The following is a 113710-nucleotide window of genomic DNA, read 5'->3' as shown; positions in this document are numbered from 1 at the left end:
TTGCGGCGATCATCATCACGATCAGGTCGCCAAGCCGATGCGTGGCGTTGCCAGCGCGCGGATCGGGCAGCGCGCCGAAATAGCTCTCAAGGCTCGAAATGGCAGTCTCTCCTCAATTCGACTGCCTGCCCAAAGAATCGCTTCTCAAGCCAACTTCAAGTCCCAAAAACCCATATGCGATTCCCCTGCCGTGAACGGGGAGAAGAAAACAGCTTCACCCAAATTCCAGACAACAAAAAAGGCGGGCAATGCCCGCCTTCCTCTGTCGGTAGCCTGATCGGGAGCGTCAAGTCCGGGCTGGCAGCTATCTGCTGTTCCAGCTTGTCGGGTCTTTTCGCTCCGGCGCGCTTCTCGCGCGACCGTCAGTACATCCGTGACTTGCCGCGCGCCCCGAACCTTCGTCCGGCGCGCGCCTTTACTCAATCGCACCTTCGCAGCACCAAGCGCTATGCTTTGCCGCAAAAATGCTTAAGCCAAATCAGGCTGCCTTGCTCAGAGACCCAGCAGCGGACTTGCCGGTGCGGCGGTCCTGCTCGATCTCGAAGTTGATTTTCTGGCCTTCAGCCAGGCTCGTCATGCCAGCGCGCTCGACAGCGGAGATGTGGACGAAAACGTCCGCGCCGCCATTGTCAGGCTGGATGAAGCCGTAGCCCTTGGTGGCGTTGAACCACTTGACCGTACCAGTTGCCATTTAGAATGCCCTTCACATTTGCTTTAGTTTGACCTGACCAACGTCCGGCCGGCGGTATCGAAATTTTGGAGATAGACGTCAGCAAACGCGAAGATCGCGGCCCGATCGATCGGCCAAATTCAATGCAGCGGATATAGGATAGTTTGAGCGAGAAAACAAGACGGGTTGCTTGAGGCGCCACCGGCACGTCGTCCCCGCCGAAGGCAATGGACGTTTTGACAGCGGCCGCGCGTTGTGGAGGGATGAGATGCTTGCCGTTCCAAGGAAGGGAACCATGAAGACCATTGTGCTTGCCGCGTGTTTCTTGCTGGTCGCCGCCGAGGCGCAGGCGGTGTCGCGTTACGATCCGACGCGCATGAGCTGCGACCGGGTGCAGGCGACGATCGCCAGACAGGGCGCCGTCATCCTGCGCTATCAGTCGACGCGCGTGCCGGGTCTTCCGCTCTACGACCGTTATGTGCGCGACGAGCGCTTCTGCAACATGGGCGAGGTGAGATCACGGGCTTATGTGCCCAGCGCCGACACCAAATCCTGTGCCGTCTATGTCTGCAAGCGGCCGGACTTCGAGCATTTCCGCCGGCGATTTTTCCCGCGCCGGCACTGACAGTCCGGTGAAATCTCAGAAACCGAACGAGGCCTGCGCGGCCGGTGCCGGGCCGACGCGAACGCCTTCCATGGCCAGCATCTTTTCCTTGGTGGCCGAGCCGCCCGGCGCCGAGAAACCGCCGATCTTGCCGCCAGCGGCGAGGATGCGATGGCACGGAATGACCAGCGGCACCGGGTTGGCGCCAAGTGCCGCGCCCGTCTCGCGCGGCAGGCCGGCATGGCCGGCGCGCTTCGCCAACTCGCCATAGGTGGTGGTCTCTCCGAAGCGGAGCTTGCGCGCCGCGTCGTAGATGGCCAGGCGGAAATCGTCGACGCCGTCGAGATCGACCGGCACGCCGGAGAAGTCGACGTCCTCGCCGGCCGTATAGGCCTTGATCGAGGCAATCAGATCGACCACCCAGGATGGCTGGTTCGTCGAGGCCGAGACGCGAGGATGGCGAAGCAGTCGGCGCTCGACCGCCTCGCGGCTGCGCTCCGGCAGGCAAAGCCGGATCAGGCCCTTCTCGCTCCAGGCGATGCCCATGAAGCCGATCACTGTTTCTAACACCGCGTGGCCGGCCGTGATCTCAAATGTGGGTTTCATGGCGTATTCCTTCCGAAAAACGGCGAAAAACGAGTACATATCCAGAACAATATGGCACTTCCGCCCTGTTGTCGCCACCCGAAAACCGCCTACCCGCCCCGATTGCCGGGTGTGAATCGCTGGTGTAAGGACTTCTTAACAACCGACAAACCGGACCCGCACGGCTTGCCAGCTAAAATCACAATCACCGCGGTCGGCGTGCTCATCGCGGCAGCCGGTCTCAGCGGTTGCACCTCGACCTCGCAGATGAAGGCCGCGCCCGCGCTTGCGGCGGCTTCGACGCCTGTCGTCGCGGACGATACGCCGACGCTTGCACTACCCGAAACGGTGGCCGTGCTGCCGGAGCCTTCCGGTCTAGCGCAGGTGCAGACCGCGGCCCTGACCGGCGATGCTGTTGCGCTGGCGACGCCGCCGGGCGCCCCCGCGACGCAAACCACGCTGGCGACTCAAAGCGCGCTTTTGCCGCCGCCCGTCCAGCCGGGCGCTGCCTTGCCGGCGCAGCCGGCAGCTTTCGCCGGCTCGACGCCGATGGCCGGCCAATTCCCGCCGCCGCCGGTGCTGACGGCGGGCGGCTCGCCGACCGGTCCAGGATCCATAAAGCAAGCGGGGTCCATCAAGCAGGCGGTCTACACGACCGCGGGCGTTGCCATGCCGGTCACCGGCCAGACGGCGAAAATCGCCCCGATGCCGGGCGTCCAGCAGGTCGCCTACATGGCGCCGGACAACCCGGCTCTGCTGGCGGCACCCGGCCAGCCAGAGCAGCACGCCAGCGGCCCGCGTGGCGAGATCGAGCGGCTGATCGAGAAATATTCGGCGATCTATGAAGTGCCGGTGGATCTGGTGCGCCATGTCGTCAACCGCGAGAGCACCTTCAACCCGAAAGCCTACAATCATGGCCATTGGGGACTGATGCAGATCAAGCACGCGACGGCGCGCGGCATGGGCTATGACGGACCGGCGACGGGCCTGTTCGACGCCGAGACCAACCTCAAATACGCGGTGAAATATTTGCGCGGCGCCTGGCTGGTTTCGGGCGGCAACGCCAAGCGGGCCGACACGCTCTACCAGACCGGTTATTATTACGACGCCAAGCGCAAGGGCCTCCTCGAGGCGACGGGGCTCGGCGCCGACCGCAAGCGCCACCGCCTGCCACCCGACGCCTGAGCGGACTGTTCCGCTATGCGCGGCGTTTCGAGATAGCGCCATGCATGAAGACACAGCGCCCCGCCCTCCGGCTCCCAACGACATCCGCCTGCGCAAGGTGCTCGACGACACGCTGGCCGCGCCGCATTGGCCCGAAGGGTTCGTCATGCGCGCGTTCGAGCCCCGCGATGCGCTGGCCCTGCACGCGCTCTTGCAGGAGGTATTCGACGACGGCGCCGATGGGCCGTTCGACGAATGGTGGCCGCGCATTGCCGGCGATGCCGAATTCGATCCCGCTCTCTGCTTCCTGGTGATCGACGGCAAGGGCCTATTGGCCGGCGCGGCGCTCTGCTGGACGTCCCGTTTCGTCAAAGACCTCGCCGTCCATCCGGAGGCCAGAAGGCGGGGCATCGGGGAGGCGCTGATGCGGCATGTGTTCGCGACCTTCCGCCAGCGCGGGGCGGCCCATGTCGATCTCAAGACCAACACCGTGAAGAACACCTCGGCCTTCCGGCTCTACGAACGGCTCGGCATGATCCCGGTCGGTTGGGATGGTTAACGGCACCCCCCACCATTTGTGAACTCCTTCACATAGGCTGACGTTAGGTCATGCTAATGCGTCGTCGTGCCGGGCGGCCGATCGGCGGATCGACGCTGGCAAGGCGTCGGAGGAGGCTGTGCCGGCATGCGTCAGCCACTCCCAGGCGGGCTCCGGGGCGGGGGTTTCGGAGCCCGTCCGCTTTCGCGCGAAGTGAGGCGGAGGAGATTTGGCCATGGCCCCGTTCACCGTCAATCCGCAGCGTTTCGACCCCTATAAGACCTACCGGTTCCGGCTGAAATGGGACGGCAAATATGTCGCCGGCATTTCACGGATCAGCGGGCTGAAGCGAACCACCGAAGTTATCGAGCACCGTGACGGTAGTGCTGCCGGCAACACGCGCAAATCGCCCGGCATCACCCGCTTCGAGCCGATCACGATCGAGCGCGGCGTAACTCACGACCTCGAATTCGAGCGCTGGGCAAACAAAGTGTGGGATCTGCAGAACGGCCGCGGCTCGGAAGTGTCGCTGAAGGATTTCCGCAAGGACGTCGTCCTCGAGTTCCTCAACGAGGCCGGGCAGGTGGCGCTGGTCTACAAGATCTATCGCTGCTGGCCGTCCGAAGTGCAGATGCTGCCCGAACTCGACGCCAACGCCAATGCGGTGGCGATCCAGTCGATGAAGCTGGAAAACGAAGGCTGGGAGCGGGACGTCGAAGTCCCCGAGCCGAACGAGCCGGCTTTCACCGATCCGCCGGCCTGATTGTCGGTGCAGGCATCATGGGAACCGAAAGCGGCGCTCTGCATTCAACGCAGGGTGGGGTCCCAATGAGCTGACGACGCGCGAAGGTCCGTCTCGCCGGCTTTGAAGCGAGATCAGCACCCCGTGAAGCTCCCTCCGGCATTCCTGGCATTCGCAACCGGTATCCTGCTGGCGGTCGCTCCGGTTCGCGCGGTCGAGCTCTCCATCGTGTCGGGCGATACCGGCAACGGCATCAAGGTGCTGCGCGAGATCCTCGACCTCTACGAGAAAAAGAGCGGCAACAAGGTCGACATCGTCGTCATCCCGCCCTCGACCACCGACCAGTTCGGGCAATACCGGCTGTGGCTCGCCGCCGGCAGCAGCGACATCGACGTCTACCAGACCGACGTCATCTGGGCGCCGCAGCTCGCCAGCCAGCTGGTCGACCTGACCGAGGCGACGAAGGATGTCGTGGCCGAGCATTTCCCGTCCATCATCAAGTCGCAGACGGTCAACGGCAGGCTGGTCGCGCTGCCGATCTTCACCGACGCGCCGGCGCTCTACTACCGCAAGGATCTGCTGACCAAATACGGCGCCAAGGTGCCGACCAACTGGAAGGAGCTGCAAGACACCGCCAGGCTGGTCATGGACAAGGAGCGGGCTGCCGGCAACAAGGACATCTGGGGCTTCGTCTTCCAGGGTAATGCCTATGAGGGGCTGACCTGCAACGCGCTCGAATGGGTGATGTCGAATGGCGGCGGCGGGATCATCGAGCCGGACGGCGGCATCTCCATCAACAACCCCAAAGCCGCTGCCACGCTCGAGATGGTCAAGAGCTGGATCGGCACGATCGCGCCGCCGGGCGTGCTTGCCTATCAGGAGGAGGAATCGCGCGGCGTCTGGCAGACCGGCAACGCGGTCTTCATGCGCAACTGGCCCTATGCCTATGCGCTCGGCAACAGCGAGAATTCGCCGATCAAGGGCAAGTTTGACGTCGCGCCGCTGCCGGCCGGCGAACGCGCGCATCCGGCCGCGACGCTCGGCGGCTGGAACCTTGCCGTGTCCAAATATTCGAAGCACCCGGACGCGGCGATCGAGCTGGTCAAGTTCATCGCGTCGCGCGAGATGCAGAAATACCGGACGCTGAAGACGGCGAACCTGCCGACGATCGCGGCACTCTATGACGACCCCGACATCGCCCGGCAGCAGCCGATCGTGCCGCGCTGGAAGCCAATCTTCCTCAACGCGCAACCCAGGCCCTCGGCAACCGCCAGGATCAAATACAATGAGGCATCCAGCCAGTTCTGGACGGCCGTGCACAACACGATCTCGGGGAACGGAACCGCCGCCGATAATCTCGCCGATCTCGAGGCGCGGCTGACCAGGCTGAAAGGCAAGGGCTGGTGACGGCGGCAAGGCGATCGCCGCTGATGCGCCAGCGCGTGCGCACGGCCTGGCTGTTTCTCGCGCCGATGCTTTTCGTGCTCGCCGCCGTCGCCGGCTGGCCGTTCCTGCGCACCGTCTATTACGGCTTCACCGACGCTTCGCTCGCCGATCTCGACGCGCGGCAATGGGTGGGCTTCGACAACTACTTGTCGGTGTTACGCCTGCCGAGCGGCCGGGTGCTCTATGACGGGTTGCTCGTCGATCCGGTCTGGTGGCGCGCGGTGTGGAACACGGTGCGCTTCGCCGTTGTTTCGGTGGCCTGCGAGACGGCGCTGGGCATGGTCGTGGCGCTTGCGCTCAATGCCGAATTCCGGGGACGCGGCATCGTGCGGGCGGCCATCCTCATTCCCTGGGCGATCCCGACCATCGTCTCGGCCAAGATGTGGCAGTGGATGCTCAACGACCAGTTCGGCATCATCAATGTCGTGCTGCTCAATCTCGGCCTGATCCATGCCAGGATCGCCTGGACCGCCAGCGCCGACACCGCGATGATCGCAGTGCTCATCGTCGATATCTGGAAGACGACGCCGTTCATGGCGCTGCTGATCCTGGCGGCGCTGCAGATGCTGCCGTGCGAGATCCTCGAAGTGGCCAGGCTTGATGGCGCGAGCCCTTGGCAGATCTTCTGGCGCGTGACGCTGCCGCTGATCCGCCCGGCGGTGATGGTGGCGGTGATCTTCCGCGCGCTCGATGCGCTGCGCATCTTCGACCTGATCTATGTGCTGACGCCCAACAATGTGCAAACCAAGTCGATGTCGATCTTCGCGCGCGAGAACCTGTTCGAGTTCGACAAGTTCGCCTATGGCTCGGCCGCCTCGACGCTGCTTTTCCTGATCATCGGCCTGCTCACCATCGCCTATATCCGCATCGGCCGGCTCAGCCTGGACGGAGACCGCTGACATGAGGATGCTGAAGCGCGCTGCCCTCTATCTTCTGCTTCTGGGAATAGTCTTCGTTGCGGTGTTTCCGTTCTATTACGCTGTCGTCACCAGCCTGAAATCGGGCACCGAGCTGTTCCAGGCCGGCCTCTGGCCGCAATCGTTCAGCCTCGCCAACTACCGCAACGTGCTGACCGAAGGCCCCTTCCTGCGCAATCTCGTCAATTCGCTCATCGTCTCCGGCGCGGTCGTGGCGATCTCGCTGTCGCTCGGCGTCACCGCCGCCTATGCGCTGGCGCGCATCCGTTTCCGAGGGCGCTCGGCGCTGATGCTCGCCATCCTGTCGGTGTCGATGTTTCCACAGGTCGCCGCACTGGCTGGGCTGTTCGAGATCGTCCGGGCGCTGCATCTCTACAACTCACTGCTGGCGCTCATTCTGTCCTACATGATCTTCACCTTGCCGTTCACGGTCTGGGTGCTCACAACTTTCGTGCGCGACCTGCCGGTCGAGATCGAGGAAGCGGCGATCCTCGACGGCGCCGGGCCATGGACCATCCTGACCCGCATCTTCCTGCCGCTGATGTGGCCGGCGCTCGCCACCACCGGGCTGCTTGCCTTCATCAGCGCCTGGAACGAGTTCCTCTTCGCGCTCACCTTCACCTCCACCAACACGCAGCGCACCGTGCCGGTGGCGATCGCGCTGCTTTCGGGCAACTCGCAGTTCGAGATCCCCTGGGGCAACATCATGGCTGCCTCGGTGATCGTCACCGTGCCGCTGGTCGTGCTGGTGCTGATCTTCCAGCGCAGGATCGTCTCGGGGCTCACGGCCGGCGGAGTGAAGGGGTGAAGCGGTCTCAGATATCCGGCGCGTTGCCGACCTTTTTCTTCATCTCGAGCGCCCAGGCGCGGCCTTCGTCGCCGCCCCACAGCAGCCAGGCGATGTAGCCCTCCGAGGGATTGTCCTCGTTGCCGTAATTCCTGCCCTTCTTGTCGACCTCGTGGCGGGCGAAATAGCTGACCATGCGGCGGATGGTCGAGGGCGACAGGTTCCTGCGGTTCTTGAGCTCGGTGGCGCGCGCGACGCCGATCTCGGTGCCGCCTCGGCCGAATTCCTTGCGCAGCCGCAGGCCCTTGGCGGCATTGTCGGCAACGATCTGCGGGCAGCGCAGGTCGATCTCATCGCTGTCGGTCATTTTGCTCCCGTTTCCGAGAGGTTTTAGCCAGTCGACAGCAATACCGCAAAGCAAGCCTGGTTCCGGCGTAAAAAATGTCGGAACGCGTCCAGGCCGCGCGTCCTTGGGTCGTAGAGCAACGCGCGCCGGGACGCCGGCACGAAGGAGACGATCATGATCACCTTTCCCAATGAATCCGCCAGATACCGCACCGCCCGCGAAAAGCTGCTGCGCAAGGAAATCGAGCTGCGCCGCGCCATGGAGGCGGTGGCCGAGGCGCGACGCGCTCTGCCGCAGGGCGGGCTGGTGCCGCAGCACTATGTGTTCGACGCTCTCGATGACCAAGGCCGGCCGGCGAAGGTGAAGCTTGCGGATCTCTTCGCGCCGGGCAAGGATTCGCTGATCCTCTACCAGATGATGTTCCCGCGCCATCCGCAGGAGACGCGCGATGTGGCGGCAAGCGGCGAGACGGCAAAACTTGCCCGGCAGGACCAGCCATGCCCGTCCTGCACCGCGCTGCTCGACCAGTTCGACGGGGCGGTCGGCCATCTGCAGGCCGCGGGCTTCAACTTCGCCGTGGTGGCAAAGACCGGGCTCGACAATCTGACCGCACTCGCCCGCGACCGCGGCTGGAAGAACATGCGGCTGGTCTCCTCGGCCGGCAACGCGTTCAAGCGCGACTACAATTCCGAGACTGCCGAGGGCGCGCAGATACCGCTGCTTTCGGTGTTCCACCGCGACAGCGACGGCATCCGCCATTTCTGGTCGTCGGAGCTTGGCTTCGCGCCGTCCGAGCCGAGGCAAGATCCCCGCGCGATCGGCACCTGCGAGATCCTATGGAACCTGATGGATTTCACGCCGGAAGGCCGCCCGGACTGGCACGAGCAACTGCAATATGCCGGGCAGGCGGTGGTCGCGCACTGCCACTGAAGGCGTTACCTGCGTTCAGCCAGTCGGCTTTTCAGGCAACCCCGACGCGGATGCCGCGTTGGGGATGGCGGAGGGGCTGTTTCGGATCGGAGTTTTGAGATGAAAACGCTGCTGCCCCTGGTCGCCGTCGCGCTGTTTGCCGGCGCGCCCGCCGCGCTCGCCCAGTCGGACGATACCAATACGGATGCCGTGGGACCAATGTTGACCGACAACAAGGTCGACACCCAGACCTTCGTCGCCACGGTGCCCAACGCCAATGCCTTCGAGATCCAGTCGAGCAAGCTGGCCGAAGAGAAGTCGGCCTCGGCCGACGTCAAGGCGTTCGCCGCCGACATGATTAAGGACCACATCAAGGCCGGTGAGGATTTCAAGGCGGCAATGAGCCAAGGGCAGACCACCGCGTCGATCAAGCCGGCCGGGCCGGCGCTGCAGCCGAAGGAGCAGCAGATGCTGGACGAGTTGAAGAACGCGACCGGCAAGGATTTCGACGCCAAATACATCAAGATGCAGAGCGACGCGCATAAGGACGCGGTCGCGCTGTTTTCCACCTATGCCAATTCCGGCGACGACCCGACGATGAAGGAATTCGCCAAGAAGACGCTGCCGGTGCTGAAGATGCATGAGAAGCATGTGAAGGATCTGGCGGTCGCGCATCAGTGAGGGCGCCTTCCCTTGTGGGAGAAGGTGGATCGGCGCTTTAGCGCCGAGACGGATGAGGGGTGCTCCAGGGAACGCCGGCGTCTCACTCCGCTGGAACACCCCTCATCCGTCGCCTTCGGCGACACCTTCTCCCACAAGGGGAGAAGGGAAGAACGCCGCTGGCGTTCCCACGCCGCCACGATAAGCTCCCTCGCAAATCAGGGAGGACCACCATGGACAAGGAAGTCATCGAAGTGCCCGTGATGTCGGCAAAGGTGCGCGCTCTCGGCCTGCCGTGCTCGACGGCAGTGCGGGCCAACGGCTTTGTGTTCGTCTCGGCGACGCCGCCGGTCGACATGGTGACAGGCGAAATGGTGCGCGGCGACATCGAGGTCCAGACCGAGGCGTCGCTGAAGGCGCTGAAACACTGCCTGGAAGCGGCCGGCACGTCGCTGGACAAGGTGGTGATGGTGCGCATCTACGCCGTCAATTCCGGCTTCTACAACGCCATCAACCGGGTCTATGCCAATTATTTTGCGACCAACCCGCCGGCGCGCAGTTTCGTGCCGGTGGCGTCCTGGCCGATGGAGTTCGATATTGAGATTGAGTGCGTGGCGGTGGGGTGAGGGCGCGGTCGAACTCACTGCGGTGGCGAGAGATCACCTCAACCCTTTCGATATCTTAGCAACAAAGACCGATCCAGAGATCAGCATTTGATATGTATTGTGCATAAAACACTGAGCTCTTGGAATGTGCCTTGATCGATTCTATCGTGGCCTGGATGGGGTTGGGGCATTCCGTATGGCAATAAAGTCTTTCTCAGAATTCATTTCCAGTATCGAAAAATTTCGAGGTACCGCGGCCAACTCTGAGCTTTGGTATCGTGGTCACGGAGCGAATTCGTACGTTTTGCAACCGGGGTTGCACAGATCGTCGCTCCCCTTGGTGAAGGACATGGTTATCACTAGGGAAAATACGACTTACGACGAATTCTACAGAAGGTCGCCACTATTTGACCGGCCTGGCGGGCGAGATAGATGGGATCTCCTTTTCCTGATGCAGCACTACAGAGCTCCGACCCGATTGCTCGACTGGACCTCCAGCCCACTCGTGGCCCTATTCTTTGCGCTTCTCAGCGGTCATGATACGGAAGATGCAGTGCTCTGGTGCCTGGATCCGGCGGAGTGGAACGGCAAAATGCTTCACGACATAGGAGAAGCCCCAAAGATATTCCCCACGGACGATAGCATGATATTGCAGTATCACCCTAAATTTGATGGGAAGGCTAGCAGAAATGAGCCACTGGCAATCCAAGGTATAGTTAACAATCCGCGCATCAATGCGCAAAAAGGGAAGTTCGTAATATTTGGCACAGAACCAAGGTCTATGGAGGATTTTGCAAAAGAATTTAAGATTAAGCCAAACGGAGAAATACTCAGGAAGATTGAAATTGATTCGAGTAGGCGAAAAGCAGTTATGAACGATCTCGAGAGTTATGGAATAACGTACTCGACGGTATTTCCTGATTTGGAAGGGCTCGCAATAGAGATAAGCCGAAAGTTGATGGGGTAGATTGATGTTCGAGGTTCAACATCGCCAGTTTATGTCTGCCAAGTGGTGGTTTTCCAGGCGATCTCAAATTGATTTTGATCCAAAGTACCAACGAAAGGGAAGCTTGTGGAAGCAGCAAGACCAGCAGTCATTGATTGACACAATGATAAATGGTTTTGACATGCCGAAGCTTTATGTCGCTGACTTTACGACAATAAAAACCGATTTGAACGAGAAGAATATGAGGTATTCTGTTGTCGACGGGAAGCAGCGTCTAAATTCAATTTTTTCATTTTTGAACAATGAAATACCACTTTCTCAAGATTTTGTTTTTCTGGATGACTTAGATCTTGACCTCGGCGGGCTTTTTTACAAAGATTTGCAGGAGGTTATGTCCGATGTAGCGAGTCGTGTAGAGGAATTTCCTCTGCCTGTTATGCATGTTGTGACAGACGACCCCATAAAAATCAGAGAGCTTTTTTTAAGGCTAAATAAAGGTCTCGTTCTTACTGGACCTGAGAAGCGAAATGCGATGATCGGTAATGTTCCTGAGGTAATATCAGCCATATCAACTCATGATTTTTTTTCAAACTGCACATCTTATCAGAGCGCTCGCGGGCAACATCTTAACAACGCTGCGAAGCTTCTTTCATTTGAGCTCAAGGACGCAACCACAGATACCAAGAAGACTGCTTTGGACGGCTTGGTTGAGGAGTACGCTGATTCCGAGAGCGAACTTGCGGTCGCAAAATCAGAGATTTTGGAGCAGCTTGACAGGCTGATGCTTGTTTTTGGCCATCGCGACGCCTTGCTCAGGTCGGCAGGCAGTGTCCCAGCATTCTACTGGTTTGTGCGGGATATAAATTTTGATGCCCTAAAGTCTACTAGAGTATTTCTAAACGAATTTCATGCAAGCCTTAAGGAAAAGTCAAAGGTTGATGAGGATAGCGACTTCGGTAGAGATTTGAGAGAATATCAAAGGGCTCTGCGAAGCGTAAATGACAAATGGTCTCATGATCTACGATACGAAATATTAAAAAGAAACTTCGCAAAATACCGAGAGGCAGCTCAGATGCGGCGCTCGAAAGGTGCTAGCTGATTTTGCTTCACCCAAAATACTCCTGCAACGGCCGCACCTCCAAATTCCCCGCCCTCAGCGCCGCGATCGCTTCCGCCACCGCGGCTGCCCCCGACAGCGTCGTGTAATACGGCACCTTCTGCATCAGGGTTGCGCGGCGCAGGGACTTCGAGTCCGACACCGCCTTCTGGCCATCGGTCGTATTGAACACGATCTGGACCTGGCGGTTGCGGATGGCGTCCTCGATGTGGGGGCGGCCTTCCAGCACCTTGTTGATCTTTTCGGCGACCACGCCGTTCTCGGCGAGGAAGCGGGCGGTGCCGGAGGTGGCCAGCACCTTGAAACCCTGGCCGGCGAGGCGCTTCACCGCCGGCAGGATGCCCTTTTTGTCCTCGTCGCGAACCGAGACGAACAGCGTGCCGGAGCGCGGCAGGTCGACATTGGCGCCGAGCTGGCTCTTGGCGAAGGCCAGCGCAAAGTCGCGGTCGAGGCCCATGACCTCGCCGGTCGAGCGCATTTCCGGTCCGAGCAGGATGTCGACGCCGGGGAAGCGGGCGAAGGGGAAGACGGCTTCCTTGACCGCGATGTGGCCGGGATTGCGCGGGTCCGGCATGGCGCCGTAATGGGCGAAGGCGTTTTCCAGCGTCTCGCCGGCCATGATGCGCGCCGCGATCTTGGCGATCGGACGACCGATGGTCTTGGCAACGAAGGGGACGGTGCGCGAGGCGCGGGGGTTGACCTCCAGCACATAGACCGTGCCGTCCTGGATGGCGTATTGCACGTTCATCAGGCCGCCGACGTTCAGCGCCCGCGCCAAGGCTGCCGTCTGGCGCTCCAGCTCGTCGACGAGGTCCGGGTGCAGCGAATGCACCGGCAGCGAGCAGGCCGAGTCGCCCGAATGGATGCCGGCCTCCTCGATATGCTCCAATATGCCGGAGACGAAAGTATCCTTGCCGTCGCACAGGCAGTCGACATCGACCTCGATGGCGCCGGACAGATAGGTGTCGAACAGCAGTGGGTTCTTGCCGAGCAGCGTGTTGATCTGGCCGGTCTTGTCGTTGGGGTATTTCTGCTTGATGTCCTCCGGCACCAGGCCGGGCACGGTGTCGAGCAGGTAGGTCTGCAGCATACCCTCGTCATGGATGATCTGCATGGCGCGGCCGCCGAGCACATAGGAGGGGCGCACCACCAGCGGGAAGCCGAGCTCGCCGGCGACGAGGCGCGCCTGCTCGACCGAATAGGCGATGCCGTTCTTCGGCTGGGTGAGGTTCAGCTTGTGCAAGAGCTTCTGGAAGCGGTCGCGGTCCTCGGCCAGGTCGATCATGTCGGGCGAGGTGCCGAGGATCGGGATGCCGGCCTTTTCCAGCGCGTCAGCCAGCTTCAGCGGCGTCTGGCCGCCGAACTGGACGATGACGCCGACCAGCTCGCCCGAGGCCTGCTCGGCGCGCAGGATCTCCAGCACGTCCTCCGCCGTCAGCGGATCGAAATAGAGGCGGTCGGAGGTGTCGTAGTCGGTCGACACCGTCTCCGGGTTGCAGTTGATCATGATCGCTTCATAGCCGGCATCGCGCAGCGCAAAGGCGGCATGGCAGCAGCAATAGTCGAACTCGATGCCCTGGCCGATGCGGTTCGGACCGCCGCCGAGGATGACCACCTTGCGGCGCGAGGAAACCCGCGCCTCGTTGGCGAGCTCGCCGACGAAAGGCACCTCATAGGTCGAGTACATATAGGCGGTCGGCGAGGCGAACTCGGCGGCGCAGGTGTCGATGCGCTTGTAGACCGGGTGAACGTCGAGCCTTTCGCGGGCTTTCTGGACGGCATCGGCGTCGGTCTTCGTCAGCGAGCCGAGGCGGGCATCGGAAAAGCCCATCGCCTTCAGCATGCGCAGGTTCTCGGCATCCTGCGGCAGGCCATGCTCGCGGATGCGGTCCTCCATGGCGATGATGCCGGCGATCTGCTCGAGGAACCACGGGTCGATCTTGCACATGGCGTGCACGTCTTCGAGCGAGGTGCCCATGCGGATCGCCTGCGCCACCATGCGCAGCCGGTCCGGCGTCGGCGTGCCGAGCGCGGCGCGGATCGCGTTGCGATCGTCGACATGGCTGGCGGGCGCGCTGCCGTGACCGATGCCGGGGATCTCGATCTCGTCGAGACCGGTGAGGCCGGTTTCGAGACCACGCAGGGCCTTCTGCAGCGATTCCTGGAAGGTGCGGCCGATGGCCATCACTTCGCCGACCGATTTCATCGCTGTGGTCAGAACCGGGTCGGCGCCGGGGAATTTCTCGAACGCAAAGCGCGGGATCTTCGTCACGACATAGTCGATCGTCGGCTCGAACGAAGCCGGCGTCGCGCCGCCGGTGATGTCGTTCTCCAGCTCGTCCAGCGTGTAGCCGACGGCGAGCTTCGCGGCGACCTTGGCGATCGGGAAGCCGGTCGCCTTCGAAGCCAAGGCAGAGGAGCGCGAGACGCGCGGGTTCATCTCGATGACGACCAGGCGGCCATCGGCCGGATTGACCGCGAACTGCACGTTCGAGCCGCCGGTCTCCACACCGATCTCGCGCAGCACCGCGATCGAGGCGTTGCGCATCATCTGGTATTCCTTGTCGGTGAGCGTCAGCGCCGGCGCGACGGTGATGGAATCGCCGGTGTGCACGCCCATCGGATCGAGGTTCTCGATCGAGCAGATGATGATGCAATTGTCCGCCTTGTCGCGGACGACCTCCATCTCATACTCCTTCCAGCCGAGCACGCTTTCCTCGATCAGCACCTCGGTGGTGGGCGAGGCGTCGAGGCCGGACTGGACGATGTCGTAGAATTCGGCGCGGTTGTAGGCGATGCCGCCGCCGGTGCCGCCCATGGTGAAGGAGGGGCGGATGATGGCCGGCAGGCCGACATGGTCGAGCGCCTGCGCGGCGATCGCCATGCCATGGCTGATGTAGCGCTGCTTGCGGTCGCCTTCGCCGAGGTTCCACCGCGTTTCCAGCGCATCGAGCGCGGCGTCGAGATTTTCCGGGTTCTCCGCCTTGAGCGCCGCGCGCTCGGCCTCATGCGTCTTGCGGTCGGCGTTCTTGACGTCGGTGGCGTTGGCCAGCATCGAGCGCGGCGTCTCAAGGCCGATCTTGCTCATCGCCTGGCGGAACAGCGCGCGGTCCTCGGCTTTGTCGATGGCATGCGCGTCGGCGCCGATCATCTCGACATTGTAGCGCTCCAGCACGCCCATGCGGCGCAGCGACAGCGCGGTGTTGAGCGCCGTCTGGCCGCCCATGGTCGGCAGCAGCGCGTCCGGCCGCTCCTTGGCGATGATCTTGGCCACCACCTCCGGCGTGATCGGCTCGATATAGGTGGCGTCGGCCAGCTCCGGATCGGTCATGATGGTGGCCGGATTGGAGTTGACCAGGATGACGCGGAAGCCCTCTTCCTTCAGCGCCTTGCAGGCCTGGGTGCCGGAATAGTCGAACTCGCAAGCCTGGCCGATGACGATGGGGCCGGCCCCGATGATCAGGATCGACTTGATGTCGGTGCGTCTTGGCATATTCGAAAATTCCGTTCGGCGAGCGGCTTGCACCAAAAACCGGGACGGGGAGGACCCGGCCGGTTGTGCTTGCGATTCTGGTATCAGGCTAGGAGGGCCTTATAGGGAAGAGTTTTGCGGGATGTAACCCCGAAAATGAGGCAGTAGGGGAATAGGGGACATGGGTCCGTGCCTGCTCTGAACATACTCCCTTACTGCCCTATTCCCCTACTCCCCTAAATTCTAATCCCCCAGCGCCAGCTGATCCGTGATCTCGAAGCGTTCGGAAACGCCGATGCGGATCATGTTGAGACTGCCCTCGCGCGTGAAGCGGAATTCGTCCGGCGAGTCCGAGCCGCTCGGCTGGCCGTCATGGAAGGTGATGACGCGGCTGCCGCCGTCCGGCCAGGTCACGGTCACGGCGCTCTCGCCGCCGGTGTGCGCGACGCTTATCTCGCAACGGGTCATTGGTTGGCCGACATGTCGGGCGCAGGGGATGCCGGCGTCGGGGGCAGGGGCGTCGGACCCGGCATTTGCCGCGGCCGCGACAGCGAGGCCATAGGCGTCCAGCATGGCAGTCCTGCCGATCTCGGCCGCGGACGGCGGCTCGGCCGGCTCGCTGCCGCCCAGCCGCGTCGCGATATCCGGCGGCGGCGTTTCGGCGGGTGCAGCTGCACTGTCTCCGGTGGTCGGAACCGTGCCGTCATCTGGCGCAGGCGCGGGATTGTTGGGACTGAGGTAGCGGGCCGGCGCCCAGCCTACGATATGCGCGTCCTGCGTGTCCTCGACCTTGCACCAGGGATGGCCGTTGACGACGTTGCAGCCGAAATTCTTGACGGCCGCGCCGTTAGGCAGGCGCGCCGCCACCTTCCCACCCGGCGAGGCGGTCGCCCGGATGTTGAGGAGATCGTCCGGCGCAAGCCCGCCGATAATCGAAATGATCGGTCCCGGCGCATCCTGAGCCAAGGCCGGCAGGACCGAAAGCAGCAATGGAGCGGCCAGCAGCAGCGTCGATGGGAGCGAGACCTTCCGCTTCATGTGAGCTCCGCTCAATCCTTCATGAACCCGGTCCGCAGCGCGTGCGCCCATTCCGGCCGTCCCGCCTGTTCGGCCTGCTTTGCGGCGGCTTCATGGTCGTAGTCCACGGCGATCGCCTCGAAGCGACTGGGATGGCCGTCCGCGCCAAGCTCGACAATGCCGTAGCGGGCGTGCGGCGAGCCCTGCTCGGAGACATGCGCCGGCGGCGCGTCGTCGTCATAGGCCGGGCAGCCGACGCTGCCGGGATTGAAGATCGCCGGACCGCCGGGGATTCGGATCAGCTCGTTGCGGTGGCTGTGGCCGCACAGCACCAGGCGGCAGGCCGGATCGAGCGACTTCAGCCGTCGCCTGATCGCGGCCAGCGGCGCGCGCACCAGCTGGCCGTCGACAATGGCGTCGGCAAGGTATTTTTCGTCATGGTCCGGCCGGGCGTGGAAGGCGACGACGCCGGGAGCGATCTCTAAGGTGAGCGGCAGGTCGAGCAGCGCTTGGCGCTGCGCCGATGTTAGCCGCTCCTTTGCATAGCGATCGGACGGCCACATGGTCTCGTCGGCCGGGTCTTGCGCGACGCGGCGGTCGTGATTGCCGCGCACCGTCGGCAGGCCGAGCGCCTGCAGCCGTTCCATCGTCTCGCGCGGCCAGAGTGGACCGGAGACACAGTCGCCGAGATTGACGGTGAGATCGGCGCCGCCGCGGCGCCCGAGGTCGTCGAGCACGGCATCCAATGCGAGCACGTTGCCGTGGATGTCGGCGAGGACTGCGATGCGCATGCGTTTCAGGCCGAGACCTCGACTTCGGATACGCCGACGGCCGGCAAATCCTTGTCGCTGTCGGCCGCCGCGATCACGCTGTCGAGCAGGCCGGGAAAACGCTTGTCGAGATCATCGCGGCGCAGCGTGATCAGCCGGCTGGTGCCGACCGCTTCGCTGCGGGTGACGCCCGCCTCGCGCAGCTTGGCGAGGTGGTAGCTGAGATTGGTTTTGGAAGCGAGGTCGAGGAACTTGCTGCAGTTCAGCGGCACGCCTTCCTTGCTTGCCAGATAGCGCACGATGGCAAGCCGGGTTGGATCGCCAAGCACGGCAAGCACGATAGGCAGGCTGATCTGGTCGGTGGTGGGATGGGGCAGGCTCATGCTCCAGAATTAAGCACAAACGGGGCGAACTTCAACGCAGCTCCTTTCCTGGCCGATTGACGCAGCCTGTTCATTTTTGCCCCGTCCTGACACAGGGCTGTCAGCAGGGTTCAGCTATTTTCTCCTCAATCGGTTGACATCATGCCCTGCTATGTCCAATTGTTCAATAACTTTTGAACTAAGGACAATCCTCATGGACAAGCGGATCTTCTGGCTGGCGCTCGGATCGTTTGCGATCTCGACCGAAGGCTTCGTCATCTCCAGCCTTCTTCCCGACATTGCATCCGATGCCGGCATATCCGTGCCGCTCGCCGGCTCGCTGATCACCGCCTTCGCGCTCGCCTATGCGATCGGCGCGCCGGTGCTCGCGACGCTGACCGGCGAGTGGGACCGGCGGCGCGTCATTTTGTGGACGCTGGTGTTCTTCGTGGTTGGTAATGTTGCTGCCGCGCTCAGCTTGTCCTTCGAACTGCTTTTGATCGCCCGCATCGTCATGGCGCTGTCGTCCGGCCTGTTCGCCGCGACCGCGCAAGGCACGGCCGTGGCGCTGGTTGACGACCACCACCGGGCCCGCGCCATCGCCGTCGTCGTCGGCGGCACCACGGTGGCGGTGGCGGTCGGCGCGCCGCTTGGCGCGCTGGTCGCGGCCATTGCCGGCTGGCGCGGCACGTTCTTCGCCATCGCCGCGCTTGGCGCGCTTTCGGGTGCGATCCTGTGGTGGCGGCTGCCGCGCGGCATCATCGGCACCAGGCTGCCGCTGAAGCGCAGGCTGGCGGCGGCGGTGCGCCCCGGCGTGATGCCGATCTTGGTGACGACTACTCTTGCCCTTGTCGGCGCCTTCACCGTCTTCGCCTTCATCGCGCCCTTGGCCATCCAGGGGGGCGGACTCTCCCCGCTTGCGCTGCCCGGCATGCTGCTCGCTTTCGGCGCCGGCGCCGTCATCGGCAACATCGCCGGCGGCCAGGCCGCTGACCGCTTCGGCGCGACCCGCACCGTCGCCTGGTCGCTGACGCTGTCGGCCGCGATGCTGGTCACCTTCTCGCTGATCCCGACGTTTCTGCCGCATTCGATCGCCGGACCGGCGCTGATGGCCATGATGGTGCCTTGGGGCATCGTCGGCTGGGCTTTCCCGCCGGCGCAGGCGAGCCGCATCCTCAAGATCGCGCCCGACGCCGCGCCCATCGTGCTGTCGCTTAATGCTTCGGCGCTCTATTTCGGCGTCGCGCTGGGCGCAGTGGTCGGCGGCGCGGTGCTGCGCTTCGGCGCACCGGCCGATCTCGGCCTGATCGCCGCGGTGTTCCCGATCCTGGGTCTGGGTATCGTGTTGGCTGGTCGTGTGTTCGCGCGCCCGGTAGCGATGCCCGCCGAATAAGACGAGCCGATATTCAGGTGAGCCCGGCCTGCAAGTGCCGAGTTCCTGCGGTTCCGGTGCTCACGTCCTTCAAGAACGCTCCGCTCCGGTTCTCGGAATCCGCCACTTTCGGCTCGGCCTGACCTGAATCTCAGCGCGTCCTCACAGCTGAAGAATGATCGGCGGCCGCTTCTTCAGTTCGAAGAGGCGGCCGTTGGCATTTCCAGGTCGAGATCGGCCACGGCGTCCAGCGCCGCGCGCAGCTTCGCCGCCTGCTCCGCGCCGACCTTGTCCTCGAATTGCTGCTGCGCGACGCCCCAGAGCTTGAGTGCCTCGTCGAGCTTGGCCTCGCCTTGTGGCGTCAGCCGCACGCGCTTGACGCGGCGGTCGTCCTTGTCGGGAAAGGTCTCGACATAACCGTCGCGGATCAGTGGCTTCAGCGTGTGGCCGAGCGCGGAAAGATCCATGATCAGCGCCTCGGCGATGGTGCCCATCGCCGGCTCATCGCTGATGTGGATCTGAAAGAGCAGGCCGAATTGCGTGCTCTTCAGACCTGTTGGTGCCAGCGCGTCGTCGTAGAAGCGGCCGAGGCTGCGCGCGGCGCGCCGCAGCGTGGCGTTGTTGCAGTCGCTGAATCCGGGCTTGTGAGCTTCGGTCATGATCACTCCTCGCCGGCGCAAAGACGCGCCAGCCTGCGGCAGAAATAGTTTTCGCCGCTGCCGTTGACAAGATAGTGGCATATACCTATTTCGGCAAAAGTGGCATATGCCACTAATTGAAATCAGAAGCGCGGCGGATGATGCAATCATCGGTGCCGGACAAAGCGAAGCGAACAAAAGGAACAGGACAATGAGCACGAAGGACAACAAGGGCACGGCCGTCATCACCGGCGCATCGTCGGGCATCGGCGCGGTCTATGCCGACCGGCTGGCCGGGCAGGGCTACGATCTGGTGCTGGTGGCGCGCCGCGCCGACCGGTTGCAGGACGTGGCCGACAGGCTCGCCTACGCCTATGGCCGCAAGGTCGATACGATCGTCGCCGATCTCTCCGTCGATGCCGATCTGCGCCGCGTCGAGCACGTGGTCGCGACGGACGACAGCGTGACGCTGCTGATCAACAATGCCGGCGTGGCCGGCCTGGAGACGGTCGCCGACGCCGATGCCGACACGGCGGAGCGTATGATCAAGGTCAATGTCATTGCGCTGACTAGGCTGACCCGCGCGGTGCTGCCGGGCCTGCTCAAGCGCAATCGCGGCGGCATCATCAACATCGCCTCGGTCGTCGCCTATGGCATTGCCGTCGGCGGCATCTACAGCGGCACCAAGGCCTATGTCGCGAACTTCACCGAAGCGCTGCAGAAGGAAGTCGCCGGCACCAATGTGAAGGTCCAGTCCGTGGTGCCCGGCCCGATCCGCACCGAGCTGTGGGACGTCTCCGGAATCAGCCTCGACAGGATCAATCCGGACTGGATCATGAGCGCCGAAGATCTGGTCGACGCAGCACTTGCCGGGTTCGCCCAGGGCGAAACCGTCACCGCGCCCGGCCTTGCCGATGCGGCCGGGCTGACGACCTATCTCGGCGCCAGGGACCAGTTCTTCGGTAGCCTGTTCTCCGGCAAGCCGGCGGCGCGCTACGCCGTCTGAGAGCAACAGCGGTGGTTCCTCGCCCCCCTTCGTGGGGCGAGGAACCAGCGTTATGCTGGCCACCACATCTGCAGGATCGAGGCGGCCAGCAGCAGGCCGAGCACTATGTTCAGCGCGCGCCACTGGCGCTCCGTCTTGAGCAGGCGGGCGAGCAGCGTTCCCGCCACGCACCACAGCGACAGCGAGAAGGCAGCCGCCAGGCCGAACACGGCGCTGAGCAGCAGCGAGAGTTGCAGAGGACCATCCGCCAGCGCCGCGAAGGACGCGGCGGCGCCCAGCCCCATTGCCCAGGCCTTGGGGTTCATCCACTGGATGCCGGCGCCGCCAAAAAAGCTGTTCGGCCTGGCCATGCTGATGTCGAGCTTGGGCGGACCGCTGCGGCCGATCTTGATCGCCAGCCAGATCAGGTAGAGCGAGCCGGCGATCTTCATGGCTAGCTGCAGGGATGGAATGGCGGCAAGCAGTCCGGCGAGGCCGGCCGCGCCCGCGGCCGCCACGGTCGCCAATCCGGCAGCGCTGCCGGCCATCAGCGGTACGGAGCGGCGAAAGCCGAATTGCGCGCCGGAGGCTGTCGAAAGCGTCGTGGCGATGCCGGGCGTTGCGGTCGAAATCAGCGCGAACAGGACCAGCGGAATGATGGTTTCGGACATGCGGGCTTCCCAATCTAAGGAGCCGGCATGCTTAGGCGCCTTGCGGCATCAGTAAATGCAATGTTTGATATGGTTTGCATTAGGGAATATAATGTCAGCCATGATCCGCGATCTCGACACGACCCTCATCCGCACCTTCGTCACCACCGCCGATAAGGCCAGCATGACGGCGGCTGCCAATGCGCTTCACCTGACGCAAGGCGCGGTAAGCCAACAGATCAAGCGGCTGGAGGAGGTGCTCGGCCAGAGCGTGTTCGAGCGCGATCGCCGCGGCCTGAAGCTGACGCGCTCGGGTGAGCGGCTGCTCGACAAGGCCAGGCGCCTGCTGCGGCTCAATGACGAGATCCTCGCCGAGATCACGGGCAGGGCGGTTGCCGGACAGGTGCGGCTCGGCGTGCCTTATGATCTCGTCGGCACACTGCTCGCGCCGGTGTTGAAAGCCTATGCCGAAGCCTATCCGCAGGTGGAGATTTCGCTGGTCTGCGCTTCCTCGCCGGAGCTCGCCGCGGCCTTGGCGGCGGGCACCATCGACCTTGCCGTCATCGAGGAACGTGCTGGCCCCACCGCCGGTGAGTGCCTGATCGTCGACCGGCTTGTCTGGGTCGGCGCTAGAGGCGGCTCGGCACGGCTGAAGCGGCCATTGCCGGTTTCGATCGTCGCCGACACCTGCGCCTTCCGCCCGGCGGTGCTGGCAGCACTCGGCGAGCACGGGCTCGACTGGCGCACCGTGTTCGAAAACGGCAACATCGACGCGACGACCGCGACGGTGCGGTCGGACCTCGCGGTGACCACCTGGCTTGCCTCGACGGTGCCGGCCGATCTCGACATCCTGTCCGATGCCGGCCTGCCGGCGCTGCCGAATTTCTCCGTCAACCTGCATTTGCCGAAACATGCCACCCAGCCGGCCGCGCAGGCTTTCGCCGGGCATATCCGCGAGGGCCTTTCACGCTATCGCAAGGCGGCGTGAAGGGGCGGACCTCGATCAGCCATTCGATGCGGCCAAGGCGACCGCCAATTGCGCATCGAATGCCCGCTTGAAGGCCGGTCGTGCCTCGCCGCGGGCGACATAGGCGGCAAGGTTCGGGAATTCGTTCAGCAGTCCCGATCTCTGCAGCCGGCGCAGCACGCCAATCATGACAAGGTCGCCGGCGCTGAACGCGCCATCGAGCCAGTCATCATCGCCAAGGTGGCGGGAGAGGTCGGCCAGCCGCTGGCGGATCCGATCGTCGACCAAGGGCAGGCGCTCTTCGCGCCACGGCGCGTCGCGCTCCAGGATCACTGCGGTTGCGCGCTCGAGGATCGGCGGCTCTACCGTGCTGTACGCGGCGAACATCCAGGCGACCGCGCGCGCCCGGGTGTTCGCATCGTCGGGCAAAAGGCCCGCGTGACGCACCGCGATGTGGAGGACGATCGCGCCTGACTCGAACAGAGCGAGATCGCCTTCTTCGTAGGTCGGGATACTGCCGAAAGGGTTGAGCGCTAGATGCGCCGGCTGCTTCATCGCAGCGAACGAGACGAGACGAATATCGTAAGGTTGTCCGACTTCCTCGAGCGCCCAGCGCACTTGCATGTCTCGCGCCAGCCCCCTGCCGCCATCGGGCGAGCGTTCAAAGGCGGTAATGGTGGGTATCATCGGCAGGGTCCTTGAGATGGCGTCGAATGTCTCATCGTTCCGGGAAAGGCATCGGTCGCGGGCGAGGCGGCGGCGAGGCCGGCCCGCCCGCGTCCATTGCTACTTCCAAGTTCTGCGCCGTTCGAGCTCGGCTTCGGAAGGCTCCTGCTGGGCAAACGAGCCCGTGCGGATTTCGCCCGCGCGCTCATAGGTCGCCATGATGACGCCGGTGGTGGTAGCCTGCGACTTGACGAGCTTGAACGCCGCCGGCATCGCATTGTCGCCGAACAGCCGCTTGCCCTTGCCCAGCAGCAGCGGAAAAATCATCAGCCGGATCTCGTCGATCAGCCCATTGGCAAGCAAGGTGTCGATCAGATTGCCTGAGCCCTGGATGAGCAGGTCAGGCCCGTCTTCCTGTTTGATCTCCTTAAGCCTGGCGACGATGTCGGGCCCAAGCGACCGGGTGTTCTCCCAGGTGAGCGAATCCGGCCGATGCGTCGCCACATATTTGGTCGCGGGGTTGAAAACATCCGCGATCGAATCTTTCTGATACGGCCAGTACGCGGCGAAGATGTCGTAGGTTCTGCGGCCGAGCAGCAGGTCGAAGGGTTTGGAGAACATCTCACCCATTGCCGCGCCCGCCACCTCGTCAAAGTAGTGGAAGGTCCAGCCGCCGAATTTGAAGCCGCCGACCGGATCCTCTTCCGGTCCGCCCGGCGCCTGCATGACGCCGTCGAGGCTGACGAAGGTGGCGGCGATGATCTTGCGCATCTTTGTTCTCCGTTTTCACGATCCGGGCCTTCTGGGCCGGATTTCTTTCAGTGGTTGACGCAATCCCTGACGGAAAACCGCTTCGCACTTTTCCTGGAATTGCTCCAAGGACGAACGGCAAGGCGCGTTTTCGACAGGGTCTGAAAAAATTCTATCGCTTGCCATCGGCGCGAATGGCGCGCGATGAAAACCAGACGTCGCCGAAGATGGCCGTCGCCGTGCGGTCCGGAGCCTTGTCCTTTGTCAGCCAGATCGATCGCGTGCGAGCGGCGCGCTCGCGCGTCGGTATTCTCGCCGCCACGCCGGCAACCGAGGCGCCGACACAGGGGATGAACCAGGAGCCCATGAAGGGCTGGCAGGCAAAGCCGTTTTCCCTGCGGGTGACGAGGACCGCGAGGCCGACTGTTTCGGACGGACGCCATGGGAGGATCATGCGGCCGCCGGGCTTCAGCACTTTCAGCCACGCGGCGGGCGGCGCCACGACGCCGGCATTGACATAGATGATGTCGGACGGCGGCAGCGGATTGGTTACGGCGTCGCCATGAATCACTTCGACATTGGCGTATCGGGCAAGGTTGGCTTTGGCGCGCGCGGCGAGGTCGGCCTCCAGCTCGAAGGCGATGACGCTTCCGCCCGGCTCGACCAGCCGCGCCAGCAGCGCCGTGTAATAGCCGGTGCCGGCGCCGATATGGGTGACGGTCTCGCCCGGCTTCGGCGCTACCTTGCCGAGCCACATGGCATGCAGGATCGGCTCGCCATTGTTGATGCCCTTGTCGGCATCGAGCACGACGAGCACGTTCTGATAGATGTAGGCAGGATCGGCGCTCGGCGTTTCGAACCGGCCTTTGCCGGCAAAAACGCTCCACGGTCCCGGACCCAGGAAATCCTCGCGCGGCACCGAGGCGAACACCTCCTCGATGCGCGGATCGGCCGACTGCGCATGCGCGGCCATCAGCCTGGCGTAAAATCTGCGGGCTTCGTCCGGCTCTGTCATAGCGCGAAGATAGCGCGGCCGGCGCGAATGTCGCGGTCAGCCGGCGATGGTGTCGTAGAGCAGCTTGAAGTTGAGCACGAGGATGATGGCGGCCACCACCCATGCCAGAGCTGCAATGCCGCGTGGTATGGCGAAATTGCCCATCTTCTTCTTGTCCGACACGAACTGCACCAGCGGGATGACCGCGAAGGGCAACTGCATCGACAGCACCACCTGGCTGAAGACCAGCAGCTGGGCCGTGCCCTTTTCGCCGTAGAACGCGGTGACGATCACGACGGGGACGATGGCGATGCCGCGCGTCAAGATGCGCCGCGCCCATTGCGGGATGCGCAGGCGCAGGAAGCCCTCCATCACGATCTGGCCGGCGAGCGTCGCGGTGACGGTCGAGTTGAGGCCGGAGGCGAGCAGCGCGACCGCGAACAGGATCGAGGCGATGCTCAGGCCCAGCAGCGGCGACAGCAGCTCGAAGGCCTGGCCGATCTCGGCCACATCCTGATGCCCGGTGCCGTGGAAGGCGACCGCCGCGACGATCAGGATCGAGGCGTTGACGAACAGCGCCAGGATCAGCGCGATGGTCGAATCCGTCGTCGCCCATTTGATGGCGTCGCGCTTGCCGGCGTCGGTGCGCTGATAGGCGCGGGTCTGGACGATCGAGGAATGCAGGTAAAGGTTGTGCGGCATGACCGTCGCGCCGATGATGCCGATGGCGATGTAGAGCATCGCCGGGTTGGTGACGATCTCCGACGACGGCACGAACATCGAATGCAGGATGGTGCCAGCCGGCGGCGCGGCGACGAAGATCTGGATGGCAAAACAGCCGAAGATGATGATCAGCAACGCAATAACGAAGGCTTCGAGATAGCGGAAGCCCTTGTTCATCAAGAGAAGCACAAGGAAGGCGTCGAGCGCGGTGAGCATGGCGCCGCCGATCAGCGGAATGCCGAACAGAAGCTGCAACGCGATTGCCGTGCCGATCACCTCGGCAAGGTCGCAGGCAATGATCGCCAGCTCGCAGGCGATCCAAAGCATCAGATTGACCGGGCGCGGATAGTAGGCGCGGCAAGCCTGGGCGAGGTCGCGACCGGTGGCTATGCCAAGACGTGCCGCCAGCGCCTGCAGCAGGATCGCCATCAGATTCGATAGCATGATGATGAAAAGCAGAGTGTAGCCGAACTGGGCGCCGCCGGCGAGGTCGGTCGCCCAGTTGCCCGGGTCCATATAGCCGACCGAGACCATGTAGCCCGGTCCCATGAAGGCGAACAGGCGGCGGACCCAGACGCCGGTTTGCGGCACCGCGATCGAGGCATTCACCTCGCGCAGGCTGGGCTGCTCGTCGTCGGGCCTGTCGAATCGCCACGCGGGTCGGGCTACAGCTGCTGCATCGGCGTCGGACATAAGGGATTCCGCTGGGATTGTATCGAAGCTCCCTTTATCTACGCCATGGCTCAACATTATGCAATAGGCTATATTTCATTGATCATGCTTTCGTGATATGCCGGGACAGGGCTGGCGGCGGGCTCCCCAGACGCAGGTTGCGCCGGCGCGGGAATGCAAATAAACGGCCGGACCATCAGGGGTTCGTGCTATGGATGCGATCCCGATTCAGTCGAAGAGATAGAGCATGAGGTCGTCCGAAAACCGCTTCACACTTTTCGGCATCATGCTCTAGGGCAGCCTAGAGGAGCGCATATTGGCGCTGAGGAACAAACCGATTAGACGCGAGGAGCCGCTTCCGGATGCCGAAATCCATTCGGAAGGCTTCCGGCAGACGCGCGAAGCGCGCCGCGGCGCGCTGGTCGAGGACTATGTCGAGCTGATCGCCGATCTGATCGAGGACGGCAACGAGGCGCGGCAGGTGGATATCGCGGCAAGGCTCGGTGTCGCGCAGCCGACGGTGGCGAAGATGCTGACCAGGCTGTGCGCCGACGGGCTGGTCTCGCGAAAGCCCTATCGCGGCGTGTTCCTGACCGAGACCGGCCGCAAGGTCGCCGAGGAAAGCCGCATCCGCCACCAGACGGTGGAAGCCTTCCTGCGCTCGCTTGGCGTCAGCGCCGAGACGGCGCGCATCGACGCCGAGGGCATCGAGCACCATGTCAGCGCCGAAACGCTGGATGCTTTCCGCAGGGCGATGACGCATCGCTGAAGTGTATTTACCGGCGTCCTCAAGCCTGGGAACGCGGAACCGCCGTATCTCAGAAACGTTGCTTCCAACATCGCGCGGTAGTCGCGCTCAGGGAGGTAGCAATGGGCGTCGAACAGGCACCGACCGCTAAAGGAAAGCAAGCAGCCAAGGGATTGCGACAGGCGGCCGCCAGGGACGAACGCAAGACCGAGGCCGAGACCGGCCGTCCGCTGAAGAAGGGAGCGGCGCGCTTCGACGAACGTTCGCGAAGTTCGGACGGTAAGAGTGCGGGCGCCAAGCAGAAAAGCTGAGGCTTTTAGCTGGTTTAACGTGAGTGGAACGTCACCCGCCAGATCGGAATTAGCCGGGTCCAGTACGTTTGTGGAGCTTGAAAAATTCTGTGACTCGGACTGGCCGTTGCGATAATTGTCTGCAAGGGGTGGTCGTGGGCCAGTCCCTCCAGGACATTTGCATTGCGAGGAGTTGCCATGCTTTGGAGAGGCCGTCGTCAGAGCGACAACATCGAGGATGACCGCAGCGACAGCGGCGGTGGCGGCGGATTGGGCGGCGGCGGCCAGTTCCGCGTTCCGATCGGCGGCCGTACCGGTGGCGGCGGCAGCATCCTCCTAGTCATCCTGGTCGTTCTCGCAGGATGGTATTTCGGCTTCGATCCCTCGCAGATCCTGGGTGGCGGCGACGGCGGCCTGCTGCCGGGCGGCGGCCAGATCACTGAGACGCAGGACAATGGCAACGCGCCCGCCAATGACGAGATGAAGCAGTTCGTCGCGACCGTGCTTGCCGACACCGAGGATACCTGGACCGGCATTTTCAAATCTCAAGGGTTGACCTACGAGGATCCCAAGCTGGTGCTGTTCAGCGGTCAGGTTCGTTCGGCCTGCGGTTTCGCTTCGGCGGCGGCCGGGCCGTTCTACTGCCCAGGTGATCGCAAGGTCTATCTCGACATGACCTTTTTCCAGCAACTCGACCAGCAGTTCGGCGCTGCAGGCGAGTTCGCGCGTGCCTATGTGGTGGCGCATGAGGTCGGCCATCACGTGCAGAACCTCACCGGCATCATGGGCAAGTTCGACCAGATGCGGCAAGGCATGAGCGAGGTCGACGCCAACCAGCTCTCGGTGCGCATCGAGCTTCAGGCCGATTGCTTCGCCGGTGTGTGGGCTCACTACACGCAGCAGAAGGGCATCCTGGAGCAGGGCGATATCGAAAGCGCGCTGAACGCGGCCAAGCAGATCGGTGATGACACATTGCAGAAGAAAATGCAGGGCTATGTCGTGCCGGAAAGCTTCAACCATGGCACCTCGCAGCAGCGGCAGACCTGGCTGGCGCGCGGCTTCAAGAGCGGCAAGCTGTCCGACTGCAACACGATGAGCGGTCCGATCTGAGGCGGCGCATGCGCCTGATTTCTGAAGCAATTCCAGGAAAAGTGTGAGCGGTTTTCCGTCGGGAATTGCGTATCAACAAAGAGACAGTGCGTTTCACCGTCTCCGGGAAACGGTGAAACGCACTATCGGCGATCCGCGATCTGAGGCGGCTGGCAACTGATGTCAGCATAAGAGGTTTGTCTTCGTTCGCGGATTGTTCCCGCCGACAACCTCGCCTATAAGGTGCCTCCCGCCTTCGCCCCGGGCGGCCCGAGGAGCTTGTCATCATGATCGATCCGAAAACCGCCAAGCGGGGCCTTGCGCTCGTTTTCACGACGCTGCTGCTCGATATCATCGGCTTCGGCATCATCATGCCGGTGCTGCCGGCCTATCTGGAGGAGCTGAGCGGCGTCAGCGTCAGCCAGGCGGCGATCGAGGGCGGCTGGCTGTTCTTCGTCTATGCGGCGATGCAGTTCTTCTTCGCGCCGATCATTGGCGGCCTGAGCGATCGTTTCGGGCGCCGGCCGGTCCTGCTTGCCTCGGTGCTGACCTTCTCGATCGACAATCTGATCTGCGCCATCGCCTGGTCCTATCCGATGCTGTTCATCGGCCGCGTGCTCGCAGGCATTTCCGGCGCCAGCTATTCGACGACATCGGCCTTCATCGCCGACATCTCGAACGACGAGAACCGGGCGAAGAATTTCGGCCTGCTCGGCATCGCCTTCGGCGTCGGCTTCGTCATCGGTCCGGTGCTGGGCGGGGTGCTCGGCACGTTCGGCCCTCGTGTGCCGTTCTATTTCGCAGCGGCACTTGCCCTGGTGAATTTCCTGATCGCGATGGTCTTCCTGCCGGAGACGCTGGACCAGAAGCATCGCCGCCGTTTCGAATGGAAGCGCGCCAATCCGGTCGGCACGCTGATCCAGATGCGCAATTATCCGGGCATCGGCTGGATAGGACTGGTCTTCTTCCTGATGACGCTCGGCCACATGATGTATCCGGCGGTGTGGTCGTTCGTCTCCAACTACCGCTATGGCTGGAACCAGCAGCAGATCGGCTTCTCGCTCGGCGCTTTCGGTCTGTGCGGCGCGATCGTCATGGCCACGGTGCTGCCGCGCGTCATCCCGAAGCTCGGCGAGTGGAAGACCGCGGCGATCGGGCTGACGTTCACCGCGCTCAGCGCCTTCGGCTATGCGTTCTCTACGCAAGGCTGGATGATCTATGCGGTGATCGTGGCCGGCTGCCTGGAATCGCTGGCCGACCCGCCGCTCAGAAGTCTCGCCGCCGCCAAGGTCCCGCCTTCGTCGCAAGGCGAGTTGCAGGGCGCGATGACCTCGATCTTCTCAATCACCTCGATCGTCACGCCGCTGCTCTACACGGCGATCTTTTCCTGGTTCACGAGCCCGACCGCGCCGATCGTGTTCGGCGGCGCTCCTTATGTGCTCGGAGCGATTTTCCTCACGCTGGCGGTCATCGTCTTCGTGACGAAGGTGGCCAAGCCGACGCCGAAGGAAGTCGAGCGCATGCACTCGCAGGAGGCGGCGCATACGCAGGAAGCAGCGACCGACGCTGCTTGACGCCCTTCCGTTGGCCGCGGTTTGAGCTACGCCCTCTCGGCCAGCGCTTCCTCGCCGCGCCGCTCGCGGATCAGGTTGACGAAGCGCCGGAACAGGTAATGCGAATCCTGCGGGCCGGGCGAGGCCTCGGGATGGTGCTGGACCGAGAACACTGGACGGCCGGTCAGCGCGATGCCGCAGTTGGAGCCGTCGAAGAGCGAGACGTGGGTTTCCTCGATGCCTTCGGGCAGCGAGTCGGCGTCGACGGCGAAACCATGGTTCATCGAGACGATCTCGACCTTGCCGGTGGTGTGGTCCTTCACCGGATGATTGGCGCCATGGTGGCCCTGATGCATCTTCTCGGTCTTGCCGCCGAGGGCCAGCGCCAGCATCTGGTGGCCGAGGCAGATGCCGAACACCGGGATGTCGGTCTTCAAGAGGTTCTGGATCACCGGCACGGCGTATTCGCCGGTCGCTTCCGGGTCGCCGGGGCCGTTCGACAGGAAAATGCCGTCAGGCTGCATGGCGAGGATTTCTTCCGCGCCGGTCTTGGCCGGCACGACGGTGACCTTGGCGCCGAGGCCCGCCAGCAGGCGCAGGATGTTGCGCTTGACGCCATAGTCGATGGCCACGACATGCATCGACGGCACGCCCCGCTCGCCATAGCCCTCGTTCCAGACCCAGGGCGTCTCGCGCCAGACAGAAGACTGGCCGGAGGTGACCTCCTTGGCGAGATCGAGGCCGATCAGGCCCGACCAGGCCGCGGCCTGCCGCTTAAGATCCTCGACGTCGAAGACGCCGTCCGGCGCGTGCGCGATGACGGCATTGGGCATGCCCTTCTCGCGGATCAGCACGGTCAACGCGCGGGTGTCGATGCCGGACAGCGCGACGATGCCGCGCCGCTTCAGCCACTGGTCGAGATGGCCGGCGGCGCGATAGTTCGAGGGGTCGGTGACATTGGCCTTGAAAATGGCGCCGACAGCGCCGGCGCGGGCCGCCGGATGCAAGTCCTCGATATCCTCGTCATTGGTGCCGACATTGCCGATATGCGGGAAGGTGAAGGTGACGATCTGGCCGGCGTAAGACGGATCGGTGAGGATCTCCTCGTAGCCGGTCAGCGCGGTGTTGAAGCAGACTTCCGCGACCGCCGATCCGGTGACGCCGAGCCCGCGGCCTTCGATCACCGTGCCGTCGGCGAGCACCAGAAGGGCGGTCGGCTTTTCGGTGGCCCAGGGGGCGGTGGTCGTGGCCATGGCGGCACTCCTGTCGGGCGCGTCAAAAGCGGTCGGCGGGACCGTTTGCGCGGCAAGGCGCGCGAGCTGGATGTTTCAGCTCCCACGCGTCGGTTTCATTGTCTTATGCAGGACCGAGTACATAGGGGAAGGCGCGGGAGCGGTCAATGGGGCGACGCCAAGCCAGGATGGATTTGCATTCGTCCAGCAAAATCAGCGGCTTGTCGGGATTTGCGTCACGCGGCCGGCGAAGCTATTGTCCGCCGGACTCGAAGGAGAAGCACGATGCGCGAGAAAATCGCCGAATCCATGAAGAGCGCGATGAAGGCGCAGGACAAGCACCGCCTGCCGACGCTGCGCTTGATCCAGGCCGCCATCCACGATCGCGACATCGCCAATCGCGGCGCCGGCAAGCCGCCGGCAAGCGAGGAGGAGATCCTGCAGATCCTCGCCAAAATGGTGAAGCAGCGCGAGGAATCGGCCAAGGCCTTCGAAGACGGCAAGCGGCCGGAACTGGCGGCACAGGAGCGCGGCGAGATGGAGATCATCCGCGAGTTCCTGCCGACACAGCTCGACGATGCGGCGATCCAGGCTGCGGCGCGCGAGGCGATCGCGGCGTCCGGGGCCGCCAGCCAAAAGGACATGGGCAAGGTGATCGGCGCGCTGAAGCAGAAATATGCCGGGCAGATGGACTTCGCCAAGGCGAGCGCGATCATCAAGGGGTTGCTGCAGTAGACGACAGCGTCAGTTCTTGCAGATCGGCACTGGCTGCGGCGTCGGTGCCGGATGGTCCTTCTTGTACTGCGCGATGATCGGCTCCAGCATCTTCTTCGGCCAGAACTTTGGAGTGCCGATCTCCTTCAGGCAGGAGGCGTTCCAATAGGTTCCCGCGGCTGAGAGCGCCTGGCCGCTCGACTTGGCGTGCGCGACCGCGGCGATGTCGCGCGATTCAGGGTAGATGTAGAGCGTCGTCGGGCTGTTCTTCACCATTGGGATAATCTGCTCGGCATCGGCCGGCGACCAGCTCGTGCAGCCATTGCTGCGGCCGCCGGCATAGTTCACCAGCTTGCCGAACGGCACGAAGCCGTCATGATCGGCGTAGGTGCTTTGCGGGCTCTTGCGCATGCATAGGCCCTTCAGAATAGCCGCAGGGTGCCCGCCGATCACGCGCTGCCTGGCGTTCGCCGCTTCGCCTTCGCCGTCGAACTGAATGAAGGTTCGCATGAACACCGCATTTTGCGCGCCGACGCGGTAATAGCCCTTGAAGGACGTCTTGGTCTCGGCGGTCATATAGGCGCCGCCGGCCGTCAGCTCGGAATCCATCGCGTTGCCGAAGTTTTTCGCGCAGCGCCTGCCGTTGGAGAAATCGGCGACGCCTTTCAGGTTGCGACCGCCGCCATGGCCTGACGAGACAGCGCGGAAGAGCTGCTTGGCTTCGCAGATGACGTAGTAGCGCTGGCCAAGCACGCTGTTGCCGAGGTCGCCGGGACGCGTGGCATCCATGGCGAAGTAGCAGGGATTGCTAACCGAACCGTCGCTGACTTTCTTCTGGTAGAGCGCGTGCGCCCGCTCCAGCACGACCTGCGAGATCTGGCCCTCGCCATCGCCAACATGGCGCTGCAGCCAGTCGGGAATGGTCGACGGCTGCAAGGCCGCAAATGAGCTGACCGACGCCGTCAGGGCGGCGAGGATCGCGACAAGACAAAAGATGGCCGCGCCCAGCGGAACAGATCTCGACCGCACCGTTTTGCCCCTCCTGTCGAAACGTCTCGTAGCTGAGAATCACCCGAGCCCATCATAGAAGGTCGCGCAACCATCGGCGAAACACTTCTAGTTTAGCGACGTCTTTTGCAGGCGGATTTCTGGTCCGCTTCGATTGAGCTATCATCTGATTCCCGGCGCGCCCACGCCTCCTCCCTCCATCGGGAAAGCATCATCCATGCAGGGCGGTCGATCACCCAACCAACTGTTCGAGCGCCAGACATAAGGAGGGGTTGCCGAGACTGCTCGAGGCAGGAGGTTTTCGATGCGGCTTTCCGCACCAGTCTATTATCTGAAACGCCAGGCGAGGCTCCTGTCTCGCGGGGAAAATGTTCCGCTCCACCAGGCGCTCGACCGCGTCGCAGCCAGAGAGGGCTTCGGCAGCTGGAGCCTGCTTGCGGCCAAGGCCGCCGAGGCGGCGCCGGCCGACAGGCTGCTGGCGCGGCTTATGCCCGGCGACATGGTCCTGATGGCGGCGCGACCGGGCCAGGGCAAGACGCTGATAAGCCTCGAACTCGCAGTGGCGACGATGAGGCAAGGCAATCGCGCCGTGTTCTTCACCCTGGAATATGTGCACGCCGACATACTGGACCGGCTCCGCGACATCGGGATCGAACCGGCTGATTTCAATCACCTGTCACCTTCGACAATTCCGACGCCATCAGTTCAGGCTACATCATCGAGAGGTTGCGGCCGGCGCCGCGCGGCACGCTGGCGGTCATCGACTATCTGCAACTGCTCGACCAGAGGCGGGAGAATCCCGAGCTCATGGTCCAGATCCGTGCCCTGAGGTCGTTTGCCCGGGAACGCGGACTGGTGCTGGTCTTCATCTCGCAGATCGACAGGTCGTATGATTCCGCCAGCAAACCGTTTCCGGATATCGGCGATATCCGGCTGCCGAACCCGCTCGACCTGTCGCTGTTCGACAAGGCGTGTTTCCTAAACAAGGGCGAAATCCAATTTCAGGCGACTTGAGGGCAGTCCGTCCGGCGGCTATCCGTGTCGACAGGAAACGAGCCATGATCGAAATCGTCAAACCGGCGCTCGAATATCTGCCGTCCTACAAGGCGGCGCTGGAGCGCGGCTGGTCGCCCGACAATGTGCGGCTTCTGGAAGCAACGCGCGAGCAGCTCGAGGCGATCGAAAAGGATCCTGTGGCCTTTCTCGCCAGCCTCGACGATCCCGAGGCGAAGGGGCCGCCGATCACCTTGCCCGACGGCACCAAGGTCGAGCGCCTGCCGGGCTTCCGGCGCTGGATCTGGGATGGCGAGGCCGCCGGCTCGATCGGCTTTCGCTGGCAGAAGGGCACGTCGGCGCTGCCTTCGCATGTGCTTGGCCATATCGGCTATGCGGTAGTGCCATGGAAGCGGGGCCGCGGCTATGCCACCAAAGCGCTGCGGCTGATGCTGGACGAGGCGAGGGCGGTCGGGCTCGACCATGTCGAGATCACCGCGAAGCCGGGCAATCCGGCTTCGCACAAGGTCATCACCGCCAATGGCGGCAGGCTCGTTGGCCGCTTCTTCGAGGATGCCGCCTTTGGCGGCGCGGAGAGCCTGAAATTCCGGATCGATCTTTAGAGGTCACTCGCCGGGCTTGGCCAGCCTTCCCTCTTCCGCCTTATAGTAGAACTGGCTTGCGACGAGCCAACCTTTCAGCGGCCGCAGCGGCGGAATGCAGGTCAAGAGAACGATCGGCACCGAAACGAAGGCGTGGAACCACATGGAGGGCTCGAAGGTCACCTGCGCCCAGACGGCGAACAGCACCGAAGGCACGCAGGCAAAGCAGATGACGAAGAAAGCCGGCCCGTCGGCGGGATCGGCAAAGGAATAGTCGAGCCCGCACACATCGCATTTCGGCGCCAGTTTCAAGAACCCCTCGAACAGATGGCCCTCGCCGCAACGCGGGCAGCGGCCCCGGATCCCTACCTGCCAGGGGACCAGATGTGGATGATGCGCAAGGTCTTGCATGATCGTCACTCCAGTGGACCGTGTGGCCAGCCCGGCCTTGAGGTCTCTGATGCATACATATATCATTCTTGTATGCATACAATGCGACAAAATGTATGGATCAGCGGCAAGTGAGCGACGAAAGCGACATTGGTTGGCTACCGGTTCTGGAGGCAGGGCCGCGCCCGGTCTATCTCAAGATCGTCGACGCCCTCGCGGATGCCCGTTCGAACGGCCGCTTGCAGCCCGGCGACAGGTTGCCGCCGCAGCGTGAGCTCGCCCGGCTGCTGGGGGTCGATCTTACGACCGTCACGCGGGCGTTTTCCGAAGCCAGGCGCAGGAACCTTATCGACGCGACGGCGGGTCGCGGCACCTTCGTCACGCCGGGCGATCCGGAAGAGCCTGTCCTCGATCTCAGCATGAACATTCCGCCGGCACCGGCCGGCCTCAACCTGCCGGCTTTGATCCGGGCAGGGGTCGAAGGGCTGCTCAAGCGCTCCAGCGCTGAAGCGCTGCTTTCCTATCATCCCGGGCCGGGTTCGCCGGTGGAGCGCGCCGTCGGTTCATCATGGCTTGCGGCAGCGGGCGGCAGGCTGCCGGTCGACAGGGTTGTCGTCGGTTCCGGCGCACAGGCTTTGCTCACGGCCGTGCTGTTGTCTGAGACCCGCGAGGGCGACACGATCCTTGCCGATGCGCTCACCTATCCCGGGCTGATCGGGTTGGCCGGGGCAACGCGACGCAAGCTCGCCGCTGTCGGAGGCGATGCAGAGGGCATGCGGCCTGACGATCTCGAAGCGGCGGCGCGACGGCACGGCGCGCGCGTCCTCTACCTCAATCCGACGCTGCAAAATCCAACCGCACTGGTCATGTCCGAAGGCAGGCGGCGCGAACTCGCCCGCATGGCCGGCAAGCTCGAGCTGGTCATCGTCGAGGACGATCCTTACAGAAGGTTGCTCGCCGCGCCGCCGCCGGCCTTTCTGGAACTGGCGCCGGGGCGGACCTTCCATGTCGCGACATTGGCGAAATGCATCTCGCCCTTCCTGCGCACGGCCTTCCTGGCGGCGCCCGACCCGCAGGCGGCCGAGCGGGTAGCGGTAGCGATACGCGGCACCACCATGATGGCGCCGCCGCTGATGACGGGTCTTGCCTGCGAATGGTTGCGAAGCGGCCTCGCCGAGGAGATCACCGCTGGCGTGCGCGTCGAAGCGCGGGCCAGGCAAGAGATCGCCCGCAACATCCTGCCCAAAGGTTTCGTGGCAACCGACACCAGCCTGCATCTGTGGTATCCGCTGGAGAGCCAGTTGCGCTCGGCCGAACTCGCCGACATTGCCCGCCGTCGCGGGCTGGCCATAAGCCCCGCGGAAGAATTCGCTGTCGGGCAGGACTTTGCCAACGGCTTTCGTCTGGCGGTGGGCGCTACCCCCAACCGCGAACGGCTGGAGGAAGGCCTTCACAGCCTGGCGTCCATCCTTTCGGGAGCCCCTGGCGTCTCACGATCGAAGGCGTGAACCGAGAGGCCGACGGTCAGGCGCGGGGCCTGTTACTCCGCTGCTGCCGGCAGCGGCGGCGTCGCGCGGCTGCGCCATTCCCAGGCCTGCGAGACGACAGCCACCACGACCGCCACCAGCATGGCCAATGCGCCGGCCAGCGGCAGGCTGCGATAGCCATAGCCGGCATTGAGCATTGCAGCACCCAGCGACGCGGCAAGCGCGATGCCGACATTGAAGCCGGAGGGGATCAGCGCGGAAGCGAGGTTGGAAGCATCGGCCGTCCAGGCGAGGATGCGCGTCTGGATCGGCGCGCCGATGGCGAAGTTGAGACCGCCCCAGATGACGATCGCGACGATCATCGGCTGCGGGTAGGGGCTTACGATATGGATGACGCCCAGGATCACCGCTTGCAGGGCGAGCATGGTGATCAGCGACGGCATCAACTTCCAGTCGGCGAGCTTGCCGCCGACGAGCACGCCGATCGTGGCGCCGACGCCGTTGAGCAGCAGCACCCAGGGGACCAGGCTTTCATCGATGCCGGTGACCTCGAGCAGCGTCGGCGTGATATAGGTAAACAGCCCGAACTGGCCGATCATCAGCATCAGCATCAGGATCAGCGACGTCCAGACCTGCTGGCGGGCGAGCACACGCACTTCGCGCGCCAGGCCAGCCGGCCGGTTGGCGGCGCCTGCGGTGCGCGGCAGCAGCGCCAGCATGGCGATTATGGCGATGATGCCAAGCGCGCCCATCACCCAGAAGGTCGCGCGCCAGCCCCACAGGCTGCCGATCGCTGTGCCGGCCGGCACGCCGATGACATTGGAGACTGTAAGGCCTGAAAGGATAACCGCGACCGCTCGTCCGCGCTGGTCCTCGCGCACCAGGCTGACCGCGACCACCATGGCGACGCCGAAATAGCAGCCATGCGCCACCGCGGTTGCAATGCGCAGCAGAAGCATCGATGTGAAGTCTGGCGCCAGCGCGCAGGCCGCCTGGCCAAGGGTGAAGGCGACCGTCAGCCCGACCAGCAGTGCTTTGCGCGATACCGTGGCGGTGGCTAAAGCCAGCAGCGGGCCGCCGATGGCGATGCCGCAGGCATAGCCGGAGACGAGATAGCCGGCGGTCGGCACCGAAACGCCAAGGCCCTGCGCCACCTCGGGCAGCACGCCGGCGATGACGAATTCGGTGGTGCCAAAGGCGAAAGCGGCAAGGAAAAGGGCAATCAACGGCAGCATGGCGCAAAGGCTTGGTTTGAATGCAGGGCGTCAAACCATGGACGCGCGCTGCCGGCAATGCAGAAAATGTCGATGCCGCTTTAGCTTTTCTTGACCGGATTTAACTCTGCCTCGGCAGCGAACGGCGAGGCAGACTTCTTGTTCCGGCCATACGGAATTTTCAGCCACGCCCGCTCATGAAGGTAAAAGAGCAGCGACTTGGTAACGACTTCGGTCCCGCCGATGGCCGCAGCGAGCTTTACGCTGCCGGTGACCACGAGCGATATGATCATCGTGTCGATCGTGCCGGTGGCGCGCCACGAAAGCGCCTTGGCGAAGCTGCGCGAATGCGTGTCCTCGACCGATCGTCCTCCCAATAGGTCCTCAGGACGATCCTTAGCCGACGGGAGCGAGGATGAGCAAAGACTAATTTTTCGATGCCCTTAGCTGGCCTTCAGCCGCGAGCCGCCGAGCAGGCCGCGCTCCTCCAGCACTGGATAGGCGATCGAGGCGAGTAGCGAGTTGATCTGCTTGAGGTCGCGGATAGTGTCGAGGTGAATGGAACTGGTCTCGACGCTCTTGGCCGTGCCGTCGCGCAGGCGCAGGAAATGGCTGGCGCTGGTTTCCTTTTCCCGCTCGCGCAGGAGATCCTTTTCCAGCACCAGCTGGCGCGCGGTTTCCGGATCGCGCGAAACCAGTACGTTGAAGGCAAGGCGCGCATTGGCCAGCACCGAGGCATGGAAGGCGCAAAGCTCGCGCCAGCCTTCCGGCGTGAATTCCAGGCCACGCTCCAGCTTCTTCTTCACATGCACCAGCATGTTGCGCACGATGATGTCGCCGACCTGCTCCAGCTTGACGCAGGCGCCGATCAGTTCCTGGCAGCGCAGCGCTTCGTCCTCGGTCAGCGGGTTCCTGGTGATCTTGGCGAGATAGAGCTTTATCGCGGCGTGTTTGTTGTCGACGCGGTCGTCGAGCGCGGCGAGCGCCTTGATCTTGGCGGGATCGGCATCCTCGTAAAGTTCGATGATGCGCTTCAGCATGATCTCGACCGTCTCGCAGACCCGCACCACTTCGCGCGTTGCGTTGGCCAAAGCCTGGCTCGGCGTGTCGAGTGCGCTCTCGTTCAGCGCCGAGAGTTCTACGACGTCGAGCGCCGCCGCCGGATCGGGCTTGGCGCTGACCGCTACGATCTTCTCGGAAACGCGGTAGACAAGGCCCGCAAGCGGCAGGCCGGCGAGCAGGATAATTACATTGAACAGGATGTGCGCGTTTACGATCTGATCGGGCACGGTGGCGCCAAGAAGGCCGATCGGCGGCTTCACCGTCATGAACAGGATCAGCATCACCAGCGAACCCATGCCGCGCATCAAGAGGTTGCCGATCGGCACGACGCGGATGCCTGGATCGGCACTGCGGGTGAGCAAGGGCGCGATAACGGAGGAACCGAGATTGACGCCGAGCACCAGCACGATGCCGAGCTCCGGAGGGATGAAGCCGCGCCCCGCCAGCGTCACCAGAAGCAGCACGGCGGCGATCGAGGAATGGAAGAGCCAGGTGACGAGTGCCGCGAGCAGATAGGCGGTGACGAAATCGCCGGAGAAATAGCTGATGATCAGCGGCATCAGCGAACTTTGGCGCAACGGTTCCGACGCCTGCCCGATCATCTCCAGCGACAGGATCAATAGGCCGATGCCGATCAGGATACGGCCCAACTGCCGCCAGTCGCGCCGCTCCGTGGCCATGAACATGACCGTTCCCGCGATCAGGCAGAGCGGCACCAGCAGCGTCAGATCGAAGGTGAGCAGCTTGACCACCAGCGCCGAACCAATCTCGGCGCCGCGCACGGCAAGCTGTCCGGCGGCGCCCGAAACGATGCCGGCGCCGGCGAAGGAGCCGACCAGCAGCGTCACCGCGGTCGAGCTCTGCAGTGCGATCGACAGCCCGCAGCCGGCCAGCACCGCCATGATCGGGTTGCGCATGGTGGCGCGCAGCCTGTGGCGCAGCACTTCGCCATAGGCGCGCTCGACACCGGTCTTCACCATGCGGGTGGCAAACAGCATCAGCGCCACCGCGCCGGCAAGCTGCAGGAGGACAACGGAGCCGCTCATGGCCGACCTCGAAGGGCGGCTCTGGCGGCGCGGAGAAGGGTACGATTCATAGCCATTTCGAGGCTTGGAAATACACCAGTTAACATTAGCCGGGTAATAGATTTTTCTGATGCGATGATCGTCTCTGCTCGACGGCGCATGTCGGAAATGAACGGAGAGCCCTTTGGTTGCACACGCCTCTTCGGCGCGACCGCCGCGCAGTAAATCGCGCCAATCCAGAATCCAAAGAGAAGGCGGCTGCTAGGTCGCCTTCTTTTCGTCTGTGAAAAGCGGGTACGATGAGCCGGATAGAGTCGCCGCGACCGGTCTGCTTGATTATATGGAGGCAAACGAGCTTTCCCGATGCGCTTTCCGCCCGCCTTCCTCGACGAGATACGCGACCGCGTCCCGATTTCATCGGTGATCGGCACGCGCGTCGCTTGGGACAGGAGGAAGACCAATGCCTCGCGCGGCGACTATTGGGCCTGCTGCCCGTTCCACGGCGAGAAAAGCCCGTCCTTCCACTGCGAGGACAAGAAGGGCCGCTATCACTGCTTTGGCTGCTCGGCATCGGGCGACCATTTCAAGTTCCTCACCGAGCTCGACGGCATGAGCTTTCCCGAAGCGGTGGAGAAGATCGCCGAGATGGCAGGCGTGCCGACGCCGGTCCGCGACGTCCAGGAAGAGCGCCGCGAGAAGGAGCGCGCCAGCCTGACCGACGTGATGGAGATGGCGACCGCCTTCTTCCAGGAGCGCCTGCAGAGCCCGGAAGGGGCAAAAGCCCGCGCCTATCTCAGGGAGCGCGGATTGACGTCGGCGACGCAGCAATCGTTTCGGCTGGGCTACGCGCCCGACAGCCGCAATGCCCTGAAGGAGCATCTCGCGGCAAAGGGCGTGCCGAAGGCCGATATCGAAGCCTGCGGGCTGGTGCGGCATGGCGACGACATCCCGGTCTCCTATGACTGGTTCCGCGACCGCATCATGTTCCCGATCCCGGATTCGCGCGGCAAGATCATCGCCTTCGGCGGACGCGCGCTGGCGCCCGATGCTTTAGCCAAATACATGAACTCGCCCGATACCGAGCTCTTCCACAAGGGTAACGTGCTCTACAATTTCGCCCGCGCCCGCAAGGCACTCGCGAAAGGCGGCACCGTTATCGCGGTGGAAGGCTATATGGACGTGATCGCGCTGGCGCAGGCCGGCTTCGAGAACGCCGTGGCGCCGCTCGGGACGGCGCTCACCGAAAACCAGCTTGAATTGTTGTGGCGCATGTCGCCCGAGCCGGTGCTTTGCTTCGACGGCGACAAGGCCGGGCTGAAGGCGGCATGGCGGGCCGCCGATCTTGCGCTGCCGTCTGTACAGGCCGGGCGCTCGGCAAGCTTCGCGCTGTTGCCGGAAGGCAAGGATCCAGACGATCTGGTCAAGGCCGAGGGGCCGGACGCATTCCGTGCTGTGCTTGCCGACGCGCGACCGCTGGTCGATCTGTTGTGGATGCGCGAGACGGCGGGCGGTGTCTTCGACACGCCGGAGCGGCGGGCGGAACTTGGGAAGACGCTGCGCGAGCTGACCAGCCGCATCCGTGACGAAAGCACGCGCTATCACTACCAGCAAGAAATGCGCGAGCGCGAACAGAGCTTCTTCGGTTCGCAGCGCGGCCAGCGGCAGGGCCGTCAGGATGGCGGCCGGCCGGGAGAGCGCGGCCAGGGCAAGCCCCCGGCACTCGGCGGACAGTTCGCTAAGGGCGCGACCGGCCGCATCGCCATCACCGAAAGCCTCGGCCAGTCGGCGCTGGTCAAGCGCGGCGGCGAGGGCATGTCGGTGCGCGAGGCGACGATCATCGTGGCGCTGGTCAACCATCCGGCCCTGATCGACGAGAACTTCGCCCATGTCGAATTCCTTGACCTTGCCAATTCGGATTTGCGCACACTCCACGCCGCAATCCTCGATGCGATGGCGCATGACGCGGCCGACGACCGCGGCGCGGTTATCGCCACCATCGAACGGGCGGGCTGCGGCGGCATCTGGGAGAGGGCGGTGGCGCTGATCAAGCGGGCGCGGCAGTGGCCGGCGCTCGAAACTGCGGCGCTCGACGACGCCCGCGACGCCTTCAACCAGGCGCTGCACTTGCAGCGCAGCGCCCGCACATTACATAGAGAGCTGAAACAGGCGCAGGCGGCGCTCGATGCGGATCCCTCGGACGAAAACTTCCGGCATCTCGTCGAGATTCAAGCGCAATTCAACGATGTGCAGGCAACGGAAGCGCTGATCGAAGGGTTCGGCGTTTCGTCGGGCAGGGTTGGACGCGTTTAGGCCGGAACTGCTCCTGGAAATGAAGTGGAAATGTGCAGCGCGTCGAATCGACGCCTCTAAGTCGGGTAATTGATTCGCTTTTTTCATGCGAATCATGCCAGAGGCGCTTGACCTTCTGGCAGATTGGCGGAATCAGGACGATTCGAAACGTTAACCGTGCCCCGGCGTCGGCGGGAAATTTGAGCGATGTGAGGTATCGGTGACGTCTGGACAGGCAAAGTGCCTGCTCCAGATATCAGGGTTAATCTGGACTTAATGCATGTCGCCCAAAAGTGAAAACCGGTTTGGGACCAGCGACAGGCACAAAACAAAAGCGATGACGCGGTTGCCGGACCGATAAAAAGCGTTCCGGTGCGAGCGCATCCGGCATAACCAATTCGACAGTTTACGCGGCCTCGATATTCGGCCGCTTGGAGACGACAAAGAATGGCGACAAAGGAAAAGGAAGAGGTCGAGACCGAACGCGAAGGCGCCACCGATGGCCCTCTGCTCGACCTTTCCGACGATGCTGTCAAGAAGATGATCAAGGCCGCGAAGAAACGCGGCTATGTCACGCTCGACGAGCTCAATGCGGTGCTGCCCTCGGAAGAGACGGATCCGGATCGCATCGAAGACATTAATGCGATGCTCAACGACATGGGCATCAATGTCGTCGAGGACGACGAGCAGGGTGAAGAGAGCGAAGCCGAAGCGCCCGCCGACAGCGAGGAAGACGCCAACGAGCTTGCCGAGCAGACCGGCACCGCCGTCGCGGCCACCACCACCAAGAAAGAGCCGACCGATCGTACCGACGATCCGGTGCGCATGTATCTGCGCGAGATGGGCTCGGTCGAGCTTCTGTCGCGCGAGGGCGAAATCGCCATCGCCAAGCGCATCGAGGCCGGCCGCGAAACGATGATCGCGGGCCTATGCGAAAGCCCGCTAACCTTCCAGGCCATCATCATCTGGCGCGACGAGCTCAACGAATCGAAGATCCTGCTGCGCGAGATCATCGACCTCGAGGCGACCTATGCCGGCCCGGAGGCCAAGCAGGCGCCCGTCGTCGAACGCGTCGAGGAAGCGCCCAAGCCCGATGAGAAGCCGCGCGGCCGCGCGGCGGCGCGCGAGGAAGAAGACGACATCACCAATGTCGGCAGCGACACGCGCGGGCTGGAGGAAGAGGAAGACGACGAGGACGAGGCGAGCCTGTCGCTGGCCGCGATGGAAGCGGAGCTGCGTCCGCAGGTGATGGAGACGCTCGACGTCATCGCCGACACCTATAAGAAGCTTCGCAAGCTGCAGGACCAGCAGGTCGAGAACCGGCTGGCCGCCGCCGGCACGCTCTCGCCCAGCCAGGACCGCCGGCTGAAGGAGCTGAAGGATCAGCTGATCAAGGCCGTGAAGTCGCTGTCGCTCAATGCCGCGCGCATCGAGGCGCTGGTCGAGCAGCTCTACGACATCAACAAGCGCCTGGTGCAGAACGAGGGCAAGCTGCTTCGGCTCGCCGAAAGCTATGGCGTGCGCCGCGAGGAATTCCTCAAGGAGTATCAGGGCTCGGAGCTCGATCCGAACTGGACCCGCTCGATCGCCAACCTGACCTCGCGCGGCTGGAAGGAATTCACCAAGAACGAGAAGGATGCGATCAAGGAGCTGCGCGCCGAGATCCAGAACCTTGCCACCGAAACCGCCATCTCGATCCTGGAATTCCGCAAGATCGTGAACCAGGTGCAGAAGGGCGAGCGCGAGGCCGCGATTGCCAAGAAGGAAATGGTCGAGGCGAACCTGCGTCTCGTCATCTCCATCGCCAAGAAATATACCAACCGCGGCCTGCAGTTCCTGGATCTCATCCAGGAAGGCAATATCGGCCTGATGAAGGCAGTCGACAAATTCGAGTACCGCCGCGGCTACAAGTTCTCGACCTACGCCACCTGGTGGATCCGGCAGGCCATCACCCGCTCGATCGCCGACCAGGCGCGCACCATCCGCATTCCGGTGCACATGATCGAGACGATCAACAAGATCGTGCGCACCTCGCGCCAGATGCTGCACGAGATCGGCCGCGAGCCGACCCCGGAGGAACTGGCCGAGAAGCTCGCGATGCCGCTCGAAAAAGTGCGCAAGGTGCTGAAGATCGCCAAGGAGCCGATCTCGCTTGAAACCCCGGTGGGCGACGAGGAGGATTCGCATCTCGGCGACTTCATCGAGGACAAGATGGCGATCCTGCCGATCGACGCCGCGATCCAGGCCAATCTGCGCGAGACGACGACGCGGGTGCTCGCCTCGCTGACGCCGCGCGAGGAACGCGTTCTGCGCATGCGCTTCGGCATCGGCATGAATACCGACCACACGCTGGAGGAAGTCGGCCAGCAGTTCTCGGTGACGCGCGAGCGCATCCGCCAGATCGAAGCCAAGGCGCTGCGCAAGCTCAAGCATCCGAGCAGGAGCCGTAAGCTGAGAAGCTTCCTGGACAGCTGAGCGGAACGCATCCATACGAGATCGAAGGGCGCCTCCGGCGCCCTTTTTCATTTCCAGCCGCGCTTGCCGGGAACGACAGGCGGTAGGATACTCAACGTCGAACGCATTTCCGGACGGTTGGCCGGATGCCCCGGCAACGTCGCTCCGATGGGAGGTGTGCCATGACGACTTATATCTTGCTTCTCAACTGGACCGAGCAGGGCGCCAGGAATGTGCGAGAGTCGCCGAAACGGCTCGATGCCGCCAAGAAGCAACTGGGGGATATGGGTGGGTCGTTCAAGGCGTTCTATCTCACCATGGGCGAATGCGACATGGTGGCCGTGGTCGAGGCGCCCGACGACGCGGTGCTGGCGCGCTTCGCTCTCATGCTGTCCTCCGGAGGCAGCGTCAGGACGCGGACGTTGAAGGCGTTTCCGGAATTCGCCTATCGCGAGATCATCAGCTCGCTTGGATGAAGCGCTGCTGAAAAACAGTCGGGCCGACGCGTCGCATCGCGGCGCAGCGCGCGGTAGCCGATAGTCGCGCCATGCCCAAGCCGCTGTTGACCGTCTGGTACAACACGCGTTGCCCGGTGTGCGACGCCGGCATCAATCACCAGAAGCGGCGGCTGATCGAGGCGGTCAAGGCTGGCCGCGTGGAATTCCGCGACATCAATTTCGAGCCGGAAGCGCTTTCAGCCTTCGGCGCGTCGCTTGAGGATATCCGCCGCCGGCTGCATGCGACCGATGGCGAAGGGCGGCTGCTGGTCGGCGCTGATGTGGCGATCGCGGTCTGGCGGCTCACGCCGGGCGAGGGGTGGTTGGCGAGCCTGTTCGGCAACGTGATCGCGCTGCCTTTGACGCGCTTTGCCTACGACCGTTTCGCCGACCTTCTCTACGCCTGGAACCGGCGCAAGCGCCGCTGGTAGCCCGATCGCTTAGCGTTCGAGGCCGTGCGCGGGCTCCTTGGCATCATCCAAGATACATCGTAAGATATATCTTGACTCCCGACGCGATCGAACTTACGTAAGATATATCGTTAGATATAAATATGGAGCAAATCATGCACGGCAGACACAATCATTTCGGCGAGCGCATGTTCATGCATATGGCCGGCAAGTTCGGCGGCCGGGGCGGTGGCGGCGGCTTCGGCCCGTTTGGGGGCAGGGGCGGCGGACGCGGCGGCCCGGGCGACATGTTCCGCGCCGGCCGGATGCTCGCCGACGGCGATCTCAAGCTGATCACGCTGTCGCTGCTGGCAGACGCGCCGCGCCACGGCTACGACATCATCAAGGCGCTGGAAGAGCGCACCAGTGGCATCTACAGCCCGAGCCCGGGCGTGGTCTATCCGACGCTGACCTTCCTGGAGGAGGCGGGTTATGCGGTGTCTTCGAGCGAAGGCAACAAGAAGGTGTTTTCGATCACCGAGGCCGGCAGGGCGCATCTCGAGGAGAACCGCGAGATGATCGACAGCGTGCTCGACCATCTCGAGCGCTTCGGCCGCAAGATGGCCGCGGCGCGCGAATGGTTTGGCTGGGGCGACGACAAGGACGAGGGGCGCCGCGGCCGTTCGGAAAAGCGCGACCAGTTCCGCGCGCTGCGCCACCGGCTGCGCGCGGCACTCGGCGACATCGCCGACGCGCCGGAAGACAAGCAGGCCGAGGCGATCAGCATCCTGGAGGATGCCGCCGAGGCGATCGAGGCCCTGGCTCGTCGCTAACGCTTTCCGCAATTCTTCAGAACAGCGAAATAAGCCCGGAGCAATCCGGGCTTATTTCGTTCGGTTGGCGATCGATATGGGAAGTCAATCCTTGCCGACATATTCGCTGATCAGCTTCTCGTTGCGCGCCTTCTGGATCTTGGCGGTGGTCTCGGCCGAGATGCGTTCGTCGGTGCGGTACTTGACCAGGTTCACCAGGCTGCCGGTGAGCAGGAGGATGCCCATCGCCCAGTAGCCCTTGGTGGAGAGGTCGACCGGGGCCAGCCACAGCGACAGGCCGAGCATGAAATAGGCGGCGCCCACCGAGACGGTGTTGAACAGGATATAGGTCTGATTGCCGTTCATCGTATTGCTCCTTGGATGATCTGTTTCGGAAATTGCGGGTTCAGTTCAGGGATTTGAGGCGCGCCAGAACGTCCTCGGCGCGCACCTTGGTGGCCGGCCCGTGGCCGGCTTCGGCGAGGCGTTCGCGGATCGCCTCGTGGCGCAGCTCGCCGTCGATCTCGTCGAGGATGCCGGCCTCCTCGAACGGGTCGGGGCTGTCCTTGATGCGGGCGAGCAGTTCTTCCGCCTCGTTGATGCTCGCCGTGCGGCCGATCGAACGGTTGAGGCGCGACTGCGCTTTGCGTTCGGCATCGATCGCCCGGGCCGAGATCATGCCCTGGTTGAGATCGATGATGCGGCGATGCGCCTGTTCGACGGACAGACGCATGCGCAAGGTCTTCTCGCCGAGGCTCTTCACGGTGGCGCGGCGGACCTCGCGCTCATTCTCGAGCTCGGCGATCGCCGAGGCGCCGCCTTCGGCAAGGGCCTGGTTGTTGGCCGACAGCGCGCTCAGCGTACGGGTTTCCAGATCGGCGATGCGGCGGTCGAGCTGGTCGAGGCTGGCCTGCTCGGCACGCTGACGCACGATCAGCGAGGCGAGCGTCTGCTTGGCGGCGGCGAGGCCTGCCTCCGCGTCGCGGATGCGCTGGGCCAGAAGGTCGATGGCGAAACGATCCTTCAGATTGTCTTCGGCGCGAGCGCTGGCGCCGTCAAGCAATGTCTTGATCAGGCTAAACATGGGTCTTCTCCCTGTTGGTGTGAACATTGTTCACGATGTCAACATAACAGGAAATGAACATTGTTCAAGAAATATTTTGAACGCTGTTCACGAGGCGTGGGACATGGTAAACGGAAAGAAATGGAGATGAATTCCGGGCCGGGCGCTGGACAGAAGACAGGAAACAGCATGGCGCTGGACAAGGAAGAAACGAGCGAGAAGGTGCTCGCCATTGCCGAGACGCTGCTCAATGAGGGCGGCGCCGCAAATCTGAAGGCGCGCACCATCGCCGAGCAGGCCGGCATCTCGGTCGGATCGGTCTATAATCTCTTTGCCGATCTCGACGAGGTGCACCGCGCCGTCAACATGCGGCTGCTCGACCGGCTCGGCGCGGCCGGCATCGCGGCCATGGCCGATCTCGAAAGGCAAGGGGTGACCGATGTCCAGCATCGCATCCTGGCGATGGCGGCCGCTTATGTGCGGTTCGTCGAGGCGCATCCCGGCAGCTGGCCGGCGGTGCTTGCCTTCAACCGCCGCCGCGCGACGCGGCCTGGCCCCGACGCCTACGACGCGCTGCTCGACGAATTGTTCGACATCGTCGCCGGCGTGCTCAAGGCCGGAGACTTCGGCCTCGACGACAAGCGCCGCGCGCTTGCGGCGCGGACCTTGTGGTCAAGCGTGCATGGCATTGTGACCAGCGGCTATGTGGCGAATTCGGACAGCCGCCAGGCCGAGGAGATCTGGCATCAGATCGAGCTGCTGGTCGGTGTTTTCGTCAAGGGACTGGAACACGGCGGCGCATTCGCGCATGCTGAGACAAAGCCCGCGTGAACAGGGGCCAGCGTGAACAAGGGGCGCCGCGATTTCCTGGTGCCCGCGTGAAATGGGAGTTTTGAGAAATGTCTTTTCTGAAGAAGCTTTTTGGCGGCGGCGGTGGCGAGGCAACGGAAGCCGGCGCGGCCAAACCGGCAAAGCAGGTCGAGCACAAGGGGTTTCTCATCAGCGCGACGCCCTACAAGGCCGAGGGCCAGTACCAGACCTGCGGCGTCGTCTCGAAGGAAGTGGACGGCGTGTTGAAGGAGCACCGCTTCATCCGCGCCGACCGCTTCGCCGGGCTGGACGATGCCGTCGACATCTCGATCAAGAAGGGCATCCAGTTGGTCGACGAGCAGGGCGAGAGGATGTTCGGCTAGCCGGGCAGGGTCGGAATAGCCAGGCTTTCAATTACGGCTAGCTACTCAGAACGCGACCTTGTCGCCGCCCTTGAGCTGCAGGATCTGGCGCGCCTCGTCTGGCGTGGCGATCGAGGCGCCGAGGCCTTCGATGATCTGGCGCACCTTGGTGACCTGTTCGGCGCTGGAGCGGGCGAGCTTGCCCTTGCCGATCCACAGCGAATCCTCGAGGCCGACGCGCACATTGCCGCCCAGCGCAATCGCCTGCGTGGCGATCGGCAACTGATGGCGGCCGGCGCCGAGCACCGACCAGCGATAGTCGTTGCCGAACAGCCGGTCGGCCGTGCGTTTCATGTGGGCGACATCCTCCGGATGCGTGCCGATGCCGCCGAGGATGCCGAACACGCTCTGGACGAAGAACGGCGCCTTGACCAGGCCGCGCTCGACGAAATGCGCCAGCGTGTAGAGATGGCCGATGTCGTAGCACTCGATTTCGAAGCGCGTGCCGTTGTCGGCGCAGGTGCGCAATATGTGCTCGATGTCGCCAAAGGTGTTGCGGAAGATGCGGTCGCGCGAGGATTCGAGATAGGGCCGCTCCCAGTCATGCTCGAAGGTCTTGAACCGCTCCAGCATCGGAAACAGCGCGAAATTCATCGAGCCCATGTTGAGCGACGCGACTTCGGGGGCAAACATCTTCGCCGGCCTGACGCGCTCCTCCACGCTCATCGTCGCCGCACCCCCGGTGGTGATGTTGACGACGCAGTTGGAGCGCTGCTTGATGACCTGCAGGAACGGCGCGAAGGCCTCGGTAGATTGATCGGGGCGCCCGTCGACCGGGTTGCGGGCGTGAAGGTGGACGATCGCGGCACCCGCCTCGGCCGCCTCGATCGCCGCGGTCGCGATCTCCTCGGCCGTCACCGGCAGATGCGGCGACATCGACGGGGTATGGATCGAGCCCGTGACCGCACAGGTGATGATGATCTTGTTCTGGTTCGCCACTTTTGATGCCCTGACTTCCTGTTTTGACCGCGCCTATTTGACCGCGCCTTGCGTGATGCCGGAGATGAACTGCCTCGACAGCACGATGTAGCGCAAGGTAATCGGCAGCGCCGCCAGTGTCAGCCCGGCGAACAGCACCCCCAATCGGTGGTGAATTCGTCAACGAACACGGTCAGCCCCTGAGGCAGTGTCCTCAAATTGTCGGGGGTGATCAGCACCAGGGGCAAGAAAAAGTCGTTCCAGATCGGCAGCGCGTTCTGGATCGCCACGATCACCAGCGCCGGCCGGGAGCCAAATACAGAATAGGCAGGCGCTGGCGGGCGCCTGCCTCTTTCATTTCCGGTGTGGCGATCAGGCCGCGGCGGCAACCTGCTCGGCATTGGCGGCAGCGATGGCGTCGACCTTGGCGGTGGCCTTGGCGAGCGCGGCGGTGACGGCGTCAGCGCCCATGCCCACGCCCTCGACGCGGATGACTTCAACGTCGGTCATGCCGAGGAAGCCGAGCACGCTGCGCAGATAGGGAACCGCGTGGTCCATCTGCACCGCGGCGCCTTCCGAATAGATGCCGCCGGAAGCGAGCACGATATAGACCTTCTTGCCGCTGACGAGACCCTTCGGACCGCCTTCGCCATAGGCAAAGGTCTTGCCCGAGCGGGCGACGTGGTCGACCCAGGACTTCAACGTCGAGGAGATGTTGAAGTTGATGAAGCCGGTGGCGAGGATGATCGTGTCGGCGGCGAAGACCTCGTCGAGCACGGCGTCGGAAACGCCGACGACCTCGGCTTGGCGCGGCGTGCGGGCTTCGGCCGGCGTGTAGATGCCGGTGGCGTAGTCAGGGTCGATATGCGGCAGCGGGTTGGCGACCAGGTCGCGCACGACGAGCGTGTTGGACGGATCGGCTGCAACCAGCTTCTGGGCAAGATCGGTGGCGACGCGGGTCGAGTGCGAAGCAGTGCCGCGCGGGCTGGAGGTTACGAGAAGAATAGACATGGCGGTGTCCCCTTGGGGTTGGATTGAACTTTCCCCCGCAATATGGGATTGCTGCCCCATCAGGATAACTGGCATAATCTATATATAATCCATCAACAAAACGGATGGACTGCCTATGCAACCGAACCCGACATTGGACCAGCTCCAAATCCTGGTGGCGGTGGCCGATACCGGCAGCTTCTCGGCAGCGGGGCGCAAGCTCAACCGGGCGCAGTCGGTGGTGAGTTACGGTATCGCCAATCTCGAAGCGCAGCTCGGCCTGAAATTGTTCGAGCGTGAAGGCGTGCGCGAGCCGCAACTGACGGATGTCGGTAAGGCGATGCTGGAGGACGCGCGACGCATGATCGGCGTGCTGCAGCGCATCCGTTCACGCGCCGACGGCTACCGGCAGGGGCTGGAGGCGGAAGTGGCGATATCGGTCGACGTGACACTGCCTTCGCCAGCGCTGGTGCGCGTGCTCAAGGCCTTCGAGGCCCAGTTTCCGGCGGTGATGCTGCGCCTTTATATCGGCTCGCTTGGCCTGATCGTCGATCAGGTTGTCAATGGCCAGGTGGATCTTGGCTTCGGCGGCCTGCAGGGCGATGCCGAAGTCAATCTGCTGTACATTGGCTTCACCTCGATGGTCCCGGCGGCGGCGCCCGACCATCCGCTGGCGAAACTGCCCAAGCCGGTCGCGGTCGAGGATCTGCGCGAGCATATCCAGCTCGTCGTCACCGACCAGTCGGAGCGGACGCGCGGGCGCGACTATGGCGTCTTTGCCTACCGCACCTGGCGGCTGACGGATGTGCGCACGAAGCACGCACTGATGCGCGAAGGTCTCGGCTGGGGCGGGTTGCCGCGCTGGCTGATTGCCGACGATCTTGCCAGCGGCCGCTTGGTCGAACTCGATCTCGAGCCTTATCGCGAGGTTCGTTCGCCGATGTATGCCATGCACCGCAACGACCGCAGCCCCAAGCCGGCGGCGTCCTGGTTGATCGACGAGTTCAAGCGGCAGCTGGGCTGCTTCAACGAGATGGAGCCGGGCGTGTGGACGGAGGAGGGGCCGGAGACAAGCCGTCCATGAGCGCAATCAGCACCGCGCGATAATCCTCGGCAGACGCGCCGGCCTCGATGGCTAAAGCTGCCCGGTCGAAGGCGGCCGCCAGCAGGGCGGTCAGCGCTTCGGCCGGCAATCTGGTCATCGCTTGCGCCCGCATCGCGGCGACCAGGCCCTCGCGCAGCGAGCGGTTGCCATGGCGGTTATCTATTGCGTCCATGGCGGCGCGGCCAAGCACGGCCGGGCCGTCTAGCAGCAGAAGGCGTGTGCGGCCGGGCGCTCGCATGGCCTTGAGATAGGCGTCCGATCCGGCGATCAAGGCGTCGCAGGCGGAAAGCGAGGGCGGGGAGGCATGGTCGATCTCGGCAGCCACTGCCGCCGCCTCCTGTTCCACGACCGCGGCGAACAGCGCCTGCTTGTCGGCGAAGTGATGATAGAGCGCGCCGCGCGTCACGCCGGCCTCGGCGACGATCTCGGGCGTGCCGGTCTCGGCATAGGATTTTTCCGTAAACAGCTTTCGCGCCGCGCGGATCAGATCGGCGCGCGTCGCCTCGGTACGATCGCGGTTGGAACGGCGTCCGGACTCCTGTTGCATACATGCAGCCTGTATGTTATTTGCATTTACATACAGACTGTATGTTGGATGCGAGGAGAAGGAAAGATGAAGACGACCAGCTATTATCCGGTGCTGATGACCGGCGACGTCGCGGGCACCGCGGATTTTTATGTCACGCACTTCCGCTTCGAGCCGCTGTTTGCGAGCGACTGGTATGTCCATCTGCGCTCCAGCGAGGACCGGCGCGTCAATCTCGGCATCGTCCAGGGCGACCATGAGACGATCCCGCAAGAGGGGCGCGGACGCACATCCGGCCTGCTGATCAATTTCGAGGTCCGCGATCCCGACGCCGTCTACGAGCGCGTCGTCGCCGCCGGCCTGCCGATCCTGCGCACGCTACGCGACGAACCGTTCGGCCAGCGCCATTTCATCACCAGGGATCCCAACGGCGTGCTGATCGACGTCATCAAGCCGATCCCGCCGAGCGAGGAATTTTTGGCGCAATATGCCAAGGGCGCAGCGCAAGCCTGAGCTTCGCGCTCGCGGCATATGTCGGCATTCGGCTCCGACTATATGGCCGGAAACCTTCGTGGCGATCTATGCTGGCAAGAGTGTTGAAACCGGATTCTGCCGCATGCGGGACACATGCCTTTTTCGTGCGCCCTCCAATCTCGGGTTGCGGCCTTTGCGGCCTGGCCACGTTCCCGGTACCTGGCGGGCACCGGAGGCTTTGACCAAGGCCGGTCTCGTCGAAACCGTGGCGCCTGCCGCTGTGATCGATCTGGAGCGGCCGGCCTACAGCGCCTCACCGGAGCCCGGCACCCGGCTGCGCAACGGCCATGCGATTCGCCGCTTCAACCTCGAATTGGCAGATGCAGTCGCCGATGCGCTCGTGCGCGGCGAGTGGCCGCTGGTCATCGGCGGTGATTGCTCGGTGCTGCTCGGCGCGTTGGCGGCCGCGCGGCGATCGGGTCCCGTCGCGCTGGTGCATGTCGACGGCCACAGCGATTTCCGCCATCCCGGCAACTACGATGCCAACGCTACACTCGGCTCGGCCGCCGGCATGGATCTGGCTCTTGCCACCGGGCGGGGTGAGCCGCTGCTCACCGAATGGCCGGGCATTGCCGGTCCGCTGGTCGCGGACGAAGCGGTGGTGCAGATCGGCGAGCGCAACAGCCGCGATCCCGACTTTGCTTGGGCCGATATCAACGCGACCGCGATCACACGCATCGACGTCTTCGCGGTCCGGGAAATGGGCTCGGCGGGAGTGCTGGACCACACATGGGCAGCCCTGGCGCGCGCCGATTGCCCCTATTGGCTGCATCTCGATGTCGATGTGCTCGACCAGACGGTGATGCCGGCCGTGGATTCGCCCGGCAGTCCCGGCATCGATCTCGACAATCTCGTGGCGATCCTGTCGCCATTGGCGGAAGACCGGCGATGCATCGGCATGGATATGACGATCTTTGACCCGGAACTCGATCCGACCGGCGAGTTGGCACTGTTGCTGGTGTCGCTGCTCGAGCGGGTCGTCAGACCCGCATAGGGATCAACTCCGAGCCACCGGCACCACCGCCACCTGGCTGACGCCGGTGCGGCGCACGACGGTGCAGAGCGTTTCGCGGCCGATGCGCTCGGCGTCGAGGATGCGCACCAGATCGTCGACGCCGGTGACCGGCCGTCCGTCTATTGCCGCGATGATGTCCCCTTCCTTCAGACCGGCCTTGGCGGCGGGTCCGTTCTTCTCGACGCTGCGCAGGCGCACCGCCGTGTTCGTGGTCACCTGCGACAGGAGTGCGGCGCGGCGCGGCAGGTTGGTCGTGTCGGCGGAGACGCCGATGAAGGCCCGGCGCACGCGGCCGAAGCGGATGATCTCGGAGATGACGAAATTGGCGGTGTTGGAAGCGACCGCGAAGGCGATTCCTTGAGCGCCGTGGATCATGGCGGTGTTGACGCCGATCACCTCGCCGGCCGACGACACCAGCGGCCCGCCGGAATTGCCGGGATTGAGCGCTGCATCGGTCTGGATGACGTCGTCGATCAGCCGGCCGGTCGAGGCGCGCATCGAGCGGCCGAGCGCGGAGACGACGCCGGCGGTCACGGTCCATTCGAAGCCAAGCGGATTGCCGATGGCGATCGCGATCTGGCCGCGGCGCAGGCGCTTGGAATCGCCGAGCGGCGCGACGTCGGCAAAATTGCCGTCGGCCCGGACCAGCGCTATGTCGGTATCCGGATCGCGCCCAAGCACGTGGCCTTCGCGCGCGGCGCCGTCCGGCATCGTCACGCGCACGGCGCGCGCGTCACCGACGACATGGAAGTTGGTGACAATGAGCCCATCCTGCGCGATGACGAAGCCGGAGCCATGGCCGCCGGCGCCGATGCGCTCGATGCGGCAGACGGCCGGACCGATGCGGTCGACAGCGTCGGCGACGGATGCCGAGTAGGCGTCGAGCAAGGTGTCATCGGATGGAAGTTTTTCGGCTGCGAAAGCCATCGGTGTGTTCCCATGTGATCTTGCGGAATGATGACTATATGTGCGGAGCGGCCGCATGTGCCGCGACCTGACCAAATGGCCAGTCCGGCTGCCGACTAGCCGTCAGGCGAGTACCCGCGACGGCACTATGGAGCGATATCTGGGTCACCGAACCCAGGAGACAGTCTTATGAGCGACTTCAATCTCAGTGCCTTTTCCGACGCGATCGCCGATGTCGCGGCCACCGCTGCTCCGGCGCTGGCGAGTTTCGTCACGCACCATCACCGCACCGCGAGCGCCTTCCATTGGCGCGACGGCTACTTTGTCACCGCCGAGGAAGCGGTCGAAACCGGCGAGGAAATCGAATTGACGCTGGCCTCCGGCGAAACCGCCAAGGCGGAACTCGTCGGCCGCGATCCATCGACGGGCGTTGCCCTGCTGAAGCCGGCTTCCGGCGCTGCCGGTTTGCCGCAACTCACTCAGGCTGGCACTGTGCGGCCCGGCAATCTGGCGATCGCCGTCGGCAGCACCGAGGGCGCCGCGCTTGCGGTGTTCGGCTCGGTCGGCGAGGTCGGTCCGGCTTGGCGCTCCATGCGCGGCGGCACCATCGACCGGCGCATCAACCTCGCCATCAACACCGGCGGTCGCTTCGAGGGTGGGCCGGTGCTCGACGCCAAGGGCGGCCTGATCGGCATGCTCTTGTTTGGGCCGCGCCGGCGAGCCCTGGTGATGCCCTATGAGACGATCGAGCGGGCGGTGGCGACGCTGCGCGAAAAGGGTCATGTGGCGCGTGGCTACCTTGGCGCCGGGCTGCATCCGATCCGCAATGGCGACACGAAGGGCGCCATGGTGATGAGCCTCGACGACAACGGCCCGGCCAAGGCCGCCGGCCTGCATGTCGGTGACATCGTCGTCGCCTGGAATGGGGAGGCGGTGCACGGCCCGCGCGAGCTGATCCGCAAGCTCGGTCCGGACAGTGCCGGCACGACCGTGACGCTCGGTGTTTCTAGCAGCGGCGCCGAGCGCGACGTGTCTATCACCATCGGCGAAAAGCCGCTGAGCTGAGAGGGCTGATGGCAAGCAGCGCAGCACAAGTGATCGCAAGAACGGAACCGTCAGCCCACCGGCTGACGGTTCTGGTGGCGCTCGGTGATGCCCAGCGCGCCGAGCAGCTTGCCGATGCGCTCGCCGCCAGCGACGATCTGCTGCCGACACTGGCCGGGAGCACCGGTCAGGCGGCGGACGTCGCGGTGACCGACGACACGGCTTTGGAAAGCCGGGCCGTCGGCTTGACGATGCCGGTCGTGCTGCTTTCCCGTCGCAGCGGCCACGAGCGGCTTTCCGGCAACGTGGTTGCCGTGCTGCCGCAGTCGGCGGATAGCCTGTTGATCGCCGCCGCGGCGCGGTTGGCCGCCTCCGGCTATCACATAAGCAGGTTAGGATCGCCGGAGGTCGCGCATGCCGATTTCCATGACGCCCTCGCCGACGAGGATGTACCGGACGACAATCAGGCTCGCCCAGCCTTGTCGCCGCGCGAGGCGGAAGTGCTGGCGCTGCTGGCGGAAGGCGCGCCGAACAAGGTGATCGCCAGGCGGCTCAACATTTCCGTACACACGGCGAAGTTCCATGTCGCCGCCATCCTGATCAAGCTCGGCGCCGCCAACCGCACCGATGCGATCGCGATTGCGATGCGGCAGGGACTGGTGCTGGTCTAGCCCTTCCGGCGCGACGCTGCGTAATCCGCCTTGGCCCTTGCGCCACAGCCGTCTGCCGCGCAATTTGCCTCCCATATGCAGAGGGAGGAAGCAAAGATGCCGCTCAACGGAAAGACGCTGTTCATCTCGGGCGGATCGCGCGGCATCGGGCTGGCGATCGCGCTCAGGGCGGCGCGCGACGGCGCCAATGTGACGATCGCCGCGAAGACGGCCGAGCCACATCCGAAACTGCCGGGCACGATCTACACGGCGGCGCAAGAGATCGAGCAGGCCGGCGGCAAGGCGCTGCCGGTGCTTTGCGACATCCGCGACGAAGCGCAGGTCGCCGACGCGGTGGCCAAGACGGTGGAGCGCTTCGGCGGCATCGACATCTGCGTCAACAATGCCAGCGCCATCCAGCTCACCGGCACGCTGGAGACCGACATGAAGCGCTACGATCTAATGCATCAGATCAACACGCGCGGCACCTTCCTGGCCTCCAAGACGTGCATCCCGCACCTGAAGTCGGCGAAGAACCCGCATATCCTCAATCTGGCGCCGCCGCTCGACATGAAGGCCAAGTGGTTCAAGAATCATGTCGCCTACACGATGGCGAAGTTCGGCATGTCGATGTGCACGCTTGGCATGAGCGCGGAGTTCGCCAAGGACGGCATCGCGGTGAATTCATTGTGGCCGATCTCGACCATCGATACCGCCGCCGTGCGCAACCTTCTCGGCGGCGCGACAGTGGCGGCGATGAGCCGCTCACCCGACATCGTGGCCGACGCGGCGTATGCGATCTTCATGCGCCCGTCACGCGAGGCGACCGGTAATTTCTACATCGATGAGGAGGTGCTGCGCGCCGAAGGTGTGACGGACTTTTCGGTCTACGCGCCGGGCGCGGCCGATCAACTCGCTGGCGACTTCTTCGTCCCCGACGAGGTGTTTGCGAACTCGCAGACGAAGGTCAGAAGAATTTACTGAAGGTCGCGGCCGATCTTACTCCGCCGCGGCCTTCTTGCCCTTGGCCAGCGCCATGACGCGGTCGATATAGGCCAGCATCAGCGCCGAAAGCACGAAGGCCAGATGCATGATGGTCAGCCACATCAGCTGCTCCGTCGTGTAGGAAGCATGGTTGAGGAAGACCTGCAGCAGGTGGATCGACGAGATCGCGACGATGGTCGAGGCGACCTTGACCTTCAGCGAGCCGACATCAATCGTTCCCAGCCAATGGACCTCGCCGTCCTGCTCGTCGAAGCGGCTGACGAAATTCTCGTAGCCCGAGATGATCACCATCACCACCAGCGAGGCGACCAGCGCGGCATCGATCAGGCCGAGCATCTTCAGAATCGTGTCAGTGTCGCCGAGCGTGAAGGCGCTGATCACAAACTCAAAAAGTTTCTTGCCGAAGGACAGGGCATATGTCGCGAGCGCCACGCCGAGCCCGAGATAGAAGGCGACCAGCAGCCAGCGCGAGGCGAGGATGACGGATTCGATGGCGAGTTCGAGACGCTTCATGAAGGGTTCCGGTCAAGTTGCGGTAAAAGGGTATTTCGGCCAGACGGGGCCGGTTTTCAAGGCAAAAACCCCGCCGGAGAGGGGGACCGGCGGGGCTCAGTCATGTCCCGCTGGAGTCGGGACAGGGCAGGGAACGCCCTGCATCGAATTTGGGTGTCGCAATGCGGCAATTCAATGAGTTAGCTCGAATCGACAGGACAAATCTTCTTGAGCCAGGAAAGGAGAAGGCCCGTCCGACGCGGACGGGCCTTCATCTCAAGCGCTGATTCCAAAAGTCCGATCAGGATATTGAAATCAAACGATCATTGCTGATCGCTATTGCTCGCCACCGGCGCCACAAGCGAGGTGATGCGGCGGATGGCGACACGCCGGTTCTCACGGTTCGGACCGGGCGTGTTCACCTTGAGATATTGCTCGCCATAGCCCTGCGTGGTGAGGTTCTCGGCCGGGATGCCAAAGGCATTGGTCAGTGCCTCGGCAACGGCTTCGGCACGGCGATCCGAGAGGGCAAGATTTGCCTCCGGCGTGCCGACGGCGTCGGTGTGGCCTTCGATCAGGAAGGTTTCCGCCGGGTTCTTCTTCAAAAGCTTTTCCATGGCGTTGGCGACGCCTTCTAGCTTTTGCACTTCGGCGTCCGAGATCGTAGCCGAGCCGAAGTCGAAGTTCAGCGTGTCGAGATCGATACGCCGGGCGATGTCGCGCACGCGGGCCGACCGCTTCACTTCGTCAATCGAGTAGAGACGCTGCACCCTTTCCACCGGCGGCCGCTCGAGGAAGGTGTAGTAGTCGTCGTCGCTTTCGACATCCTCAGAGTTCAGGATGTAGTCCCGCTGCGGGATGTCGAGGCGCATCGGCGGCAGCTCGTCGCCGGGATCGCGCCACTCGTCGACATCGTTATAGTAGCGCTCGTCGACGTAGGTCAGCACATATTCGCGGCCATCCGGTGTAATGCGCGATCGCCGGATGACGTCGCCATTACGGTTGCGGATGGTGATGATCCTGACGCCGTTGTCGCGCTCCACGATTTCGCGAGTGCGGCCGCCCGACAGATCCTCGTAGTAGACGTCCCTGGCGCCGCGGCTGATGCGAGGCGCTTCGTTGCTTTCGACGAAGGTCTGGTTGTTGAATTGGAGGATCACACGGTCGCCGAGCTGCTTCACCACGTCCGCGCCCTGCGGCCGTTGGCGCTCGCGGACAACCTCCTGGGGCGTGAGGTCGACGCGCTTGCCTTTTTCTTCGGTGGCAGGAACGATCTTTTCAGGCTTGATCGCCTGCTGCGCCGTTTTGTCGTCGGTGGGCGGCGGCCCCTGATTGACAGGTGCCTGCTTTTCGGCTTGCTGCCCGGCCTGGTTGCCGCCTTGCTCGACGCCTGCTTGGCCATTCTCATTCTGGCCGGCTGGCTGACGGCCCTTGTGTCTGCGCATGGCGTCCTTCTGGCTGTCCAGGACAGGGGCCTCGTTCGGGTTGGCGGGCGCCGCGCCCTGCGCCGCATTGCCGCCATTCTCGGGCTGGTTATTGTTGGCCGGCTGGTTGTTGTTGGCAGGCTGTTCGCCCGTGGCAGGCTGCTGCTGCCCCGTCGCGGGCTGCTCCGTCAGCGGCTTCTTGGCTTGCTTCTTGTTCTGGTTCGAAGGCTGTTCCTCCTGAGCCGGTGCCTGCTCGGTTCCGGGAACCGGCAACGGCTTGAGCTTGCGAGAGCCCTGATCTGCGGGCGCCTGCTCGGCAGGGGTCTGGCCTTGCTCGGCAGGTTGCTGGGCCTGCTTGCGTTTCTTCCCAGGTTGGTTGTCATTTGCAGGCTGCTCTGACGGCTGTTCCGCCGGCGCGGCTTCCTGCTGCTGATTGAGCTTCTTCTTAGGCAGTTGCTGCTGCTGCTCGGGGGTGGCCTGCTCGGCTGGCGCCGTCTCGCCTTGCTGCTGCTGATTGAGCTTCTTCTTGCGCAGTTGCTGCTGCTGGTCCGGGGCGACCTGCTCGGCCGGCGCCGTCTCGCTCTGCTGCTGCTGATTGAACTTCTTCTTTCGCGGTTGCTGCTGCTGGTCCGGGGCAACCTGCTCGGCCGGCGCCGTCTCGCTCTGCTGTTGCTGATTGAGCTTCTTCTTTCGCGGTTGCTGCTGCTGGTCCGGGGCGACCTGCTCGGCCGGCACCGTCTCGCTCTGCTGCTGCTGGTTGAGCTTCTTTTTGCGCGGTTGCTGCTGCTGGTCCGGGGCGACCTGCTCGGCCGGCGCCGTCTCGCTCTGCTGCTGCTGGTTGAGCTTCTTCTTGCGCGGCTGCTGCTGTTGGTCGGGAGCAACCTGCTCGGCCGGTGCCGTCTCGCTCTGCTGCTGCTCGTGCCGCTTCTTGCGCGGCTGTTGCTCGGTCTCGGCGGGTGCCGCCTGCTCGGCTGCCGGCGCCGATTCGCCTTGCTGCTGCTGTTCGCGCTTCTTTTTGCGCGGCTGTTCGGCTTCCCCCTTCTGGCCGCCACCTTGTTGGGCGCATTCCTCGGCCGACTGGCCTTCGGCACAGGCGGCCTGGGCCAGGACGAGCGGTGCGCTGTGCAGGTTGCCGGAAGCGACACCCCCCTGCAGCGGGTACGCGCCCAACGGCGCGGATGCCATAAGCAGGCCGATTGCCGTGCCCGCCAGAATCCGTGGTTGGCGTTTCATATCAATTTTCTCCTAGTGGGGTCCCATCCCTGCCCAAACTTTCATCAACCGCAATTGGTTCCGTTACAAGGCATTGGGCGCCAGCCAAGGATGTTCGGCCGGCCTTTTGAAGGCAATTTCGTGTTTTTCTAATGTTGATACCGGGTCACAGTGGCAGTAGCGCTTGACCGGAGGCCCATCGGGATCCAAATCCAGCCGCATGAACGCGCCATTCTGGAAAACCAAGACGCTTGAGACGATGACCCCGGCCGAGTGGGAATCGCTTTGCGACGGCTGCGGCAAATGCTGCCTGTCGAAGCTCGAGGACGAGGATACGGGCGAGATATACTGGACGAGCGTCGGCTGCCGGCTGTTCGATGCCGACAAATGCCGCTGCTCGGACTATGAGAACAGGCTTGCGCGCGTGCCCGATTGCGTCGGGCTGACGCCGCAGAATGTGCGCACCATCACCTGGCTGCCAAAAACCTGCGCCTACCGGCTGATCGCCGAGGGCCACGACCTCTACTGGTGGCACAGGCTTGTTTCGGGAAGCGCGGAGACAGTTCATGAAGCCGGCATTTCGATCCAGGGGCGGGTGAAGGCCAAGGAGACCGACCTCGCCGAGCCGGACGACTATTTTGACTATATATTGGACGACGAACCCTGAGAGGGCTCGTTTTGACGGGGAACGACGACCCCTGAGGTTCGCGCTTAAGCACGACGAGCGACGAACCCTGGCGGGTTCGCGCTTTAGATGACGAGCGACGAACCCTGGCGGGTTCGCGCCTAGACGACGAGCGACGAACCCTGACGGGTTCGCGCTTAGATGAACCGGCCATGAACGACCGGTTCGAGGGAAGTTCAGACTCAACAAGGCATTTTCCAGTCCATCGGTTTGACGGGTAAGAGCCCACAACAAGGAGAGAGACGATGTTCAACGCGATCAAGACGGCGGCACTTTCGGCCCTTATCGGGCTCAGCACGCTCGGCGCGGTCATCCCGGCGCATGCGGACAGCCTCTATCTCGGCTTCGGCAACAGGCAAGACCCGCGTTTCGGCGTCTACTCCGGCGATGACGACGACTATAGCCGCCGCGACTGGCGCCGTGACCGCGACTGGCGCAGCTGCTCGCCGGATCGCGCGCTCGACAAGGCCGAACGCATGGGCCTGCATCGCGCCCGCATCGTCGACATCAGCCGCCGGACCGTGAAGGTGGTTGGCCGCCAGTATGGCGACCGCGTGGTGGTGGTGTTCGCCAACGAACGCGGCTGCCCGATCATCTACCGCTGAGCCGTGTGAGCGGGAAGGATGATCGTCTGCGAGGATCGCCTGTAGGACATGGCCTTCTGACGGGTCAGTCTCGAAAGGACGATCCTCTGCGACGATCGCCTGTGGATATGATCCTTTGCGAGGATCAATCCTGACTAGCGGAGCCCCTCGAGGTGAGGCGCGGCTCGAAAAAAGCCCCGGAGGATCGATCCTCCGGGGCTTTTGTTGACGGCATGCCCGCGATGCGGGCCGGATGTCATTTCAACTCGAAGGTAACCGTGACCTGGACGTTGTAGGAGTTCTCGCCAGCCTGTACCGGCACGGCCGAACGGGCGGCATCGAAGGACTTGGCGGCCATCGGCATCGGCACCGGCGCAATGTTCTGGTCGGTGATCTCGAGCACCTTGCCCAGGCTGACGCCGGCGGCTTCGGCAAGCGTCTTCGCCTTCGCCATCGCATCGGCGACAGCCTTCTTGCGCGCCTCGGTGATCGTCGCCTTCGGATCGTCATTGGTGAAGGCGATGCCGCCGCCCTGGTTGACGCCGAGCGATACCGCCTTGTCGAGGATCTCGCCGGTCTTGTCGACGTCGCGCACGCGCACCGAAAGCGTGTTGGTCACCTGGTAGGCGACGAGCTCGGCTTCCTGGCTGCCGTCGGCCTTGTTGGTGTAGTTGTAGCGCGGGTTGATCTGGATGCCCGCCGTCTGCAGGTCGCGATCGACAATGCCGGCGGATTTCATGGCCGCAATCACCGCGGCCATGGCGTCGTTATTGGCATCGAGCGCCTCGCGCGCGCTTTTTGCCTCGCGCATGACGCTGAGCGAGAGGATCCCCATGTCCGGCGCCACCGTCGCTTCGCCTTCACCCGATACGATGATGCGGGGAGGCGGCTGTGTGTCGGCGGCGCTTGCCAGCGCCGGGAACGCGACCACGGCAGCGAGCGCGATGGGCAAAAGATGTCTGGTCATGAAAACTCCTCGATGTCTGCGGTCCGGCGCGCTTCGCGCAGCATCCGCCTCGACCCGCAATGGCATCGATACGGCAGCGCGGCGCAAAGCCCGGACCTGTTTCGCGCCATATGGGCGCAGGCCGCTCTACGGCGCGAATATGGGCTGATTTTGGCGTTTGGCGCCAGCGTCTTCGAAAGCCTTGTGCGAGGACAAGAAAAACACTAAGCCAGCCCGCGTGGGGCCTGTAGCTCAATGGTTAGAGCCGGCGGCTCATAACCGCTTGGTTGGGGGTTCGAGTCCCTCCGGGCCCACCATTATCGTTATTTATCAATGCTTTATAGGGTGATTCGCCACGAGTTTCGCCAACAGGTTCGCCAAGCATCGGCTTGCGTGTGGCCAGACGCAAGAATCGATCCATCCCCTGGACTGCCAGCTGTACCTGCGATGCCTCGCGCGAATAGAGCTCGGCATGTTCGACGTCGTCGTGACCGAGCACATTCATGAGCTGCCTGGTCGAAGCCTCTGCCTCGGCCAGATAGACGCCAAGCGCCTTCCTTAGTCCATGCAGGGTCAGCGCTTCGGCAAACCGGCAAGCTTGCACCAATGCGCCATCATTCCAGTCAGCGACTTGGCGTAGAACGGCTCTCCGGGGGAGCCAATCGTGATCGATTTCGTTCGTTAGGCCGCGCGGCTAAAGCGGTCCACTCTGAAATCGTCCAGCGGCGTTTCGCATTTGTCGGTGATCATAAGCTCGGCCATGGCGTCGCCGACGCCCGGGCCGAGCTGGAAGCCGTGCCCGCAGAAGCCGAAGGCGTGGAACAGGCCCGGCGTCGTCGCCGAGCGACCCATGACCGGCAGCATGTCGCGCACATAGCCTTCGCAGCCGGACCAAGTGCGGATGACTGCGACCTTGGCGATCGCCGGCAGCAGGCGCGCCACGGCGCGCAATTGCACCGGAAGGCGCATGGGATCGGCCTTCGCATGGCCTGGATCAAGGCCTACCGTCACTCTTTCGGCCGCGCCCCCGAAGACGATGTTGCCGCGCTCCACCTGACGCAGATAGGCGCCGTAGTCCTTGTCGCGTGTCCAGATGCCGACCACGGGCAGGATCCGGTGCGGCAGCGGCTCGGTCACGCCCATTTGTGGGCCGCGTGCGTCGAGCGGCACCGTTTCGCCGAATTGCGCGGCGACGCCCGCGCCCCAGGCGCCGGCGGTGTTGAGCAGGCATTCGGCGGCGAACGAGCCTTTCGAGGTGGCAACAAGGAAGCCGGAGCCGGTCTGCTTGATCGTCTCGACTTCGGCGTTCTCGACGATTGCCGCACCCAGCTTACGTGCAGCCTCGGCAAAGGCCGGCGCGATCAGCCGCGGGTTGCCGCTGCCGTCATGCGGCGAGAACGACGCAGCGATCGCTGCAGGACCGAGGCCGGGAAACCGGGAGCGGATTTCGCGCGGGCCTAGTTCCTCCAACTCGAGCCCCAAGGGCCGTGCCGCTTGAGCGTAGGCCCGCATGTCGGCAAGACTTCCCCCATCGAAGATCAGTCGGATATGACCTGTGGCGCGGAATTCGACGTCGCGGCCAAGCATTTTTTCGGCCTCGCCCCAGAGCTTGAGCGAGCGGTGGGCGAGCGGAAGCTGCGACAGATGACGCCCGGTGCGCCGGATGTTGCCGAAGGAGGCGACGGTCGCGCCTGCGCCGATCCGATTGCGCTCGATCAGCGTCACGCGCGCTCCCCGCCGGGCGAGGAAATAGGCCGAAGCCGTCCCCATCAGGCCGCCGCCCAGCACGATCACATCCATAGTCGTTCCTTGGTCCTTGAATGCATCCATCTTGTGGGCGCCGCGGCATTGCGTCAAAGATGGGTTTGGGCAAGACCCATAAGCTATACCTATGGAGTGGCAATGCGGGCCCGGCAGCTCGAAGTGTTCATCGCCGTCATGCGCGCCGGCACGGTGACCGCCGCGGCGCGGATGCTGAACATCTCCCAGCCCGCGCTCAGCCAGATATTGCTTCACACCGAGGACGAGCTAGGCTTCACGCTGTTCGAGCGCGTGAGGGGGCGGCTGCGGCCGACCCCTGAGGCGCTTGAACTCTTTGCCGATGCCGAAAGGCTGTCGGCGGGGCTCGATGGCTTGCGCCGCAAGACCACCGACCTCCGGCTGGGTCGGACCGGACTGGTGCGGGTCGCGGCGTCGCCGCCGCCGGCCATGGCGATCTTGCCGCGCGCCTTCACCAGATTCCGGGCGCAGCATCCCGACATATTGCTGCGTTCCCAGATGGCACCGATCGCGGCGATCATTGACATGCTGCGCGCTGGCGATGCCAGCCTCGGCGTGGCCCTGGACGACCGTTTGCCGCCCGATATCGAGGCTGAAGTGATCGGCAGCGTCGGCTTCGCCTGCCTGCTGCCCGCCGGGCATGCGTTAGCCAGGAAAACCCAGCTGACGCTGGCCGACCTCGTCGGCGAGGAACTGATATCCTACCGCGGCAACACCCGTCCCTCTGACGAACTGGCCCACGCTGCCCGCACGCAAGGTGTGACGCTTTCGCCGTCGCTGGAGATCGATGTCTCTATCTCCGCGGCGGGTTTCGTCCAGGCCGGCCTGGGCATCGGCCTGGTTGACGCGCTGCTGCCTTGGCATCGGTTCGCCGGGCTCACCGTCAGGCCGCTGGCGGCCGGGCCGGAATTCCCGATCGCGCTGCTCACGTCGCGCGCCCGGGCCCTTTCGCGGGCCGACGAGATGATGCGCGACGAAATCCGCACGGCCTGCTCCGCCGTTCTCGGTGAGCATCACGATAGGGCATAAGCAAGACTTATAACCTTGCCACTCATCCATCTTGGACCCTGACTACCCGCTTATGCCAGCTTTGGTCGGCAGACAGGAAGGGACGCATTATGGACGGTGCCATCGCGGTGGATGAGGCGCGCAGCGAGGCCGATTGGAAGGTCGGCGTCGATATCGGCGGGACCTTCATCGATTTCTGCGCGCTCGAAGCAAACTCCGGCCGCGTCGCTTCGCTGAAGGTGCTGACGACGCCGGAGGACCCGGGGGCCGAGTTGATGACCGGCCTCACGCTTCTCGGCGAACGCGAGGGCTTCGATCCCACCCACATGACGCGCTTTGTGCATGGCACGACCGTTGGCATCAACACCATCATCCAGCGCAAGGGCGCGCCGCTTGCGCTGTTCACCAATGCCGGCTTTGAGGATGTCATCGAACTGGCGCGGCTGCGCATGCCGGATATGTATTCGCTGTTCTGCTCGCGGCCGGACCCGCTGATCTCGCGCGACATGGTCTTCGGCATTCCGGCGCGCATGCGCGCCGATGGCAGCGAGTCCCAGGCTCCGGATATGGCGGCGGTGGAAAGGTCGGTGGCAGCGGCGAAAGCGGGCGGCGCCCAGGGGATCATCGTCTCCTTTCTCCACGCCTGGCGCAACGGCGCGCAGGAAGCCTCGGTGAAGTCGGCGATCGCTCGCCTTGCGCCCGAGCTCTTCGTCTTCACCTCGGCCGAGGTCTGGCCGGTCATCCGCGAATATGAGCGCAGCTCGACCGCCATTCTCAACGGCTATGTCCATCCGCGCGTCTCGGGCTATCTGACGGCGCTGGAGGAGCGTCTGAAGGCTCGCGGCGTGCCGGCCCGCCCGATGCTGACGAAATCGAATGGCGGGCTGATGAACGCCGCCGAAGGCAAGCGCGCCTGCGTCAACATGCTTTTGTCGGGAACTGCCTCCGGCGTCATCGGCGCCTCATGGCTGGCGCGTCAGGCCGGCGAGGACAAGATCCTTACACTCGACATCGGCGGGACCTCTGCCGACTTCGCGCTCATCATCGGCGGCGAGGCGCAGTTCGGCACGGGTGAACTGATCGGCGAGTTTCCGCTGCATATCCCATCGGTGTCGGTGAGCTCAATCGGCGTCGGCGGCGGCTCGATCGCAAGCGTCGATGCGCAAGGGGTGCTGCGGGTCGGACCGGAGTCGGCGGGCTCGACGCCAGGACCGGCATGCTACGGTCGCGGCGGCACGCAGGCGACGGTAACGGACGCCATGGTCGTCTGCGGATGGCTCGGCCACAGCGAGATGGCCTATGGTCAGCTCAGGATCGATACCGGACTGGCGCATCGCGCCGTTGGCGAACTCGCCGCCAGGCTAGGGCGTACGGTCGAGCAGACCGCGCAGGCGATCCTCGATATCGCGGTCTCGGAAATGTTCGTCGAGGTCGAGAAACTTGCCTCGCGCGCCGGCGTCGACCTGCGCGATTTCACGCTGATGCCCTTTGGCGGCGGCGGCCCGATGCTCGGAGCCTTCCTTGCCCGCGAACTCGGCATGAAGCGCGTCATGGCGCCGCGCCGCCCCGGCGTGGTGTCGGCGCTCGGTGGGCTGGTGGCGGATCTGCGTGGCGACTTCATCCGCACCATCTTCGCGCCGCTGTCGACCGCGTCGCTTCCCGCGATCCGTGAAGCCTTCGAGGCGCTCGCGCAGGAGGGCCGCGAATGGCTTGCAGCCCAGGGGCATGATGCGGCGGCTGAACTCAATCTCTCCTGCGACATGCGCTATCTCGGGCAGAGTTATGAGATCGAGGTCGTGCTGTCGCCGGAATGGCTGGCGGAGGGCAGTGTGGAGGCAATCGAGCAAGCCTTTCACCGCACCCACGAGCAGCTCTACGATTTCCACGATCCCCAAGGCGCGATCGAGCTTGTGAATGTCCGCCTGTCGGCGATAGGCACGGGACCGGTGCTCTCCTTCCCGGAAGCCGATGAGATAAACGCTCCGGCCAGTCCGGCGCGCCGGCTCCCGGTCTACACCGGCCGAGCCATCGAGACCGTCGACCTCCACGACAGGGAGACCTTGGTGCCCGGCAGCACGTTCCTCGGGCCCGCCGTGGTGGTGCAGGAAGACACGACCTTCGCTATCCCCGCCGGAACGCAGGCTCGGGTCGACCGCCACCTCAACCTTCTTCTGACCTTCGCGGAGTGACGCCGTTGTTCGACCGCACAAACCTTCAGGTTCTGGCCAACCATGCCCGCGCGGCGGCCGAGAACATGGCCCACACGCTCCACCGCACCGCGCACTCGGCCTTCGTCAAGGAAACGCAGGACTTCACGGTGATGCTGATGGACCGATCGGGCGCGACCTTCGCCGTCCCGATGGAACTCGGCGCCACCTGGTACCCCGGCCTCTCCTATCACCGCGCGATCGCGATGGTGGATGATTATCGGCCGGGCGACGTCGCCTTCACCAACGATCCCTATTCAGGGCATGTCGCCACGCACGCGCCCGACACGCATCTTTGGAAGCCGGTGTTCGTCGACGGCGAGATCGTCGCCTGGACCGGCGGCCATATCCACAACACCGACATGGGCGGCGCGGTGCCGGCTTCGCTCAGCCGCGCACTGACCGAGATCCATCAGGAAGGCATCCGCTTTCCGCCGATGAAGCTGGTGCGCGAGGGCGTCTTCGACGACGCGATCCTGCGCATCATGAGCACCAATGTGCGCAAGCCCGACCTCAACATCGGCGACATCAAGGCGCTGGTCGGCGCGCTCAACACCGGCGAACGTAAGATTCAGGCGATGGTGAAAAAGTTCGGCACGGCCGGCTTCATCGAAGGGGTCGCCGCGCTTCTCGATCACGCCGAGGCGCAGGCGCGCGACGTGCTGCGCGCCATGCCCGACGGCACCTGGGAATTCGCCGACTATGCCGACGAGGATTCGGTCGAAGCCAACCCATGCCGGCTGAAGCTGAGGCTGACGATCAAGGGCGACGAGGCGGTCCTCGACTTCACCGGCTCCGATCCGCAGCTCGGCTCCTCGCTCAACGTCCCTTCGGGCGGCGATCCGCGCCACACCATGCTGCTCGTCGGCGTCTACTACGTGCTTTACACGCTGAACCCGAAGATCCTGCTCAACACGGGCCTTGCCCGGCCGTTTATCTGCATCACGCCGCAAGGGTCAGTGCTGAACCCGGTCCATCCCGCCGCCGTCGGCATGCGCTCGCTCACCTGCGCGCGATTGCGGTCCGTCATCTTCGGGGCCTTCTCGCAAGTCGTACCCGAACGCCTGCCGGCGGCGCCTGCCGGCAACAACTGCATCGTCAACGTCATGACCACCGACGAGCGCACCAGCCGCAGCGTCATCGCGGCGGTGAACCCTGTGGTGGGCGGCGGCGGCGCGATGCCGCATCGCGATGGCACCAATGGATCGGGCGCCGATGCCGCCTATCTGAAGAACACGCCGATTGAGATCACCGAGACCGAGACGCCGGTCGAGTTCGGGAAATACGGACTCGCCCGGGACAGCGGCGGCGCGGGCCGCTGGCGCGGCGGGCTGGCCACCGAGATGGCGTTCCGAGTCTTTGCGCCGGACTCACGGATCACGGCGCGCAACCGCGATCGCAGCTTCTTCCGCCCGTGGGGCGTGCTGGGCGGCAAAGCGGCCGGCCTGTCCGACATGGTCGTCAATCCGGGAACCGAGCACGAGCGGCGGCTGGGTAACATCGACACGGCAGTGCTGCAGCCGGGCGACGTGCTCGAGATCCGCTCCGCCGGCGGCGGCGGGCGCGGCGACCCGCTTCAGCGCGAACCCTGGCGGGTCGCTGAGGATGTACGGCGCGGCTATCTCTCGGCGGCGGCGGCCGAGCGCGACTATGGCGTCGTCCTTGGCGACGGCGAGGTCGACGAGCAGGCGACGAAGCAATTGCGCGCACGGCGCGAGCCGTCCGCCGGCCATTTCCATTTCGGCCCGGAGCGCGACGGCTACGAAGCCCAGTGGACGCCGGCAGCCTATGACCGGCTGCACGCCGTGCTGGATGCTTTGCCGATTCACTGGCGGTTCTTCGCCAAGACAGAGATTTTTCGGCGCATGAAAGGGCGTACCGGGCCGGCGGGCGTCCAGGCCGCCTTCGACGCGGTCTGCGAACGCTTTCCCGAACTGCCACGCCCGAGACCGGTGCGAGAGGCTGCGGAATGATCACCGCCGGTCGCATCGTCCGGCTGGCCGAGCGCGACCGGGCGGAGGTACAGTTCTTTCTCGACGGCGAGAAGCGCTCAGCGCTTGCCGGCGATACCGTGCTGACCGCCATGCTGGCTTCAGGACACGCGTTGCGAAACTCCGAGTTCGGATCTGAGCCGCGCGCAGGCTTCTGCCTGATGGGTGCCTGCCAGGATTGCTGGGTGTGGCAGGAGGAGGGACCGCGTTTGCGCGCTTGCTCCACGCCTGTCACCGAAGGCATGCTGTTGCGCACGACGCCGCCGGAGAGCTGGCCGTGAGCGACGCCTCATCGCCGAAAATCGTAATCATCGGCGCCGGTCCGGCCGGCATCAGGGCCTCGGCAACGCTGGTCCAGGCCGGGCTCCATCCGGTGGTGATCGACGAAGGCCATCGCGCCGGCGGGCAGATCTATCGCCGCCCGCCGGACGGGTTTGTCCGCACGCCGAAACAGCTCTATGGGTCGGCGGCAGTGAAGGCGCGCGCCCTGCATATGCTCTTCGACCGGTTGGCGGCAGAGGGGCGGCTTACCCATCACGCAGGCAACTCAGTCACCGCGGTACACGACGGACGGCTGCATGTGCTGAGGGAGGGCGGGGTGCAGGTGATCGGCTACGACCGCCTGATCCTCGCCACCGGCGCTTCCGATCGCATCGCTCCGGTCCCCGGCTGGCAGAGCGCCGGCGTCTACAGCCTCGGCGCGGCGCAGATCGCGCTCAAGGCGCAGGGCGTGGCGCTCGGACGGCGCATCGTTCTCATCGGATCGGGACCTCTGCTGACGCTGGTCGGCGCACAACTCCTCAAGGCCGGAGCCGACGTGACGGCGGTGCTGGATACATCCTCCTGGCGCCGGCAGATCCGGGGATTCGCCGGACTCGCGGCCCGGCCGATCGTTGCGCTGCGCGGCCTGGCCCTAAGGGCGCGGCTCGGTGGCCGCTATCATTCGGGCGTAACGTTGGAGCGCATCGAAGCGGACGCGTCGGGCGTCACGGCGATGCGCTGGCGTGATGCCCGCGGACGGCAGCGCATCACCCCATGCGACATGGTCGGCATGGGCTGGCACCTGCGGGCGGAGACGCATCTGGCCGACCTGACGGGATGCGTCTTCGACTATGACGAGCAGTGGCGGCAATGGCTGCCGAAGACCGATGCGATGGGGCGGGCCGGCAACGGCATCTATCTTGCAGGCGACGGGGCTCGTCTCCTCGGCGCGGACGGGGCGGAGATCGCGGGGCGTCTCGCGGCCGCGGCATGCCTCACGGATCTCGGGCATGTGGCGCCTCCCATCCAAGCCGATCTGCGCAAGCTGGCGCGGCTCGAGCGCTTTGCCCGCGGTCTGGCTTGTGCCTTTCCCTGGCCGGCCGAGATGGTGCGAGCACTGCACAACGAGGCGATTGTGTGCCGTTGCGAGAACGTGACTGCCGGAGCGGTGCGCGACGGCGTGGATTTCGGCGGCGGCGAGGCCAACAGGGTGAAGTCACTGTCGCGCGCCGGCATGGGACGTTGCCAAGGCCGCTATTGCCAGTTGGCTGCCGTCGAACTCGTGGCAGCGAAGGCCGGCTGCGCTACCGATACCGTCGGCCGGTTCCGAGGGCAGGCGCCTGTCCGACCGGCGCCGATCGGCGCCTTTCTGCGGGGCGACTGATGCGACCGCGAAAGTCACGGCCAGCCCTAGAAGTCGGCGACCTTGCCCCAGGACGAAGCGTCGAAGCGCCGCGGATCATAGGAAGCCGGATCGACGATCGGCTCCGCCCCGGTCACCAGATCTGCGACGAGGTGCCCGGCGCCGGGTCCGATGCCGAAGCCATGTCCGGAAAATCCGGCGGCCAGGAAAAAGCCTGGAACGGAATGAATCGCGCCGATGGCCGGCACGCCGTCCGGTGTGCTGTCGATATAGCCTGCCCAGGCCGCACTTATCCGGGTCTTTCTGAGATCGGGCAGAAGTTCGAGCGCGCGGGCATGCGTCAGGCGGATGGTCGACTGATCCGGAGCCGGATCGAGGATGCGCATGCGCTCCATCGGCGTCGGCCGGTCGAGGCGCCAGCGTCTCAGCGTTTCGTGGCCCGAAAGCGCACCTTGCAGGCCGCCGGGCGCGAGGCTGCGCCACCGCTTCAGGAACATCGGGACGAACTGCGAGGAAAAGCGCAGTTGCTGCGGCGTCACGTCGACGCGCCCGCGCCCGCTGATGGCGAGCGTGTAGCCGCCGTCGCCGCGGCGCGTGACAGAGATCTTGGCCGTGTGCAGCGCATCAGGCAGGCCTTCGGCGCCGGGCGAGACCGACATGATCGAAGAGCGGATCGATGCTTGCGGAAAGCGGAAGCCGAACTGGTGGCAAAAGGAGGACGCCCAGGCGCCGCCGGCCATCACCGCCAATTTCGTCCGGATGGTTCCGCTTTCGGTGACCACGCCACTCAGGCGCCCGCCCTCGGTCTCGATGCCGCGCGCGGCGCAATTCTCGCGCAGGGTGCCGCCGAGCTTCAGAATGGCGCGGGCGACCGCAGGCGCGGCCCGCGATGGGTCGGCGGTGCCGTCGGTCGGCGAGAAGACGCCGCCCTTCCAGGTCCGGCCGGTGGCGTGACCTCGTTCGCTGGCCTCGGCGCTATCGAGCATGTGCGTGGTGACGCCAGCAGTTCTGGCGAAGTCGCGCCAGCGCGCCCATCCGGACAGTTCCGCCTCGTCATTGCTGAGGTAGAGCAGGCCGCAGCGGCGAAAGCCGGTCTCCTCGCCGGTGTCGGTCGCAAAGCGATCCCACAGATCGAGGCTGTGGCTCGCCATCGGCAGCTCGCGGGCATCGCGGTTCTGTTGCCGGCACCATCCCCAGTTCCTCGAGGACTGCTCGGCGCCGATGCGTCCCTTTTCGACGAGCGCGACTTTCAGGCCGCGCCGCGCCAGGTAATAGGCCGCGAAAACACCGACGATGCCGCCGCCGATGATCACTGCATCGGCGGATTGCGGCAGTTCGCCAGATGTCTCGATTTGCTGCAGCGGCGCGCGCATGATCCTCTCTGCCTTGAAGCGCCAGTTTATCGCGTTGCGCAGGCAGCCGCTGCCGCAGTTGAGGCACAAGCAGAATTTTGTTCCGGCAATCCCATTGAAATCGCCAGACCCTGCGTTTCAAAGCGGTGTCGGCTCGGATGGACAGGCCAGCGGCCTATGGTAGTCTCGGCGGTCACCAGCATGGCAGCATTTTGTGCTGTAGCACTCTTCCTCGGAGACAGCCCATGAAACTGGATCGGATCGACATCAAGATTCTGCACGAACTGCAGAAGAACGGGCGCATCACCAATGTCGAACTGGCCGAGCTGGTGCATCTGTCGCCGAGCCCGTGCCTGATGCGGGTCAAGAAGCTGCAGTCCGAGGGCTACATCGAGGGCTACTCGGCGCAGGTCAATATAGGCAAGCTCGGCCAGACGCTGACGGTGTTCACCGAGATCACCTTGAAGAACCATCGCCAGGTCGACTTCGCCCGCTTCCTCGCCGTCGTGGAAAAGATCGATCAGGTCATCGAATGCCACCTCGTCTCGGGTGGCTACGACTACCTGATGAAATTCGTCACCGCCGGAATCGGCGAGTATCAGTCGATCATGGAGCGGCTGACCGACATGGATATCGGCATCGACAAGTATTTCAGCTTCGTCGTGTTGAAGTCTCCCATCGTCAAGGCGCACATGCCGCTGCCCAGCCTGTTCCCGATGTGAGAGCCCGTTGGCCCTCTGACTGTTTGTCCTTACGCAATTGCGGACGGAAGACCGCTGCGGACTTTTCCTGGAATTGCTCTACCGGTGGCCGTACTGGCTGACGAGTTCCGGGTCGCGGACGAGGCCGTCGAGCCAGGTCGGGTCGAGCTTCGGCACGGAGGAGAACAGAAGCTTGGAATAGGGGTGGGTGGCCGCCTTGACCTTGTCGGGCGTGATCTGCTCCACCCGCTGGCCATTATACATGACCATGATCTCATCGCAGATGGCTTCGACGACCGAGAGGTCGTGGCTGATGAAGATGTAAGACAGACCCAGCTCGCGCTGCAGCTCCTTGAGTAGCTCGATCACGGCGGACGCCACCACTGTGTCGAGCGCCGAGGTGATTTCATCGCAGATGATCAGCTTGGGGTTGGCCGCGAGAGCGCGTGCAAAATTCACGCGCTGCTTCTGACCGCCCGAGAGCTCCGCGGGATGGCGATAGCGCAGCGCCTTCGGCAGGCGCACCATGTCAAGCAGTTCGTCGACGCGCCTGGAGCGCGCCTGCCTGTCGAGCCCATGGTAGAAGACCAGCGGCCGGGCGATGATGTCCTCGACGGGCTTGGCCGGATTGAGCGCGGTATCGGCGTATTGGAACACGATCTGCATCTCGCGCAATTGATCCTGGCTGCGTTTCCCGGCAGCCCGCCGCAGTGGCTTGCCGTCGAAGACGATGTCGCCGGCCGCCGCCGGATGGATGCCGGCGATGACCCGCGCCAGCGTCGACTTTCCGCAGCCGGATTCGCCGATGACACCGAGATTGCGGCCCTTCTCTACGATCAGGCTGACGGAATCGACGGCGCGGACCAGCGGCAGTCCGTTGTCCCGCACCGCGCCGTAGCCGGCCGTCACATTGTCGATGCGCAGCAACTGGTTGGTTGCGGGTTCCGCATCTGCGTGCGCTTGCCGCCGCTTCGGTTCGAAGGCGGCCAGCAGCTCGCGTGTATAAGGGTGCTTGGCGGCTGAAAGGATTTCAGCCGTAGTGCCGGTCTCCTGAACTTCGCCGCCCTTCAGCACCACGATGCGATCGGCAATCTGGGCGACGACGGCGAGGTCGTGGGACACATAGACACCCGCAATCCCGCCCGCCCGCATCACCGATTTGAAGGCCTTCAGAACATCGATCTGCGTCGTCACGTCGAGAGCCGTCGTCGGCTCGTCGAAGATGACCAGCTTGGGATTGCCGATGAGCGCCATGGCCGCCGCAAGCCGCTGCAATTGTCCGCCCGAAACCTGGTGCGGATAGCGGCCGCCGATCCGTTCCGGGTCCGGCAGCGACAAGGACCTGAACAACTCGACCGCCCGTTTGCGGGCCTGCTCGGGCGGCATCAGCCTGTGGATGCGCGTGACCTCGATCACCTGCTCCATGATGGTGGACGCGGGATTGAACGATGCGGCCGCACTTTGCGGCACATAGGCGATGTCGGTCCCGCGCAGCTTTGCCCTTTCCTTCTCGGAGAGCGCCGCCATGTTCTTGCCGTTGACGTTGATTTCGCCGCCCGTGATCTGGCATCCGGGCCGCGCGTGGCCCATGAGCGAGAGCGCCACTGTCGTCTTGCCGGATCCGCTCTCGCCGATCAGCGCGATGATCTCGCCATCGGCGATATCGAGGCTGACGCCCTTGATGATTTCGACGACACGTCCGGCGTCGGTCGTCGCCTTGATCCTCAGGTTCCTGACCTCGACGAGATTGGTCATGCGTCACGGTCCCTGATCTTCTGCGGCAGGTTGTCGATCAGCAGGTTGACGCTGATGGTGAGGCTGGCGATCGCCAGCGAGGGCACGACGACCGCTGGGGCCGCGAAGGGCAGGCCGCCGATGTTCTCACGCACCAGCGCGCCCCAGTCGGCCAAAGGCGGCTGCAAGCCGAGCCCGAGGAAGGACAGGCCTGAGAGCAGGAGCACGATGAAGACGAAACGCAGGCCGAAGTCGGCGAGCACCGGGCGAATGATGTTGGGCAGGATTTCGGACCCGATGAGATAGGCCGTGCTTTCGCCACGGACACGGGCGACGGTCATGAAATCCATAGTGTTGATGTTGACCGCGAGCGCCCGAGCGAAGCGGTAGGCGCCGGGGATGTAAATCACCGCGAGCGTCAGGATCAGCACAGGGATCGACGAGCCGACCGCAGCGACGACCACGAGGCCGAACAGCTTGCTCGGGATGGAGTTCATCGCGTCCAGGAAGCGGCTGAGGCAGGTGTCGAACCAGCCGCCGGTCACGGCCGCGAGCATGCCGAGCACGACACCCGAAAAACAGGCGATCGAGACGGCGGCGAGCGATATGCCGACAGTGTAGCGTGCGCCCATCAGAACGCGCGAGAGCATATCGCGCCCAAGATAGTCCGAGCCAAGCCATAGCCCCTGGCGCATCGGGCCGAAATAGTCGTCATCGACGATGTCGCCGATCGGATGCGGAATGATGGTGGGCGCGAAGATCGCGACCAGTGTCCACGCCAGGATGACCAGCGAAGCCACGACGCCGACAAGGTTATAACTGTGGCCCAGGAAGGACCGTCGGGAGGCTATTGCGCGCGCCATCGTTATCTCAGCCTCGGATTGGACATGATGGCGACGATATCGGCGGCCGTGATGAGCAGGAGATATCCCAGGCAGAAGATCATCGCGCAGCTTTGGATCAGCGGCAGGTCGCGGGTGGCGACCGCATCGACCATCAGCTTGGCGATGCCGGGATAGTTGAAGATCGTCTCGACTATGATGACGCCGCCGACCAGATAGGACAAAGACAGCGCGACAGCGTTCACGATCGGTCCGAGCGCGTTGGGAAGCGCGTGCCGCAGGACCATGCGGCTGCGCGACGCGCCTTTGAGGAGCGCCATCTCGACATAGGGCGTGGACAGCGTCTCGATTACCGCGGCGCGGGTCATGCGGATCATCTGGGCGGAGATGACGAAGGTGAGGGTGATAACGGGCATCGCGTAGATGCGCACCAAGTCGGTCAGCGAATGCGCCTCGTTGACCGAGGACAGCGCCGGCAGCCATTTGAGATAGACGGCAAACAGCAGCACCGCCAGCGTCGCGACCATGAACTCAGGCACGGAGATGACGCCGATGGAAAGCACGGTGACGGCGCGGTCATAGAGTGAGCCGCGCAGCATCGCGGCGGTGATGCCGAGCGTCAGCGCCAGTGGAACCGAGATGAGCGTGGTGATGCCGGCGAGCTTCATCGTGTTGACCAGGCGCCCGCCGATCAGCGCCGCGACCGGCATGTCGTTGGCATAGGAAGTGCCGAGGTCGCCATGGAGCAGCCCGAAAAGCCAGCGCAGGAAGCGCAGGATCGCCGGGTCGTTGAGGTGCATGGCCTCGCGCAGACCGGCGACAGCTTCAGGAGTCGCCGCCTGGCCGAGCAGGATCGACGCGGTATCGCCCGGCAGCATGCTGGTGGCGAAAAACACGGCGAACAACACGATCAGAAGCGTGACGACCGCGATCCCCAGCCGCTTGACCACGAGGTTGAGAACCCCAGATTTCATGGAAGCGCTCCCTGCGGTTGCGTTCGGTCAAACAATCCTGCGCAATGCAGTGCCGGGGCCGGCCGACCGGCCCCGGCAGGCGCCTCTCAGGCTTCGAGCCAGAGATATTCCGCCATTGCGTAGCCCATCATGCCACCGAGCGGGTTGGCTTCCAAACCCTTCACCTTGCTGGAGAGGGCATCGACGTTGGAAATATAGGCCGGGATGATGGTGCCGGCCTCTTCGGCGATCATGCCCTGCATCTGGCCGTAGATTTCCTTGCGCTTGGCCTGGTCGAGCGAGCCGCGCGCCTCGACGAGCAGCTTGTCGAACTTCTCGGACTTGTACTGGCTCTCGTTCCAGGGCGCGTTGGAAGCGTAGAGGAGCGAGAACAGGATGTCCGGCGTCGGGCGCGGATTGATGTTGCCGAAATGGACAGGCGCCTTGAGCCAGTAGTTGTCCCAGTACCCATCCGACGGAACGCGCTGTACGTCGAGCTTCATGCCGATGTCGGCGCCCGCGGCCTGGATGATCACCGCCATGTCGATCGACGAGGTGGCGGCTTCGGAGGCGATCACAGGGATGGACTGGCCGAGCAGGCCTGACTTCTGGAAGTGGAACTTCGCCTTGTCGGGGTCGAACGCCTTCGGCTTGAGGTCGGCGTTGTGGAAGATGTTCGCCGGCGAGACGGGCTGGTCGTTGCCGATTTCGCCGAGGCCACGCAAGGCCGATTTGACGATCTGCTCGCGGTTGACGAGATATTTCATGCCGGTCACGAAGTCGGCCTTGCTGCCGGGATCCATGTCGAGCCGGATGTTGAGGTCGGTGTAGTTGCCCGCGGTCGTCTTGGAGAGTTCAAAGCCCTGCTGGCCGCTGATGAGCTTCATCGCACGCGGGTTGATCGAGGCCGCGAAATTGATGTCGCCGGAAAGCAGCGCATTGACGCGCGCGCTGTCGTCGCTGATGGCGATGAACTCGAAGGAGTCGAGATAGGGCTTGCCCGACTTCCAGTAGTTCTTGTTCTTGGTGACCACCGAACGCACGCCCGGCTCGAAGGTCTCGAGCACGAAGGCGCCGGTGCCGTTGCCTTTTGAGAAATCAGTCGTGCCGTTCTGGACGATCATGAAATGATGCAGCGCCAGTATGGTCGGCAGGTCCGCATTCGGATCGGCAAGCGTGATTTCCACGGTCGACTTGTCTACCGCCTTGAAGCCGGTCATCTGCGCGGCGATCTTGGCGACCTTGGAGCCGACCGCTTTGTCCAGATGACGCTTCAGCGAGAAGACCACGTCGTCGGCGGTGAGGTCCTTGCCGTCATGGAAGGTGACGCCTTTGCGCAGCTTCACGGTCCAGGTCTTGGCGTCCTTGCTGTCGAAGCTTTCAGCCAGCTCCATCTGCGTCTTGCCATCCTTGTCGAGGAAGGTCAGGCGGTTGTAGAGCGAGCAGCAACGCACATAGTCGGTAGAGAGCGACGCCTTCGCGGGATCGAGCGTGTCGGCGGTCGAGGACGACCAGCCGGCCGCCTTGAAGGTCCCGCCGGAAACCGGCGTAGCGGCGACGGCCTGTGTGGCACGGCCAAGCACGACGCTGCCCGCGGCAATTGCGGCACCGCCGGCCAGCAGCATCTTGAGAAGTTGGCGGCGGCTCGCGCCCCGCCGGATGGCGTTCTCGACCATGGCATCGTCTGCGCCGGTCCAGTTGGTGATCTTGTCGGTCATATCATTCCCCTTTCTGTTGATTGGTCGGTATGCTCGTCTTGCTGCGGCTTTCCGGGCTTGGTTCAGGTTCGCTCCTTCAGGCTCTCGCGCACGGCAGCCGCAAGGGCGGCCATCGAGGTGAAGTGGTAGTCCGGCACGGTGAAGCGCTCGGGTTCGATCGTGCCGCCATAGCCCTTCTGGGCGTGGCGGCGCTCGATCCAGCAATTGGTCATGCCCAGCGCCCGGGAGATGCCGATGTCGTGGTACTGGCTCTGCGCGACATGCAGGATGTCGTCCTTGCTGTCGCCCCGACCCGCCACGAAATCGAAGACCTTCTGGAAGAAGGCCGGGTCGGGTTTTTCCGTACCGGTGTCGTCGGCGGTGAAGGTGGCGAAGAAGGGCGATCCGAGCTGCTGCTCGAAATGGTCGAGCGCCCAGCGCCGTGCGTTGGTCATGGCGATCAGCTTGTGCGACTTGGCAAGATCGGCCAAGGCAGCGGCGCTGTCGGGAAAGCCTTTCCAAACGCTGGCTGAATCGCGCAGGCGGACACCGTATTTCTCCTCGGCCGGCAGGCCGAGCCGTGGGGCGATGACCATGTAGACGCGCACGAGATCGTCCGGAAACAACCCCGCGCCGGGCATGTAACGGGCCTGCCTGTAAAGCGCCAGCGCTTCCTCGCCGTCGATGGCGATGCCGGCCTCGGCGGCAATCCCGGTCAGGCAGGCCGTGAGACCGCCTTCGAAGTCGATCAGCGTGCCGACCACGTCGAAGGTCATGTATTTGAATTCGCTAAAGCCCCTGGCCAAATTTGGCTCTCCTCTGCGCGCGGCCGAATTGCATCATGCTGAACAGAACAAAATTCCGTGCTGTCCGGGGCGTCGGCCTTTTCCAGAGCCCGGCAAATCCGGCTTTGTGGCCTTGTCTTATGAGCAGTCTGGCACTTCCCTCGCGCTGGATTCGCCGAAAAGGCGCGGGGCTTCGGCACAAAATTGCGAAATCGTCCGCCCCGGCGATATTTCGCGACGCGAAAAATCCGCGGTTGTTCATGCGAGAGCCTTGCGGACATCGGGATCGGCCAGCGTTTGGTCGAGCGTGAGGCGCGTGCGCTCGATGATCGCATCGATATCGCCATCGGTGCAGCAGAGCGGCGGCGCGTAGCCGAGAACGCCATGCGCGAAGGCACGGATGATAAGACCGTTGTTCCAGGCCCTGTCGAAGACCCGCCGTGCCGGCATCGCCGAGGCGGGAAGCGGCGTCTTCTTCTGCTTGTCGGTCACCAGCTCGATCGCGGCAAGCATGCCGCGGCCGCGAACGTCGCCGACGAGCGGATGATCGCTCAAGGCAGACAGGCCCGCCATTAGGCGAGCGCCGGCCTTGATGCCGTTTTCCAGGAGGCCGTCCTCATAGAGTTTCAGCACCTCGAGCGCGACCGCGGCGCTGACCGGATGGGCGGAGTAGGTGTAGCCGTGGCCGACCGCCGCGTTGCCCGCGCCATCGGCGATGACCTGGTAGACATGGTCGGCCATGAACACGGCGCCCATGGGAACATAGCCCGAGGTCAGGCCCTTCGCGGTCGTCATGAAATCGGGAACGATGTCCTCTTCCGTGCAGGCGAACAGCGGCCCGGTGCGGCCGAAGCCGGTGATGACCTCGTCGGCGATGAACAGGATGCCGTATTCGCGGCAGAGCGCGTGGATCGCCTTGATCCAGCCCTTCGGCGGCACGATGACACCACCCGAGCCCTGGATCGGCTCGGCGTAGAAGGCGGCGACCCGCTCCGGCCCGATCGCCTCGATTTTCGCCTTCAGCGCGGCGAGCGACGCGGCAATGATCGCGTCGCCGTTTTCGCCGACCGGGTTGCGGTAGGGATAGGGCGACGGGATCTTGTGCTGCCATTCGAAGGGAATGCCGAAGCCGGCGTGAAAGGCGGGCAGGGCCGTCAGGCCCGCGCCGACCACCGACGATCCGTGATAGCCCTGCTCGATCGAAATGAACTGATCGCGCTGCGGCTCGCCCCTGGCATTCCAGTAGTAGCGGACGAAACGGATCGTGCTGTCCACAGCGTCCGATCCGCCGAGCGTGAAATAGACGTGATTGAGATCGCCCGGCGCGCGCTCGGCCAGTTCCGAAGCGAGCCGGATGGCCGGCTCCGAGCCGAGGTCGAAATAGGCGGTGGCGTAAGGAAGCTCGCGCATTTGCCGGGCAGCCGCCTCGACGATGCTGTCATGGCCATAGCCGGCATTGACGCACCAAAGCCCGGCGAATCCGTCGACCAGCTGCCTGCCGGACGCGTCGGTGACAGTCGCGCCCTTCGCCGACTTCAGCACGCGCACGCCGAGCGCCTCGTGGCCGCGATAGGAGGAGACCGGATGGATGAGATGGGCGCGGTCAAGTTCGATCAGCGAATTGGCGAGCATTGTTTATCTCCGAACTAGCCGAGCGCCTGGTTGGCGAGGGCATAAACTTTTGGCCGGGCCTGTGCCGCAGCCGTCCGAGACGGGCGATCCATGGCCACGCCGCCGCCGACATGGCCGAGGCCGATTTCCGTGAGCCAGCCGGCGATGCCGGTGCGACTGTCCGTATCGACGCGCAGGAAGGCGCCGGGGCGCGAGGCGGCGAAAAAGCTGATCAGAGCCCTGGCGTTGTCGGCATTGCCCGCGATCACCGGGCCTATCACCTCGCCGCGTCCGAACGGGCGGATCGCGGCATAGGCCTCGATCGCGCCGTTGCGGCGGATCACGGCGAATTGGCCGCGCTCTGCCAGCGCGTCGATCAGGGCTTTGCGGTCGGCGCCGTAGGCGTCGCGGTCCAGCACCTTGATCTCCGGCAGATCATCGGCGCTTGCCGCTTCCACGCCGTCCGGCGCGCCAAGCTGGGTGACGCTGCCCTGATGTTGCAGGATGGTTCCCGAGGGCGCGAAGCCCAGTTTCTGATAGAGCGGCATGCCGTCCGCCGTCGCGACGAGCCGCAGGGGCCGATCTTCCGCAAGAACGAAGGCCTGTTCCATAAGCCGGCGCCCGAGCCCCATGCCGCGGGCGTTCCGGTCGACGATCACCATGTTGATCATCGCGCAATCCATACCGTAGGGCGTCACCAGGATGGTGCCGGTCACCCGGCCCTGATCGTCGAGCGCGACCGCGCCGCTCGAAAGCTGCAGCGCCATCTGCCAGTCCTGCGGGCGATGCGGCCAGTTCTCCTGGCGCGAAAGCGCCACCGCGCCCTCGATATGGTCCGGCCCGAAAGCCTGGATTGCTATTTCGCCCTGCTGCATGAGGCATCCTTTCCGTCTGCCCGCAAGTCTCGGTCATCGGCGCGCTGCAGATCGTCTGAAGGTTTCGGTTTCCGCGATATCTTTCGCCTTTGCACGGGGCGCGCGCCGCATCTTCTGCTGGCAGCATCCTCGGTTGTCGCTTTGCCGTCGCGCTATGGCGGGCTTGTCGACAGCCAAGATGCTACAGCGTGCCAAACCTGACGGCGGATACGGAACTTTCTGCTTTCGCGGAGCCGATTTCGGTCAAGTGGCTCGTCGCCTGCCCGCATATGATGACTAAATCCCAGAGCGGGTGCGCTTCCACCGGAGATCGACGGACATGGCTTCTTTCAGGCCCAAATACATTACCTTCGACTGCTACGGCACGTTGACCTTTTTCCAGATGGCGGAAGCGGCGCGCGACCTCTACGGCAGCCGGCTTGACGAGCCGCGCATGCAGGAGTTCATCAAGAACTTCGCGGCCTATCGGCTGGACGAGATCCTGGGCGACTGGAAGCCTTATGCCGACGTCGTACACAACGCACTCGAGCGCGCTTGCAAGCGCAACGGCGTCGTCTTCAGCGCTGATGACGCCCAAATGGTCTATGAGCGTGTCCCGACCTGGGGACCGCATGCCGACGTTCCGGCAGGGCTTGCCAAGGTCGCCAGGGAAATCCCGCTGGTGATCCTCTCCAACGCCATGAACGCACAGATCATGTCCAATGTCGAAAAGCTGGGCGCGCCGTTCCATGCCGTCTACACGGCCGAGCAGGCGCAGGCCTACAAACCGCGCTTCAAAGCCTTTGAGTATATGCTCGACATGCTGGGCTGTGGACCGGAAGACATCCTTCACTGCTCGTCTTCGTTCCGTTACGACCTGATGTCGGCGCATGATCTCGGCATCAAGAACAAGGTCTGGGTTAACCGCGGCCACGAGCCGGCCAACCCCTATTACGGTTACACCGAGATAGCCAATATTTCCGGTCTCCCGGGCGTGGTCGGTCTTTAAAGCAGGCGGATTGCCGATGAAGCTGGTCTCCTACTGGCACGACACCGCTCCGGTCTTTTCCGGCGGGGCGCAAGGCCCGGTCGAGGGGCACTATGATGCGGCAATCGTCGGCGGTGGCTTCACCGGTCTCGCCGCCGCGCGCCAATTGGCGAAAGCCGGCGCCAAGGTGGTGGTGCTGGAAGCGGAGCGGGTCGGCTGGGGCGCGTCCGGGCGCAATGGCGGGCATCTTAACAATGGTCTCGCCCACAGCTACCTGTCGGCCAAGGCGGAGCTCGGCAAGGAACGCGCGATAGCGCTTTACCGGGCGCTGGACGACTCTGTTGACACCATCGAGGCGCTGATCGCCGAGGAAGCCATCGACTGCAATTTTCGCCGCGCCGGCAAGCTGAAGCTCGCCTCCAAGCTGCAGCATTTCGAGGCGATCGCGCGCAACTTCGAAGCGATTCAAGCCGAGGTCGATCCCGATACGGCGCTGCTGTCGGCCGCCGATCTCAAATCCGAGATCGGCTCGCCCTTCCATGGCGCGATGCTGTCGAAGAAGAGCGCCATGATGCATATGGGCCGCTATGTGGCCGGCCTTGCCGCGGCCGCCGCCCGCCACGGCGCGGTCATCCACGAGAACGCCAGGGTGACGGACCGCAGGCAATCAGGAAACAGGCACGAGCTGACAACGTCCCGCGGCAAGATCAGCGCCGACAACGTGCTGGTGGCGACGGGCGCCTACACCACGCCGAATTTCGACTATTTCCGCCGCAGGCTCATTTCCGTCGGCAGCTTCATCATCGCCACGCGGCCGTTGAGCGACGCCGAGATCACTGCCGCCATGCCGGGCAATCGGACCTGCGTCACCTCGATGAACATAGGCAACTACTTCCGGCTGTCACCGGACAGGCGCCTGATCTTCGGCGGCCGCGCACGCTTCTCGGCGACGTCGGACCAGCGCTCAGACGCCAAAAGCGGGCAGATATTGCGGGCAAGCCTCGCGGCGATTTTTCCGCAGCTCGCCAAGGTCGAGATCGACTATTGCTGGGGCGGTCTTGTCGACATGACCAAGGACCGCTTCCCGCGCGCCGGCTACCATGAGGGGGTCTGGTACGCGATGGGCTATTCCGGCCATGGCGCGCAGCTTTCCACCCATCTCGGCATGATTTTGGCCGATGCCATGCTCGGCCGCGAGGACCGCAACCCGCTGAAGGGACTCGAGTGGCCTTCCATCCCGGGCTACTCGGGCAAGCCGTGGTTCCTGCCGATGGTCGGCCTCTACTACAAGGCGCTCGACCGGGTGAGGTAGGCAGTAGGGCAGTAGGGCAGTAGGGCAGTAGGGCAGTAGGGCAGTAGGGCAGTAGGTGCCGTCTTCCCTACCTGCCGTATTGCTTTACTGTCCTATTCCCATGTGGAAGCTCTTCATCTCGAGATATTCCTCGATGCCGGCCTGCGCGCCCTCGCGCCCGAGGCCGGACAGCTTGACGCCGCCGAATGGGGCGACCTCGATCGAGACCGAGCCGGTGTTCAAGCCCACCATGCCGAACTCCAGCGCCTCGCCGACGCGCCAGGCGCGTTTCAAATTCTCGGTGTAAAAGTAGGAAGCGAGCCCGTAAGGCGTGCCATTGGCGAGCGCGATTGCTTCCTCCTCGGTTTCGAAACGGAAGAGCGGCGCGACCGGGCCGAATGTCTCCTCGCCGGCGAGTTGCATCTCTGCCGTGGCGCCGGCCAGCACCAGCGGCGCAACATATTGCTGACCTTCGGGCAAAGCCGGCTTCTCGGTGATGATCTCCGCGCCCTTGGCGAGCGCGTCCTCGACATGGCGGTTGATCTTCTCGACCGCCGCCATGTTGATCATCGGTCCGATGGCGACGCCAGGCTGCGTGCCTGGCCCCACGGTCATGGCGTTGACGCGAGCGGTGAGCTTCGCGGCGAAGGCGTCATGGACACCAGCCTGGACGAGGATTCGGTTGGCGCACACACAGGTCTGGCCGCCGTTGCGGAATTTCGAGATGAGCGCGCCCTCGACGGCGAGATCGAGATCGGCGTCGTCGAAGACGATGAAGGGCGCATTGCCGCCGAGTTCGAGGCTGAGCCGCTTCACGCTGTCGGCGGCCCCCCGCATCAGCAGCGAACCGACGCGCGTCGAGCCGGTGAAGGAGATCTTGCGCACCGTCTCATTCGCCATGATCTCGTTGCCGATCTCGGTCGGCATGCCGGTGACGATGTTGATGACGCCGGCCGGGATGCCGGCCCGCTCTGCGAGCACGCCGAGCGCCAGCGCCGAATAGGGCGTGAACTCGGACGGTTTGATCACCACCGTGCAGCCGGCGGCCAATGCCGGCGCGACCTTCCGGGTGATCATGGCGTTGGGAAAATTCCATGGCGTGATGATGCCGCAGACGCCGACCGGTTCCTTCAGCACGATTATGCGGCGGTCTTGTGTGGGCGAGGGGATGTTGTGGCCGTTGATGCGGCGTGCTTCCTCCGCGAACCATTTGACGAAGGACGCGCCGTAGCGGATCTCGCCCTTGGCTTCGTCCAGCGGCTTGCCCTGTTCTGTGGTCAGGATCAGTGCCAGATCGTCCAGATTCGCAAGCATCAGACCATGCCAGGCTTCCAGCAGCGCCGCGCGCTCGGCGTTGGTCTTCTTCCTCCAGTCCCGATAGGCGGAGGCCGCGGCTTCGATGGCAGCGCGGGTCTCCGCACCGGTCATGTCGGGCACTGTGCCGATCGTGGCCTGCGTCGCCGGATCGATGACGTCGACCGTCTTGCCGGAGCCGGCAGCAACCCATTTGCCACCGATCAGGCCGGCTTCGCGGAAGAGGCTTTTGTCCTTCAGGGTTTTCATCGGAAACGACCTTGCATTCAGCTGAGCGCCGCGACGATGGCGGCTGTGATGGTGTCTGTTTTGTCCTTGCCGGCAGTGGTTCCGATGCCGCGGGCAGTCGTCGCTTCGAGCGCCTTCATGATGCGACCTGCGGCGGCGGTTTCGCCGAGATGTTCGAGCATCATCGCACCCGACCAGATAGTGGCGATCGGATTGGCGATGCCAAGATGGGCGATGTCGGGCGCCGAGCCGTGCACCGGCTCGAACATTGAGGGCGCCGAGCGGTCGGGATTGATGTTGGCGGAGGCGGCGTAGCCGAGCCCGCCCTGGATCGCCGCGCCGATGTCGGTCAGGATGTCGCCGAACAGGTTGGAAGCGACGAGCACGTCGAGGCTCTCCGGCGCCATGATCATGCGTGCGGCGAGCGCGTCGACATGATAGCTGGTGACTTCGACGTCTGCGTATTCCGCGGCCAGCTTGCGGGTGATCTCGTCCCAGAACACCATCGAGTATTTCTGGGCGTTGGACTTGGTGACGGAGGCAAGCTTGCCTCGACGTGCCCCCGCCTGCTCGAAGCCGAAGCGCAGGATGCGCTCGACGCCGGCGCGGGTGAAGATCGAGGTCTCCACCGCGACCTCTTCCCGCGTGCCTTGATGCACGCGCCCGCCGGCGCCTGAATATTCGCCTTCGGTGTTCTCGCGGATGCAAAGGATGTCGAAGTTTTCCTTCCGCAGCGGTCCGGTGACGCCCGGCAGCAGGCGGTGCGGCCGGATATTGGCATATTGCACGAACGCCTTGCGGATCGGCAGCAGCAGGCCGTGCAGCGAAACGGAATCCGGCACCTCGGCCGGCCATCCCACGGCGCCGAGGAGAATGGCGTCGAAGCCGCGCAAGGTCTCGATGCCGTCCTCCGACATCATGCGGCCGGTCTCTTTGTAGAATTTGCAGGACCATGGAAACTCGGTTCCGGTCACGGCAAAGCCGGAGTGATGGGCCACCGTTTCCAGCACCGTCCAGGCGGCGGCGGTCACGTCGCGGCCGATGCCGTCACCGGGGATCAGGGCGATCGAATAGGACTTCATCGGCATCTCTCTAGAGGCTGATCAGGACGCTCTTGGTCCTGCGATTGGCGAGATAGGCCTCGCGGCCGAGGTCCTTGCCGATGCCCGAGCGCTTGTAGCCGCCGGTCGGCAGGATGTGGTCGCGCGAGCGGCTGTAGCGGTTGACCCAAACCGTGCCTGCTTCCAGTTTGCGCGCGATGCGGATGGTGCGGGATAAGTCGGCGGTGAAAAGGCCGGAAGCCAGGCCGTAGGTCGGATGGCTGGCCAGCGCCAGCGCTTCTTCCTCGGTCTCGAAGGTCTGCACGGTCAAGACCGGGCCGAAGATCTCCTCGACGATGGCTGGATTGGCCTGGTCGACATTGGCAACCAGGGTCGGCTCGTAGAAATAGCCGGGAGCGTCCATGGCCACGCCGCCGGTCAGGCATTCGCCGCCGGCTTCGACCGCGGCCCGCACGATGCTGTCGACGCGTGCTCGCTGCCGTTCCGAAATGATCGGCGAAAACTGCGTCGCCTGGTCCCAGGTCGGGCCGGGCCGGACGGCTTTCATCCGCTCCAGAATGGCGCCCGTCAGCCGGTCGGCGATGCTCTTCTCGACGATCAGCCGCGTGCCGGCCACGCAGGCCTGGCCGGCGTTGAAGGTGACGCTGCCGGCGATGGCCGCTGCCGCCTTTTCGAGATCGGCATCGGCAAAGACGATCTGCGGGCTCTTGCCGCCAAGTTCCAGCGTCATCGGCTTTACGCCGGCGCGGGCGACATTCTCCATAATCGCCGAGCCGGCCCGGGTCGAGCCGGTGAAGCTGACCTTGGCGATCTCTGGATGGCCGGTCAGCGCCGTGCCGGTCGTCGGACCATCGCCGAGCACCACGTTGATTAGTCCGGCGGGCAGACCGGCTCTAAGGGCGAGCTGCGCCAAATAGACAGCCGAGAACGGCGTCATCTCGGAGGGTTTCAAGACGACCGCATTGCCCGCCGCCAGTGCCGGGCCGAGCTTCCAGCCGGCCATCGAGATCGGAAAATTCCACGGCGTGATCGCGCCAACCACGCCATAGGGCTCGCCCATGATCATGCCGAGACTGGTGTCGTCGGTGGGGGCGAGCTCGCTGCCTTCCTTGTCGGCGAATTCGGCGAAGAAGCGGATCTGCTCGGCGGTCACGGCGATGTCGCCGGCGACAAGCTGGCCGACGGGGCGAGTGGAGCACAGTGCTTCGACTTTGGCGAGCGTTGCGGCTTCCGCCTCGATCAGGTCGGCCCAGGCCTGCAGCGCCCTGGTGCGCTCGCGCGGTCGGACGCCTCCCCAGTTGCTGGACTTCAGCGCCGCTTTTGCGCTTTCCACCGCGCGCTCGACCATGTCAACGCCAGCGAGGGGGCAGGCGGCATAAGATTTGCCGTCCGACGGGCGACGCATCTCGATCGCGCCCTCGGCCGACATCAGCTCGCCGCCGATGAAATGGCCAACGGGGAGGGGAATTGTGTCGGGATCGAAGCTTAGGCTCATGGGCAGACCAACTCGGCAGTGTCGGCTCAAGCCTAGCGCCTGCCGGTACGCAGCATGCGCTGTTCGATGATCCATCGCCGACGAATGTTGCGTGTCGGACGGCAGCGACGGCAAAATCTTCCGCGCCGAGGTTCCGCGCCGGCGCGGACGCGCGCTAGCCCACTGTGACGTAGATCTTGCGCACCGTCTCGATGGTCTTCCAGACCCCGGCGAAGCTTGGCTTCATCACGAAGCTGTCGCCGGCCCGGTAGGTCACCGTCTCGCCGGCGTCGGGCGTGATTTCGACCACGCCGGAGAGGATGTGGCAGAACTCGAAGGTCTCGCCCTTGATCGAGCGCGTCTCGCCGGGCGTGGCCTCCCATACGCCGGTATGCACGAGGTCGTCCTTGGCTACGTCCTGCGGCCAGGTCTTGAAGGCGGGGTCGCCGGCAATCATCCGCTCGGGCAACGCCTTGGATTCGCGCGGTGAAAAACTCGGGTTGGTGTCGACGGATTTGAGCAGGGACAAAGGATGACCTTTCGGTTTGGACTTCAATAACCGCGCGAGCGGTCGACGAGCCCGATGGGATCGAGACCGGCGCGATGGCGTCGAATGTTTTCGATGACGGCGCGCGCGGCGGTCGCCGGCTGGGTGACGCTGGCGGCATGCGGGGTCAGGACGATCTTCGGATGCGACCAGAATGGATGGCCAGCGGGCAGCGGTTCGGGATCGGTCACATCGATCATCGCCGCCGACAGATGGCCGCTGTCGAGCGCGGCGACAAGTGCTTGATGGTCGAGCTGCGGCCCGCGCCCAGTGTGGACGAGCGCAGCGCCCTCGGGCAATTTCGCGAACAGATTGGCATTCAGGAACCCACGCGTCTCCTCGGTCAGCGGTAGCAGGCAGACGAGTAGATCGCTGGCAGCGAGCATCTCTTTCAACCCGAGCTCGCCATGATGGCAGCGCACGCCCTCGATCTGCCACGGCGAGCGGCTCCAGCCCGACAGCGGGAAGCCGAAGGGCTTCAGCCGGTCGAGGACGGCCTGGCCCAGTTGGCCGAGACCGAGCACGCCGATCCGGCGCGACCCGGCCTGGAGCTGCGCAATATCTCGCCACTCGCTGGCGCGCTGCTGCGCCAGATAGGCGGGCAGGTTGCGGTGGAGCGCAAGCACGGCGAGCGTCACATATTCCTGCATCATGCGCACGATGCCTTCCTCGATCATGCGCACGACCTTCACCGTCGCGGGCACCGCATCGAAGCGGAACTGGTCGACGCCTGCGCCGAGGGAAAACAGGATTTCCAGATTGCGGTAGCGATCGAGGTTTTCCGGCACTGTCCAGGTGATGAGATAGCGCACCGCGTCCAGATCGACCGCAGCGGCATCCATGGCGAACGGGACGTCCGGCAATTCCGCGGCGAACGCCTCGGAGAAGACCGCGCCGCGCCGCGCATCGGAGTTGAACAGCAAGGTCATTCCGGTTGTTCCTTCATGCCGCGCAACGCGCGCCCAGCGCCTCGATCATCCGCTGGCAGGCGGCGAGTTCGTCCGCGAGGATGTATTCGTCCGGCTTATGAGCGCGGCCGATGTCGCCTGGGCCGCAGATGATCGCATCCAGTCCGGCCGCCTGGTAGAGCCCAGCCTCGGTGCCATAGCTGACGGCGGCCAAAGGCGTCTCGCCGGTCAACTTGCCCAACAGTGCAGCCAATGTCGCATCCTGCGGCAATGACAGCGCCGGATAGGTGCTGACTGGCGTCCATTCGACCTGGAAGCCCTTGGCGGCGAGAGCCTCGGCCCGCGCCTTGACCGGCGCGAGCAGGCCAGCTGGGTCGGTGCCTGGTATGGCGCGCGCCTCCAGGTCCAGCGCGCAGCTGTCGGGGATGATGTTGACCGACTGTCCGCCTGTGATCACGCCAGCCTGCAGCGAGGAATAGGCAGGTTCGAAGGTCGCGTCGAACGGACCTAGCGTCAGCCGCCCGGCTTCGCTCACTGCTGCGGTCAGGATATCGGCCATGGCATGGATGGCGTTCAGCCCGAGATCGGGCCGCGAGGAGTGTCCAGAGCGCCCTCTTATGGTCACGCGGGCGGCCGCCTTGCCCTTGTGGCCGCGCACGGCGCGCATGCCGCTCGGTTCGCCGACGATGACCCCAAGGGGCTTGGCGCAAAGTTCGGGAAGCCGGGCAATCAGATGCGGTACGCCGCGGCACCCAATCTCCTCGTCATAGGAGAAGGCGAAGTGGACTGGTTTGGTAAGCCGAAGCCCGGCCAACTTGGACACGGCCGCAAGCGCGGCGGCGAGAAACCCCTTCATGTCCGTTGTGCCGCGTCCATACAGCCGTTCGCCCTCACGACGCAGCGCGAAAGGCGGCGAGCTCCATTGCGGCTCACCGGCGGGGACGACATCCATGTGGCCGGACAGGATATAGCCAGGAACATCGGCGGGCCCGATCGTCGCGAAAAGGTTGGAACGGTCGCCTTCCGGCCCGGGAAGCAGGGTGACCTTTGCGCCATGTTGGCGGAGATAGGCTTCGATCCAGCCCGCAATGGCACCGTTGGACTTGCCGGCGACCGACGGAAAGGCGACGAGACGGTCGAGGATGTCGAAGACGTCCATTCCAGCCCCTCAAGGCATTTTCGGGTTTACGGGCTCGGTCCTGCTGGCCATAACTTCAGAATTGCCGCAGAGCATGGGCGCGTTCTTTCGCGATTGCGTGCCGAAAGCGGAAGTGTTTCAGTTGAATCTTGCGTTGGCGCGCGGCATTCGAGCAAATCGTATCGGTCTGGTTGTGTAGCGTTGGCAGGGCAAGGGGCGTTTGCGTCACCCGCTACGCAATCTTTCAGAGGCAAGGAATTGAAGCCGTCCGAAAGCTTGAAAATCGATGCCTTCTCGATGCGGATCGCCGACATCGAAGCCGTCGAGCTGGACCGCTTGCATGCGCTCTCCCTGTCGGTGGGGTGGCCGCATCGGGCCGAGGACTGGCAATTCCTGCGCGAAACGGGACAAGGCTTCGTGGCGCTCGACGAGATCGGCCGCGTTCTGGGTTCGGCCATGTGGTTCGCTCACGGCGCCGGTTTGGCGACGGTCGGCATGGTCATCACCTCGCCACGACTTCAGACGCTGGGAGCGGCGCAATGGCTGATGAAGCGGGTCTTCGACAGGATTCCCGGGTGCGACCTGCGTCTCAACGCAACCCGCGCCGCGCGGCGGCTCTATCTTTCGCTGGACTTCCAGCCTGAGAAGACCGTCTATCAGTGCCAGGGCGTCGTCCGCGTGCCGGCGACGGGCGACCCGACGGAGGCGCATGGCGACATCCGGGCGCTGGACGCAAGCGATGTTCCCGCGGCGATCGCTCTCGACGCGTCGGCGTTCGGCGTGAGCCGCACGGCGCTGATTGAAAAGCTCTTCGCGCATTCGGTCGGCTACGGGCTTTTCGACGGAAACAAGCTGACCGCTTTCGCGCTTTGCCGGCCGTTCGGGCGAGGCCATGTCGTGGGGCCGGTCGTGGCCGAAAGCGACGCCGACGCTGTGGCGATCCTCCGGCCGCACGTGGCCGACAATTCGGGGTCTTTCCTTCGGGTCGACACCCACATGGACAGTGGCGAGTTCGCCGCCTTTCTGTCACACGCTGGAATGCCGGTCTTCGATACGGTGCTGACCATGTCGCTGGGCAAACGCCTTGCCGATTTTGCCGCCGACGGCTCGGCTAGACCGAAGACCTATGCCCTGGCAAGCCAAACCCTCGGGTAGTTCGGTGTTCCTATGAGGTCAACCAAAGAGCCGGCCAACATTCAACCATTGCACCGTTGCTCGCTGCACAGACGCGGTCTGCTTATCAAGGTAGGTCCGGAGAGCCTACAATGTGTAACTCTGCTGCGTGCGCATTTTCTACTAGAGCAATTCCGGGAAAAGTGTGAGCGGTTAGCGTCGGCGACTTCGCCGTAGCCTTCCGTCTGGAATTGCGTAAAAACAAAAGGATAGAGCGGTTCGCCGTTTCCGTGAAACGCTCTAACGAAGCGGAATCCGCAAAAGCTCGCCCAGGCGGAGCGGCAGGTGCGGTGAGGCGCGCAATTCGGCACAGCTCTCTTTCCACCGCTGGAGATATTCGCCGGCCGGAACGCCGCTGCGGCCGGGCCAGCGGTTGAGCGCACCAACGCCCTCAATGCACCCTGGAGCCTGCTCATACTCCGCAAGAATGGTCAGTGACATCGCCTGCGCGAATGGATTGAGGCCTGGAATCTCGATTTCGCTTCGGTGGTCGGTGAACCATACCGCGGCATCGCGGGTAAGCCCCTGGCTATCGGCGATCGCGCGATAGCCCTTGATGATGTTCTCGCGATACCCGACGATGGCGTCGCCGAAGGCGTTGTCGCCGGCGAAGGGCGGGTTCTGCTTCCAGTCCTTGGCCAGGCGCCCAAGTCCATGCAACGAGAAGGCTTCAACCATGGCTTCCTCGAGCCATTGGCATGGCGGGGCCGGCTTGGCGTCTGCCTGCCAGCTGTTGGCAAGCACATGGCCGAGTTCATGGCCGAACTGGTAGGCAAGCTTCGACCAGTCCCGCTCGCCGATGTCGACGATGATCCAAGCCATGTCGCTGTCGCCGGGGTGCAGCCAGATGGCCGGCGTGCCGGAGGTGTGCTCGTCAATGCGAAGCCGCGCCGGCTGGCGGTCGGAGATGAGACGGACACCATCCAGGCAGGCGTGCCGCATGCGCTCGACGACCAGGTCTGCGGAGCGCGGAAGCATGCGGCCCCAATCGCCGGCGAGTTCGATCGGGGCGGTGAGGAGGGAGGCACCGAAAGATTGATGCTGGGCGCTCATTGCACTATGGCTCAAACCAAGACTGCCGGAAAACGTTACAAGCGCCGCAGTTGATCCAAAACGAAGCACGAATCCGCGCCTATTCATGACAAGTTTCCTAGGTTTGGCTTTGCAGCCTACGGCGCCCTGGGAAAGGGGTCATCCGGATCTCTTCGATAGGGTGGAGGATTTGGCACGGTTGCGTAGGCTGCCATCCCAGGGTCCGGAACCAACTTGCCCCTGCGCAAAATGAGGAGATCTATAAGGTGTTCCTTGAAATCGGGGCCAAACGTGCACCCTGTGTCCGCAAAAACCACTGGATGATAATCGCATATACCTGGCAATGCGCCCGTCGTGTTGTCATGGGTTGATTCAGGGTTCAAGAGTAAAGCGTCGGTGCGGTATGGTTCCGGGATCTGCTGCTGTAAGTACGTATTGGGTTGAGTGCTTGCGATGCCAATCGTGGCTCCAAGTCTCTTCACGCGGCTTAAAGAATCCAGCGAATGCCGAAGCTTTTCAAACTGTGAGTCTGCAGTTCCGAGCAGGAAACAGATCAGCGGCCGAAAGAGCGAGAAGTCGCTTTCGGCTTCCGTGCTGGTGTCTACTATTTTTAGGCGCTCGGGGATGAGTTGCCCTAGGCTCAAGTCGCACGGCTCAAACAGGAGTTGCTGGCGCCTTTCGGTCAGTCTCAGAGTGGTTGGACCGAATTTGAGCTTGCGACGGAACGCAATCGCTCCCGGTGCAAGGGATGCTGCCAGCGCACTGGATTCAGTGGGCCGTTCTCTGCCGAAGTCGAAGGGCTGCGCGACCAGGGAGTGTGTCTGTCGATCGGTGTGGCTTAGCCACGAGTAACGGCGTAGAAGCGCAAGGCCTTCGATCGTGTCCCTTCTCACCAGTTGGTAGCGCTCCCAGTCCCGACACCAGTTCTTTTTGCGAACTAGGCCATCCAAGTCCGATCCTAGGTAGTGGTCGCCCGTACGGATGCTAATGCTGCCGTCGGCGAAAGTCTCAATATCGCAATCGAGGTTAGCGCGAGCCGTTTGCGCGCGGATATCGATGTCGGATCTCTCGGCCGATATCTGGCGAACCTCTCCGGGAGACTTTCCTCGCAACAGCAGTCGGCCCTTCTGACCGCCTAACTCAATGAGGAGGTTTAATGGCGCGACACCAAACGGTGCGTGGCGCACCCGCTGTAGATCGGTATCTGCGAACACGAGCGTGTCATGGTGACTAATGAGAAAATACTGATCTCGGAGAGGTGGCACATCTTCGTCCGGCGGGGCATCGGTACCCACAGCGTCGCTCTCGGTTGTGCCGTGGGCCTTGATCTCGTAGCCTCGTTTGAACTCACCAGCGATTACAAAACTCACATCGTTCCGATCGCTTGTGGTGGTTTCGACGGAATCCGTCGTGTTCCAGCGGCCGTCCGGACCAAGTTCCCCCGCGCCGACGAACATTCGATCCATTCGAACCTTGCCCAAAGGCGAGCGCGGATTGTCGGCATAGTTGTTTGGCATGTGCCAAACCCAGGCAAAGGCTGGAGCCGCGCCAGTTAGCCGCGATACCGGAGCGACGTAGCGACTTTGGAAAGGCGCTGGGACGTTCTCCAGGCACAGGCCCATGGCGGCTCGTTCCGCTACTCCCCAGGGGCACACCGTCGCGCTTGTCTGTCGGTCGAAAGAGCGCGAATGGACATACTCCGTGGCCAGTTCAAGGTCGAGGATAAACAGGGGATTGTAGGGGTTAGGCATGTTCACCAGTACAGTGTCACCTAGCAACACATGGGACTGAACTGGCACGTAAACCGGCCAAAAAACATCGCTGGACGTAAAGCCGCCAAAGGCCGCATTATACTCTACTCGAATGAACGAAGGCAGTAGCCCGAGTCCGCGCAGCGCCTCCCGGAATTCGACGAAATAGCAAAAATTGAGGAAGCTGAGGCGGATGTCATTCTCCAGATAGATGAAATGCGTATAGCGACCGTGGTTCTCCTGGACAAACTCCATTGCGATGATCTGCTTATGACACCACGTCAGATCCCAACGATCAGCCAAATCGGTGCAACTGCGGACAGAGGCGCCGTTCCCGGGGAGCGTCTCCCTGCACAGGCGATTGAGTAGGCCCAATTCATTTTTCTCAAGCGTGTTCGTTACGACTATGACGTTCATTGCGGCTACCGGATATTCCGCCAGGGAACGAAGGACTTCTGCTAGGTAACCAAGGCGCGATTGGTCAAAGTGAAAAGTAATCGCGCATAGTATGCGCGCAGCCTCCGCTCTTTTTGTGTCTGTTTTCTCCATGGTCCGTTTCTCCATAGCGCGGTCCAATAAGAGGTTGTTTTTTGAGAAATGATAATCCCCGAGCTCTCGCTTCGTCACGACTTGCCTCGCCAGGAAATCACGCACCTTGATTAAAAAAGTAAGCTTCGCCAGGTCAAAAAAACGCGAATAACACTGCTATCAGAGTCGGGCCGATTCAAAAAGATCTATCCATGAATCCACTGTGAATTTCCAGTCGTAAATCTTCGCAGCTTCTTTGCCTTTATTGCATTTTTCTAAAAATTCTTTCGGGTTATCTATGTAGTATTTCAACACATCAGTAGTAAATTTCACGTATCCTTCAGGATCTAGTGGCGCGATTATGCCCAGCCCCTCATATGCTCTCAATGGAAATACACCAACTGGCGTGCTTATCACAAGTCTGCCCGATGCAGCAGCCTCTGTTGCAGGCATCGGACCACCGGCTTCGGTAAGAGAACAGACGAGTACAGCGTCTACGGACTGATAATATTTTGGCATCTCATGAATTGGAGTGTTCCCACCTGTCCAAAAGCCGGCAGGTTTGAATTTCAAACCTGCTCCATCCGCGCATTCCTTAGCAAGCCGACCCCGCTTGATCTCGATGCCGAACTTGTTCTTAGCAGATAGCGAGCTCGCGCAACCGACGGCAAGTAGCCGCTCGGGAACTTGACTCTCGAACTCTGCGTAGTCAATTCCCAAGGTCACTATCTTGGGTATAGTAGGAACCCCAAGCGTAAGCGAATCCCAAAGCAGTGTCTGACCTACGACGCCGTACCCAGCCAGTTCTGCAAAAACTCCACACCCGTACCTGCCAATTATCTCCTGTATATCGAAGGTCCAGTGGGATATTCCAACTATTTTATTCGCAGGAATGCCGTATATATCGCGCAATATGTGGATCGTGTCGAGGCCGGCTACAATGATGTCATAAAATTCTACTAGCTCGTTAATATACGTACCATAGGTTTTGCGATAGTCTATAACGTCAGCTATATAACCCTTATTGTAAAGTATTTTGCAAAGATCGTAATAGACACGACCGTTTGACCATTGTATTGGACCAAAGAACGCAATTTTTTTCTTTGCTGAAGTGATGTTAGCTCTGGCGCGAGCTAACGGATGCGCTACGGTGGCCGCCACTCCCAGCTTGTCGACGCTTTGCGCAGCCATATGCGGCGTTCGCAATGTCTCAGTAGGCCATACTTGAGTGCACCAATCTTCGGATACGATAAAACTTTCCCATGCCGAGCAGACTGGTCTCGATAGAGTAATCCGTCCATCGGGTTCGGCGCAGACGAAAGCACTTCTTGCGGTGAAACCGACAAGGCCTCTTTCAAGTTGTATCACTTCGAGAAGTGTCCCTTCAGCCGATTTGGTTTCCAGAGAGGCGAGAAATGATCGATGGGGAAGGCAAGCTATCGGCTCCCACGTTCTTCCGTTGTCAAAGCCCAGCCAACCGCGGCTCGAGCTGCCCGTTGATGCTGCGTCAGCGACGAATATTACATTCGCCGGGCTAGTGGCCGCGTCTCCATGCCGTAGCTCCCCTGCGGCGAGATCAATATACAGCACCGTTCCGCCTGAGGTGAACACGCGGGTACATGGTGCGGCTGACGAATACAGCTTCGCCAACAATGTTGACGTGTCTAAGCCTCGATTATGTTCGTCAGCCCGACGCTTCCGTATTACGACCAGCCTGGTAGGCCCCCCTGCGCCGTCGAAGGGAGGGAACTGGGCGAAGGATGCTATGAGATCATTAGATCTGGCCATAAATGCAGATGAGAGCAACGGATTGTCGATGTACTTGCGGTTTTCAAAATAAGAAACAAAGAATTCTGCTGTCTTTGGTACCTTTGGAAGGATAGACTCATATGTTGATGGCTGCCACCCAAGATCCTCTATGACGTACAGTCCTCCAGGCCTGAGGCAGGGAAATAGTACCATGAATGCTAGTTGCTGATGATATGATGCATGTGACGCATCATCAATGATGACATCAAAGCCATCCGCGATCTCGGCGACCCTGCGCAACTCTGACTCTACGCCAGCATCTCCTCTGACAAATGTGAATCGTGGGTCCACAATGTGGGAAAAATCGGAGATGTCAAAGCCAAATATTTTTGCTTTGCTGAAGTAACTAAGCCACATCTGCACAGATGGCGGAATTACCTTACGGTCTTTTGGTCCGTCAACCTCCGGTCCGCCAACTGCCAAGCCTAATTCCAAGAAGTTGATATTCTCGTCTCGATAAGCGTCAAAAATAAGATCATAGATGTATGTGTATTTATTTGGAGCCAAACCGAGCGGTGTCATCGCAGACCCTTTATCAGAGCCTAAGTTGTTTGCCAGGTCGGTGAGGTTTGAGATAAAACCGCGCACCTATTGTCTACCTCATCTTCTAATTAACGAAAACGATTTTCTTTCTTGATGTTTGCGCGATACTGCATCATCCTCGCTGTTGTTATGAGTCCTGCGCATCTCGTGTGGCCCAAATCGGTAGCGATGCTTGCCGGATTTCTGCCGAATCCGCAAGTTGAAGCGGCTGAGACCCACTTGACCTACTATCAGTTTAGGCGAGGGCTGTGCTGTCATGCTGTCTCTAGTAGATCGGTCCACTCCCCGATTTGATACTGCCAATCAAAAGCTTGCGCAGCCTCTTGTATGGAGCGACATTTTTTCACAAACTCTACGGGCGTGTCTCTGTAGTAGCGCAACGTGGCCGCCGTAAATGCGCGGAATTTTCCGGCTTCGATCGGTGCTATGATGCCGGCGCCCCGATAGGCTTTGAGGGGGAAGTGTCCAACGGGTGTGCCTATCACTAGTCTGCCCGCAGCTGCTGCTTCCATCACCGGCAACTGGGCGGCCTCGCTTATCGAACTGGTCACCACCGCATCAACGCTACGATAGAAGGCGGGCATATCGTGAAACGAGGTCTGATTTCCGGTTGAACCGGCGATTTTGAATGCAAGGCCGGCGTCGAAAACCGCAGCCTCCGCGAGTTCGCCACGCTTCCATTCTACGCCAAATGTCTTGACCGACATCGATGAGGCATAACCGACCGTCGTCAAGGTTTCGGGAACGTCAGCGTAGAACTCATCAAAATTTATGCCGAGTGACGCGACCCTCGGAGGTCTGGGCACACCGCGCATCATCGATGCGCAATATACGTACTCGCTCACCACGCCATAGTTGGCGAACCTCTCGAATACTTCGATGCCCTTCTGCTCGATCAGCATCCGTATGTCGAATTCATGGTGCGAGATGGCGATGATTTTATCAAATGATACGTCATACGCGTCCACCAACGTGGAGATTCCGTCAAGGGCGGAGATGACGAAGTCGTAATATGAAATCAGGCTCCGGGCGTACTGGGCGTGATTCTGCTGCCAATCGAGTATGTCGACCAGGTAACCTCGATCATGCAGATGCCTGCACAGATCGTAATAGACTCGGCCGTGTGACCACTTGGTGTAGCCGTAGATCAAAATCTTCTTGGCACGTGGCTGCCGGTTTGATTTCATCCGGATCAATGGTTGAACGATATAGCTCGCGATGTGGCTTTTGTTGAACGCTACTTTGTCACGGCGCCAGGCACCGTCCTGCGCGGTCCCTTCGATGTCGGTGCACCAGTTCTCGGAGGCGATAAACAATTCCCATGTGCTGCAAGTCGCGGCCCGGTGCATCACCTTGCCGTCGGGTATCGCCGACAGAAAACGGCCGTTTGACCTTAGGGTGAGCAAGCCGCGTTCAAGAGCAATCAATTCGAGCGTCGTAGCGCCATCCGACCGACCCTGACGCCGCAATTGCGAAGCCGTCAGGCAAATGTCGGGGTAGCAATGGATCGGCTCGGGCGAACCGTCCGCGACGCAGACCAACCGGCCCTGCCTGTGACCTTCAGGCGAATTCTTGCCGGACTCGAAATACGCGTTCGCCGGGCTGCTTTCGAAGGCGCCGTGGCGCAGTTCGCCGGTGGAAGGGTCAACAAAGAGCACCGTGCCGAATGCCGTGAACAGCCGTGCGCGCGAAAATTCGGGGAGCTCGGTCATTTTCTCAGGCTTACCTCTTCCCGTCGCCGAACGAAGAAATCCAGGTTGTCCTTGAGGCGTTGGTTGTTTTGGTCGAGCTCTAGCGCCTTTTGCCCCCACTCGACGGCGCGCTCCATTGCGTTGAGGCGCCAGGATGCGATCGCCCCGAGATCGAAGAGCCGGAACCCCCAGCAACTCGCATCGTCCAGATAGCTGCCGGTGCGACGGGTTTTTTCGATCCCGTTGGCGCAGGCCCAGAACAGATTCAGCCAGTCGGCCCTGCCATGAAACTCCTCCGCCAGGTCGAGCCAGATCTCCCTGCGGTGGGGCGCCTCGATCCTTGCCTTGTCGAGCCAGAGCAGTTTGTCCTGCGGTTGCATGCGAGCGATGTAGCGCATTGCTTCGGAACGCTCTTCGCCCCAGATGCTTGCAGGCAGCGAAAGATAATGCTTGAGCAGGTGGATGGCTCGCTCGTGCTGATTGGCCCACATCAAATCCCGCCCGAGCCAGAAGCAGATTTGTCCGTCGTCCGGCTCCTCCTTGTGCGCGATTTCCATCAGCGGCAGGTAGTTGCTGCGCGTAGGCTTGGCGTGATCCTGTACTTCGGACATCACAATATCATCGCAACTGCCCGTCACCTCCTTTTCTCCGCTGAAGACGAGAGCTTCGTGGACGGCCCTCTTGAAGCGATAGCCCCAGCGATGGTGAAAATTCTTCGTTGGAAAGCTGCGCAGCGGAGTCGGGTTGTCGACGCTCGACCTGTAAACAGTTTGGCAGAACAGAGCCGTCATCTCCGGCGTCCAGGCTGCCTCCAGTTTCGGCCGCCAGCCTGGTTCGAGTGACCGGTCCATGTCCATCGTGCAGCAAACATCGACGTCGTCCGGGATCAAGGCCATGGCGGCATTGCGGGCGGTGTCGAAACGCCATGGACGGATGGCTATCCGATGCACGGTGACGCCGGCCGCGGTCAATCGTTCCACGGTGTCGTCGGTGCTGCCGGTGTCGGCCACTATCCGGTAGTCGGCATCGGCAGCCGAATTGGCCCAGCGTTCCGCGTTGGCGGCTTCGTTCAATGCGATGGTATAGACCGCGACTTTCACGACGCCTTCTCCGCCCTCCGAAGTTCCTGCGCGGACATGCCCGATTTGCCACGCTTGCGGATGGCCACGAGCCCGCCGAGCAATTTTGCCCGGTCGAGTTCGTAGTGGCTGTCGAAGAACAAAATTTCCGCAAATTGTCCGGCAAGCGCCCCGATACCAAGCGGATCGACCGAGCGCGCCGCCCCGTAGTCCTTGATTTCGCGCAACAATGTCTTGGTCAGCGTTATCTTGGCGGCATCCTCGCCCGGCGGCTGCCAGTCGAGATCCTCGATGAAATACCATCCGCTATCGGCGAGCAGGGGGAAGAACTCGCGAAGTGTCAACTGCTCGTCATAGGAGGCGTGGCTGCCGTCGTCGATGATTACGTCGAGCGAGCCTGGCTCGACTTTTGCGGCGACGCCGCGCAGGTCGTCCAGCTTGGATTGGTCGCAAATGAACGATTTGAACCTTTCGTTGTTCAGGCGCGAGAAATCAGTGAGGTCGACGCCGATAACCTGACAGAACGGAAAGTAGCTCTGCCACAGCGAGACGGATGGGGTCTCGGTCTGGTTGCCCTCTGCCAAGCCCCGGCACAGGCCGATCTCCATAAGTCTTCGCATGGACACCCGCCGCGCCGACAGCAGGCGATCGTAGATCCTCGCATAAAAATGGCGGTTGCCGGTATGCCGGTTCTTGTCGGTGTTGAACCGGTCGGCGAGTTTTGTGAATGCGGGAAAGCCGTCAAGCGGGCTGATCAGTTGCGCGATAAATGGGGCGCTCTTTTCGTCAGTCCTCGCTTCGTTGCGCGCCGTCCAAAGGTGGATGCCGAAAACGCGCTCATCGTTCAAATAGTCAGCCAGTTCCGCGATCGGCTTTTCGAACCTGTCTATCTCCGTCCAGTCGATCGAATTGAAGAACATCGGGCTGAACACCCGGTCGTGCAGCTCGGAGCCGGCATCCGAGGCGATGTAATCGGAGAGCAGCTTTGGTCCGATATCACCGAATTCCTTGCCCGGTGCCGCGTGGAAACGCTCGATCGACATTTCATAAAGCGCCCTCAGATGCCTGCTGTAGGGCTTGGCATAGATGACGTTGCCACAAATGAAATGACCCTTATGCGATCCACGCCATTGCAGATTGAAGAAATGGTCGCCGCTGAAGGGGAACGGCCGCAGCATGACGATGTCGGAATCCATCCATAGCCCGCCATGCTCGTAGAGCACGGCGTAGCGGAAGATATCGCTGAAATACCTGATCTCGGAACGGGCGACGATGCGCTCGAACGTGGCCCGAGGCATGACGTCGTCGGCAGCGCTCACCTCTATGCCGTGCTGCAGCAGGAATTCCAATCTGTTCGGCGAATAGCTCCACACGCGCACCGGATGGCCGGCCGCCCTCATCGAGGTGGTGGCGGCGATCAGGGTGCGGTGCTCGGCCTTGTCGGAGAGCACCTCGTAGAAGCAGTGGATCTGCGGCAGTGCCGCGCCGTCGCTGACGAACGGCACGATGCGCCGATCGAAATCCCGCGATTGCCGGCGCCGTTCCGCTGGCGAGTCGACTGCTTCCAGGAACGGCGCCAACTTGCGGAAGAATTCCTCTGTTGTCTGGCCCGAACGGAACGCGAAGGACCTCGGCTCCGTGGGTGCGGCGGCGCCGTTGGGGCGGTGGCCGCCGCTGGCGCCGCTCCAGTCAGCCTCTCCCACGCCCTGCGGCGTGAGAGGTAGCATCGGCTTGATGCCAGCAGCGGCTACGGTCTGGCCCGAAGCCAGTTCCGCAACGTCGTCGAGGAACGCGGCGACCTCGTCAGCCTGCACCGTCGCAATCCACGACTCGCTGTCGCCTGCGCCGTAGGAGATCATGAGCCGCTTGGCGTCGGGATGCCAGGCCATCCCGGCAGCAAACTCCACGCCTTTGGCATTGAAGTAGAAGGGCCGCGAGACCTTGGTCAGGTGGTACGCACCGTCGAACCAAACGAAACGGTGCTGGTAATAACGGCGGCCCTCGTTTGGTCTCGCGCGTGCCTCGTGTACCAGCGCCAGCCAGCCGCCGTTGAACAAGATTGCCTGCGAGCCGCCGCTGAACTGTGGCGCCGCGATCATCGGCTCCTGCTCCGAAATCGTCTGGCCGTTCTCGTCCAGGATCTTCGTGGGGTCGCAGAGATAGATGAAACGGAGCCGGTCGCTGCCGTCGGAAGTGCGTTCGACCAGCGGCATCCAGTTCTTCTCGTGCTGCCGTTGGCCGGCCGGGCGGACGACGCGCCAATCGGTGAGGATATGCGACCCGAGCCCACCGTCTTCGATTCTTGCCAGCACCTGCTCGCACCATCCTTCCGGCGTGAGCTGGCGCACGCAGGCTAGCCCCCAAAGCTTGTCGCGCCAGGCGAATAGCCGCATGTCCTCAAAGCCCAGCACCAGACCATAGGCGGGCGACGGCAGGTCGGCTGGCGGTAGCACTTCGCTCACGCCCTTCATCACCAGATCGCTGTCGAGGCGCAGCAGGAAGTTGCGCGTGGTGATCGGCGCATCGCCGGGCGTTACGTATTGGCCGCCATCGGTCAGTGTGTAGTTGACGGTCCGCTGCACCAGCACGATCCCGTCGCCGAGGCGCGCGACCGAAGGGTTGGTCGCCACATAACCCGCCGGCGCGGCAAAATCGATCCTCCGTGTCTTGAAGGACGGCATGACTTCGTTCGCCGGCCGCATGTAAAAATAGAGATTGGATCGCGCCAGGTCCCTCGGCGCGTCGCCGATCTCCCGGTTGAGCGCCAGCCAGTTGCAGGTCGCGAAGCCTCGATCCTTGCGCAAGGGATCGCGAGCGTAGTTCGCCGCGATCGCATATTCTTCCCGCATTCCTGCCGTGTAGACAAAGTCTTCGAGAAACAGGATGTCCTGCTCGGGTCGCCTGATCGCCAGTCCGGCCTCTGAAAACAGCACGCTGGCGTCGTTCATGCCCTTCTCGCGATAATGGTGGGCAAGGTCGTAGAGCGGCTCGGCGCGCTGCGGACGCTGGTTGAACGCGGCGAGCGCCTGGCGGATGAAGCCGGCATCGTCGCCCATCTTCTTGAGGCAGCGAGCCTCCTGGAGACGGGCGTTCCACGCCTCCTCGTCCCAGCCGCCCATCGCGGCACGCTTCGCGTAGGCCACCGCCGCCTCCGCAGTCCGCCCGGCATCACGGTAGGACTGCGCCAAGTAGAACCAGTAGCGATGGTTCTCCGGATCCTTGTCGAGGGCACCCAACAGCAGTTTTATGTCACGCTCGAATTTGTCGACGCGGTTCGAACCCGTGGCGTGATCCTTGTACCAGACACGTGCTAGTTCCTGCACGCCGCCGGGCACGTCGATATACTCATGGGTCACGCCGTGGTAGCGCGCATTGGCATCGCGTCTGACCAGGCGCGTGTTCCAATAGGCAAGGCCTGAATCCGCCCGTTGCAGCAACCGGTAGCCAGGCGCGTCGAGGCGTTCGCGGAAACTCGCGTCTTCGACGACAAGCTGCATGTCGGCGTCGTCGAACAGCAGATAGTCATAGGCAAGCGGCGACGCATAAGCATGGTCGAGCGCGGCGTTGCGCGCTTGCTCGAAATTGTGGAAGGGGAATTCATGCAACTCGCCAGGCAGGTTGCGCGCGGCAAAGAACGACCGGATGAAATCCTGCGTCCCATCGGTCGAGCCCGTATCGCCGATGACCCAGCAATCGATGTGGTCGGCAACCGCGCCCAGGCAACGCTCCAGGTTCGCCATCTCGTTCTTGACGATCATGTTGAGGCAGAGGCGCTTGCCGTTTGTCATATGACTGTCGACCCCCCGGATGATTCCAGGCTTGGGCGGCTGTGCTGTGATCCCATCCGCAATGGCGACTCCTTCGCAAGAGGATTCATCCGCTGCCTATGCCTCCGTACGCGCGCCGTTCGTGCAACATCGGCCGATCTGCACAAACGCCTTCGCTTGATGCATGTTAGTCAGGACTTTCGCGGCGGCAAGAGGCTGCCACACCCAGGCTGGGCCACAGGAACAACTGGCCGCGCCAACTTGGCTGATCAAACTCTCGTGACTTTTCATCGACGAATGGTGCCGGCCCCTAAGCCTTGAATTTTCAAAGGCATTCCGACACGAGCCGTCACGTCGATGTTCAATTGGCAAGGGCAACCCCGGGTCTTGTGATTCATAATTTGATAACTAAGCCATTTACAAGTTTATAATTTTTGAATTTACTAATATCTAATGCAACTGGGGGTGGGCGCAGATCGAGCTAGGGGCCGCATTTCGCGGATGTCTGCGAAGCTAAGAGGGGATCCAGGAGGCAAGCCACTTACATGCGTTAAGGACGTAGTGCTTTTAGTGGCGTGCCAGCGTACGGCGCTTTGACTTCAGCCATTGATCAAAGACCGTCGGTTTTCCCAAATTGAAGTGTCTTAGCAAGTATTCGGCCCCTCGCCGGTCGTCGCCGCAGTGTCGCGACACGCGTGATGGAGTCGACTGTGGTTCGAGTGTTACCGGCTGCCAGTGGTTATCGCGCCGACGCGAGCTCCCGCGCCCCCATTTCCCTGCCTTATCCGAACTCTTCCGCCTGCAACGGTCGCTCTGATGAAACTCATCTTCGAGCGGGGCCCTGGGTTCGCGACGCTTTCCTGGAATTGAACGACTCTCGGCCCCTGCCGCCGCGACCCGCTTGGTCAGGTAGTGGGCGCCCGGGACCGACTGAAACCTGAAACGACGAAACGAGAGAGGGCAGCGGCGCAAGCCGCCGCCGGTCAAGGAGGATTGTGATGAGCTACACGGCAGGCTTTGCGGTGATGGAAGTTACTGTTCGGGGTGTCTTGCCCATCGGTGAGAAGACCGAGAATGAAAACTATTTCATTCTGGACACGGTCAAGAGTGCGATCGTCGGCCAGGTTGTGCTCCCCAAAGCCGTCCAGCGAAGCCTCGCCGTTGCGCTAACCGTGAAAGTCCCAAGCAGCGCCCAAGCGCTTGCAATTGGCACCTTTGACGATGGCGGGAATTTTCAGGTGGCCGATTTCCTCCGGGTAGAGACCCCAACTGTCGGACATCCGGACGGCGCTGCCGGTCCGGCCGGCAGATGAACGCTCCCAAGCCCCTTGCCGCTAGAGCTCGCCGCCCAAGCCAACGGGCGGTTTCCCCTTGAATTGAATTCAAAGCCAACAGGAGCCAGTCATGGCCCGCGCCTCTGAAATTCTTTTTGTGGATCCATCAGTCTCCGACCTCGACACCGTTCTTGGCAACCTCAGGCCTGAGGTCCGGGCTGTCGTGCTCGACAGCCGTCGGCCGGCGGCGCAGCAGATCGCCGCCGCGCTCGTGGGGCACGAAGCGCTCGATGCGGTCCATATCATGGCGCATGGCGCGCCGGGACGGGTTCAATTCGCGACCGGAGAGTGGTCGACCGCCACGCTGAAGGATGCCGTCGAGGATCTCGCCGCGATTGGCCGCGCGCTCGCCGCCGACGGCGAACTGCGGCTGTGGAGCTGCGAGACGGCCGCGGGGAACACTGGCGAGACGTTCGTTGCGGCTTTGGAGGAGGCGACCGGCGCGGATGTTCGTGCATCCAGGGCGTTGGTTGGCAATGCTGCGTTGGGTGGTTCTTGGCTGATCTCTGCGAGCGCATTTATGCCCTTGCCGCCACTCACCGCAAGCGGAGTCGCGAGTTATGCCGGCCTCCTCGCATCGGCTGATCTGACGCTTACTGGCCAGATAACGGCTACGGGAAATAGTAAATCGGTCAATACGTACTATCTGGTCGATACGACAGTAAACCCAGCTACAGTTGTTGGTACATTTTCGCTACCTTCGGCGCAAAATGGTTTAGTTTTTAATTTTGCGGCCACCATTACCATTCCTAACACAACAGATACTTACGTAGTTTACAATGCAAACTTCGGGACGGTAGGAACGCTGACGCCTGGTCCAGGCACTCCACCAAGTACTTATGATTTTACAACCGGCGCGGACAATGGGACCGGTGGAAATACAAATGGCGGGAATGAGTTTAGCGGCGGAATCCTCAACCTGACAAGTAACGGGACGGTAGGCCCGACAGGCCCTGCTGGCCCGACGGGTGCTACCGGAGCCACCGGTGCGACGGGTGCTACAGGCGCTACCGGTGCTACCGGAGCCACAGGTGCGACAGGTGCTTCTGGCGCCAGCGGCTCGACTGGTGCGACGGGCGCTACGGGAGCAACCGGAGCTACTGGCGCGACAGGCGCCTCGGGCGCCAGCGGCTCGACCGGCGCCACAGGCGCTACGGGCGCGACCGGAGCCACGGGTTCAACAGGTGCTTCTGGCGCCAGCGGCGCGACGGGCGCCACAGGCTCTACGGGCGCAACTGGATCTACTGGCGCGACAGGCGCCTCGGGCGCTAGCGGCTCCACCGGCGCGACGGGCGCCACAGGTTCTACTGGAGCCACAGGCGCGACCGGCGCGGGTGGGGCGACTGGTGCCACCGGTGCGACCGGTGCGGCTGGTGAGACAGGAGCGACCGGCTCAACGGGCGCAACCGGGTCTACCGGCGCGACCGGTGACACAGGTGCAACGGGCTCGTCGGGCGCTACCGGCTCAACCGGAGCGTCTGGTTCGACTGGTGCAACCGGGGCTACAGGTGCGACCGGTGGCACGGGTGCAACTGGTTCGACTGGCGCCACTGGCGCGACTGGTGACACGGGTGCCACTGGCTCGACCGGAGCGACAGGCTCGACCGGAGCAACTGGCTCGACTGGCGCCACCGGCTCGACGGGTGCAACCGGGGCCACAGGTGCGACCGGTGACACGGGCGCCACTGGCTCAACCGGAGCGACAGGCTCGACCGGCGCTACCGGCTCGACTGGTGCGACCGGGGCTACAGGCGCGACCGGTGACACAGGTGCAACGGGTTCGACTGGAGCGACAGGTTCGACTGGCGCTACTGGCTCGACTGGTGCGACTGGGGCTACAGGCGCGACCGGTGACACAGGTGCAACGGGTTCGACTGGCGCCACCGGGTCGACCGGTGCCACTGGCTCGACCGGAGCGACAGGCTCGACCGGCGCTACTGGCTCGACTGGGGCTACAGGCGCGACCGGTGACACAGGTGCAACGGGTTCGACTGGCGCCACCGGGTCGACCGGTGCCACTGGCTCGACCGGAGCGACAGGCTCGACGGGCGCTACTGGCTCGACTGGGGCTACAGGCGCGACCGGTGACACAGGTGCAACGGGTTCGACTGGCGCCACCGGGTCGACCGGTGCAACCGGCTCGACCGGAGCGACAGGCTCGACCGGAGCAACCGGCTCGACCGGCGCTACTGGCTCGACTGGGGCTACAGGCGCGACCGGTGACACAGGTGCAACGGGTTCGACTGGCGCCACCGGGTCGACCGGTGCAACTGGCTCGACCGGAGCGACAGGCTCGACCGGCGCTACTGGCTCGACTGGGGCTACAGGCGCGACCGGTGACACAGGTGCAACGGGTTCGACTGGCGCCACCGGGTCGACCGGTGCAACTGGCTCGACCGGAGCGACAGGCTCGACCGGCGCTACTGGCTCGACCGGAGCCACCGGCTCGACTGGAGCAACCGGCTCGACTGGTGCCACCGGCTCGACCGGAGCAACCGGATCGACCGGTGCGACGGGCTCGACTGGCGCCACCGGCTCGACCGGAGCAACTGGTTCGACTGGAGCAACCGGCTCGACCGGAGCCACCGGCTCGACAGGTGCGACGGGTTCGACCGGTGCAACTGGTTCGACCGGTGCGACGGGCTCGACCGGAGCGACGGGTTCGACCGGAGCGACTGGTTCGACTGGCGCAACCGGCTCGACCGGAGCCACCGGCTCGACGGGTGCGACCGGCTCGACCGGAGCAACCGGCTCGACCGGTGCGACCGGCGCCACCGGCTCGACTGGAGCAACCGGCTCGACCGGTGCGACCGGCTCGACCGGAGCAACCGGCTCAACCGGAGCAACTGGTTCGACTGGCGCAACCGGCTCGACTGGAGCAACAGGCTCGACTGGCGCCACCGGCACAACCGGAGCGACTGGCTCGACCGGCGCCACCGGCTCGACCGGAGCAACCGGCTCGACTGGCGCTACCGGCTCGACTGGAGCCACCGGCACAACCGGAGCGACTGGCTCGACCGGCGCCACCGGCTCGACCGGAGCAACCGGCTCGACCGGAGCAACCGGCTCGACCGGAGCGACAGGTTCAACCGGTGCGACGGGTTCGACTGGAGCAACCGGTTCGACCGGAGCGACCGGCTCGACCGGAGCAACCGGCTCGACCGGAGCGACAGGTTCAACCGGTGCGACGGGTTCGACTGGAGCAACCGGTTCGACCGGTTCGACCGGCTCAACTGGAGCCACCGGCTCGACCGGAGCAACGGGCTCGACCGGCGCCACCGGCTCGACAGGTGCGACGGGTTCGACTGGAGCAACCGGCTCCACCGGAGCAACCGGCTCAACTGGAGCCGCCGGCTCGACTGGAGCAACCGGCTCGACCGGTGCCACCGGAGCGACGGGCTCGACTGGTGCGACGGGCTCGACCGGCGCCACCGGCTCGACCGGCGCCACCGGCTCGACTGGTGCGACGGGTTCGACTGGCGCCACTGGCTCGACGGGTGCGACGGGTTCGACTGGAGCAACCGGCTCGACCGGAGCCACCGGTTCGACCGGAGCGACGGGTTCGACCGGAGCAACCGGCTCGACCGGAGCCACCGGTTCGACCGGAGCGACAGGTTCGACCGGAGCAACCGGCTCGACTGGCGCTACCGGCTCGACAGGTGCCACTGGCTCGACTGGGGCAACCGGTTCGACCGGAGCAACTGGTTCGACGGGTTCGACTGGTGCTACCGGCTCGACTGGGGCAACCGGTTCGACTGGGGCAACCGGTTCGACTGGAGCAACCGGCTCGACCGGCGCCACCGGCTCGACGGGTGCGACCGGCTCGACTGGTGCTACCGGATCGACCGGAGCAACGGGCGCGACTGGCTCGACTGGATCGACCGGAGCAACAGGCTCTACCGGCGCTACAGGCTCTACAGGTGCCACTGGAGCGACCGGTGCCACCGGCGCTACAGGAGCAACTGGCGCAACCGGTGATACCGGAGCTACGGGTGCGACCGGCGCCACCGGTGCGACTGGCGATACCGGTGCGACAGGTGCCACTGGAGCAACAGGCTCAACCGGAGCAACTGGCGCCACCGGTGATACCGGAGCTACGGGTGCAACCGGCGCGACTGGTGATACTGGCGCAACGGGTTCGACCGGCGCTACCGGTTCCACCGGCGCCACCGGTTCGACCGGTGCGACTGGCGCGACTGGTGCAACAGGCTCGCAAGGTCCAACGGGCCCGACCGGAGCGACTGGCCCGGGCGGTGAGACTGGTGACCACCACCATGGCAACAACGGCTTTGGCAATGGAGATCAGGATGCACCTGGTAATTCCGGGAACCATAACAATGCCGAAAACGGCCCTGGTCACAAAGCCAACGTCACGGCAACCACGCTGGGGCTGGCGGACACCAAGCAGTTCCTGCAACCCGGCTCGGGCGGCGGCGACAGCCATGGCTCGTTCCGGCATCTGGTCGGCCAGGCGGTCAGTTCGGTGACGACCGACCTCTTGAACGTTCTCAATACGGTCAGCGGCTTCGGTCAGAACCAGAACCAGTCGTCCGGAGCCGCGTCCGATCTGACTTCGGACAAGGGTACGCAGGGCGCCGGATACGGCAACACCGACGACACGCTGAAGAAGGCCATGAAGGACATCCTGAAGCCGCATGAATGAGCGGCCGGAACCGGCTCGCCGAAGCCGGCCGGAAGTTGACAAGCGAACGCGCGGGCCTTGCGCAAATGCGAGGCTCGCGCGTTCGACGTTCAGGGGCGGGCCGGGCGTCTGAAGGTTTGGAGCAGGTTCCAGGAAAAGCGCGTGGCGGTTTTCCGTCCGGAATCGCCTAGAAAACAAAAGCTAATGCATGTCGCCCCAAAGTGTGTAGCGGTTTTGGGACAATGACATGCATAAAAACGGCAACCTAAAGCGCGTCGCATTAGGCCGGTCAGACGCGACGCGCTTTAGAGCGGGTCAGCGATTCCATCAAACGATAAACCGCTCTGGGACTTTCGTCGGTGCCGTGGCGCGCGTTTTCCTGATGGCCCCCGTTCCTTCGGCAATCACGATGGGCCCTCGGGGTAGGCAATTGGTGCCACCCTGGTTCAGCCGGATGTCCCCGCTGCCGGTTAACCAAAGGTAGTTCTTGTAATTATTATTCATTTACAAGTTGCTTATTTTCCAGTTTACTAATTTTTAACGTGTTGGGGTTGCTGCGGGCTGGCGGGCCTGCGGTCTTGTGAAGTTTTGGGGAGCTGGGGGAATAAGCCAAACAGCGGACGAGTAAGAAGAGGCACGCAGTGGTGACGTGCCCCTGGAGCCGCCTTGACGTTTGCCTGCCCGCGCTGGCGGACAGATTTCCCGTTCCGGAATTCCCCTTGAGTTGACGCCGAGTCATCGGCGCAAGCGCTGTTGGGGTGCGCAATGGATCGAGTGAGTTCGCGTGTGTGCCGGTGCGGCGCAGGCTGCGGCGGCAAAAGGCCGGCGATCCGCCGGCGCCACCGGATGCGTCCGGCAGCGACTGGCCGCCGGGCCAATCCGACGATCCCCTTCATCAAAGCCATTCCGCGGCCGTCCAATCCCGCGACGCCGTCAGTCCAGCACAGTCAGCCCTCCCGTTCGACCTGGCCGTCTCACACATCGCCGGCCAGTGCCTTCAGCTCGAACCCAACCGGCACAGGTAGGACCTCGCCATGACCCGCGCCTCCGAACTGCTTTTCGTCGATCCCTCGGTATCCGATCTCGGCACCATTCTGAGAAACCTGAGGCCGGAGGTCGAGGCGATCGTGCTCGACGGCACGACGCCGCCGGCGCGGCAGATGGCGAGGGCGCTCGAAGGCCGCGACGGGCTCGAGGCGGTGCACGTCATCGCGCACGGCGCGCCCGGGCGTGTGAGTTTCGCGGGTGGTGAGTGGTCGGCGCGGACGCTTGAGGACGAGGCCGACGATCTTGCCGCGATCGGTGGGGTGCTCCGCAAGGGCGGTGATCTCAGGCTGTGGAGCTGCTTCGCCGGTGCCGGCGATGAAGGCGGGGCATTCGTCGATGGCCTGGCACGCGCGACCGGCGCGAACGTTGCCGCTGCGACCGGGCTGGTCGGCGCTGCGGCGAAAGGTGGAAGCTGGAATTTCGAAGAGCGCGACAGCGCCGCGATAGTGCCGCCGCTGACTGATGCCGGCGTAGTGAGCTACGCAGGGGTGATGGTGACCAGAACTTGGAATGGAGGCACCTCCACCAACTGGGGTACGAGCACAAACTGGACCCCCGCCCCTGGTGGAACCTCTGGTCCTTTGGCGGGTGACGACGTCATCATCGGAAGCGCCGGCGCAAACGCCCCATCGCTTACCGCCAACACGAACAGCCTCAATTCTTTGACGATAAACGCGAGCAGGACGCTTACCCTCGCAGGATTCCAGCTTATCGTTAACGGAACTGGAGCTTCGGCGATCAATTTGTCGGCCAGCGGAGCCACCATCGCGGTCGGGACTGGCACGATAAATCTCACCGGCAACACAAACTCCAATGCGATCAATCTGTCAGCCTCGGGAGCCACGATCACAGTGGCCGGCGGCACCATCAACGATTCCGGCGGCTTGAACCTCGCGTCAGGCGCGACCCTGTCCGGGCGTGGCACGGTCAACGTCACTGGGCACTACACGGGAACCGGCACAATCTCGGCCACCGGCGGCGGCGTGCTCGATGTGTTCGGCACCGTCGACAGCGGTGTCGTGCTCAACATAAGCACCGCAGCCAATTCGACCCTGAAAATAGAGAATACGGCAACTTCTGCAGCGGCAATTTCCATCAACAACGCTAACCAAACGCTGGAGATTGGCACTGCCGGCGTTGTGACAATCAGCGCCGCGCAGAGCATCACCAACGGCAAGATTCAACTCGATGGCCCCGGCTCCACGCTGGTTGACGCCTCCGGCCTCACGGTCGGCGCCGGCGCGACGCTGACCGGCGCGGGAACGGTGTCGGCGAACATCAATACCGGCACGGGTGCCATTATTGCGAGCGGCGGCCTTCTGGATATCAGCGGCAACATTGCCAGTGGTGTTACCGGCCTCCAGGTCTCCTCGGGCAACACGCTTCGGCTCGATGGCACAGTCGCCAGCGGATCCATCGTGACGCTCGGCGCCGGTACGGGGACTACCCTTGACCTCACCAACCTCTCTGGATTCAGCGGCACTATCAGCGGGCTCAACATCGGCCCCAGCATCTCGACGGCGTCCAACCAGATCGATTTTGGCAACACCAGCATTGTTGCCGCGAGCGTGAATGGCAGCACCCTCACTGTGGTTGACGGCGCCGGCCAATCATACGCGTTGACACTTGGTGCCCCCTATGCCGCGGGCACCCTCGTGAATTTGAAGAGCGACGGAGCCGGCGGCACCGACGCCTTCTTCAGCACGTCGGCAGCGACGAACACGTTCACGGCGGCAAATGCCGTCGACTCATGGCTCGACACTAGCAGCTCCAATAACGTCTGGAACGGCACCAATACCGTGCCGTCCACAACACCAGCTGCCGGGACGAATTTCACGTTTGTCGGCGCACACCCCGGCAGCAATGCCAAGGCTGTGGACAGCCGGATATACATGCCGCCGACCCTGCGCCAAGCCACAGGCACTGGCGCTAGCGTTTGGTCAATTAATGACACCAGCGGTGCGGCCCAGTTCACCACCTCGCTGACCCTGATCAACCAGGGTCAGATTTTCGTGAACGGCACCGCAAATCTGACGTCGGGAACGTCGGCAACCACCAATTGGACCCTCACCGGTGCCAGTGCTGCCAGCACCGTCGGCAATCAGTTCTTCGAGAATGACGGCTCCATCAACATCGTCGGCACGACGGCGGCCGCCCTTGCGAGCGGCTTCTCAACTTCCGCGACGTTCTCCGGCAATATCTACGTAACCGGTAACGGCTACATGAATCTATTCGGTAACGCGTCGCTGGTGTTCGGCACCGGCGTTGGGGTGGCCGCCGGCCAGACCGTCAACTTCATCACTGACGGTAACAACATCACCAAGGGCACAGTTACCGAAATCAGCTCGCAACTTGTCAGTGCGGCATATGCAGGGTTTCTGCCCGGCGATAGCCTAGTGCTGGAGAATCTGGGTGCCACTCCCGTCTCCGAGGTCGTTGTCGACGGCAATGGACAAGCGACAGTTTACATTTACAGCGGTGCGAACGGCACCGGCACATTGCTCGACGCTGAGACATTCCTCGGCAATTTTACCAACGGCAATAGCGACTTCGTCTTCACAAACAGCTCTGCCAATGGCGGCCAGGTAACGATAGGGGCTACCGGCTCGGCAGGCCGGGCGGTCGGGCCCACAGGTCCGACTGGCGCCACGGGTTCGACAGGTGCCACCGGCGCTACGGGCGCGACCGGCGCCACTGGCGCGACCGGAGCTACCGGCTCCACGGGTGCGACCGGCGCCACAGGCGCCACAGGTGCTACTGGCTCGACCGGCGCGACCGGAGCGACCGGTGATACGGGTGCCACCGGCGCGACCGGAGCCACAGGTGCGACTGGAGCCATCGGCGCGACCGGCGCCACGGGTGCCACAGGCGCGACTGGCGATACGGGTGCCACCGGCGCTACCGGAGCCACCGGAGCAACGGGTGCCACAGGCTCGACCGGTGCGACTGGCGCCACCGGCGCCACGGGCGCAAC

General features: G+C 63.4%; 102 protein-coding genes, 1 tRNA gene and 3 pseudogenes. 55 read left to right on the top strand and 51 right to left on the bottom strand.

All coding sequences use genetic code 11. From position 1 onward, the window contains the following. Positions 1-277, top strand: a 277-nt coding sequence (locus tag EN869_RS34605; protein WP_167507090.1) for a hypothetical protein, incomplete at its 5' end; no start/stop codon positions are given. A gap of 201 nt (positions 278-478) precedes the next feature. Here the strand turns inward: EN869_RS34605 and EN869_RS27325 are convergent. Then, complete coding sequence (locus EN869_RS27325; protein ID WP_027168154.1) at positions 479-691, bottom strand: cold-shock protein; 213 nt, start codon at positions 689-691, stop codon at positions 479-481. A 274-nt stretch (positions 692-965) separates the two neighbouring features. Between EN869_RS27325 and EN869_RS27320 the strand changes: the two genes are divergently transcribed. Continuing rightward, a complete protein-coding gene (locus EN869_RS27320) occupies positions 966-1295 on the top strand; it encodes a hypothetical protein (protein ID WP_127229903.1) in 330 nt (109 codons plus the stop codon). Positions 1296-1310: 15 nt separating this feature from the next. Here the strand turns inward: EN869_RS27320 and EN869_RS27315 are convergent, their stop codons facing one another. After that, positions 1311-1880: a methylated-DNA--[protein]-cysteine S-methyltransferase gene (locus EN869_RS27315; protein ID WP_127229902.1), complete on the bottom strand. Its 570-nt coding sequence runs from the start codon at positions 1878-1880 to the stop codon at positions 1311-1313. Positions 1881-2045: 165 nt separating this feature from the next. Here EN869_RS27315 and EN869_RS27310 point away from each other — a divergent pair, with 165 nt between their 5' ends. The 6 genes from EN869_RS27310 to EN869_RS27285 all read left to right on the top strand — a co-directional run bounded on the left by EN869_RS27310 (position 2046) and on the right by EN869_RS27285 (position 7474). Beyond that, on the top strand, positions 2046-3044 hold the full coding sequence (locus EN869_RS27310) for a lytic transglycosylase domain-containing protein (protein WP_245489645.1): 999 nt from the start codon (positions 2046-2048) through the stop codon (positions 3042-3044). A gap of 40 nt (positions 3045-3084) precedes the next feature. Continuing rightward, entirely contained in the window at positions 3085-3582 is a 498-nt protein-coding gene (locus tag EN869_RS27305; RefSeq protein ID WP_127229900.1) for an N-acetyltransferase, read from the top strand. A 214-nt stretch (positions 3583-3796) separates the two neighbouring features. Further along, a complete protein-coding gene (locus EN869_RS27300; protein WP_127229899.1) occupies positions 3797-4324 on the top strand; it encodes a phage tail protein in 528 nt (175 codons plus the stop codon). Between the two features lie 144 nt (positions 4325-4468). Then, positions 4469-5710: an ABC transporter substrate-binding protein gene (locus EN869_RS27295; protein WP_245512386.1), complete on the top strand. Its 1242-nt coding sequence runs from the start codon at positions 4469-4471 to the stop codon at positions 5708-5710. Between the two features lie 23 nt (positions 5711-5733). After that, positions 5734-6648 carry a sugar ABC transporter permease gene (locus tag EN869_RS27290; protein ID WP_127229909.1) on the top strand — a complete coding sequence of 305 codons (915 nt, stop codon included), beginning with the start codon at positions 5734-5736 and terminating at the stop codon, positions 6646-6648. Position 6649: 1 nt separating this feature from the next. After that, positions 6650-7474, top strand: coding sequence for a carbohydrate ABC transporter permease (locus EN869_RS27285; protein WP_127229897.1), 825 nt, complete (start codon positions 6650-6652; stop codon positions 7472-7474). A gap of 7 nt (positions 7475-7481) precedes the next feature. Here the strand turns inward: EN869_RS27285 and EN869_RS27280 are convergent, their stop codons facing one another. Next, positions 7482-7820 carry a hypothetical protein gene (locus tag EN869_RS27280; RefSeq protein WP_127229896.1) on the bottom strand — a complete coding sequence of 113 codons (339 nt, stop codon included), beginning with the start codon at positions 7818-7820 and terminating at the stop codon, positions 7482-7484. A 153-nt stretch (positions 7821-7973) separates the two neighbouring features. On the opposite strand from EN869_RS27280, the gene EN869_RS27275 reads away from it, so the two are divergent. The 5 genes from EN869_RS27275 (at position 7974) to EN869_RS27255 (ending at position 12018) form a co-directional block, all read left to right on the top strand. Next, entirely contained in the window at positions 7974-8729 is a 756-nt protein-coding gene (locus tag EN869_RS27275) for a DUF899 family protein (RefSeq protein ID WP_127229895.1), read from the top strand. A gap of 99 nt (positions 8730-8828) precedes the next feature. Beyond that, positions 8829-9389 carry a DUF4142 domain-containing protein gene (locus EN869_RS27270; protein WP_127229894.1) on the top strand — a complete coding sequence of 187 codons (561 nt, stop codon included), beginning with the start codon at positions 8829-8831 and terminating at the stop codon, positions 9387-9389. A gap of 212 nt (positions 9390-9601) precedes the next feature. Next, on the top strand, positions 9602-9994 hold the full coding sequence (locus tag EN869_RS27265; RefSeq protein WP_127229893.1) for a RidA family protein: 393 nt from the start codon (positions 9602-9604) through the stop codon (positions 9992-9994). A gap of 124 nt (positions 9995-10118) precedes the next feature. Next, positions 10119-10940 carry an FRG domain-containing protein gene (locus tag EN869_RS27260; RefSeq protein WP_127229892.1) on the top strand — a complete coding sequence of 274 codons (822 nt, stop codon included), beginning with the start codon at positions 10119-10121 and terminating at the stop codon, positions 10938-10940. Between the two features lie 4 nt (positions 10941-10944). Beyond that, a complete protein-coding gene (locus EN869_RS27255) occupies positions 10945-12018 on the top strand; it encodes a DUF262 domain-containing protein (protein ID WP_127229891.1) in 1074 nt (357 codons plus the stop codon). A 7-nt stretch (positions 12019-12025) separates the two neighbouring features. On the opposite strand, the gene carB is transcribed toward EN869_RS27255, so the two are convergent. From carB to EN869_RS27235, 4 genes are all read right to left on the bottom strand, one after another. Next, positions 12026-15529, bottom strand: a complete 3504-nt coding sequence (carB, locus tag EN869_RS27250; RefSeq protein ID WP_127229890.1) for a carbamoyl-phosphate synthase large subunit — start codon at positions 15527-15529, stop codon at positions 12026-12028. A 222-nt stretch (positions 15530-15751) separates the two neighbouring features. Then, on the bottom strand, positions 15752-16546 hold the full coding sequence (locus EN869_RS27245) for an SH3 domain-containing protein (RefSeq protein WP_127229889.1): 795 nt from the start codon (positions 16544-16546) through the stop codon (positions 15752-15754). A gap of 11 nt (positions 16547-16557) precedes the next feature. Continuing rightward, the gene (locus tag EN869_RS27240) at positions 16558-17316 is read right to left on the bottom strand and encodes a metallophosphoesterase family protein (protein WP_127229888.1); all 759 of its coding nucleotides are present in this window, start codon (positions 17314-17316) and stop codon (positions 16558-16560) included. Between the two features lie 5 nt (positions 17317-17321). After that, positions 17322-17678: a helix-turn-helix transcriptional regulator gene (locus tag EN869_RS27235; protein ID WP_127229887.1), complete on the bottom strand. Its 357-nt coding sequence runs from the start codon at positions 17676-17678 to the stop codon at positions 17322-17324. A 193-nt stretch (positions 17679-17871) separates the two neighbouring features. On the opposite strand from EN869_RS27235, the gene EN869_RS27230 reads away from it, so the two are divergent. Beyond that, positions 17872-19050: an MFS transporter gene (locus EN869_RS27230; RefSeq protein WP_127229886.1), complete on the top strand. Its 1179-nt coding sequence runs from the start codon at positions 17872-17874 to the stop codon at positions 19048-19050. A 173-nt stretch (positions 19051-19223) separates the two neighbouring features. On the opposite strand, the gene EN869_RS27225 is transcribed toward EN869_RS27230, so the two are convergent. Beyond that, positions 19224-19688, bottom strand: coding sequence for a MarR family winged helix-turn-helix transcriptional regulator (locus tag EN869_RS27225; RefSeq protein WP_127229885.1), 465 nt, complete (start codon positions 19686-19688; stop codon positions 19224-19226). Positions 19689-19878: 190 nt separating this feature from the next. Here EN869_RS27225 and EN869_RS27220 point away from each other — a divergent pair, with 190 nt between their 5' ends. Continuing rightward, positions 19879-20673 carry an SDR family oxidoreductase gene (locus EN869_RS27220; protein ID WP_127229884.1) on the top strand — a complete coding sequence of 265 codons (795 nt, stop codon included), beginning with the start codon at positions 19879-19881 and terminating at the stop codon, positions 20671-20673. A gap of 50 nt (positions 20674-20723) precedes the next feature. Here EN869_RS27220 and EN869_RS27215 read toward each other — a convergent pair whose 3' ends face one another. Continuing rightward, positions 20724-21323 carry a LysE family translocator gene (locus tag EN869_RS27215; RefSeq protein ID WP_127229883.1) on the bottom strand — a complete coding sequence of 200 codons (600 nt, stop codon included), beginning with the start codon at positions 21321-21323 and terminating at the stop codon, positions 20724-20726. Between the two features lie 100 nt (positions 21324-21423). Here EN869_RS27215 and EN869_RS27210 point away from each other — a divergent pair, with 100 nt between their 5' ends. Beyond that, the gene (locus tag EN869_RS27210; protein ID WP_127229908.1) at positions 21424-22290 is read left to right on the top strand and encodes a LysR substrate-binding domain-containing protein; all 867 of its coding nucleotides are present in this window, start codon (positions 21424-21426) and stop codon (positions 22288-22290) included. Positions 22291-22305: 15 nt separating this feature from the next. On the opposite strand, the gene EN869_RS27205 is transcribed toward EN869_RS27210, so the two are convergent. The 4 genes from EN869_RS27205 to EN869_RS27190 form a co-directional block, all read right to left on the bottom strand. Then, positions 22306-22956 (bottom strand): glutathione S-transferase family protein, encoded by a 651-nt coding sequence (locus EN869_RS27205; protein WP_127229882.1) that lies wholly within the window; start codon positions 22954-22956, stop codon positions 22306-22308. Positions 22957-23055: 99 nt separating this feature from the next. Beyond that, positions 23056-23706, bottom strand: a complete 651-nt coding sequence (locus tag EN869_RS27200) for a dihydrofolate reductase family protein (RefSeq protein ID WP_127229881.1) — start codon at positions 23704-23706, stop codon at positions 23056-23058. A 151-nt stretch (positions 23707-23857) separates the two neighbouring features. Continuing rightward, positions 23858-24700: a protein-L-isoaspartate O-methyltransferase gene (locus EN869_RS27195; RefSeq protein WP_127229880.1), complete on the bottom strand. Its 843-nt coding sequence runs from the start codon at positions 24698-24700 to the stop codon at positions 23858-23860. A 36-nt stretch (positions 24701-24736) separates the two neighbouring features. Then, the gene (locus tag EN869_RS27190) at positions 24737-26095 is read right to left on the bottom strand and encodes an Nramp family divalent metal transporter (protein ID WP_127229879.1); all 1359 of its coding nucleotides are present in this window, start codon (positions 26093-26095) and stop codon (positions 24737-24739) included. A gap of 295 nt (positions 26096-26390) precedes the next feature. Here EN869_RS27190 and mntR point away from each other — a divergent pair, with 295 nt between their 5' ends. The 4 genes from mntR to EN869_RS27170 all read left to right on the top strand — a co-directional run bounded on the left by mntR (position 26391) and on the right by EN869_RS27170 (position 29775). After that, a complete protein-coding gene (mntR, locus tag EN869_RS27185; protein ID WP_127229878.1) occupies positions 26391-26843 on the top strand; it encodes a manganese-binding transcriptional regulator MntR in 453 nt (150 codons plus the stop codon). A 101-nt stretch (positions 26844-26944) separates the two neighbouring features. Beyond that, a complete protein-coding gene (locus EN869_RS27180) occupies positions 26945-27133 on the top strand; it encodes a hypothetical protein (protein WP_127229877.1) in 189 nt (62 codons plus the stop codon). A gap of 177 nt (positions 27134-27310) precedes the next feature. After that, positions 27311-28222 carry a neutral zinc metallopeptidase gene (locus EN869_RS27175; protein WP_127229876.1) on the top strand — a complete coding sequence of 304 codons (912 nt, stop codon included), beginning with the start codon at positions 27311-27313 and terminating at the stop codon, positions 28220-28222. Between the two features lie 266 nt (positions 28223-28488). Further along, entirely contained in the window at positions 28489-29775 is a 1287-nt protein-coding gene (locus EN869_RS27170; protein ID WP_127229875.1) for a TCR/Tet family MFS transporter, read from the top strand. Positions 29776-29801: 26 nt separating this feature from the next. Here the strand turns inward: EN869_RS27170 and carA are convergent, their stop codons facing one another. After that, on the bottom strand, positions 29802-31007 hold the full coding sequence (gene carA / locus EN869_RS27165; protein WP_127229874.1) for a glutamine-hydrolyzing carbamoyl-phosphate synthase small subunit: 1206 nt from the start codon (positions 31005-31007) through the stop codon (positions 29802-29804). A 264-nt stretch (positions 31008-31271) separates the two neighbouring features. Here carA and EN869_RS27160 point away from each other — a divergent pair, with 264 nt between their 5' ends. Continuing rightward, positions 31272-31721: a GatB/YqeY domain-containing protein gene (locus EN869_RS27160; RefSeq protein ID WP_127229873.1), complete on the top strand. Its 450-nt coding sequence runs from the start codon at positions 31272-31274 to the stop codon at positions 31719-31721. Positions 31722-31730: 9 nt separating this feature from the next. Here the strand turns inward: EN869_RS27160 and EN869_RS27155 are convergent, their stop codons facing one another. Further along, the gene (locus tag EN869_RS27155) at positions 31731-32729 is read right to left on the bottom strand and encodes a hypothetical protein (RefSeq protein WP_127229872.1); all 999 of its coding nucleotides are present in this window, start codon (positions 32727-32729) and stop codon (positions 31731-31733) included. Between the two features lie 283 nt (positions 32730-33012). Between EN869_RS27155 and EN869_RS27150 the strand changes: the two are divergent. Both EN869_RS27150 and EN869_RS27145 read left to right on the top strand, forming a co-directional pair. Beyond that, positions 33013-33722, top strand: a pseudogene (locus tag EN869_RS27150) (DNA helicase). Positions 33723-33766: 44 nt separating this feature from the next. After that, positions 33767-34324, top strand: a complete 558-nt coding sequence (locus EN869_RS27145; RefSeq protein WP_127229871.1) for a GNAT family N-acetyltransferase — start codon at positions 33767-33769, stop codon at positions 34322-34324. Positions 34325-34327: 3 nt separating this feature from the next. On the opposite strand, the gene EN869_RS27140 is transcribed toward EN869_RS27145, so the two are convergent. Next, positions 34328-34714 (bottom strand): DUF983 domain-containing protein, encoded by a 387-nt coding sequence (locus EN869_RS27140; protein WP_127229870.1) that lies wholly within the window; start codon positions 34712-34714, stop codon positions 34328-34330. A gap of 110 nt (positions 34715-34824) precedes the next feature. Here EN869_RS27140 and EN869_RS27135 point away from each other — a divergent pair, with 110 nt between their 5' ends. After that, the gene (locus tag EN869_RS27135) at positions 34825-36201 is read left to right on the top strand and encodes a PLP-dependent aminotransferase family protein (protein WP_167498710.1); all 1377 of its coding nucleotides are present in this window, start codon (positions 34825-34827) and stop codon (positions 36199-36201) included. Positions 36202-36233: 32 nt separating this feature from the next. Here the strand turns inward: EN869_RS27135 and EN869_RS27130 are convergent, their stop codons facing one another. From EN869_RS27130 to EN869_RS27120, 3 genes are all read right to left on the bottom strand, one after another. Further along, positions 36234-37415, bottom strand: coding sequence for an MFS transporter (locus EN869_RS27130; RefSeq protein WP_127229868.1), 1182 nt, complete (start codon positions 37413-37415; stop codon positions 36234-36236). 80 nt (positions 37416-37495) lie between these two features. Further along, positions 37496-37771 (bottom strand): DUF2061 domain-containing protein, encoded by a 276-nt coding sequence (locus tag EN869_RS27125; RefSeq protein WP_127229867.1) that lies wholly within the window; start codon positions 37769-37771, stop codon positions 37496-37498. Positions 37772-37837: 66 nt separating this feature from the next. After that, the gene (locus EN869_RS27120; protein ID WP_127229866.1) at positions 37838-39502 is read right to left on the bottom strand and encodes a Na/Pi cotransporter family protein; all 1665 of its coding nucleotides are present in this window, start codon (positions 39500-39502) and stop codon (positions 37838-37840) included. 342 nt (positions 39503-39844) lie between these two features. Here EN869_RS27120 and dnaG point away from each other — a divergent pair, with 342 nt between their 5' ends. The 5 genes from dnaG to EN869_RS27095 all read left to right on the top strand — a co-directional run bounded on the left by dnaG (position 39845) and on the right by EN869_RS27095 (position 45943). After that, the gene (gene dnaG, locus EN869_RS27115; protein ID WP_127229865.1) at positions 39845-41791 is read left to right on the top strand and encodes a DNA primase; all 1947 of its coding nucleotides are present in this window, start codon (positions 39845-39847) and stop codon (positions 41789-41791) included. Positions 41792-42217: 426 nt separating this feature from the next. Continuing rightward, the gene (gene rpoD, locus EN869_RS27110) at positions 42218-44245 is read left to right on the top strand and encodes an RNA polymerase sigma factor RpoD (protein ID WP_127229864.1); all 2028 of its coding nucleotides are present in this window, start codon (positions 42218-42220) and stop codon (positions 44243-44245) included. Positions 44246-44406: 161 nt separating this feature from the next. Beyond that, on the top strand, positions 44407-44700 hold the full coding sequence (locus tag EN869_RS27105; RefSeq protein WP_112126880.1) for a GYD domain-containing protein: 294 nt from the start codon (positions 44407-44409) through the stop codon (positions 44698-44700). A gap of 71 nt (positions 44701-44771) precedes the next feature. Next, a complete protein-coding gene (locus EN869_RS27100) occupies positions 44772-45152 on the top strand; it encodes a DCC1-like thiol-disulfide oxidoreductase family protein (RefSeq protein WP_189341278.1) in 381 nt (126 codons plus the stop codon). 134 nt (positions 45153-45286) lie between these two features. Continuing rightward, positions 45287-45943 carry a PadR family transcriptional regulator gene (locus tag EN869_RS27095; protein ID WP_167507088.1) on the top strand — a complete coding sequence of 219 codons (657 nt, stop codon included), beginning with the start codon at positions 45287-45289 and terminating at the stop codon, positions 45941-45943. Between the two features lie 84 nt (positions 45944-46027). Here the strand turns inward: EN869_RS27095 and EN869_RS27090 are convergent, their stop codons facing one another. Next, positions 46028-46288: a YiaA/YiaB family inner membrane protein gene (locus EN869_RS27090; protein WP_127229862.1), complete on the bottom strand. Its 261-nt coding sequence runs from the start codon at positions 46286-46288 to the stop codon at positions 46028-46030. 40 nt (positions 46289-46328) lie between these two features. Beyond that, positions 46329-47006: a PspA/IM30 family protein gene (locus EN869_RS27085; RefSeq protein WP_127229861.1), complete on the bottom strand. Its 678-nt coding sequence runs from the start codon at positions 47004-47006 to the stop codon at positions 46329-46331. Between the two features lie 168 nt (positions 47007-47174). Between EN869_RS27085 and EN869_RS27080 the strand changes: the two genes are divergently transcribed. Continuing rightward, positions 47175-47816: a TetR/AcrR family transcriptional regulator gene (locus tag EN869_RS27080; protein WP_127229860.1), complete on the top strand. Its 642-nt coding sequence runs from the start codon at positions 47175-47177 to the stop codon at positions 47814-47816. A 68-nt stretch (positions 47817-47884) separates the two neighbouring features. Then, a complete protein-coding gene (locus EN869_RS27075; RefSeq protein ID WP_127229859.1) occupies positions 47885-48178 on the top strand; it encodes an HlyU family transcriptional regulator in 294 nt (97 codons plus the stop codon). A gap of 45 nt (positions 48179-48223) precedes the next feature. Here EN869_RS27075 and EN869_RS27070 read toward each other — a convergent pair whose 3' ends face one another. Next, entirely contained in the window at positions 48224-49156 is a 933-nt protein-coding gene (locus tag EN869_RS27070; protein WP_127229858.1) for a 3-keto-5-aminohexanoate cleavage protein, read from the bottom strand. Between the two features lie 351 nt (positions 49157-49507). Beyond that, positions 49508-50146 (bottom strand): FMN-dependent NADH-azoreductase, encoded by a 639-nt coding sequence (locus tag EN869_RS27060; RefSeq protein WP_127229857.1) that lies wholly within the window; start codon positions 50144-50146, stop codon positions 49508-49510. Between the two features lie 115 nt (positions 50147-50261). Here EN869_RS27060 and EN869_RS27055 point away from each other — a divergent pair, with 115 nt between their 5' ends. Beyond that, on the top strand, positions 50262-51209 hold the full coding sequence (locus EN869_RS27055) for a LysR family transcriptional regulator (protein WP_127229856.1): 948 nt from the start codon (positions 50262-50264) through the stop codon (positions 51207-51209). On the opposite strand, the gene EN869_RS27050 is transcribed toward EN869_RS27055, so the two are convergent. Continuing rightward, positions 51151-51777, bottom strand: coding sequence for a TetR/AcrR family transcriptional regulator (locus tag EN869_RS27050; RefSeq protein WP_127229855.1), 627 nt, complete (start codon positions 51775-51777; stop codon positions 51151-51153). The genes EN869_RS27055 and EN869_RS27050 overlap by 59 nt on opposite strands. Before the next feature lie 66 nt (positions 51778-51843). Here EN869_RS27050 and EN869_RS27045 point away from each other — a divergent pair, with 66 nt between their 5' ends. Both EN869_RS27045 and EN869_RS27040 read left to right on the top strand, forming a co-directional pair. Continuing rightward, positions 51844-52269 carry a VOC family protein gene (locus tag EN869_RS27045; protein ID WP_127229854.1) on the top strand — a complete coding sequence of 142 codons (426 nt, stop codon included), beginning with the start codon at positions 51844-51846 and terminating at the stop codon, positions 52267-52269. A 58-nt stretch (positions 52270-52327) separates the two neighbouring features. Then, entirely contained in the window at positions 52328-53284 is a 957-nt protein-coding gene (locus EN869_RS27040; protein ID WP_245512385.1) for an arginase family protein, read from the top strand. Between the two features lie 3 nt (positions 53285-53287). On the opposite strand, the gene EN869_RS27035 is transcribed toward EN869_RS27040, so the two are convergent. Continuing rightward, a complete protein-coding gene (locus EN869_RS27035) occupies positions 53288-54232 on the bottom strand; it encodes a trypsin-like peptidase domain-containing protein (protein WP_127229853.1) in 945 nt (314 codons plus the stop codon). A gap of 168 nt (positions 54233-54400) precedes the next feature. Between EN869_RS27035 and EN869_RS27030 the strand changes: the two genes are divergently transcribed. The 3 genes from EN869_RS27030 (at position 54401) to EN869_RS27020 (ending at position 56889) form a co-directional block, all read left to right on the top strand. After that, positions 54401-55276 carry a S1C family serine protease gene (locus tag EN869_RS27030; RefSeq protein WP_127229852.1) on the top strand — a complete coding sequence of 292 codons (876 nt, stop codon included), beginning with the start codon at positions 54401-54403 and terminating at the stop codon, positions 55274-55276. Between the two features lie 8 nt (positions 55277-55284). Next, complete coding sequence (locus tag EN869_RS27025; protein ID WP_127229851.1) at positions 55285-55926, top strand: helix-turn-helix transcriptional regulator; 642 nt, start codon at positions 55285-55287, stop codon at positions 55924-55926. Between the two features lie 96 nt (positions 55927-56022). After that, entirely contained in the window at positions 56023-56889 is an 867-nt protein-coding gene (locus EN869_RS27020; RefSeq protein WP_127229850.1) for an NAD(P)-dependent oxidoreductase, read from the top strand. 15 nt (positions 56890-56904) lie between these two features. Here EN869_RS27020 and EN869_RS27015 read toward each other — a convergent pair whose 3' ends face one another. Then, the gene (locus tag EN869_RS27015; protein ID WP_127229849.1) at positions 56905-57423 is read right to left on the bottom strand and encodes a TIGR00645 family protein; all 519 of its coding nucleotides are present in this window, start codon (positions 57421-57423) and stop codon (positions 56905-56907) included. Between the two features lie 302 nt (positions 57424-57725). After that, entirely contained in the window at positions 57726-59561 is a 1836-nt protein-coding gene (locus EN869_RS27010) for an OmpA family protein (protein ID WP_245489643.1), read from the bottom strand. Between EN869_RS27010 and EN869_RS35225 the strand changes: the two genes are divergently transcribed. The 3 genes from EN869_RS35225 to EN869_RS27000 all read left to right on the top strand — a co-directional run bounded on the left by EN869_RS35225 (position 59523) and on the right by EN869_RS27000 (position 61328). Next, complete coding sequence (locus EN869_RS35225) at positions 59523-60191, top strand: hypothetical protein (protein ID WP_245512384.1); 669 nt, start codon at positions 59523-59525, stop codon at positions 60189-60191. The two genes, EN869_RS27010 and EN869_RS35225, sit on opposite strands and share 39 nt — an antisense overlap. A gap of 67 nt (positions 60192-60258) precedes the next feature. Next, complete coding sequence (locus EN869_RS27005; RefSeq protein ID WP_127229847.1) at positions 60259-60705, top strand: YcgN family cysteine cluster protein; 447 nt, start codon at positions 60259-60261, stop codon at positions 60703-60705. 263 nt (positions 60706-60968) lie between these two features. Further along, the gene (locus EN869_RS27000) at positions 60969-61328 is read left to right on the top strand and encodes a hypothetical protein (protein WP_127229846.1); all 360 of its coding nucleotides are present in this window, start codon (positions 60969-60971) and stop codon (positions 61326-61328) included. Positions 61329-61563: 235 nt separating this feature from the next. Here EN869_RS27000 and EN869_RS26995 read toward each other — a convergent pair whose 3' ends face one another. Then, entirely contained in the window at positions 61564-62274 is a 711-nt protein-coding gene (locus EN869_RS26995) for an SIMPL domain-containing protein (RefSeq protein ID WP_127229845.1), read from the bottom strand. Between the two features lie 220 nt (positions 62275-62494). Between EN869_RS26995 and EN869_RS26990 the strand changes: the two genes are divergently transcribed. Further along, positions 62495-62570, top strand: a tRNA-Ile gene (locus tag EN869_RS26990). Between the two features lie 191 nt (positions 62571-62761). Here the strand turns inward: EN869_RS26990 and EN869_RS35220 are convergent. Both EN869_RS35220 and EN869_RS26980 read right to left on the bottom strand, forming a co-directional pair. Further along, positions 62762-62857: pseudogene (locus EN869_RS35220) on the bottom strand (integrase); the annotation flags it as partial. Positions 62858-62934: 77 nt separating this feature from the next. Next, positions 62935-64053 carry an FAD-binding oxidoreductase gene (locus EN869_RS26980; protein WP_127229905.1) on the bottom strand — a complete coding sequence of 373 codons (1119 nt, stop codon included), beginning with the start codon at positions 64051-64053 and terminating at the stop codon, positions 62935-62937. 102 nt (positions 64054-64155) lie between these two features. Here EN869_RS26980 and EN869_RS26975 point away from each other — a divergent pair, with 102 nt between their 5' ends. From EN869_RS26975 to EN869_RS26955, 5 genes are all read left to right on the top strand, one after another. After that, a complete protein-coding gene (locus tag EN869_RS26975; protein WP_127229844.1) occupies positions 64156-65061 on the top strand; it encodes a LysR family transcriptional regulator in 906 nt (301 codons plus the stop codon). An 89-nt stretch (positions 65062-65150) separates the two neighbouring features. Next, entirely contained in the window at positions 65151-67229 is a 2079-nt protein-coding gene (locus EN869_RS26970; protein WP_127229843.1) for a hydantoinase/oxoprolinase family protein, read from the top strand. Between the two features lie 5 nt (positions 67230-67234). Next, entirely contained in the window at positions 67235-69220 is a 1986-nt protein-coding gene (locus tag EN869_RS26965) for a hydantoinase B/oxoprolinase family protein (protein ID WP_127229842.1), read from the top strand. Beyond that, a complete protein-coding gene (locus EN869_RS26960; protein ID WP_127229841.1) occupies positions 69217-69519 on the top strand; it encodes a (2Fe-2S)-binding protein in 303 nt (100 codons plus the stop codon). Before EN869_RS26965 ends, EN869_RS26960 begins: the two co-directional genes overlap by 4 nt. Then, on the top strand, positions 69516-70883 hold the full coding sequence (locus EN869_RS26955) for an FAD/NAD(P)-binding oxidoreductase (protein ID WP_127229840.1): 1368 nt from the start codon (positions 69516-69518) through the stop codon (positions 70881-70883). Before EN869_RS26960 ends, EN869_RS26955 begins: the two co-directional genes overlap by 4 nt. 26 nt (positions 70884-70909) lie before the next feature. Here EN869_RS26955 and EN869_RS26950 read toward each other — a convergent pair whose 3' ends face one another. Continuing rightward, positions 70910-72235 (bottom strand): FAD-binding oxidoreductase, encoded by a 1326-nt coding sequence (locus tag EN869_RS26950; RefSeq protein WP_127229839.1) that lies wholly within the window; start codon positions 72233-72235, stop codon positions 70910-70912. A gap of 224 nt (positions 72236-72459) precedes the next feature. On the opposite strand from EN869_RS26950, the gene EN869_RS26945 reads away from it, so the two are divergent. Beyond that, positions 72460-72936 (top strand): Lrp/AsnC family transcriptional regulator, encoded by a 477-nt coding sequence (locus EN869_RS26945; protein ID WP_095819213.1) that lies wholly within the window; start codon positions 72460-72462, stop codon positions 72934-72936. A 78-nt stretch (positions 72937-73014) separates the two neighbouring features. On the opposite strand, the gene EN869_RS26940 is transcribed toward EN869_RS26945, so the two are convergent. From EN869_RS26940 to EN869_RS26910, 7 genes are all read right to left on the bottom strand, one after another. Further along, on the bottom strand, positions 73015-74670 hold the full coding sequence (locus EN869_RS26940; RefSeq protein ID WP_127229838.1) for an ABC transporter ATP-binding protein: 1656 nt from the start codon (positions 74668-74670) through the stop codon (positions 73015-73017). Beyond that, complete coding sequence (locus EN869_RS26935) at positions 74667-75512, bottom strand: ABC transporter permease (protein WP_127229837.1); 846 nt, start codon at positions 75510-75512, stop codon at positions 74667-74669. The genes EN869_RS26940 and EN869_RS26935 overlap by 4 nt, the downstream gene beginning before the upstream one ends. A 2-nt stretch (positions 75513-75514) precedes the next feature. After that, a complete protein-coding gene (locus EN869_RS26930) occupies positions 75515-76465 on the bottom strand; it encodes an ABC transporter permease (protein ID WP_127229836.1) in 951 nt (316 codons plus the stop codon). 86 nt (positions 76466-76551) lie between these two features. After that, positions 76552-78162 (bottom strand): ABC transporter substrate-binding protein, encoded by a 1611-nt coding sequence (locus EN869_RS26925; protein WP_127229835.1) that lies wholly within the window; start codon positions 78160-78162, stop codon positions 76552-76554. Between the two features lie 62 nt (positions 78163-78224). Continuing rightward, positions 78225-78947: an HAD-IA family hydrolase gene (locus tag EN869_RS26920; RefSeq protein ID WP_127229834.1), complete on the bottom strand. Its 723-nt coding sequence runs from the start codon at positions 78945-78947 to the stop codon at positions 78225-78227. Between the two features lie 237 nt (positions 78948-79184). Continuing rightward, positions 79185-80558: an aspartate aminotransferase family protein gene (locus tag EN869_RS26915; protein WP_127229833.1), complete on the bottom strand. Its 1374-nt coding sequence runs from the start codon at positions 80556-80558 to the stop codon at positions 79185-79187. Positions 80559-80572: 14 nt separating this feature from the next. Next, entirely contained in the window at positions 80573-81412 is an 840-nt protein-coding gene (locus tag EN869_RS26910; protein WP_127229832.1) for a GNAT family N-acetyltransferase, read from the bottom strand. Between the two features lie 319 nt (positions 81413-81731). Between EN869_RS26910 and EN869_RS26905 the strand changes: the two genes are divergently transcribed. Together EN869_RS26905 and EN869_RS26900 are read left to right on the top strand one after the other, a co-directional pair. Then, positions 81732-82400 (top strand): haloacid dehalogenase type II, encoded by a 669-nt coding sequence (locus EN869_RS26905; RefSeq protein WP_127229831.1) that lies wholly within the window; start codon positions 81732-81734, stop codon positions 82398-82400. Between the two features lie 16 nt (positions 82401-82416). Beyond that, positions 82417-83691: an FAD-binding oxidoreductase gene (locus EN869_RS26900; protein WP_127229830.1), complete on the top strand. Its 1275-nt coding sequence runs from the start codon at positions 82417-82419 to the stop codon at positions 83689-83691. 84 nt (positions 83692-83775) lie between these two features. Here EN869_RS26900 and EN869_RS26895 read toward each other — a convergent pair whose 3' ends face one another. The 6 genes from EN869_RS26895 to argE all read right to left on the bottom strand — a co-directional run bounded on the left by EN869_RS26895 (position 83776) and on the right by argE (position 90361). Continuing rightward, positions 83776-85233 carry an NAD-dependent succinate-semialdehyde dehydrogenase gene (locus EN869_RS26895; RefSeq protein ID WP_127229829.1) on the bottom strand — a complete coding sequence of 486 codons (1458 nt, stop codon included), beginning with the start codon at positions 85231-85233 and terminating at the stop codon, positions 83776-83778. A 17-nt stretch (positions 85234-85250) separates the two neighbouring features. Next, positions 85251-86294 (bottom strand): tartrate dehydrogenase, encoded by a 1044-nt coding sequence (locus EN869_RS26890; protein ID WP_127229828.1) that lies wholly within the window; start codon positions 86292-86294, stop codon positions 85251-85253. Positions 86295-86304: 10 nt separating this feature from the next. Next, positions 86305-87768, bottom strand: coding sequence for an aldehyde dehydrogenase family protein (locus EN869_RS26885; RefSeq protein WP_127229827.1), 1464 nt, complete (start codon positions 87766-87768; stop codon positions 86305-86307). A 154-nt stretch (positions 87769-87922) separates the two neighbouring features. After that, positions 87923-88276 carry a cupin domain-containing protein gene (locus tag EN869_RS26880; RefSeq protein WP_127229826.1) on the bottom strand — a complete coding sequence of 118 codons (354 nt, stop codon included), beginning with the start codon at positions 88274-88276 and terminating at the stop codon, positions 87923-87925. Between the two features lie 23 nt (positions 88277-88299). After that, the gene (locus EN869_RS26875; protein ID WP_127229825.1) at positions 88300-89223 is read right to left on the bottom strand and encodes a glyoxylate/hydroxypyruvate reductase A; all 924 of its coding nucleotides are present in this window, start codon (positions 89221-89223) and stop codon (positions 88300-88302) included. 13 nt (positions 89224-89236) lie between these two features. After that, on the bottom strand, positions 89237-90361 hold the full coding sequence (gene argE, locus EN869_RS26870; RefSeq protein ID WP_127229824.1) for an acetylornithine deacetylase: 1125 nt from the start codon (positions 90359-90361) through the stop codon (positions 89237-89239). Between argE and EN869_RS26865 the strand changes: the two genes are divergently transcribed. Together EN869_RS26865 and EN869_RS26860 are read left to right on the top strand one after the other, a co-directional pair. Next, positions 90345-90539, top strand: coding sequence for a hypothetical protein (locus EN869_RS26865; RefSeq protein WP_127229823.1), 195 nt, complete (start codon positions 90345-90347; stop codon positions 90537-90539). The genes argE and EN869_RS26865 overlap by 17 nt on opposite strands. A 98-nt stretch (positions 90540-90637) precedes the next feature. After that, positions 90638-91495 carry a GNAT family N-acetyltransferase gene (locus EN869_RS26860; protein ID WP_127229904.1) on the top strand — a complete coding sequence of 286 codons (858 nt, stop codon included), beginning with the start codon at positions 90638-90640 and terminating at the stop codon, positions 91493-91495. Between the two features lie 258 nt (positions 91496-91753). Here the strand turns inward: EN869_RS26860 and EN869_RS26855 are convergent, their stop codons facing one another. The 6 genes from EN869_RS26855 to EN869_RS26830 all read right to left on the bottom strand — a co-directional run bounded on the left by EN869_RS26855 (position 91754) and on the right by EN869_RS26830 (position 103734). Then, positions 91754-92566 carry a hypothetical protein gene (locus EN869_RS26855; RefSeq protein WP_245489641.1) on the bottom strand — a complete coding sequence of 271 codons (813 nt, stop codon included), beginning with the start codon at positions 92564-92566 and terminating at the stop codon, positions 91754-91756. 116 nt (positions 92567-92682) lie between these two features. Beyond that, entirely contained in the window at positions 92683-94845 is a 2163-nt protein-coding gene (locus EN869_RS26850) for a hypothetical protein (protein WP_127229822.1), read from the bottom strand. Between the two features lie 159 nt (positions 94846-95004). Further along, complete coding sequence (locus tag EN869_RS26845) at positions 95005-97221, bottom strand: hypothetical protein (RefSeq protein WP_127229821.1); 2217 nt, start codon at positions 97219-97221, stop codon at positions 95005-95007. Positions 97222-97430: 209 nt separating this feature from the next. After that, positions 97431-98888 (bottom strand): glycosyltransferase, encoded by a 1458-nt coding sequence (locus EN869_RS26840; RefSeq protein ID WP_127229820.1) that lies wholly within the window; start codon positions 98886-98888, stop codon positions 97431-97433. Beyond that, positions 98885-99967 carry a glycosyltransferase gene (locus tag EN869_RS26835; protein ID WP_167507087.1) on the bottom strand — a complete coding sequence of 361 codons (1083 nt, stop codon included), beginning with the start codon at positions 99965-99967 and terminating at the stop codon, positions 98885-98887. The genes EN869_RS26840 and EN869_RS26835 overlap by 4 nt, the downstream gene beginning before the upstream one ends. Beyond that, entirely contained in the window at positions 99964-103734 is a 3771-nt protein-coding gene (locus EN869_RS26830; protein ID WP_127229818.1) for a glycosyltransferase, read from the bottom strand. Before EN869_RS26830 ends, EN869_RS26835 begins: the two co-directional genes overlap by 4 nt. Positions 103735-104711: 977 nt before the next feature. Here EN869_RS26830 and EN869_RS26825 point away from each other — a divergent pair. Beyond that, the gene (locus tag EN869_RS26825) at positions 104712-105026 is read left to right on the top strand and encodes a hypothetical protein (RefSeq protein WP_127229817.1); all 315 of its coding nucleotides are present in this window, start codon (positions 104712-104714) and stop codon (positions 105024-105026) included. A gap of 91 nt (positions 105027-105117) precedes the next feature. Further along, positions 105118-105558, top strand: a pseudogene (locus EN869_RS34815) (DUF4347 domain-containing protein); the annotation flags it as partial. 326 nt (positions 105559-105884) lie between these two features. Here the strand turns inward: EN869_RS34815 and EN869_RS34810 are convergent. Further along, on the bottom strand, positions 105885-108974 hold the full coding sequence (locus EN869_RS34810) for a DUF4573 domain-containing protein (protein ID WP_210235229.1): 3090 nt from the start codon (positions 108972-108974) through the stop codon (positions 105885-105887). Positions 108975-109530: 556 nt separating this feature from the next. Here EN869_RS34810 and EN869_RS34805 point away from each other — a divergent pair. After that, the gene (locus EN869_RS34805; protein ID WP_127416705.1) at positions 109531-109710 is read left to right on the top strand and encodes a hypothetical protein; all 180 of its coding nucleotides are present in this window, start codon (positions 109531-109533) and stop codon (positions 109708-109710) included. Between the two features lie 1013 nt (positions 109711-110723). Continuing rightward, the coding region (locus tag EN869_RS26810) for a DUF4347 domain-containing protein (protein WP_189397255.1) at positions 110724-113710 on the top strand (2987 nt) is incomplete at its 3' end.

It is taken from the genome of Mesorhizobium sp. M2D.F.Ca.ET.226.01.1.1 (assembly GCF_004022705.2).
Lineage (GTDB): Bacteria > Pseudomonadota > Alphaproteobacteria > Rhizobiales > Rhizobiaceae > Mesorhizobium.
Note: the sequence above shows the minus strand (reverse complement) of the source record. Positions and strands in the feature narration are given on the sequence as shown.

Excerpts from the sequence above, each read along its gene's own strand:
- EN869_RS27325 (WP_027168154.1), bottom strand. The coding sequence starts at position 691 with ATGGCAACTGGTACGGTCAAGTGGTTCAACGCCACCAAGGGCTACGGC.
- EN869_RS27320 (WP_127229903.1), top strand. The coding sequence starts at position 966 with ATGAAGACCATTGTGCTTGCCGCGTGTTTCTTGCTGGTCGCCGCCGAG.
- EN869_RS27315 (WP_127229902.1), bottom strand. The coding sequence starts at position 1,880 with ATGAAACCCACATTTGAGATCACGGCCGGCCACGCGGTGTTAGAAACA.
- EN869_RS27305 (WP_127229900.1), top strand. The coding sequence starts at position 3,085 with ATGCATGAAGACACAGCGCCCCGCCCTCCGGCTCCCAACGACATCCGC.
- EN869_RS27300 (WP_127229899.1), top strand. The coding sequence starts at position 3,797 with ATGGCCCCGTTCACCGTCAATCCGCAGCGTTTCGACCCCTATAAGACC.
- EN869_RS27290 (WP_127229909.1), top strand. The coding sequence starts at position 5,734 with ATGCGCCAGCGCGTGCGCACGGCCTGGCTGTTTCTCGCGCCGATGCTT.
- EN869_RS27285 (WP_127229897.1), top strand. The coding sequence starts at position 6,650 with ATGAGGATGCTGAAGCGCGCTGCCCTCTATCTTCTGCTTCTGGGAATA.
- EN869_RS27280 (WP_127229896.1), bottom strand. The coding sequence starts at position 7,820 with ATGACCGACAGCGATGAGATCGACCTGCGCTGCCCGCAGATCGTTGCC.
- EN869_RS27275 (WP_127229895.1), top strand. The coding sequence starts at position 7,974 with ATGATCACCTTTCCCAATGAATCCGCCAGATACCGCACCGCCCGCGAA.
- EN869_RS27270 (WP_127229894.1), top strand. The coding sequence starts at position 8,829 with ATGAAAACGCTGCTGCCCCTGGTCGCCGTCGCGCTGTTTGCCGGCGCG.
- EN869_RS27265 (WP_127229893.1), top strand. The coding sequence starts at position 9,602 with ATGGACAAGGAAGTCATCGAAGTGCCCGTGATGTCGGCAAAGGTGCGC.
- EN869_RS27260 (WP_127229892.1), top strand. The coding sequence starts at position 10,119 with ATGTGCCTTGATCGATTCTATCGTGGCCTGGATGGGGTTGGGGCATTC.
- EN869_RS27255 (WP_127229891.1), top strand. The coding sequence starts at position 10,945 with ATGTTCGAGGTTCAACATCGCCAGTTTATGTCTGCCAAGTGGTGGTTT.
- carB (WP_127229890.1), bottom strand. The coding sequence starts at position 15,529 with ATGCCAAGACGCACCGACATCAAGTCGATCCTGATCATCGGGGCCGGC.
- EN869_RS27245 (WP_127229889.1), bottom strand. The coding sequence starts at position 16,546 with ATGAAGCGGAAGGTCTCGCTCCCATCGACGCTGCTGCTGGCCGCTCCA.
- EN869_RS27240 (WP_127229888.1), bottom strand. The coding sequence starts at position 17,316 with ATGCGCATCGCAGTCCTCGCCGACATCCACGGCAACGTGCTCGCATTG.
- EN869_RS27235 (WP_127229887.1), bottom strand. The coding sequence starts at position 17,678 with ATGAGCCTGCCCCATCCCACCACCGACCAGATCAGCCTGCCTATCGTG.
- EN869_RS27230 (WP_127229886.1), top strand. The coding sequence starts at position 17,872 with ATGGACAAGCGGATCTTCTGGCTGGCGCTCGGATCGTTTGCGATCTCG.
- EN869_RS27225 (WP_127229885.1), bottom strand. The coding sequence starts at position 19,688 with ATGACCGAAGCTCACAAGCCCGGATTCAGCGACTGCAACAACGCCACG.
- EN869_RS27220 (WP_127229884.1), top strand. The coding sequence starts at position 19,879 with ATGAGCACGAAGGACAACAAGGGCACGGCCGTCATCACCGGCGCATCG.
- EN869_RS27215 (WP_127229883.1), bottom strand. The coding sequence starts at position 21,323 with ATGTCCGAAACCATCATTCCGCTGGTCCTGTTCGCGCTGATTTCGACC.
- EN869_RS27210 (WP_127229908.1), top strand. The coding sequence starts at position 21,424 with ATGATCCGCGATCTCGACACGACCCTCATCCGCACCTTCGTCACCACC.
- EN869_RS27205 (WP_127229882.1), bottom strand. The coding sequence starts at position 22,956 with ATGATACCCACCATTACCGCCTTTGAACGCTCGCCCGATGGCGGCAGG.
- EN869_RS27200 (WP_127229881.1), bottom strand. The coding sequence starts at position 23,706 with ATGCGCAAGATCATCGCCGCCACCTTCGTCAGCCTCGACGGCGTCATG.
- EN869_RS27195 (WP_127229880.1), bottom strand. The coding sequence starts at position 24,700 with ATGACAGAGCCGGACGAAGCCCGCAGATTTTACGCCAGGCTGATGGCC.
- EN869_RS27190 (WP_127229879.1), bottom strand. The coding sequence starts at position 26,095 with ATGTCCGACGCCGATGCAGCAGCTGTAGCCCGACCCGCGTGGCGATTC.
- EN869_RS27180 (WP_127229877.1), top strand. The coding sequence starts at position 26,945 with ATGGGCGTCGAACAGGCACCGACCGCTAAAGGAAAGCAAGCAGCCAAG.
- EN869_RS27175 (WP_127229876.1), top strand. The coding sequence starts at position 27,311 with ATGCTTTGGAGAGGCCGTCGTCAGAGCGACAACATCGAGGATGACCGC.
- EN869_RS27170 (WP_127229875.1), top strand. The coding sequence starts at position 28,489 with ATGATCGATCCGAAAACCGCCAAGCGGGGCCTTGCGCTCGTTTTCACG.
- carA (WP_127229874.1), bottom strand. The coding sequence starts at position 31,007 with ATGGCCACGACCACCGCCCCCTGGGCCACCGAAAAGCCGACCGCCCTT.
- EN869_RS27160 (WP_127229873.1), top strand. The coding sequence starts at position 31,272 with ATGCGCGAGAAAATCGCCGAATCCATGAAGAGCGCGATGAAGGCGCAG.
- EN869_RS27145 (WP_127229871.1), top strand. The coding sequence starts at position 33,767 with ATGATCGAAATCGTCAAACCGGCGCTCGAATATCTGCCGTCCTACAAG.
- EN869_RS27140 (WP_127229870.1), bottom strand. The coding sequence starts at position 34,714 with ATGCAAGACCTTGCGCATCATCCACATCTGGTCCCCTGGCAGGTAGGG.
- EN869_RS27130 (WP_127229868.1), bottom strand. The coding sequence starts at position 37,415 with ATGCTGCCGTTGATTGCCCTTTTCCTTGCCGCTTTCGCCTTTGGCACC.
- EN869_RS27120 (WP_127229866.1), bottom strand. The coding sequence starts at position 39,502 with ATGAGCGGCTCCGTTGTCCTCCTGCAGCTTGCCGGCGCGGTGGCGCTG.
- dnaG (WP_127229865.1), top strand. The coding sequence starts at position 39,845 with ATGCGCTTTCCGCCCGCCTTCCTCGACGAGATACGCGACCGCGTCCCG.
- rpoD (WP_127229864.1), top strand. The coding sequence starts at position 42,218 with ATGGCGACAAAGGAAAAGGAAGAGGTCGAGACCGAACGCGAAGGCGCC.
- EN869_RS27105 (WP_112126880.1), top strand. The coding sequence starts at position 44,407 with ATGACGACTTATATCTTGCTTCTCAACTGGACCGAGCAGGGCGCCAGG.
- EN869_RS27100 (WP_189341278.1), top strand. The coding sequence starts at position 44,772 with ATGCCCAAGCCGCTGTTGACCGTCTGGTACAACACGCGTTGCCCGGTG.
- EN869_RS27095 (WP_167507088.1), top strand. The coding sequence starts at position 45,287 with ATGCACGGCAGACACAATCATTTCGGCGAGCGCATGTTCATGCATATG.
- EN869_RS27090 (WP_127229862.1), bottom strand. The coding sequence starts at position 46,288 with ATGAACGGCAATCAGACCTATATCCTGTTCAACACCGTCTCGGTGGGC.
- EN869_RS27085 (WP_127229861.1), bottom strand. The coding sequence starts at position 47,006 with ATGTTTAGCCTGATCAAGACATTGCTTGACGGCGCCAGCGCTCGCGCC.
- EN869_RS27080 (WP_127229860.1), top strand. The coding sequence starts at position 47,175 with ATGGCGCTGGACAAGGAAGAAACGAGCGAGAAGGTGCTCGCCATTGCC.
- EN869_RS27075 (WP_127229859.1), top strand. The coding sequence starts at position 47,885 with ATGTCTTTTCTGAAGAAGCTTTTTGGCGGCGGCGGTGGCGAGGCAACG.
- EN869_RS27060 (WP_127229857.1), bottom strand. The coding sequence starts at position 50,146 with ATGTCTATTCTTCTCGTAACCTCCAGCCCGCGCGGCACTGCTTCGCAC.
- EN869_RS27055 (WP_127229856.1), top strand. The coding sequence starts at position 50,262 with ATGCAACCGAACCCGACATTGGACCAGCTCCAAATCCTGGTGGCGGTG.
- EN869_RS27050 (WP_127229855.1), bottom strand. The coding sequence starts at position 51,777 with ATGCAACAGGAGTCCGGACGCCGTTCCAACCGCGATCGTACCGAGGCG.
- EN869_RS27045 (WP_127229854.1), top strand. The coding sequence starts at position 51,844 with ATGAAGACGACCAGCTATTATCCGGTGCTGATGACCGGCGACGTCGCG.
- EN869_RS27035 (WP_127229853.1), bottom strand. The coding sequence starts at position 54,232 with ATGGCTTTCGCAGCCGAAAAACTTCCATCCGATGACACCTTGCTCGAC.
- EN869_RS27030 (WP_127229852.1), top strand. The coding sequence starts at position 54,401 with ATGAGCGACTTCAATCTCAGTGCCTTTTCCGACGCGATCGCCGATGTC.
- EN869_RS27025 (WP_127229851.1), top strand. The coding sequence starts at position 55,285 with ATGGCAAGCAGCGCAGCACAAGTGATCGCAAGAACGGAACCGTCAGCC.
- EN869_RS27020 (WP_127229850.1), top strand. The coding sequence starts at position 56,023 with ATGCCGCTCAACGGAAAGACGCTGTTCATCTCGGGCGGATCGCGCGGC.
- EN869_RS27015 (WP_127229849.1), bottom strand. The coding sequence starts at position 57,423 with ATGAAGCGTCTCGAACTCGCCATCGAATCCGTCATCCTCGCCTCGCGC.
- EN869_RS27005 (WP_127229847.1), top strand. The coding sequence starts at position 60,259 with ATGAACGCGCCATTCTGGAAAACCAAGACGCTTGAGACGATGACCCCG.
- EN869_RS27000 (WP_127229846.1), top strand. The coding sequence starts at position 60,969 with ATGTTCAACGCGATCAAGACGGCGGCACTTTCGGCCCTTATCGGGCTC.
- EN869_RS26995 (WP_127229845.1), bottom strand. The coding sequence starts at position 62,274 with ATGACCAGACATCTTTTGCCCATCGCGCTCGCTGCCGTGGTCGCGTTC.
- EN869_RS26980 (WP_127229905.1), bottom strand. The coding sequence starts at position 64,053 with ATGGATGTGATCGTGCTGGGCGGCGGCCTGATGGGGACGGCTTCGGCC.
- EN869_RS26975 (WP_127229844.1), top strand. The coding sequence starts at position 64,156 with ATGCGGGCCCGGCAGCTCGAAGTGTTCATCGCCGTCATGCGCGCCGGC.
- EN869_RS26970 (WP_127229843.1), top strand. The coding sequence starts at position 65,151 with ATGGACGGTGCCATCGCGGTGGATGAGGCGCGCAGCGAGGCCGATTGG.
- EN869_RS26960 (WP_127229841.1), top strand. The coding sequence starts at position 69,217 with ATGATCACCGCCGGTCGCATCGTCCGGCTGGCCGAGCGCGACCGGGCG.
- EN869_RS26950 (WP_127229839.1), bottom strand. The coding sequence starts at position 72,235 with ATGCGCGCGCCGCTGCAGCAAATCGAGACATCTGGCGAACTGCCGCAA.
- EN869_RS26945 (WP_095819213.1), top strand. The coding sequence starts at position 72,460 with ATGAAACTGGATCGGATCGACATCAAGATTCTGCACGAACTGCAGAAG.
- EN869_RS26940 (WP_127229838.1), bottom strand. The coding sequence starts at position 74,670 with ATGACCAATCTCGTCGAGGTCAGGAACCTGAGGATCAAGGCGACGACC.
- EN869_RS26935 (WP_127229837.1), bottom strand. The coding sequence starts at position 75,512 with ATGGCGCGCGCAATAGCCTCCCGACGGTCCTTCCTGGGCCACAGTTAT.
- EN869_RS26930 (WP_127229836.1), bottom strand. The coding sequence starts at position 76,465 with ATGAAATCTGGGGTTCTCAACCTCGTGGTCAAGCGGCTGGGGATCGCG.
- EN869_RS26925 (WP_127229835.1), bottom strand. The coding sequence starts at position 78,162 with ATGACCGACAAGATCACCAACTGGACCGGCGCAGACGATGCCATGGTC.
- EN869_RS26915 (WP_127229833.1), bottom strand. The coding sequence starts at position 80,558 with ATGCTCGCCAATTCGCTGATCGAACTTGACCGCGCCCATCTCATCCAT.
- EN869_RS26910 (WP_127229832.1), bottom strand. The coding sequence starts at position 81,412 with ATGCAGCAGGGCGAAATAGCAATCCAGGCTTTCGGGCCGGACCATATC.
- EN869_RS26905 (WP_127229831.1), top strand. The coding sequence starts at position 81,732 with ATGGCTTCTTTCAGGCCCAAATACATTACCTTCGACTGCTACGGCACG.
- EN869_RS26900 (WP_127229830.1), top strand. The coding sequence starts at position 82,417 with ATGAAGCTGGTCTCCTACTGGCACGACACCGCTCCGGTCTTTTCCGGC.
- EN869_RS26895 (WP_127229829.1), bottom strand. The coding sequence starts at position 85,233 with ATGAAAACCCTGAAGGACAAAAGCCTCTTCCGCGAAGCCGGCCTGATC.
- EN869_RS26890 (WP_127229828.1), bottom strand. The coding sequence starts at position 86,294 with ATGAAGTCCTATTCGATCGCCCTGATCCCCGGTGACGGCATCGGCCGC.
- EN869_RS26885 (WP_127229827.1), bottom strand. The coding sequence starts at position 87,768 with ATGAGCCTAAGCTTCGATCCCGACACAATTCCCCTCCCCGTTGGCCAT.
- EN869_RS26875 (WP_127229825.1), bottom strand. The coding sequence starts at position 89,223 with ATGACCTTGCTGTTCAACTCCGATGCGCGGCGCGGCGCGGTCTTCTCC.
- EN869_RS26865 (WP_127229823.1), top strand. The coding sequence starts at position 90,345 with ATGTCGAAGACGTCCATTCCAGCCCCTCAAGGCATTTTCGGGTTTACG.
- argE (WP_127229824.1), bottom strand. The coding sequence starts at position 90,361 with ATGGACGTCTTCGACATCCTCGACCGTCTCGTCGCCTTTCCGTCGGTC.
- EN869_RS26860 (WP_127229904.1), top strand. The coding sequence starts at position 90,638 with ATGCGGATCGCCGACATCGAAGCCGTCGAGCTGGACCGCTTGCATGCG.
- EN869_RS26855 (WP_245489641.1), bottom strand. The coding sequence starts at position 92,566 with ATGAGCGCCCAGCATCAATCTTTCGGTGCCTCCCTCCTCACCGCCCCG.
- EN869_RS26850 (WP_127229822.1), bottom strand. The coding sequence starts at position 94,845 with ATGGAGAAAACAGACACAAAAAGAGCGGAGGCTGCGCGCATACTATGC.
- EN869_RS26840 (WP_127229820.1), bottom strand. The coding sequence starts at position 98,888 with ATGACCGAGCTCCCCGAATTTTCGCGCGCACGGCTGTTCACGGCATTC.
- EN869_RS26830 (WP_127229818.1), bottom strand. The coding sequence starts at position 103,734 with ATGACAAACGGCAAGCGCCTCTGCCTCAACATGATCGTCAAGAACGAG.
- EN869_RS26825 (WP_127229817.1), top strand. The coding sequence starts at position 104,712 with ATGAGCTACACGGCAGGCTTTGCGGTGATGGAAGTTACTGTTCGGGGT.